This window comes from Winogradskya humida (genome assembly GCF_016862215.1).
Lineage (GTDB): Bacteria > Actinomycetota > Actinomycetes > Mycobacteriales > Micromonosporaceae > Actinoplanes > Actinoplanes humidus.
Genome location: NZ_BOMN01000001.1, coordinates 56,291 through 166,190 on the forward strand (window position 1 = coordinate 56,291; position 109,900 = coordinate 166,190).

Below are 109,900 nucleotides of genomic sequence, written 5' to 3' on the forward strand. Positions count from 1 at the left end.
AGATCCCGGATCAAGGTCAAAGCCTCGAGATGCGCAACCAGGGATTGTTCGTACGCGCCCAGGTGCCGCCGCACCGACCCGATGTTGATCAGTACACGGGCCCGTTCGTCGGCGCGACCGAGCTTCGCGAAGTGGACATCCGCCGAGACGAGGTGGCGCAGGGCGGTGTCATGATCGCCGAGGAAGTTGTAGGCGCCGGCGAGGCTGCGTTCGGCGAAGGCGCTCGCTTCGACGTCGCCGGCGATGGTGGCCGCGTCGAGGGCGGTGCGGGACACGTCGGCCCAGTCGTTCCACCAGCCCTGCCGCTGATAGAACGCCGACAGGCAGACGGCGAGCACACACGCGGCCCGGGCGTCCTTGCGGTCGGCGGCCTGGTGGGTGACCGCGCGCAGGACGTCGCGGTGGGTGACGCACCAGGCGAGGGCATCGCGGGGCTCGGCGAATTCCGTGACGGCGACGCCGGGCGGGGCGGGTTCGGGCAGGTAGGACGGCGGGCGGCGGAGCAGCACCGCGTCGACGGCCGCCACTGTCCACGTGTAGTGGCTGAGGATCCGGGCGACCGCGGCTTCGCGTTCGAGGTTATCGTCGAGCAGCTCAAGGGCGTACGCGCGGACCAGGTCGTGTATCCGGTAGCGGTCCTCGGGCAGGCGGCCGGCCAGCCCGATGCGGGCGAGTTCGCTCAGCAGCGTACGCGTAAGCGCCGTTGACTCTGCGGCGAGCGAAGCCGCCGCCGGCACGGTCAGCTCGGGCCCCGGATGCAGGGCCAGCAGCCGGAACAGGCGCGCCGCCGCGGGGCTGAGCATGCGGTGTGACCAGGAGAAAACCGCGCGCAGGTCCTCGGTGAGGTCGTCGTCGCTGAACGCGTCGAGGATCGCGCGGGTGTCGCGCAGCTCCGCGGCGATCGCCGACAATGGCCAGTGCGGGGCCATGCTGGCGCGGGCGGCGACGATGGCCAGGGCCAGCGGGAGCCGGCCGCAGCGTTCCGCGACCTCTTCGAGCGCTGCGGGTTCGGCGGCGGCGCGGTGTTCGCCGAGGCGGGCGGCCAGCAGGGCGCGGGCCTCCTGAGCGTCGGGCACGTCGAGGGTGAACAGCCGGGCGCCGGCGCCGGTGGCCAGGCCGGTGAGACGGCGGCGGCTGGTCACGACGACGGTGCTGGCGCCTTCGCCGGGCAGCAGCGGGCGGACCTGGGTGACGTCGTGGGCGTTGTCGAGCACGATCAGGACGCGGCGGCCGGCCAGCACGCTGCGGAACTGCCCGGCGCGGGCGTCGGTGCCGGCCGGGATCCGCGACAGCGGCACGCCCAGTGCCTCCAGGAATCCCTGCAGCACCTCGGCGGCACCGCTGGGTGCCACGGCGGGATCAAATCCATGCAGGTCAGCGAAGAGTACGCCGTCCGGGAACGCCGCCGCCGACCCGTGCGCGAGGTGCACGGCGAGGCTGGTCTTCCCGACTCCCGGCATCCCGTCGATCGCCACGGTCCGGTGCTCGGCGCGGACGAGCTCGGTGAGCTCGCGCAGCAGCGCGTCGCGGCCACCGAAGCCGGGCAGGTCAGGCGGCAGCTGCGCGGGGCGGACCAGCGCGGACACCGCCGGTGGCCGTTCGACGGCCCGGAGCACCTCGCGGGAGGCGTTCTCCAGGTCAGCGCCGGGGTGCACGCCCAGCTCCGCGTCGAGTCGCTGCCGCAGCTGCTGGTAGAGACCGATCGCCTCGGCCTGTCTGCCGTCGGCGGCGAGCACCAGCATCAGGCGTGCGTGCAGCGTCTCGTTGAGCGGCTCCCAGGTGACGGCCTGATGCAGGGCGGGCAGCACGTCGGCGGGCCGGTGGTCTTTCAGGGCGGTCCGGGCTGCTTCGGCGGCGACCACCGCGTGCTCCCGGTCGACTGCCACGAAGACCGGGTGGGTGGCTTCCAGGCCGGCCGCGCAGCGTCCGTGCCAGAGCGCCAGGGCCGCGAGCAGCGCGTCGAGGCCGGCGCCCGGTTTACTGAGCTCCCGGAAGGTGAGCAGGTCAACGGTCGCGTCGCCCGGGTGCAGGCGGTAACCGCCGGGCTCGCTGGTGATCCATTGGCCGCCGGCGCGGGTGGGCAGCTCCGGCTCGAGCAGCCGCCGCAGCGCCCCTACATAGCGGTGCACGACGTTGGCGGCGCTGGCCGGTGGGTCGTCGCCCCAGAGCAGGGTGGTCAACTCGCCGGCCAGGACCACCTGACCGGCGCGGGCCAGCAGCAGCGCGAGGATGAGGCGCTGCTGGCGAGGGCCGAGGGAGAGCTCCGTGCCCTGCCGCGCCACGCGCAGCGGGCCGAGCAACTGGAAGTGCAACATCGAAGCCCCGGCTCATTCATCAACATATTCACGCAACCGCGTCTCGGCCCGGATCACCGGGAGCAGGCTGCCATCCTCGACCTGGGCGACCGCCTGCGTCCACGCATGGCGCGCGGCTGCAAGGTTACCCATGGCCAGGTGGATGTCCCCGAGATTCGTGTACGCCTCGATCAGGTTGGCACGGTCTCCGGCCCTGGTCGCGTACCCGATGCTGCGTTCTTGATCGTGCAGTGCCCCGGCCTGGTCTCCCCCCGCCGACCTGGCCTCGGCCAGCAGATTGAGCGCGCTCGCCTGCCCGCTGGGATCGTCGATCGCCGCGAACGTCGCCAGCGACCGGCCCGCCAGACGCACGGCCCCGGCGAGACCACCGTCACGCAGATGCCCGCGCGCCAGGTGCCAGAGGACCGCCCCTTCCAGCTTCGGATGCTCCAGATCGCGCAGCAGGTCCAGGGCGGCGGTGTGGTCGCGGATCGCTCCCGCGGTGTCACCCAGGGCAAACCGCGCGACCCCCATGTTCATCAGCACGTTCGCGGTCACCGTGGCGTCACCCTGAGCGGACTGATACTGGTACGCGGTTTCGAGCAGCCCCAGCGCCCGCACGTTGTCACCGAGCCGCTGGTTCGCGCCGGCGAGGCTCTGCGCCGTCCGGGCCACGCCCTCGGGGTCACCGGCGAGCAGCGCCGACTCGTGCCCGATCGTCAGGACTGCGAGCCAGTCGTGCCAGTAACCGTGCCGGCCCAGGAACAACGCCATCGTCAGGGCGAGCTGCCACGCGACGTCGTGCTCACCCGCCGCCGCGCACTGCTCCAGCACCGCGCGCAGCACCAGCCGTTCAGCGGCGAACCACGCGGTCGCCTCGGCGTCGTCCGCGGACTCCACCGGCTGCACGCCGGGCAGGGGTTCCGGGAGGCTGACCGGCAGGCTGTACGGGCGGAGCAGGCTGTGGGCGGCGTGCGCGCTCTGCCGGTAGTAGTCACGGACCCGCGCGATGGCCGCCTGGCGCTCAGGGCGGGGGTCGACCTCGTCGCCGAGCTCTGCCGCGTACGTTCTGACCAGGTCGTGCAGCCGGTAGCGGCCCGGCTTGTAGCGGTCGAGCAGCCTGGTCCGGGTCAGCTCGCCGACCAGGTCCCGGGCCGTCGCCTGCGGCACCCCCGCCAGCGCCGCGACGGACCGGATCGTCATGTCCGGGCCGGGATGCAGCGGCAGCAGCCGGAACACCCGCGCCGCCGCCGGCCCGAGCAGCCTGTACGACCAGGAGAACACCGCGCGCACGTCATGCTCGAAGTCGTAGTCATGGAAAACGTCGAGGTTCTCCCCCACCGCGAGAAGATCTTCAGCAATCACCGACAACGGGTACGCGGGGAGCGCCGCAGCCCGCGACGACACGATCGCCAGCGCCAGCGGCAACCGCCCGCACCGCTCGATGATGGCGTCGAGCACCTCGGGCTCCGGCGCGACCCGGTCCTGCCCGACCCGCTCGGCGACAGCGTCGCGCGCCTCCTGCATCGACGGGAGATCCAGACTGAGCACGGTGGCGCCCTGCGCGGTGGCGAGCCCGGTCAGCCGCCCGCGCCCGGTGACCACGACCAGGCAGTCGGCGGAACCGGGCAGCAACGGACGCACCTGATCGGCGTGCCGCACGTTGTCGAGCACCACCAGCACCCGCCGCCCGGCCAGCACGCTGCGGAACAGCGCCGACCGCCCCTCCACGGACTCCGGGATCGTCCCCTGCGGCACCCCCAGCGCGGTCAGGAACCATTGCAGCACGTCAACCGGGTCGGCGACCTCCGCACCCGGGTCGAACCCGTGCAGGTCGGCGTAGAGCTGCCCGTCCGGGAACCGCGGCGCCACCTCGTGCGCGATGTGCAGGGCCAGCGTCGTCTTGCCCACCCCCGGCATACCATCGATGACCAGCACGTTCAGGCCACCGCGGGGTTGCTCCAGCACCTCGCGTACGCGCGCCAGCTCACTCGTCCGTCCGATGAAGAACGGCAGATCGGGCGGCAACTGCGCCGGCACCACGAGCGGGATCGGATGCTTCGACGCGGGCATCGGCGCCGCCTGTCCCCCGGCCACCTGCCGATAAGCGGCCTGCACCTCCGCACCGGGAGCCATACCGAGCTCGTCGGCAAGCCGCTCGGTCAGCTCGACGTACAACATCCGGGCGGCGTCCCGCTGCCCGTCGGCGGCCAGCAGCACCAGCAACCGCGCCTGCAACGCCTCGTCGAACGGATGCCGCGCAGCGACCTCCTCCATCGTGGACAGCACCTTCGCGGCGCCACCCCCGGCCAGCGCCGCGGCCGCAGCCTCCCGGGCCACCCCGCAGATCTCGTTCTCCACCGCGGCGAACGCCGGATGGGTCGCCCGCAGGTCCGCCGCGCAGTCCCCGCCCCACAACGCGAACGCCTCCATGAACAGCGCCGTCGCGGCCTGCGGATCCCCCCGGTCGGCGGCGTCCCTGCCCGCCTCGGCCAGCCGCCGGAAATCCAGCAGATCCAGCTCCCCAGGATCGGCCCGCAACACATACCCGCCCAGGTCACCGGAGATCCGGCCGCCCTGCGACCGAGGCGCCAGCGCCGGCTCGAACAACCGCCGCAGCATCCCGATATAGCGATGCACCACATTGGCCGCACTGGCCGGCGGCTTGTCCCCCCACACCAGCTCCACCAGCTCATCAGCCCGAACCGGCCGCCCCGCCCGCGCCAGCAGAAGCGCCAGCATCAACCGCTGCTGCCGCGGCCCGAGCCCCAACTCCTCGCCGTCCCGCCACACCCGAAGCGGACCGAGCAGCGCAAACCGCACCCCGACCACCTCCCCCGAACCCACGCCGCACCCGGGCCAATGGTGGAAGCAACCCCGCAAATCTGCAAGGTCGGCCTACCTCACGGCTTCCCCAGCTCCTGCCACTTACTCTCGCTCACCTCCACCCCGAACTTCGCGGCAGCCTTCTTGATCCGCTCGAACGCCTCGTCCCGCTCCTTATCACTCACGTCCTTCACCTGGTCGAACCGGGCGATCGCGTTACGGACGTGCTTGGCGTCATTGAGCGGTTCCTTGCGCACCCGCGGAAACGCGAACGTGCCATCGGACATCGAGTTGCGCTCCGCCGCATCAAGCTCCTGTGTCTTATCAGCCATGCTCTTCCGATACCCGCCACCTGCGCATCCATGCATCGCCCAGCAACCGCGGGAGCCGCTCCCGATGCGAGCGGCATGCGCCCCGAGCATCCGTCTACGACAGCTCCACCCATTCAGTCGGAGGGCCATGCGGATTCACGATCAGGGCTTGCTGTGTCGTTTCCCCCCGGACGCACAACGTCCGCCGGGTTCCCCTGAAGGCGGGGCACCTTGCCGGAGTTGTCAATAATTTTCACATCGCTCGCCGACCCCACGCCGACATTGGCAAAACTACCATTGTCGATGACTTTGACCTTCGTTCCACCTCGGCACCGGCCCATGGCGGTGCGAGGCTCGGTTCAAGATCGAGCGTGCGCCTCTCGCCCCGCCGTAATGCGAAAGTAGCCGAAACCTGGCCCAGCGTGCCCGAGTCATCGATTCCGGAAGCGAGCCGATAGGGACCCCACACCGCATCGTCCATCTGCTGCTGACCAGGGCTTCCCGCCAAACTCGATGTCGGTGGCTAATCACTGAGCCATTCCGCGTAAGGGCCTGCGTGCGGTCGGTAACCGCCCCCATCCTTACCGGTGTACGGAGTGACAGCCTGCTCCAAGCCGTAAACCACGACGTGCCGGGCTAGGTAATCGTCGCTTTCCCGAAATCCATCCCACGCTGCGCGACTATCCGATTACCCATCATCTGCTATTCACATCAATGTGATTCCTCTCAACCCGACAATGGCACACCTACCCTTCCGATCATAAAACTCCCTGAGAAGAATCAAGGTATGAAATTCGCTCAGCTGGAAATCTTTACGACCGTCGAACTGGCGTGGATGCGTGACCCGACACGACGCCGGAACTACTCCCCGGCAACCGAAGCGTTCAGGCGTGAGCACAAGGTCCGGCGGGCTTTCGGAAAAGCACTAGGTCATGCCGCCCGGCTGCGCCGCGACTCTCCCGGAGCCCGGACACCGGACGGCAAGGTGATGTGGATCGAGGCCGCACGTGCGTTGTTCCGCGACGCGAACACCAGCAGGGCGCAGGCCGACGCCGCATACGAGCGTGACCGCAGGCGTGCCGCCGGTGACCTGTTCGACTGGTCCCGGTTCATCAACCGATGGCGATACAAATACGGCATCGCCTGCTCATAAAACGACACCCACAGTCTCCAGCAAAGCCCACCGGGTCAGGGTCTACGAGAGAAACACTTCCTATCGCGGGACGCCCAAATGAGACCGAGATCAGCATCTCCCCCTAAACCCGAACACTGAGGTTTCCCGAGTGACAATATGAGTGCTCAGGGCGGTCGACTCTGCTGTCGCGGGTGGACACGCCCGAACCTGGTGTGACGCAACGAAAAACGCAGAACCCCGTTAGAAAGTGGACTTCTCACACAGCACCTCACACCAGGGTCCCGCCAGGGCCGGAACCCGTTCGCCGGGGCCGCACGAAAGCCTCACCCCGATCGCCGGCCGGGCTCCCGGCCCGAACTCGGCGCTGCACACCGCCAGGATGACCGGCAACCCCCACGTCACCAACGACGGCACCCTGATCGAGACAAACCGCCGCCACACCCCGACCCCGGGGGTGGATCTCCGATGCTCGAGAAAGCCACGACAACCACGGCGGGAACATGCAAGTCATCACCGCCCCGGACGGCCGGCCGGCCGCTCAGGACCGCACCCATGGGCCATCAGCCGGATCGCCGCAGCCGCCCCTCGTGATCCAGCACATCGAACACGGCCGGACCACCCGAACAAACTTCGTCACACACCGTCAACGGCCGTTACTCGGAAGCCTCACTGCGTATCCGAACGGTGATTTCATCCAAACCCTGCAGCCGACCGGGCCGTCGAGAACAAGGGGCAGCATGATCCGATCACTGCCAGGATTACGGGGAACGGCAGAGATGGTGAAGTGCGGCGTGAGTTCCGCTCACGATCAGGGCCGGAATTCCTGTCACGGCACCCGTTATGCCACCGATCCACGACCACGCTTCCAATTTCACGGTCCACATCGTAGTGACCATGACGGCGGTCCTCAGTCAGTCCGGCGGCTGAAGGTTCAGAGCCGGGTGGCTACCCGGACGAGGGTGGCGAGGGCGCGGGAGCGGCTGTGGGGTGGCCAGGCGATCACTGTGGTCACCGTGGGGGCGTCTTGGACGGGTATGGCGGTCAGGCCCTCGCGGAGGTTGGTGCGGCAGGATTCGGGGAGGACGACGCTGGTGCGGCCCAGTTCGATCAGCTGGAGGAGTTGCATCTGGTTGTGGATCTCCGCGCCGGGGCCTTCGGGGTAGGTGCCGTCGGGGCCGGGCCAGCGGGCCGGTGGGAGCTGCGGCAGGGATTTGACCTCTGCCAGCAGGACGTGCGGGCGGGTGGCGAGGGGATGGGAGGAGGGCAGGATCGCGATCTGGCCCTCGGTGCTCAGGACCTCGGTGTCGAAGCCGTCCGTCGCGTCGAACGGCTGGTGCAGCAATGCCACGTCGGCGCGGCCGTCGTGCAGGGGGCGGTCGGGCTGGGACTCGCAGAACAGCAGTTCGATGGCGACGGCGTCGGGCTCTGCGGCGTACGCGTCGAGCAGTTTTGCCAGCAGCTCACCGGAAGTGCCGGTCTTGAGCGAGAGCACCAGCGGGGGTTGATCTGTCGTGGCATGCCGGGCGCGTCGCTCGGCGGCGGTCAGCGCCCCGAGGATCGCGCGGCCCTCGGCCAGCAGGCCCGACCCGGCGGCGGTGAGGGTGACCTTGCGGCTGGTGCGGTTCAGCAGCTCGACGCCGAGGCGCTGCTCGAGCTGGGCGATCGTACGGGACAGCGGCGGCTGGGCGATCCCGAGCCGCTCGGCGGCCCGCCCGAAGTGCAACTCCTCGGCGACCGCCACGAAATACCGCAACTCCCGGGTCTCCATCCGCCCAGCCTACGACCCGATCGATACCATAAGGGTATCGGTGCGCGATCCGGACGGTGTTGGTTCCCGCCGGGTGCGCGACCACGATCGGTGACATGAGCGAGAAGACAATTGCGCTGGTCACCGGCGCGAACAAGGGCATCGGGTACGAGATCGCGGCCGGCCTCGGCGCACTGGGCCACACCGTCGGCGTGGGTGCTCGCAACGAACAGCGCCGCGAGGAAGCGGTGGCGAAACTGCGCGCGGCGGGCGTCGACGCGTTCGGCGTGCCCCTGGACGTGACCGACGACGCGAGCGTGGCCGCCGCCGCCACACTGATCGACGAGCGAGCCGGACGTCTCGACGTACTGATCAACAACGCCGGCATCGCCGGGGCCTGGCCCGACGCACCCTCAACGGTCACGGCGGACAACATGCGTGCGGTCGTGGAGACCAACGTCATCGGCGTCGTGCGGGTGATCAACGCGATGCTGCCGTTGCTGCGCCGCTCGCAGCACCCGAGGATCGTCAACCAGTCCAGCCACCTGTCGTCACTCACCCTGCAGACGTCCCCGGACGTAGACTTCGGGCCGGGCAGCGGCGCTTACTCACCGTCGAAAACGTTCCTCAACGCGGTTTCCATTCAGTACGCGAAAGAGCTCAGGGACACCGCCATCAAAATCAACACGGCATGCCCGGGGTACGTGGCAACCGACCTCAACGGTTTCCGGGGCACCAGCACCGCCGCGGAGGGTGCTGTCGCCGCCATCCGGCTCGCCACCCTGCCGGACGACGGCCCGACCGGTGGCCTGTTCGACGACTCCGGCACTGTGCCGTGGTGACGTGGACTGCGGATGAGGTGGGGCTCATCGGTGCTGCTGGGGAGCTGGAGATCGCTGTCCGGCGTACCGATGGAAGCTTGCGGCGGTGGGTGCCGATCTGGGTGGTGTGCGTCGGGCCTCAGGTGTATGTCCGTAGCTGGTATCGGCGGGACACCGGGTGGTTCGGGCAGGTGCTGAGATCGCTGCAGGCTGCGATCCGCGTCCCGGGCCTGCAGGCCGACGTTGCTGTCTCGGATGTCGGCGTCTCGATGCGTGCGGAGGTCGATGCCGCCTACCGCAACAAATATGGTCCCGCGGGCGCGGAGTCGATGGTGACTGAATCGGCAGCTGCGACGACTCTGCGGCTGAGCCGGGTCGCGTTGTAGGGTCCGCGTCGTGGATCTCGTGACTGGCCTCAGCTCCCTCGAAACCCGGGCCGACGCCTGGCGCGTCGACCAGGTCCTGTGGGACACCGTCGAGAATGGCCCCCTCAGCGACGGCCGCGACGAGGAAGACGACGAGTCGTTCCCGGAACTGACGCCCGTGCCGTTCCCGCATTACCCGGGCGATTACGCCGCCCAGTGGTACGCCGGCGAGGACGTCATCCTGCGCCACTATCCGAGCTGGATCGCCGTCGCCGCCCGTACCCCATCGGCACTCGACGCATTCCGCGAGGCGCACGGCGGAGACTGGGTCAATGAATGATTTGGTGGTACGCCTCGGCGGAATTGCGGACGTAATGGCGCTCGCTTCGCTGCGGGACATCCCAGCGGACAACCTCGCGGCATTCACCGACTGGATGACCGCCCACGCGGCGACACATCTGCCGTTCATCGCCGAGGTCGACGGTCAGGTCATCGGCTCCGCGTGGCTGCACGTGGCGGAGCGCGTACCCGGCGAACACTCCCTCACCCGCCTCTACGGCGACATCCAGTCGGTGATGGTCCGCGCCGAATTCCGCAATCGGGGCGTCGGATCCGCGCTGATGGCCGCGATCCTGACCGAGGCCCGCACCCGGAACCTGCTGCACGTAATTGTCCACTCGGGCCGCCGCGCGGTCGACTTCTACATCCGCAACGGCTTCACCCACCATCGCCAACTCCTGCTCTGGGAACCCACCGCCTGACATTTGAGCAGGCTGGCAGTACCTGCTTGCGCTGCGAGCCACGGCCGTCGTGCGGTCGATGAGCGTGCCGGTCGGCACCAGATGTCCGAAGCAAGAAGTTCTGGTTTGAGAATTTCTTGGATGATAATGTTTATCGAGGACAACGCCAGCGTGACCACTGCCGGCGGAATCCAGCGCCGACAGTGGTTCGAGTTTGGAGATCGTTATGACGGTTGGTGACACAGAACCATCAGGGCCCCGACCTTCCATCGATTCCGAGCTCACCTGGCTGCTGCACCGGGCAGCTCAGCACATGAACAATGCCACCGGCGACCAGGCCCAGAAACACGGACTCACGCTGCGCGAATACATCGTGCTGAGCGCACTCGACAAGGCCCCCGGCCTCACTCAGGGAGAGCTCGGTAAGACTCTGAGCCTGGACAAGACCACCTTGATGAGCCAGCTCGACCGGCTCGAGCACAAGGGCCTGGTGGTTCGCCGCAGCGCCCCCGGTGACCGCCGTCTTCGTATCCCGGAGATCACCGAGAGCGGCGCAGTCCTTCGCGCCACGGTCGCGGAGGCCAGCGCCGCCGTCGAGGCCTCGGTGCTCGACGGTTTCAGCCGGGACAACGTCGCGTCGCTGCGCCAGATGCTCTTCGCCATCATCGGTGACAGCGAAGACCGAGGTTCCTGCTTATAACGACCTCGGGGTCAGCACCACCCCACCTTCGCGTACGAGGCGGTCAATATTATTCTCGGTTGAGAACTTCTTGTCTCAGACATTCTCGACTCGTACTATATTGGCATGCCTTTGCTAACCGAGCCCAACCCGTGGTCACGGCCGTTGCCCGAGGCCTCCCCACCGGCGGACCTGGCCATCTACCACCTGCCAACCGGCACTTACACGACTCGCGCGGCCCTGGCCTTCAAAGGCGGGTCGTTCAGCGACAAACGGCAATTCGCCTCGTCAGCCGTGTTGGTGCAACACCCCGACGGTGATCTGCTGATCGATGCGGGCTTCGGCACCAACGTCGCCGCGCACATCGCGATGCTGCCCCGGTTCGTACGCGCCCCTCACCAAACGGGTCTGACGGTCAGCAGTCAGCTGGACGCCATCGGCTACGACCGCCGCCGGCTGCGCGGTGTGCTGCCGACCCACTCGCACTGGGACCACGTCAGCGGCCTCGACAGCCTGCACGGCACGCCCATCTGGATGAACGCGAACGAACGTGAGTACGCGGCCGAAGATCCGGACGGCAAGGTCTACCGCAGCGTGTCCCAGGGGCACGACATCCACGAGTACGGGTTCGACCACCAGCCCTACCTGGGCTTCGCGTCAAGCTACGACGTGTACGGCGACGGCTCGGTCGTCATCGCCCTCGCCGGTGGCCACACCACCGGCTCGGTCATCGTCTTCGTCACCCTGCCCACCGCAAAGAGGTACGCCTTCATCGGCGACCTCACCTGGCAGATCGACGGAATCCGCCGTCGTGTCGAACGGCCCTGGCTGCTGAGCAAACTCGCCGACAGTGACCCCGAACAGCTCCGGCAAGGCCTTCGACGCATGATCGCCGTCGAAGGGCACATGCAGATCGTCCCCGCCCACGACCTCAACTCCTACCAGGGAATCCCACTGCTGTCCGCGCGGGCGGCCGGAAAGCCCGACCAGGACCGGACCGCGCCGACGGATCCACCCGTCAGCACCGGAGCCGACACTCCACCCACCACCACGACAGGAAAATGACCACATGCCAACCATTCCCGGGTACGAGATGAGCGCTCGCGCCACCGCCGGACGTGAGGTCTACGCCCGCAACCTCGGCCTGGTTCCCACCGAAGCCGAACGCGTCATGACCGAACATGCCGGCGCCGCGTACACACAGGAAGCGTTCGAAGCCGCCGGAGGCCCCGGCTGGCAGGGCCAGAACCTGACCGACCGTGACCGCAGCATCGCCGTCATCACCGCGCTCGTCGCCCAGAACGTCACCGACCAACGCCTGTCCACGTACCTCACCCTGGCTCGCCGCACCGGCCTGGACGAGCAGGCCCTCACCGAGTTGATGGTGCTGCTCACCGCCTACCTCGGACAGCCCTACACCTCCTTGGCGATGGAGGCTGTACGCCGCTCGGCCGATGCGGCCCCTCAGTAAGCGACAAGCCGACCCACGAAACAACCCGCCTGCCCACGCCACTGCCAGACCGAGGCCGAACAGCAGATCGGCGTGGCGTACGCGACGTTCGACGCCCCGCCGTTCCCCAACGGTTTGGATTAGCGTCGAAGCCGAGCCGCTCTTGCTTCGATCGTGGATTCCGTTGCTGTTGGGCGCAATCACGCCGGCAGTTCAGGCACTGCGACCGGATGACGAGAGCGTTGGTATCTTGCCGCGATGCAACCCGATGAGCTGCGGCAACCCGATGACCTTCGGCGGTCCGCGACCGCATATGCACGCGGTGAGGTGGCCCGTGGGCTCATGACGTGCGGGATGATCGTGTCCGGGACGGTGGAGTACCTGGACGATCAGGGCGAGGCCGCCGAGTTGTACGCGCTGGCCTGGGAGATTGTGCCGCGTGAGCTCGCCGCGCACCTCGAGGCGCAGGCGGGGTGGGCTGCGCGGACCGATAGCGACCGGCTCACCGATGCGTTCCGGGTGCTTGATGTGGCGGGGATCGTGGCGCGGGAGGATTTTGCGTGCTGCGGGTCGTGTGGGCACAGCGAGATCGGCGACGAGGTCGGCAAAGGGCAGCGGGCGCGTGGGTACGTCTTCTATCACGGGCAGGATGCCGAACGGGCTGCTCGGGGCGGGAGTTTGTGGTTGGCGTACGGGGCCTTCGGCGGGGAGGTCGGTGACGCTGAGGTCGGCGGGGAGATTGTGGCCGCCCTGCGCGGTGAAGGGCTGGAGGTTGACTGGACGGACGATGCCGACCAGCGCATTCACGTTCGGCTGCGGTGGGCGAAGCGTCGGCATGGGCGGATGGCGGCGTTTCCGGAGAGTGCGGGCTCCGGCCGTACCGTGGAAATGCGGTTTGTTCCTGATCGGCAGTTGGTCTTTCCGCCGATGTCGGTGGGCGCGCTCGCCGCGCTTGAGCTTCCCTGGCTGCCCGAGGACACGAGCGTGCGGGTCGACGACGGCGAGCAGACGGTGACGATCCGGCGGGAGAAGCACCGTTTGATCAGCGACGACGGCCGGGAAGCGGGCCGCTTCGAGGGATTGCGGCTGTTCGGCGCGGGCGGTGGGGGCGAAATTCCTGACGAGCCGGGGCTGATCGAGGTCACCTATCAGAGCATGCCGAACGGGCCGTGGCAGAGTGCCGGGCGGCCGATGAGCCTGCCCGAAATTCTTGACGTCGTGCGGCGGCTGCCCACCCGGACAGGTTCGTGGCTGTGCGCCGTGCATGAGAACGGCATCGTGCAACTGTGGTGGGAGAACGGAAAGCTGTGGCTGGAGGCGCCGCTCGCGGCTGAGTCCGCTTCGATCGGCAAGTACGCCGGCCTCGACGAGGCCGAGCTCATGCTCACGATCCTGGCCACCGAGCACCGCATCGCGCTCCGCGAACTGGACGGCGTGACCACCAAGCCCTGGTGAGGACCGGGCCCGGCGCGCGGATGGTGTGCGCCGGGCCGAACGGTTCTCAGGCGACCGGGCTTGCGTACCCCGAAATGGTCTTCTTGCCGAACTTCGCGCCGCGGGTGACTGTACTTTGGACGATCAGGCTGCCGGGTGGGCGAGGTGGTGCCCGGGTCACCGTTGCCGCGGTAGACGAGGCTGCCGTACGTGTACATCTGGCCGGAGCCCGACATGGATGCCAGGCCTCGCGCGTCCGGGGTGATCGCCAGGGCTGCCATGCCACCGGAGAAGCCGGCCGGGTTCGGCCACGGATGCGCGGTGCCGTACGCGTAGAACTCGCCCTTCGCCGACAGAAGCAGATAGCCCTGGCCATCCGCGGTGATGTCCATACCGGCGAAGGTCCGCGTCGCCGCATGGGCGGGTGACACCCTTTCGGGTACGTCCTGGCTGCATTCTCTCAGCTTTCCCCGGCCGGCACCGCGGCGGCGATCGGTTCGAGGCCGGCGATCAGTTCATCGAGCTCGTCCGTGCTGAGGACCTCGTAGGCGGGCGCCGCCAGTTCGTCGGTGAGGGTTTCGATGCGCTGCCTGGTCTGGCGGCCGGCCGCGGTGAACTCGCCCGCGGCGTCCAGGATGCCGCGGTTGCGCAGGCCGTCGATGACAGCAGCCAGCTGCGCCTTGGGCAGGTGATGGGTACGCCCGAACGTCTCCGCCTTCTCGCCGAGGGTGAGGGCGAGCAGCACGTGGGCTTCGGTGCCGCCGATGTTGTGGGCGACGAGGACGGCGTTGTGGCCGTCCCCGCGGTGCTCGCGCAGCAGCGTCGCGGCGTGCCAGATCCGGGCCACCGGTTCCTCGGGGACGGCGAGTGCCCGGAGCCCGGCGTAGAGCACTCGGCCCTCGGTCGGTGCGCTGAGGGCTGCCCGGGTGGCGAGGTCGGCGATCCGCGCGAGACCGGGATCGTCGGCGAGTGCGCCGAGCCTCTGGCGCAGTGCGGTTGTGCTGCCTTGTTCCCGTACGGTGATGGCCTCCTGGGGTGTGATCTTGCCCCAGACCCACGGGATGTGACGCGCCACCTCGCCATCGGCGAAGTTGTAGAAGACCGCGTGCACCACCTCGGCCGGCGCCAGCCCCAACGGCGCTGCCCGGCCGGCGAAGTATCCGTCCCAGTAGTTACGCATGCCTCGCGCGAGGAACGCCTCGTTAGGCACCTCGGAGAAGGCGATGGTCCCGATCGGCTCGACGAGCTCGAACATGCGGTGGACCTTAGCCAGTAGATGAGGCATCGGTGGCTCCTCCGGTGTCGTGACAGCGCCCTCGTGGACGGCCGTTCACGGTAACCACGAATGACGCGGCCCGGATCCGACAACCAGATCCTCAAGGAAACCTCAAGTCAGCGCGGGGCCCTCCGATAAGGCCGTGCCGCAGCGCACCAGCTGAGAAATTTGAAGGGGTTGCTATGAAGAAGATCCTCGTTTCTATCTCCACGGCATTCATCGCCGTGGGGCTCATCGGCACGGCAGCGCCGGCGCAGGCCCAGCCCGTCGCCACTCCCACCGTCACCACGGCCTCCTACACCACGGCCTCCTACACCACGGCCTCCTACACCACGGCCTCCTACGCCGCGGCCAAGGAGTCGGTCGCACAGCAGAATGCCCGTCGCATGGCGGCCTCCTACTTGAAGTACTCAGCGTTCTCCCGCTCGGGCCTCATCGGCCAATTGAAATACGAGGGTTTCAGCACCAAGCTGGCTACCTACGGCGTGGACAAGCAGCACGCCAATTGGAATACGCAGGCCGCCAAGAAGGCCAAGGAATACTTGAAGTACCAAGCGTTCTCCCGGTCGGGTCTCATCGACCAGCTGGAATATGAGGGCTTCACCACGGCGCAAGCCAAGTACGGCGTCAAAAAGGCCGGCCTCTGAGCCTGAACCGGTCTTACGCCTTCTGGGCGGTAGCGGCATGAGAGAGCCGCGGGGCGCCGCAACCGAAGTGCGACCGGGATCGCAACTTGTCGTGCCTACGTTGGGCCGGGTTGCTGACCGTGCCAGTGAGCGGGATATGCGGAGCGCCGAGATTCGGTATTGGCGAAGCAACTACCCCACTGGGAACTACGGCTGCGAGACCATTGCGGTGATCGCGGTCCAGGGTGACGCCCCGAGCCCGGAGCAGATCCAGGGTGACGCTCCGAGCCCGGAGCAGATCCAGCAGATGACGCGGGACATCAGCATGCGCAGCTGCACCAACCAGATCGCCAGTGATCCGCGGCGGGTGCTGCTGTCGCCTCCGGATCGGGGGGACATCCAGGCGGAGAAGATCAACGCTGCCATGGATGGGGTTCTCTGCCCGGCCGGCTCACTGTGCTCGGATCCGCGCCCGAACGATCCGGCCGAGCGGGCATCGGGCGTGCGCGGTCTCGTACGTGGTCATCGGTCAGCATCCCGGACGGCTCGGCGCGGTCGGTGCACTGACCACTGGTCAATGCCTGCGGCCGGCCGAGCCCCTGAGGCCGGGTTGAGGCGCGTCGGGAAGGCCGGGAGTTACTTTTCCTCGGCGAGGCGGCGGAGGAAGGCGTCGTGTTCGGGGTCGGGCATGAGTTCGCGGACGTGCTGGGCGCAGCGGCAGGCGGCGGCGATCTTGGCGGCCCAGGCGTGCGCCTCCTCGCGGGTGGCAACCTCGACGACCGCGAAGCCGCCGACGACCTCCTTGGTCTCCGGGTAGGGGCCGTCGGTGACCGTGCCGTCCGTGGCGACGATGCTGGCCTGCTGGCGTTCGAGGCCGCCGCCGTACACCCAGACGCCGGCGCGGACGGCTTCCTCGGTCACCTCGTGGGCGGCCTTGCCGACGTCGACCCAGTCGCCGTCCGGGATGTGGTCCATGGCGCCTTCGTTGAACGAGATCAGGTACTGGGTCATCGCTTGACTCCCTTGTCACGGCAGCCTCAGCGGCCGCCTTCCGCCTCTTCCACGAACGGGCCGGGCCGGATCCGACGCCGTTCGGAAGAAATTTTCGCGGGTTCCCTCCGCAGCTCATGACGCATACGGGCGCGGTACGGGATAACCTTGCCGTATATGGCTACCTTTCGCAGCGCCTCAGTGCTCCTCTCGTCGGACGGCACCAGGACTCCCGGCACCGCCGCCCTCTTCGCCGAGCCTGCCCGCAAGGGCGGGGTCCCGCCGTGGGCAGGTGACTTCCGGCCGGCCAACAGCGCCGGCAATGGCCCCAAGAACGCGGTCGGAAAGACCTTCACGCTGGAGCTCCCCGACGGGAGCACCGGCAAGGTCGTCGTCCAGAGTCTCAAGAGCGGCAAGGGTGGCACCATCCTCGCGCTGATGGGCGAGGACGCGCCCCCGTTCTGATCCAGAGTTCCTCCCGGAGCTGACCCGCTCCGGGAGGACGATCAGGCCCTACTGCCCCGCGCGCCCGTCGATGGTCACGAGTTCGTCGAGGTCGATCGGCGAGTCCAGCCACTGATCGGCGGCGGCGATCTGCTCCCGCCAGACGGTGAACGCCTCCTCGACGACGGCGGGATCGGCTACCGCCCCTTTACATCGATGAGCGTCATTACATTGAAGTGATGGGGGCTTTGGCATGTGTACCGGCGGGTAAAGGGTTCGGGATATTCGTCGTGTGAAGAGACGACGCCTCACCGCTGCCGCGCTTGCCGCGGCCACGTTCACCGCCGTTCTGCAGATCGCGTTCGCCGCGCCTGCAGGAGCGACCGCACCGGGAATCCCGACGGCCGCGACCGCAAAGACCTATCTCGCCACCCTGACCGTCACCGCGTCGACGCATACCGACACGTACGACCGGGATCTCTTCCCGACCTGGGACACGATCTCGGGGACGTGCAACACCCGGGAGACCGTGCTCAAGCGTGACGGTACGGGCGTCGTGGTCAACTCGGCGTGTGCGTCGACGTCGGGCAGCTGGTACAGCCCGTACGACGGAGCGACCTGGACCGCCGCCTCCGACGTGGACATCGATCACATGGTGCCGCTCAAGAACGCCTGGATCTCCGGCGCCTGGGGCTGGACGACGACGAAGCGCGAGAGTTTCGCCAACGATCTGACCAACCCGCAGCTGTGGGCCGTCACGGACAACGTCAACCAGTCGAAGAGCGACAAGTCGCCCGATGCCTGGAAGCCGCCGCTGACCAGCTACTACTGCACGTACTCGCGGGCCTGGGTCAAGGTCAAGTATGTCTGGGCGCTGACGATCACCAGCGCCGAGAAGACCGCGCTGACCTCGATGCTCGCCACCTGCTGAACTGCCGAAACGGGCCGGGGCGTGAGCCCCGGCCCGAACAAACTACGACGCGGGGTAGTCCGTGACGTAGACCGGGACACCGCTGCTGGGCGGGTCAGCAGCCGCGCCCACGCCGTTGACGACGTGGTCGATCGTGCCGGCGCTGAGGTTCACCGTCATGATGTGGTGCAGTTTCACACCGGGACGGTTGGGGACCTCGAAGCCGTTCTCCGTGTGGATGGACGGGTTGTTCTGGTTGAAGACGTAGACGCCCGCACCGTAGAGCTGGTGGTTGCGGACCTTGTCGCCGACCTTGTAACCCGCGTACCCCTCGACCTTGCCGTTCATCCAGTCCGCCTGCGTGGGCGGGTCGTACGGCAGCTCGTTCTGGTAGAGGATCGTCGTGCCCTTGTCGCCGTTCCAGACGGTGTTGTACTTCTGGAAGTGCTCGACGAACAGGCCCGTCGCGGTCACGTTGTCGCCGTTGATCACGGCGCCGTAGCGACCGGTGTTGGTGCGCCAGCGCTGGGTGTCACCGTTCACGCCCTCGGTGAAGCCTTCGAGGCCGTGGTCCGCGCGCCACACCCAGGTGTGGTCGATGAGCACATTGTCGCTGTTGACCTCCAGCGCGGTGTCGGTCTTGCCGACGTGCGGGCCGCCGACGCGGAAGTACACGTCGGACAGCGTGGTCGGGTTGCTCGGCGAGCTGATCCCGAAGCCGTTCTTGACGCCCACGCGCAGCAGCGTCTTCGACTCCTTGAGGCCTGCGTCGACCGTGACACCCGCGACGACCACGCCGGGTACGTCCGCCACGACCAGCGGCGTCGCACCGTTGACGGCGGTCAGCGTCGCGTGGCCGATGCCGAGGACCACCTGGTTGGGGTGCCAGACGTTGATGCTGGACGCGATGTCGTACATGCCGGGGCTGAGCAGGAGGTTCTTGCCCAGCGCCAGGTTCGCGTTGATCAGCCACACCGGGTCGGAGGGCTTCGCGACAAAGAAGTCACTGAGCGGGATCGTACGGCCACCGCTCCACGACGTGCCGCTGGTGTTGCGCTGCGCGGCGGGCACCTGGACGTTGTACTTGCCCTTGGCGTCGACGAACAGGTACGGCTTCTCCCGGCTGACCGGGGTCTGCGCGACCGTGGTGTACGGCGGGTCCGGGAACGCCGAGTCGTCGGGCGCTCCCACGACGCCGGAGAAGACCTGGTTCCACACGCCGTTGGACCAGCTCGCCACCTCGCTGTTGCGGGTGAGCCACTGCTGCTGCGAGCCGTTGATGACCGTCGGGAACTTCGAGTTCGCGATGAAGCCGCCGCTGGCGTACTGCGGACCCGCGGTGCAGTAGTCCATCAGGGAGAAGTTGCCGCCGGAGACGTTGAGCCGGCGCAGCGAGACCGCCTGCGACACCGCCCAGAAGTTCGCCCCGGCACGGCAGCCGTCCTGCCCGGCACCGTTGATGTTGATGGTCAGGTTGGACAGGGTGCGCCAGAAGTTGACCAGCGCGAGGCAGTTACCGGTGCCGTTGTCGGCGAGGCACCGGTTGTAGACCTCGACCTTGCCGTTGATGACGACGTCGGTCGGTGCCGCGCCGAGCCCGGAGATCTCGGTGTAGTAGCCCACCTTGATCTGCAGCGGCTTCTCGGTGGTGCCATAGGTGCCAGGCTTGAACAGGTACGCGAACCGCGCCGTACCCATTTCGTTGTCGACCTGCTTGGCGTACGTGGCGTCGAGGGTGGCCTGGATCTGCTCCACCGGCATGCTGGGATCGAAAATGGTGACGTTCGACCCGAAATTAGGCGCAACCGCGATGGGGGCGGCGGACGCGGGAACGGCGGTCAGCGAGCTGGTGACAACCAGCGCGAGTCCTACAGCGAGAATCCGGCCGACGCGCCGGCGCCCGGAAGGGCGTGTCGTCATGCGGGGTGGTCCTTCCGTGAACGTAACAGTGCTGCAATGCACTGGATCACAGAAAGCGATAGACGGAGCTGGAAGTCAACAGTGCGCCCCGGTTCCGGAACAAGCCCTGCCCGAACGGCCCGTTGTTACCGCCACCCGGCCGCCGTGGAGTCGGGGGATGTGAGGTCTTCCGCCATGCGCACAATCAACTGGCTTACCCGGGTGTCGCGGTCGTGCGCGCTGTGGGTGAGCGCCGCGGTGCGGGCTCCCACGGCGTCGCCGGCGCGGATCGCGTCGAGGATCGCGGCGTGCTCGGTGTAGCTGGGACCGAACTCGCGCGCGCCGCCCGGCGTGACCCAGGGCGCGGAGACCTTCACCTGCGCCTCGATCGTGGTGAGCAGCGAGGAGATCGTCCGGTTGTGGGCGGCGTTGCGCAGCGCGTCGTGGAAGTGGTTGAAGACGCGCCGCACCTCGGTGGCGTCATCGGTGGCCTGCGAGCGGTCGTGCAGGTCCTGCAGCCGGGCGAGGTCGATCGGGGTGGCCCGGGTCGCGGCGGCGTACACCGCGGAGGATTCCAGGATCGCCCGGGTCTCGAAGATCTCCAGAATCTCCTCGTCGCCGCGGCGGCGGATCTCGAACCCGCGCCGCCCCGACACGAGCAGGCCGGCCTGTTCGAGCAGGGCGAGCGCCTCCCGCACGGGCGTGCGGGAGACGTCGAATTCCTCGCTCAGCGCCTGCGGGATGAGCGATTCGTCGGCGCGGTAATGGCCGTGCGTCAGCCGTTCCAGGAGTGCCTGGTAAACCGTGTCCCGTGCGTTCGCCGCCATTGCCCGAACCTAGCCCGCAGCAGACGTCAGCGGCCGGGCCGGGTCGGCCCGCCATTCGTTGAGCGATCCGTCGTAGAGTCTCGGGGCCGGGAGTCCCGCCGCTTCGAGCGCGAGAATGAGCCCGGCCGCGTTGATCCCGCCGCCGCAGTAGACGATCGCCTCGGCTCCGAGCCCAGCGGCCCGGGAACGGACGAGGGAAAGGTCGAGCGTGCCGTTGTCGCGCAGCAGTTCGGCGTACGGAAGGCTGATGCTGCCGGGAATGTGCCCGGTGTCGAACTGGGCCTTGCGCACCCCGCACACCAGCGGCCCCTCAAAGGCGGCGACCTCCACAAGGTCGGCCGTCACCGCGCCGGGCTCGCGAAGAGTCAATGCCCCGGCGGGCGACAAATCGTAAATGCCGGATTCAAGAGAGCCAGCCCAAGCCCCGAGCCCGCCGTCGAGCACGGACACCGTGGAGAACCCGTGCACCCGCAACAACCACCAAACCCGAGCAGCCCAGGCGCCCCCGTTGCGGTCATAAACAACCACATGCGATCCATCATGTACGCCGGCCGCGCGTGCAGCGTCCCGCAACTGCCCCACCGACGGCATGGTGAACGGGAAAGCGCCGTCCGGGTCGGAGAACGCCGTGAACAGGTCGGCGAAACGGGCACCGGGAATGTGCGCTTGCGCGTACACATCGGATCCTGGTTTGAATGCTCCTTCCGGAGACCGCGAGATCGACGCGTCCAGAACCACGACGTCGCCGAGATGTTCCTGCAGCCACGCCGCATCCACCAAGGGGCCGGTCATGCGCGCCGCGCCTTCCATTCGCCGCGGGCGGGCCGCGCGAGCCCGAGGTTTTCCCGCAATGTCGTGCCCTCGTATTCGGTCCGGAACAGGCCGCGGCGCTGCAATTCCGGCACCACCGACGCGACAAAATCCTCGAATGCGGCGGGCACATGCGTGGCCTGGATGACAAAACCGTCTGCGGCGCCCGCGTTCACCCACTGCTCGATCGTGTCGGCGATGTCGGTGGCCGAGCCGACCAGGCTGCCCTCGGTGCGCGCGCCGTACCAGCGGCCGATCTGCCCGACGGTGAGCTTCTCACGCTCGGCGAACTCGACCACCTCGCGGTAGTGCCCCTCGACGCCGACCTCCTCCAGCGTCGGCAGCGGCCCGTCCACGTCATAGGCGGTCAGGTCGACATTCACGTGGTACGCCAGCCGCGACAGCCCGGCCTCCACGGACACGAGGTCGGCGAACGCCTCGTGCTTGGCGAGCGCGTCCCGGGTGTCGCGCCCGATCACCGGCGTGGCGGCGGGCAGGATCAGCAGCTGATCGGGATCCCGCCCGTGGGCAGCGGCGCGCGCCTTCACGTCGGCGTAGAACGTGATCGCCGATTCGAGGGACTCGTGGCTGCAGAAGATGACGTCGGCCCACCGCGCGGCGAAGTCCCGCCCCGACTCGCTCGCGCCGGCCTGGATGATCACCGGATAACCCTGCGGCGGCCGCGGCACGCTCAGCGGCCCCTGCACCCGGAAGTGCTCGCCGTCGTGATCGATCGCCTCGACGGCCTCGGGACGCCCGAACACCCCGGACTCCCGGTCGGCAACGATCGCGTCGTCGGCCCAGCTGTCCCAGAGTCGCGTGGTGACCTCGAGGAATTCCTCGGCTCGCGCGTACCGCTGCGCCCGGGGTGGCAGTTTGGGTTGACCGAAGTTCTGCGCCTCCGCGTCCTGGAAGCTCGTCACGACATTCCACCCGGACCGCCCGCCGGTGAGGTGATCGATCGTGGCGAACTCGCGCGCGACGTTGTAAGGCTCGTGATAACCGGTCGAGACGGTCGCGGTCACGCCGAGATGCGTCGTGACAGCGGCCATCATCGTGACGACGGGGACGGGGTCGAGCCGGGGCGTGCCCGACCCCCACTTCACGGCCGGCGCGAACGAGTCGCCGAGACTGCGCGGCACGCTGAGCGCGTCCGGCACGAACGCGAAGTCGAACTTCCCCTGCTCCAGCACGCGCGCGATCCGCAGGTAGTGCTCAGCGGTCAGGAACTCGGGCGACGCGTCCGGGTGCCGCCACCCCGCCGTGCCCTGCACACCCGCATTCAGAAACGCACCGAGATGGATGCGCTTCATCAGGCGTCCTCATTGAGCAGCGACAACTCATCAACCAGAGCAACAGCAAAAGATCCTGTCCCACGGGTACGCACACCAGCGCGCTCAGCCGCAACGGCATATGCCGCATGCGAGACGACGGCCCCCTGGAACGCATCCCCGACAGCGAAGATCGACGCGGCGGTCAGCGCCCCGAGCGCGCACCCGGCCCCGGTCACCCGGGTCAGCCGCACGTCACCGCCGGGCACCTCCACCGTGCGCGAGCCGTCCGAGATGTAGTCGACGGGCCCGCTGACCGCCACGACCGCACCGGCCTTCGCAGCGAACTCGGCCACGACGGCAACCGCGGCGGACGAGTCCACCGTCGTCTCCACGCCCTTGCCGGTGGCCTGTCCCCCGGCGAGCGCGATGAGCTCACTCGCGTTGCCCCGGATCGCGGCGGGCCGGAACTCCAGCAGCGACCGCACGAAGTTGTCGTACTCCACGGCACCCGCACCGACGGCCACCGGGTCGAGCACCCAGGGAGTCCCGGCCTCAAACGCCGTCCGCGCCACCGCCCGCAACGACTCCTCGCCGCTGCTCATGAGCGAGGCGGTATTGATCCACACCGCACTCGCCCCCGCGGGGAACGTCGTGACCCAGTCCGAAGCAGCCCCGATCGCCGGCCCCGCCCCCGCGGCGAGCAGCACGTTCGCGCTGAGATTAGCCGCGATGTAGTTCGTCAGCCCGTACACGAAAGGTCCCCGCTGCGCGATCAGCGCGTAGCCCTCCCGCACCGCCGGGTCGTTCCAAGTCGCCGTGTTCGGGGTCGCCGTGTTCGGGGTAGCCGTGGTCATCGTCATCGCTCCCGGTTCTGCATATCGCTGCATACAACGAACCGAGCGTACGTCACACCCCCGTTTCCGCAGGTGACGCGGGTCTCAATCCCCTGATTTCCCGCTACTTCAATAGGATATTCACAGGCCCCTGCCCGACGGGCCCCGGCGCGGCCCGGTCAGCGCGCGGGATAAGCCCGGCCCGGTCAGCGCGCGGCGCAAGCCCGGCCCGGTCAGCGCGCGGCGCAAGCCCGGCCCGGTCAGCGCGCGCCGTAAGCCCGCATGAAGGCGTGGACGCCGTCGATCATGATCTGGCGGACCCGGGCCGGGTCGGCACTGGCGGGGTTCGGCTGGGCGTTGTAGGCCAGCAACAGGGTCAGCGCACCGAAATGGGCTGTGGCCAGTTGCGGATCGACGGCGTCCAGGAGCCCCGCGGCAGCCCACCGGGCGAAGCGTTCCGCCAGCGCATTCTCCACGGGCGCCGTCACCACGTCATCCTCGGTCGCCGGCGTCTGCAGGCGCTGCTGAGCGACCAGGGCGAACGCGGCAGCGTAGTCCGCCGAACCGACGATCGTCGTGCCGAGCTCGACCGCCACCGCGGTGAGCGCCTCCTCCAGCTGCGGCACCGTGGCGATCTCCGCAGTCTCGGGCAGATGCTTGTCGAGGGCATCGCGCGCCGAGGCGTTCAGCGAATCCGACGCGTCCGCGAGAATGGCCAGGAACAGGCGGCGCTTGTCGCCGAAGTAGTCATACACGGTGCGCTTCGACACCCCGGCCTGAGCCGCGACGGCGTCCATGCTGACCCGGTCGACCCCCTGGTGCACGAAGAGGTCCCGGGCCGCGGCGATGATCGCCGCCCGCTTCACCGAGGAACCCTCGCGTAATGCCTTGTCCGTACCTGTTTCGCCCATTCCTACCTCCGGGCAGCAGCTTACTACACTGCCCAGTTTACCAGCTGCACTGCACGGTGTAGTGTCGCCGCGTGACGATGACATTGGTGGCTACTCCACCCCCTCCGGTGACCGGGCGCCGGCTCACCCTGATCAGCCTGGTGCTGGTGCTCGGCCTGAGTACCACGCTGCTGGACACGACGATCGTGAACATCGCGCTCGAGCACCTGCGCGCGGTGTTCCACGCCTCGGTCGGCGACGCACAGTGGCTGGTGACCGGCTATCTCCTGGCGTATGTCGCGGTGATCCCGGTGAGCGGGTGGGTCTCCGAGCGGTTCGGGGCACGTAACGCCTGGATGTTCGCCGTCGCCGCGTTCCTCGCCGGCTCGATTCTCTGCGGCCTCGCGACGTCGCTACCGGCGCTCATCGCTTTCCGGGTGCTGCAGGGAATCGGTGGCGGCATGCTCATGCCGATCTCGATCTCGATCCTCACGCGGGCGGCCGGTCCTGATCGGATCGAGCACGCGATGATCGCGGTCGCGCTTCCGGCCCCGCTCGCGCCCATCCTGGGCTCCGTACTCGGCGGAACGATCCTGGAATACGCGAGCTGGAGATGGCTCTTCCTCATCAACGTGCCGATCTGCCTGGCGGCGCTCGCGCTCGCCCCGATCCTGCTGCCCGCCGGCCAGGGACAGCGAGGTCACCGGCTCGACATACTGGGCTTCCTGCTGCTCACCCCCGGCGTCGCCGCCATCGCCTACGGCATCAGCCAGGCCACGGGCGCCGACGGATTCGCCTCCACCGGTGCCTGGCTCCCGATCGTCGCCGGGGTGGTCCTGCTGGCCGCTTTCACGATCCATTCCCTGCGTACGCGAGACCGCGCCCTCATCGACGTCCGAGTCTTCACCAGGCGCAGCTTCGGCCTGAGCAGCGTCATCACCTTCGCCAACGGATTCTCGCTGTACGCCCTGATGTTCATGCTGCCGCTGTTCTATCAGCAGGTCCGTGGCGAAACCGTCCTGCACACCGGTCTGTTGCTCATTCCTCAAGCGGTCGGCACGGTGTCCTTCTTCGTGCTGGCCCGCAAACTGGTGGCCCACGTCGACGGCCGCCTCGTCGTCGCCACCGGCGTCCTGCTGACCATGGCAGGGGTCCTGCCCTTCGCCCTGGCCGGCCTGCATGGCGGCACCGCCCTGCTGCTGGCCGGCCAATTCGTCCAGGGCATCGGCTTCGGCGCCATCATGCAGCCGGTCATGACGCTCGCCTTCGCAAGCCTGACCCACGACGAGGCGCCCCGCGCCAGTGCCGCGTTCAGCGTCGTGCAGCGTGTCGGATCACCGTTCGGCGTCGCGGTCATCGCCGTGATCCTGCAGACGATGCTCAGCAGCGCCATCACACCGGCGGACGGGCTCGCGGCCTTCACCGGCGCCTTCTGGTGGATCTTCGGCCTCAGCGCGGTTCCGCTGCTCTTCGTCTTCCTCCTCCCCGCCAGGAAAAGCGCCGCGCACACCGAATCCGGTGTCGTCGAACTCTAGGGCGCGCCACGCCTTCCAGCCCCTCAGCCTCAGCAACCCCTCAGCCTCAGCAACCTTGGAGACCAGCATGTCCGGCACCACCGCTGACAAAGCCGTACCCGCCGATGTTCTCGTCATCGGTGCCGGGCCGACCGGCCTGACGCTCGCCTGCGACCTGGCCCGCCGCGGCGTCGACGTACGCGTGGTCGAGCGCTTCGACCGGCCCAGCGTCTCGTCGCGCGGAAAGGGTCTGCAGCCCCGGAGCCTCGAGATCCTCGACGACCTCGGGGTCGCCGGCGACATCCTCACCCGCGGCGTCACCAAGCTGCCGGTCCGCATGATCAACGCGGACGGCACCGTCGTGGACCGCGAGCCGATCGCCACACCGATTCCCGATCCGACTACCACCCCGTACCCGGAGCTGGTGTGGATCGCCGAATTCGACGTAGAGGGACCGCTGCGCGACCGGCTCGCGCTCGACGGTGTGCACGTCGAGTTCGCCACCGCGGCAACCGCACTGGAACAACACGAGGACCACGTCGTCGTACACGTCGACAGCCCTCGAGGGCCGGAAAGCATCCGGGCCCGCTGGGTCGTCGGCGCGGACGGCGGCAAGAGCACCGTCCGGCACTGCCTGGGCCTGCCCTTCGACGGGTTCACCATGGACGACTACTGGTACCTCGGCGACCTCCGGCTGGAAGGACTCGACCACGGCCGCCAATACATCCTGCCCACGCCACAGGGAATGATCGGCCTCACACCATTGCCCACGACCGACCTCTGGCAGTGGCAATCGACCATCAAGGCCGGCGCCGACCTCGAAGAACCGACCATGCGGCTGTATCAGGGGTTGCTGGACGACCACCTCGGCACGGGCCGCGTCACCATCACCGACGCCACGTGGCTCTCCCTCTACCGCGCCAACGTCCGCCTCGCGCCCCGTTACCGCGTCGGGCGGGTGTTCCTGGCCGGAGACGCCGCCCACGCGCACTCCCCCGCCGGCGCCCAGGGGATGAACACCGGCATCCAGGACAGCTGGAACCTCGCCTGGAAGCTCGACGCGGTACTCGCCGGCACCGGCGCGGAACTGCTCGACACGTACGAGCAGGAGCGCCGCCCCGTCGCCGCCGCCGTGCTGGAGCTGAGCACCTCCAGGATGCGCACCTTCGTCGACACGGCTGCCGACGGCGCAGACGGCGTCAACAAGGGGCTCGCCGGCATGGGCGGCGACGTGACGACCGGTCTCGCGATCAGCTACCCGGCCGGCCCCGTGTCGCTCGACGGCACCAGTGCGGAGCGGGCCCCGTACGCCGCGGGCCTGCGCGGGCCCGGGTTCGCCGGCAGCACGTTCGACCTGTTCCGCGGTCCGCACTGGACGATCATCGTGTTCTGCGACAGCGCGAACAGCACCGATTCGTTCACCGGACTCCCCGCCGGCGTGCACGTCCACCGCATCGGAACCGGCGCGATCCTAGACCCCATGAGCACAGCAGCCACCCGCTTCGGCGCCGGCCCGGACAGCGTGGTTCTGATCCGGCCCGACGGCTACATCGCAGCACGCGTACCGCTGTGGGAGGCGACCCGGGTCCGCGACCACCTCCAAGGGCTGACCACCCATCAGTCGGTCCTGGCGTAGACGACTCGAACCGGGCCGGCCCTCAGCTCGCGGCGAAGGTGGTGCGGCGCCAGGTGTCGTAGCCGGCGTCGGGCTGCTGGTGGGCGCGGGCGCTGTCGAGGGTGTCGCCGCCGACGCGGAAGCGGGAGAGGCCGGTCTCGTCGGTGGCGGCCGCGTGCACGGCGGCGGCCACGTCGTCCTCGGTGCCGAAATAGCCGGTGGGCGGCTCGACCTGGAAGCGGGCCATCTGCTTCTGCACGTACGGCAGGTAGGCCTCCGGCGCCGGGATGCTCTCGAACCGCTTGGCCGTCTGCGCGAAGAACCCGGTGGTCGGCACGAATCCCGGCTCGACGACCTTGACCAGGACGGCCTGGTCGGTGAGCTCGTATTCGAGCGCTTCGGAGAACGCGTGCAGGGCGGCCTTACTGCCCCCATAGGCGGCCTGCAACGGGGTCGGCGTGGCCGCGCTGCTGGAGGTCACGTTGACGATGCGGCCGCCACCCTGCCGCGCGAAGATCGGCAGCGCGGCCCGGATGACGCGCATCGGGCCGAAGACGTTGGTGTCGAACAGCTCCTCGATGACGGTGTGCGGGGTCGCCTCGAAGACCGAGAACAGGCCCGCGCCCGCGTTGTTGACCACGACGTCGAGGCGGCCGAAGCGGTCGGTCGCCGCGGTGACGGCTGCGGCGACCGAGGCCTCGTCGCGTACGTCGAGGGCCTGCACCAGGAGCCCCTCTGAGGGCTCGCCGTTCCATGCGGCCGGGTCGCGCAGTGTCGCGACGACGTTCCACCCCTCGGCGAGGAATTTGGCCACCGTGCGGCGGCCGAAGCCCGACGAGCTACCGGTGATGAGGACGGTCTGCGTCATGCCTGCTCCTAAACTATATGACGTAAATTTACGTCGTATAGCGAATGTAGAACGCCGCCGGCCACGCCGTCAACCGTTCTCCTTTATGAGATATAGTTACAGCCGTGACACCACGACCCCCGGCCTCCGAACGCCTCGACCGCGACGAACTGCTGACCGTCGCCATGGCGATCGCCGACACCGACGGGCTCGACGCCGTCACGCTGCGCCGGGTCGCCACCGGGTTCAACGTGACCCCGATGGCGCTCTACTGGCACTTCAAGGACAAGGACGCCCTGCTCGACGCGCTGGTCGAGCGGATGCTCGGCGAGGTGGACCTGAGCGCGGGCGGGGCGACCGGCCTGCGCCCGGTCATGACCACGTTCCTGGGCGTCCTGCGCGCCCACCCCGCCCTCGCCGAGATCACCCCGCTGCGCATGATGCGTACCGATGCCGGCATCGACCTGTCCGAGCTGGTCATCGGCCTGCTACGCGCCGAGGGCCATACGCCGGTCGCCGCGGCCCAGCTGAGCATCTTCCTGCTCGATGCGCTGATCGGTCTGGTTATCAATCAGCCGGGCGAGCTGGCCGTCCCCGACCCCGCCCGGCGCGCGACCCTGCTCGACGCCAAACGTGCCCGGCTCAAATCGCTGTCACCGCAGGCCTATCCGAACCTCACCGAGGCGGCCGACTTCTTCCTCGGCGTGCCCGACGAGGCCGAATACTACGAACGCGGCCTGACCATGCTGATGCAGGGCGTTCAGCCGAACCACCGAGCGAGCTGACCGTCCAGGTCCTCCTGGTCGTCGCCGATCCAGGCCACGTAACCATCGGGTCGTAGCAGGACGGCCGGGGCGTCCAGCTTTGCGCCGGAATCCGAGAGATGATCGACGCGGTCCGCCCAGCCGCCGGCGGTCAGGCGTCCGGTGCGGTCCAGCAGTAAACCGCGGCCGCGATGCAGCAGACCGTAGAGGCGGCCCTGCTCCAGGTCGATGTCGGGCAGGCGGCGTCCGAGCAGGTGAGGGCCCGCGCCGAAGTCGTAGCGGATGCCGATCCCGGTGATCTTCTCCATCAGGTGGCGGTTGACGTCGTCGAAGTCCATCAGCTCGGTGAGCAGCCTGCGCACGGCCCGCGGTCCCGGCTCGGGGGCCAGTAATTCCGTCTGGGCTCGGGTGTTGTCCAGCACGTCCGCGGCGACCGGATGCCGTTCCGCCTCATAGGTGTCGAGCAGCGTCTCCGGTGCCCAGCCGTGAATCTGCGCGGCCAGTTTCCAGCCGAGGTTGACCGCGTCCTGAATACCGAGGTTGAGGCCCTGCCCGCCGATGGGTGGATGGATGTGCGCCGCGTCGCCGGCCAGCAACACCCGCCCGACCCGGTAACGGTCGGCCAGCCGGGTGGCGTCCCCGAAACGGGACAGCCAGCGCGGGGAATGCACGCCGAAATCGGTGCCGGCGACGGCGCGCAACCGCTGCTGAAAATCGTCGAGCGTCGGCGGTTTCGTGCGATCGTCGACTCTTCCGGCGGGGACCACGACGCTGTAGGCACCGGCGCCTGCGGGCCTGAGCCAGAACGGCCGCACGGTACGGCTCAGCTCGGCCACTTTCGCGGCGATCTCCTGCTGCGGCGCGCTCACGTGCATCTCGCCCATCAGCGTCTCGTTGCGCGACGGCTCGCCGGGGAAACCGACCCCGAGCAGTTTGCGCACCGTGCTTCGCGCACCGTCACAACCGACGAGATAGCGGGTACGCAACTGTTCGCCGTCACCCAGTTCGACGGTCACACCGTCGTCGTCCTGCTCGAAGTTGGCGACCTCGGCACCACGCCGGATCTGCGTACCCGCATGCTCTTCGAGGAGGCGAACGATGACGGGCTGCGGAATGCCGAGCAGGTAGCCGTACGCGGAATCCAGGTTTTTTGGTGCCGGTTTGTCGATGGCCGCGAAGTAGGCCCCGGCCGGGCGCTTTCTTCCGTGCTCCAGAACACGCTCCAGCAGCCCACGCATCGCCAACAGCTCGATACTGCGGATGTGCAGCCCGACTATGCGTACGGAGGAAGCGGGCTCGGTGTCCTTCTCCAGCACGAGCACCCGAACATCGTGCAGCCGCAGCTCGGCAGCCAGCATCGCGCCGGTCGGACCACACCCGGCGATAATCACGTCGAACACAGGGAATGCCTTTCGGGAGAGTCTGGCGCTCCCGGCGACACCTACGTCAATCGCCCGACCGGCACGGCAAGGGGGAGCACCCACATCGATAGATCGTTCATGGGTCTCACCTCCTTGGGCGTTGCCGCGGTCAACCGCGAACTATACCGAAAACCAGCTGGTTGGAGCGGACGCGGGCTCAGCGAATCCCCCGTCAGCACTGAGCGCCGTTTCTAACGGTCGTTTCAGGTTCGCTCGGTATGAACTGGGCATCGCCGGGCGACACGGGTCTCGACCCTGAAAGGCAGCCACTCGTGATTTCTGTGCTCGTGGTGGACTCCCAGCCGCTGCAGCGCCTCGGGTTCCGTGTGCTGCTGGAGTGCACCCCCGACACCGAGATCGTCGGCGAGGCCGGCAACGGCGCCGAGGCCATTCGGCAGATCACCCACCTGCGGCCCGACGTGGTGCTGATGGACATCCGGATGCCGGGCGTCGACGGGATCGAGGCGACCCGGCGCATCGTCGCTGGCGGTGGGCGTTCGCGGATCCTGGTGCTGACGACGTTCGACGTGGAACGGTACGCGTTCGCCGCGCTGCGGGCCGGGGCGAGTGGTTTCCTGCTCAAGGACATCGGCCCGGAGGAGCTGCTCGCCGGCATCCGGGCCGTCGCCGCCGGGGACGCGGTGATCGCGCCGGCGGCGACTCGGCGGCTGCTCGACGCGTTCGCCGACCGGCTCGATGATGACCTCTGCGGACCCGTGCGGAAGGATCCCCGGCTGAGCTTCCTGACCCACCGCGAGCGCGAGGTCCTCGTCGCCATCGGCCAGGGCCTCACCAACGGCGAGATCGCGCAACGGTTCACGCTGGCGGAGTCGACGGTGAAGACCCACGTCGGGCGGGTCCTCGCCAAAATCGGCGCACGGGACCGGATCCAGGCGGTCATCCTCGCCTACAACCTGAGACTCACCCGGCCGGTCTAGCATCTCATCTCGCGCGTCAGCGGGGGGAGACCGTCATGATGCCCGTGCACATCTCGTCGCTGGTGCCGTCGCCCCACACGACGTAGCGTGGCGGCAGCTTCTTCAGCTGCGGTAGCTGTCTGCGCAGCCTCGCGTCGTGCGTACACGTCACCCGCAGTGTGTCTCCCGGACCGATCTCCACCGGCGACGGCAACTTGATCAGCCGCTGGTTGTCAAAGTCGAACTGCGGCACGTCCAGCACGACCTTGGCGTTCGGCGTGCCCGGGTTGAGTTCGACCTTGATGGCCCGCCCGAGCAGGTGCATGTGGCCGAAACCGGCGAACAGCGTCATCGGCGCCGGCACCTTCTGGTCGCAGGTCTGGGTGTTACCGGGCTTCGGCACGCCGCCCGGGTTGCATTCCTCCACCTGACGGTCCGCCGACTCGCCGACATCCGGTCCGAACCGCTTCGTCACGTCCGCGATCGAGGCCGCCCGGTCACAGAGCGGACCCGACTCGTCGGGGGCGCAGGGCAGGTCGGTCGGCGCGTCGAGCGGCAGCGTGATGAGTTCCCGGGTCTGCGGCGTGCCGTCCGTCAGCCGCAGCCGCACCGCCGAGCGGTCCGACCCGGCCGGTCTGCCGTCGGTCGCGAGCAGGTTGTAGTGGATCTGGAGGATGATCAGGCTGCCCGGCCCCAGCTTGAAGCCGATGTCCTGGTCGAGCAGCGTCTCCGTGGCGCCCGGCGCCCAGGTGGCCACCCACGTCGCGCCCTGGTCGTCGCCCTCCACGTCGGCGCCGGGCACACCGGTCCCGCCGAAACACTGCCAGCCGAGGCCGGGCGTCTTCGCGTCCTGCTTACGCACCAGGGCAGCGCGGTCCGACGGCACCGCGTACACGATGGCGTGGTGTGCGATGGCGACGTTCTCCGGCGCGAATAGGGTTCCGGTCACGAACGCCGTCCTGGTCAGGCCCGGATCGATCACCTGGCACCGGTATTCGTCCGTGCCGCCGCCCTCCGGGGTCGAAGGCGTGTAGGCCTCGGCCATATTCAGGTCCAGGAACCGCTCGCCGGCGCGCAGCGGCTGCGGTGGAGCCGACGACGCGCCGGCGTGCATGCTGTGCGGGCCGGCCGCTTGGGGCGCCGCACGTCTGTCGGCGTCCGACCCGCAAGCGGCGACAGCAGCGAGCGCTGTCACCAGCGTCATGGCGCCCACCGTGAACTTCCATCGTGGACTGTCCGGTTTCCTCATAGCTCGGACGCTAGGACAGATTCCGTCGGCTTTCGTCGTACCGCGGTCGTCATCGCCGGGAGGCAGGTGGTACCGCGGTACTACTGATCACCGGATTAACGGTCGTCTCAGATTCGCTCGGTACGAATGTGGCCTCAGACAAGCGATACAACTCGTCAGGAGGCTTTTGATGTCACTCAAAGCGGAAGTGCCGCCCGGCCGGTGGGTACCGTGGTTGGTGATCGGTTTGTGGCTGGTGCTGGCGGTGGTCATGGTGCCGTTGAGCGGAAAGTTGAGTTCGGTCACCACCGACAAGGCCGTGGACACGCTGCCGGCCGGCGCCGAGTCCACCAAGGTGGCGGTGCTGGAGGACAGTCTCCCCGGCGGCGAGGACAACACGTTCGTCTTCGTGTACCACCGCGCCGGCGGCCTGACCGGCGCCGACCGCGCGACGATCGAGCGCCACCACAACACCCTTGCCGGGCGGTACCCACCGAAGGCGGCGGCCGGCGAGGATGACGAAGGCCCGGCGACCAGGCTCTCCACCGACGGCAAGGCGATGATGTTCACCCTTGACGTGAGCACGACCTACGGCGCACCGGAGGCCATCGTCGGCCCGTTGCGTGACGCCGCGAAGGACCGTCCCACCGGCCTGGAACTCGACGTGACCGGCCCGGCCGCGATCGACGGCGACATGGACGCCGTCTTCGACGGCATCGACCTGCAGGTCTTCCTCACCACGATCATCGTCGTCACGGTCCTGCTCATCCTCACCTACCGCAGCCCGGTGTTGTGGTTCGTCCCGCTCGTGGCCGTGGGCGCGGCCGCACTGACGGCGATGGCGACCGTCTACCTGCTCGTCAAGGGCTTCGGCATCGTGGTCAACGACCAGAACTCGGCGCTGCTGACGATCCTGGTGTTCGGCGTCGGCACGGACTACGCGTTGTTGCTCATCGCTCGATATCGGGAGGCACTGCACCACCACGAGAACGTCCGGGTCGCGATGGTCCACGCGCTACGCGGCGCGGCGCCGGCCATCGTCGCGTCAGCGGCCACCGTGGTCGCCGGCCTGCTCTGCCTGCTCGTCGCGGACTTGAACAGCACCAGCGGGCTGGGCCCGATCGGCGCCGCCGGCATCCTGTGCGCGCTGGCGGCCATGCTGACCCTGTTCCCGGCGGTGCTCGTGGTGCTCGGCAGGCGAATCTTCTGGCCTGCCATCCCGCGGTTCAGCACGGCCGCCCAGGACAAGGCCGGGCTGTGGGGACGGCTCGGCACCGGCATCAACCGACGGCGGTGGGTGGCCACGCTCGGCTCGCTCGGAGTCCTCGGCGTGCTCGCCATCGGTCTGACGGGTAACACCGGCGCCCTGCGGGAGCAGGACCAGTTCCTGTCCGCGCCGGAGTCCGTCACCGGCTTCACGGTTCTCCGCCGGCACTTCCCGGAGCTCGGCGGCCAGCCGATGACGATTTATACGCGGCCGGCGTACCAGGAGCGGGTGGTCGACATCGCCGAGCGCACCCCAGGCGTGGCAGAGGCCGTCCCGGGCAAGGCCGTCGGAGGCTGGGCCGAGATCTCCGTGTTCCCGACCGACGCGCCGGACACCGCCGCGGAGTACGACACGATCAAGCGGGTGCGCACCGGCGTGCACGGGGTGTTCGGGGCGCAGGCGATCGTCGGCGGGCCGAGCGCGGAGAACCTCGACACCGAGGTGACCACCCGCCGCGACGAGAAGCGGGTGATCCCGCTGGTGCTCGCCGTCGTCCTGATCGTCCTCGGGCTGCTGCTGCGCGCGATCGTGGCCCCGCTGGTCCTGATGGCGACGGTGATCATCTCGTTCGCGGCGGCCTTCGGCGGCAGCGTGTTCGTATTCGACACGATCCTCGGGTTCAAAGGTATCGACTCCTCGGTGCCGCTGCTGGCATTCCTGTTCCTGGTGGCGCTCGGCGTCGACTACAACATCTTCCTGGCCAGCCGGGCCCGGGAGGAGACCGTGCGGCTCGGCTCCCGGGAGGGCATGCTGAAGGCCCTGACGGCCACCGGTGGCGTCATCACCTCGGCAGGGCTCGTCCTGGCGGCCACGTTCGCGGTCCTCGCCACACTTCCGCTGGTGATGCTGGTCGAGGTCGGGTTCCTGGTCGCCTTTGGCGTGCTGCTCGACGCCCTGCTGGTGCGGTCGGTTCTGGTGCCCGCCCTCACCCTCCTGATCGGCCGGCGGATCTGGTGGCCGAGCCCGCTTTCCCGTCCAGCGGCAGGGCCGCCGACCGATCGACACACGCTCGCCGACGAGGAGGAGCCCGCGCTGCAAGGTTGATCGCGGCGGGACCCGCTCAGCGCGCCGCGGTGTCCTCCCCGGCGGCGCGGCGCGCGAGCGGGGCGGGCTGGGCCGCGGCCGGAAGGTCCACCCGAAGCAGCGCGCCACCGCGTGTGGAACGGGCGACAGTGGCCCGGCCGCCGTGGTCGTCGACGACCCGCTGCACGATCGACAGCCCCAGACCGGATCCCGGCAACCCCCGGGCGCTGTCGGCACGGTAGAACCGGTCGAACACCCGCGCTACGTCGACTGCGTCGATGCCCGGCCCGGCGTCGTCGACCTCGAGCACCGCCGACGCGCCCTCGGCACGCAGCCGGACCTGGACCGGCTGGTCCGCGGGGGACCACTTGCCGGCGTTGTCGATGAGGTTGAGCACCGCCCGCTGGAGCGCGGCGGGACGCCCGCTCACCCACACGGAGGTCACGTCGAGCGCGACCTCGATGTCAGGCACGCGGGAACGCGCCCGGGTCACAGCGGCCAGAACCACGTCGGCGAGGTCGAGCAGCTCGGTGTTCTCGTCACTGACATCACCGCGCGCCACCTCGGTCAGCTCGGCGGCAAGGGTGCTCAACTCGGCCACCTGGGCGCCGAGATCGTTGAGCAACCTAGTCCGGCTCCCCGCCGACAGTGCGCTGTCCAACGTGCCGCGCCGATCGAGCCGGACCAGAAGCTCGACGTTGAGGCGCAGGCTGGTGAGCGGAGTCTTGAGCTCGTGGGCGGCGTCCTCGGCGAGCAGCCGCTGGGCCCGCCGGGAGTCCCGGAGCGCGGCGAGCATCTCGTTGATCGACTGGATCAGCCGCCGGATCTCCCCACCACCCTCATCCGGGATGCCGGCGTCGAGATCCCGGGTGTGCGCGACACGCACCGCGGCGGCGGTCAGCCGGTCTATCGGTGCCAGCGCGGTCCGCGCCACGGTCCGCCCGACAAGGGCGCCGCCAACCACGCAGAGCAGCCCGATCAGCAGCATCCCGAACCCGAACCGGTTGATCGGGCTGTCGTCGACGACGCGCGCCACCTGGACCGCGCCGTCGCCCGCCCGCAGCGTGTAAATGCGGTAGCCGTCCTCGTCGCTGTCGTTCGGCTCCATCAGATCGGCCGACGCACCCTGCGCCACGCGCCCGGCCCGCCCGCTGACCGGCGGAAGCGCGGGCTGGCCGACCGGCGTCCGGGTCGAGCCGTCGGGCAGGATGACCCGCACCAGCCGACCGGACCCGGGATACGGCGGTAGCTGGACCTGCGCCACACCGGCGCGCTCCGCGTCCGCCGCCAGGACGCGGGAGTCGGAGCGCAGCTGATCCTCGGCGGTGACCTGCAGCTCCCGGTCCATCAGCTCGCTGGCCACCTGGAAGGCCACGAACACGCTGATCGCGATGGCCGTCGCCGCGATCACCGTCAGCCTGGTTCGCAGGGACCGCCGGCGCCACCATCGGGTCAGCCGGCGCGGTCCCCGGCCGGTGGGCCCGCTCACGGAGGAGTCTCCCGCAACGTATATCCGAGGCCGCGCAGCGTATAGATCAATCGTGGCTCACCCTCGGCCTCCATCTTGCGGCGCAGGTAGCTCACGTACACCTGGAGGTTGTTGGCGGTGGCGCTCATGTCGAAGCCCCAGATCGCCTCGAACAGCGCGTCGCGGGTCAAGACCCGGGTCGCGTTACGCACCAGAACCTCCAGCAGGGAGAACTCGGTGCGGGTCAAGCGCAGCGGCCGCCCGCCACGCCACGCCTCGAACCTGTCGGGATCGACCCGGACGTCGGCGAACGACAGCAACGGCGACTCCTCGTCGGCCGGCGTGCGCCGGCGCAGCAGGGCCCGCACCCGGGCCAGCAACTCCTCGGTGGCGAACGGCTTGGGCAGGTAGTCGTCAGCGCCCGCGTCCAGCCCCGCGACCCGGTCGGAGACCTGGTCACGGGCGGTCAGCATCAGCACCGGCAGATCCCGGCCCGCGGCCCGCAACCGCCGGCAGGTCTCCAACCCGCCGAGGCGAGGCATCATCACGTCGAGGATCAGCAGATCCAGCGCGTCACCGCCCGCCCCACCGACCCCGTCGAGCACGGCGAGACCGTTGGCGACGGTGCTGATGTCGTAACCCTCGACCTGGAGCACCCGCTCCAGCGAATCACGGATGGCCCCGTCATCATCCGCGATCATGATCCGCACGCCGGCCCGCCCCCTTTCACTCGATGCTTTGCCGCCCATTCTCCCCGGCCAACCTGAAGCCAGGATTAGAACCGTCGCCTGTACGGATGCCTGAGCTCAGACTTGACCACTAAGTGGACGGCAACGAGCCGTGGGACCGAAACGCACGACCGGAGGCGGGCTATCGTTCGCCTTCCTCGACGACCAGGGATCCAGTTTCATACGCCACGTCGGAAGAGCCACGAGCGTAGGCAACGGCCAGGGGCAAGCACGCGCCAGAGTCCCGACACGGCAAGCAGAGACGCCGCACCCGCCGCGACGACAACCAGACCGGGCGCTGCCACCTCGCCCAGCGCCCCACCGCTCGCCGCGAACAACCCCTGCAACGCCATCGTCCCGGTCAGCGCCAACCCGAAAGCCTGGCCCCGATTCGCCTCCGGCACAGCCGCGAGAAAACGCCGGGCCAGCCCCAACTGGTACGAGACCCCGAACCCGGACACGGCGAGCAACAGCCCCGCGATGACCGGCCCCGGCGCGACCACAAACCCGAGCAGCGGCGCGCCGAGCAACACGGCCAGCGGTCCGGACAGTCGCTCCCGGCGCTCCGGCGTGACCAGCCGCCCGATCGCGAGGTCGCCGGCCAGCATCCCCAGCGCCACGGCGGTGAACAGCAACCCGGCCGATCCCGGCATGCCGATCTGGGCGGCGTACGGAACGAGCACCCCCTCAGCGCCGACCACGATCGCGGGCGGCAGCCACTGGACCAGCAGGAGCGCACGGATCGCCGGCACGCGTAGCAGTTCGCGATTGACACGCCAGGTCTCGCGGACGGCGTACCCTCCGGCCGTGCCGCGACCTGGACGCCCGGCAAGCCGCAAGCGCAGCAACGCGGCGGACAGCAGGCAGCTCGCCACCGTGATCCACAGTGCACCGTACGGGCCGACCGCCGCGATCAGCACCCCGCCCACGGCGAACCCGACCACCTGCGTGCCCCCGGCCGCCATGGAGAACACGGCCCGCCCGAGCACGTACCGGTCGCCGTCGAGCAGGTCCGGCAGCATCGCACTGCGCGCCGCGGAGGCGACCGCGCTCGGAACGCCGGCGACGAACACCAGCACCAGCATCGCGACCGGCGAAAGCAGCCCGGCCGCGAGCACGGCGGCGACCGCGGCGCGGAGCAGGTCGTAGCCGATCATCACGGCCCGCGGCGGCCACCGGTCGGCGTACGCGAGCAGGAAGGTGCCACCGAGGGCGTACGGCAGAAAGCCCGCAACATAAGCCAACGCCGCCAGCAGTGACGATCCGGTCCCGGCATAAACGGTCACCGAAAGCGCGAGCATCTTCACGGTCTCGCCGCCGAGAAAAAGCGTGTAGCCGGCGAACAGCACGCGGAACTGACGTACCGCGAACACCTCACGGTAGGTCGTCACGCGGGCCAGTTTACAAATCCGTGGACCGGCTGAGTCGCTCCCAGGTCGTCAGGTCGGCACGGACCACCAACTCGGCAAGGCGCGAAGGCTGCCGCGCGGTGGCCATTACCCTATTTCGTCGCCGTCGCCGAGCAGCTGAGTTTCACCCGCGCCGCGATGCAGCTGCACATCAGCCAGCAATCCCTGTCGCAACAGATCAGCGTCATGGAACGCCATCTGGGCGTACGCCTGTTGGATCGCGACACCCGCGGCACCCGCCTCACCCCCGCGGGTGAAGCCTTCCTCCCCGAGGCCCGCAGCGTCCTCGCCCACGCCGAATCCGCGTTCGCCGTCGCCCGCCAGGCCGCCCCCGGCCGCCTCGACCTGGCCTTTCTCTCGTCCACCGCCAACTACATGCTGCCGCCGATCGTGCGGGCCGTCCGCGAACACCTCCCCGCCCCGGCCCTGACCACCCACGACCTCCCCATCGACGAACTCGTCGCCGGCCTGCGCGACGGCCGTTTCACCGCCGCCTTCACCCGGCCCCCACTGGTCCCGGACCTGGCCACCCAGACGATCACCACCGAGCCGGTCTGCGCGGTCCTCCCCCAGGGCCACCGCCTCGCCACCCGCCCGGAACTCCAGCTCGCCGATCTCGCCGGCGAGGACTGGGTCCTCACACCCCGCGCCGCCTGGCCACCCTGGCACGACAAGTACGACGACGACTTCGCCACGGCCGGGTTCGAACCGCGTGTCGCCCAGCGCGCTGCGGGCGTACCCAACCTGCTCGGTCTGGTCGCCGCAGGCGTCGGGGTCACCCGCCTGGCCCGCTCAGCCAGCAGCATCCGCCGCACCGGCGTCGTCTTCGTCCCCCTCGCGGGCGACCACGCCATCACCGTCATGGCCTGGAACCCCGCCCGCGACAACCCCTTCCACCACCGCCTCCGCGCCCTCGTGACGGAGCTTGCCGCCACCACGGATCTCACCCGCCAGGGATAGCCCCTACGATGCAGCGGTGCAGCCACAACTGCGTGATCCGGCCGCGGCGAGCCTGGCGATGCTGCTGTCCCAGTTCGCCCCGGCCCCCATTCCCGCCGACCTGCTGGAACCGGCGCCGTTGGCCGTTCTCGCCGAGGCCGGAATGGTGGTCTCGGTGGGTGACGGCGGACTGGTGCGCGTACCCGAATCGGTTTCCGCATCTTTGCGTGCCCATCCGGTCGCGGAGCCGGGCCGCCGCATTTTCGCCCGCCGCCCGCACAATTGGCCCGAGGCTGCCGCCGGGTTTCTGACGTCGGTGCTGCCGTCCGCGGTGCAGGACCCCGCGACCTGGGATCTCTGGGAATTGCTACTGCCGCATGCCGAGGCCGTTCTGCAGAAAACCAATCAGGCGTCGCGTACGACCGGAGCCCTGCGATACCGCTGCGGGACGTATCTCCGCGAACGTGGTCAATTGCTGGACGCAGCCCGGCACCTGTCGCAAGCATCCGGAGAAGCCACCCGCGACATCGACGCCGCCAACGCCATGAGCGCCTACGCCATCGTGCTGCAGGAACTGGGTGAGTTACAGGAAGCACGGACCCTCTACGAACGGTCCCTGGCGACAACGCGCAAAGTCCGCGGGGAACTCGACCCGGCCACCCTGTCGGTGATGAACAATCTCGCCGCCGTCCTGAACGAGCTCGGCGATTTCCCCGCAGCGCGACAACTGCTCACCTTCACCGTGGAAAGATTCCGCCGCGCCCTCGGCCCCGACAATCCAGGAACCCTGAGCGCGATGACAAACCTCGCCGCCGCCCTCTACGGCGCCGGCGACCGCCCCGCAGCCCGCAAACTCCTGGAGGAATCCCTCGCGGGCCACCGCCGGGTCCTGGGCGACGACGACCCGCAAACCCTCTCCTCGGCCTTCAACCTCGCCGTCATGCTCCACCACCTCGGCGAACCCGCCGCCGACCTCTACGCCTGGACCCTCGCCGGCCGCCGCCGCGTCCTCGGCGACCACCACCCCGCCACCCAACTCACCGAACGCCACCTCGCGTCCCTCACCCAGCACTGAAACCGTCCGGCTACAGGCCTATCGTCGAGGCATGACCGCGACCGGAGAGCAAGCCTGGGTGCCGGCGGCATGTACCTTGCCGACCCTTGACCAACCGCTGCGCCTGGCCGAGTTCGATGACCTGTTCGCCGACGCACTGCGCGGCCAGCAACGACTGTCGGCCACGGTGCTGCGCTGGGAACTCGATCCAGCGGCCGAGGCCACGGCCCGCGATCTGACCGTACGGGAGAGCAGCTGCTGTTCGTTCTTCTCCTTCACGTTCGGCGGCCCCAGGAACGGGGTGCTGCAGCTCGTAGTGGAGGTGCCGGCCGCACATGTCGCGGTCCTCGACGCCCTCGCCGACCGCGCAGCGGCCAGGTCAGGCGCTGAGGCCGGTGTGGAACCGCAGTAACCGCGTCCTGCCCTCGCCGAGGACCGGGCGGGCGTCTTCCACCAGGTGATCGAAGGCGGCGGCGCGGTCGTGGCCCGGGGCGAGATAGGCGGTGGCGGCCTCGTGGTCGAGCCAGGCCGCGAGGTCGGCCCGCGCGTGGGCACGCAGCCGTAGATCCGGGTGGCAACCAGCCGCAGGTCCGTGGACAGCCGCTGCCAGACGCCGCCGGCGATCAGCAAGCAACGTGAATGCAGGACCGCCCGGTGACGACCACCCTGTCAGCGCCGTGCGCGCCGCGTGCCGTACCTCGGTCACCCGATCGGAGGCGCGAAGCGCGAGCACTGCGACCGCGGCCGGATGCCGCCGACCGGCGAGCCTGACCACCGCGCCGAAGCCCCACCGAGAGCGTCCAGGGCTGCACGCCGCGCGTCCACACCGCCGTCACGCGCCAAGGCCAACAGCGCGGTCGCGAATTCTGCAGGGCGGCCGCCATCGATCGCCGCCCGAAATTCGTCCAACGCCGCGACCTCGGGCAGGTGGTCCCGCTCACCGGGCGCTCCAGCCATGGGCCGCAACCAGCTCCGCAGCCGCTCGATAAACACCATCGCGGCCATCTCCACCCCGTGCCTTACCTCAATGATCGCGTCGCCGTCATTCTGCGGCGTGCCGACTGCCCGCGCGAACGCATTACGGCTCGTGGCGCACGTGGCCAGGATGCCGCTCGATACATCTTCCACTGAATACAGCGTTGGATGTACTGTTCTGGGATGGAGACGGTGACGCACGGCCAGGTGCTGGCTCGGTTCGGGCACGCGCTGTCCGATCCCACCCGGGCGCGGCTGCTGCTCGCGCTTCGGGAGGCACCCGGCTATCCGGCTGAGCTGGCCGAGCTGATCGGCGTTACCCGGCAGAACCTGTCGAACCATCTGGCCTGTCTGCGCGGCTGTGGTCTGGTCGTCGCTGTTCCCGAGGGCCGGCGGACGCGTTACGAGCTCACCGACGTCCGTATCCGGCATGCCCTCGATGATCTGCTCGGTCTTGTCCTGGCTGTCGATCCGGCCGCCTGCCCGGAGGCCGCGGACAAGGATTGCTGCTGATGGGTCTGCCGCTGGTCCCACTCGCCACGGCCGGGCCCGCGCCCGGACGGCGTGCGAGGCTGGCTCGGCGGATCCGGTGGCTGGTCGCCACCACCATTGTCTACAACGTCGTCGAGGCCGTCGTGGCGATCGGGGCCGGCACTGCCGCTTCGTCGACCGCGCTGATCGGATTCGGTCTCGACTCGGTCATCGAGGTGTCGTCGGCTGCGGCGGTCGCCTGGCAGTTCGCCGGATCAGACCCTGGGAAACGGGAGAAGACCGCGCTGCGGATCATCGCGGTCTCGTTCTTCGCCCTCGCCGCCTACGTCAGCGTTGAAGCCGTGCGTGTTCTGGTCGGCGGCGGCGCTGAGGTTGCGCACTCCACGATCGGCATCATCCTGGCCGCCGTGTCCCTGGCCGTGATGCCGGGGCTCTCCTACGCCCAGCGTCGCGCCGGGCGCGAGCTCGGCTCCCGCACCGCCGTCGCCGACTCGAAGCAGACCCTGCTCTGCACGTACCTGTCCGCGGTCCTTCTCGTCGGCCTCGTCGTCAACAGCATGTTCGGCTGGAGCTGGGCTGACCCGGTCGCCGCGCTGGTGATCGCCGCCGTCGCGATCAAGGAAGGCCGCGAGGCCTGGCGCGGCGACGCCTGCTGCACACCCCTGCCCGCGGCCTCAGGCGGCTGCGCCGACGGCTGCTGCACGAAGTAGCCCCCGCACTACAAGACCCCTGCCTGGGCCTGTGACGGGAGTGGCTGCGGAAGACCCCTGAGCAAACGGGGTTGCAGCAGGGGTTCAGCTTCGTCATCGCTTGGATCACCGCTCATTCGTCTCGGAACCACACCGACTTTGCCCGTAACGGCGCCTTCACAACGAGGGCGGGCATAGACGGGGGAACACACATGGAGCAGAAGTCAACGCTGGCCCGATCGATGAATTCCGTTCTTCGTCCCTCGCGCTGGAAGCTGGCTTCCGCGGTAACGGCCACCGCTCTGGCGCTGACCTCCATGGTGAATGTCTCCGCCGCCGAAGCCGCGAAGAGCACCGACGCCGCGACGAGCACCGGGGCCGCCGCAGCGGCCGTCCTGCCGTCCGGGCAGGCGATGCCGGTGGGCAACATCAACGCGTGGAAGCAGATCTTCAGCGACGACTTCAACCAGAACGTTCCGCTCGGCAGCTTCCCCGCGGCCGTCTCCAACAAGTGGGGCGCTTACGCCGACGGCTGGACGGACACGAGCAAGAACGGCACCTACGCTCCCTCGAAGGTCATCAGCGTCAAGAACGGCGTGATGGACATGAACATCCGGACCGAGGACGGCAAGTCGCTCGTGTCGGCTCCCGTCCCGAAGATCAACGGTGCGAACGCCGGCGAGGGGCAGCTCTACGGGCGTTACGCGGTCCGTTTCCGGTCGGACAAGCTCGCCGGTTACAAGATCGCCTGGCTGCTGTGGCCGGACAGCGACCAGTGGGGCGAGGGCGAGATCGACTTCCCGGAGGCCGACCTGGACGGCAAGATCTGGGGCTTCATGCACCACAAGAACAAGCCGATGGACCAGGACTGGTACGAGACCAAGTCGGCCACGAACGCCTGGCACACCGCCGTCCTCGAGTGGCACCCGAACTACGTCCGCTACCTGCTCGACGGTGTGCAGATCGGCAAGTCGACCGATGTCTCGAAGATCCCCTCGACGCCCATGCACTGGGTCCTGCAGACCGAGACCAACCTGGACGGCGTGAAGCCCGCCGCCGCGGTGGCCGGTCACCTGCAGATCGACTGGGTCGCCGTCTACAAGCTGCAGCGGTAACAGCACCACGATGACGGCCGGGGGCCGGAACCATGCCGAGCGCGTGGTTCCGGCCCCGCTGTCATCTCGCCGCGACGCACGCGACGACCGGGAAGGAAGCATCCTGGCCGGTCAGCCGCGGCACCGGCACCTCCTCGGCCGCGAGACCGAGCAGCAACGCGGCCGCCGCGAGGGAATTCCCGAACCCTTGCACCTCACCGGTGAGACCCGCCCGTTCGAGGGTCACCGCGAAGCCCCGCGGTGTCCACCGCCACTGGTCCATGTCCGGGGCCTCCGGATCGATCCGGCCGACACACGGCACCGTGATCAGGGCCGTTCCTCCCGGCCTCAGAGCGAGTTTCACCGTACGCAGCGCCGCCTGCGGATCCGTGTACTGCAGCACCTGGGTCAGGATCACGCAGTCGAACCTGTTCTTGCCGATGGAGCCGGCGACGTTCAGATCGGCGTGCAGATCGGCCGCCTTGTTGCCCTCGTCGACGTCCACGATCGTCCGGGTCGCCGCCGAACCGTATTTCTCCGAGTAGAGCGCGGACCGGACCTCGAGGACGTCACCCGCGATCAGTCCCTCGTTCGCCTTCATGAACTGCTCGATGTAGTGCCTGTCGACGGGCAGTCCCCGGTCCCAGCCGTACACCTGGCTGAACGGGGCCCGCCGGGCGATGTCACCCCAGTCCACCCGCAGTCCCGGCAGGCTTCTGTTGACCCGGCCCACGTTCAGCACCGCGACCTTGCGTATGGGCTCCGGTAACAACCTCGCAAGCCGCCGCACCGCGCTCATCGCCGCTCCTCCACGACGCTCGCCCCGGCCCGTGGTCGCGGGGGCGCGGCGGCGTGCACGTTCCGGCGGGAACGTGCGTACAGAAAGGGTCCCGCTGCCAGACCGGCGATCTCGCGGCGTAGTGCCCCGGGCGGCGCCGAGTGCTCCGCCTGCAGACGCTGGTTCGTGGCGAACGGGATCTTCGCCATTTTGATCACGCCGTACGGGAGCCTGAGCAGGATCTGCGAACGGGTGGAGCGTTGTGCGAGAAGTTTCGTGAGGAAGGCTGCGAGCCCCGCTCCGTACCCGAACATCTGTTTGCGAAGTGAGTCCTGGTCTGCCCGGTGGTGATGCCAGACCAGCGCAGCCGGTTCATAGGCGATGGCACCGCCGCCGGTGAGAACCCGGACGAAAACGTCGAGGTCCTCACCGCCCTTGGTGTCCGTGCCCGCGCCCAGGGCCTCGTCGAAACCACCGAGCGCCCGAAGGCTGTCGCGGTCGAACGCGAAGCTGGCACCCGTCCCGAAGATGCCGGCCGAGTAGGGGTACAGCGCACCGTGACCGGATCGGTCGCGAAGGTCGAACAGGGCCGGCGCGCACCGGCTGGACCAGGACGAGGTCCGCGCGTCGAAGTACGCCTCGGAGTCGTTGGAGATGGACGCCGTGCAGACCAGGCCGGTGACACAGACGACGTCGGGTCGCCGGCTGAAACCGCGCAGGACCCCGTGGACCCAGCGGGGATCAACCGAGACGTCGTCGTCCGTGTAGGCGACATACCGTCCGCGGGCTGCGGCGAGTCCCGCGTTCCTCGCTCTCGACAGGCCGGGGCGGGGTTCGAGGACATAGCGGAACCGCGGGTCGGTCAGGGCCAGCCGGCTGACCAGCCGCTCGGTCGACTCATCGCTCGGCGCGTTGTCGACGATGATGAACTCGACGCGGGGATACGAGATCTCAGCGAGCCGTCCGACACAGTCCTGGAGCATCTCGCCGCGGTCACGCGTGCAGACAATCACCGAAACGTGCTCGGACGTGTCCACTTCGCTCGGGCAACCCCGCGCTGCGGCGCCCGGACGGTACCCGGGGCCGGCGCCGGGGGCCGGGACGCCCTCGGCAGCCAGATGCGCTCCGATCCGATCCCCGAATCGCCGCCACGCCTCGGCGAGAATCGCCGGAGTGGTGGCCTCCTCCCGGGTCAGGGTCAGGTATCCGACGGGCTCGTCATGGATGCGGATCAGAACACGCACCAGCGGCTCACCCGCCTGCGCGACGACAGCCCGCAGATCCCGTGACCCGGATACCTCGAACTCGCAGCACCAGGTGGCACCATCGATGGACACGGGATCCGACACTGTTTCTGCATTCATATAAGATTCCCCAACAGCGTTCAGACGAGTTATCCGCGCGGCTCGGCGATGTCGCCACCAGCCCCGGACGGACTCAAGGTCTGCGGCCTGCGGCCGCAATGTGCGCAGCGTCGCGGCCCGCACAACAGGGCCGCCACGATTCTTCCCTCCTTCGACATTACGGTGCGACGAGGCAGGGTCAAGCGATAGCTGGTTGATACAACGACGGCCGCCGACCTTTCTGCCCTTACGGCGCAATGAACCACCCGGGGGGACTACCCCTTCGGTGGGCATTTTCATGACTCCGGTATCTACGTTTATGGTGAAGTCCGGCCCGGCATTCCAAACGCAAGGAAACCCTGTGATACAGCACCGGACGCACCACGCGCCGAATAAGAGGAACGCTCACTGGAACCGGGCCCGCCGACTGGCCGCCGCCACGCTCCTGTTGCTGTTTCCCGGCTCCCCCGCGACATATTCGTCCATGCTGAGGGAACCGCCCGTGACACCGTCCGCGACGGCCACGCACTCGCCGTCGGGGCAGCCGATGCCGGTGGGTGACGTGCCGGGCTGGCGGCAGATCTTCAAGGATGACTTCACCTCCGACGTGCCCCTGGGCCAGTTTCCCGCGGCGCAGCCGTGGAAATGGTCGGCATACGACGAGGGCTGGCGCGACACCAGCCGCAACGGCACCTACTCCCCCGCCCGCGTCGTCAGCGTCAAAAACAGCATCATGGACCTCTATGTGAGAACCGAGCAGAACGTGCACCTCGTCGCCGCCCCGCTGCCCCGGATCTATGGCCCCGGAACACAGGGGGGCCTCATTTACGGACGGTACGCCGTACGATTCCGTGCCGACCCCACTCCGGGCTTCAAGATGGCCTGGCTGCTCTGGCCGGACAGCGAGAAATGGACCGACGGCGAGATCGATTTCCCGGAGGGCGAACTGACCGGCGAGATCGAGGCCTTTCTGCACCACAAAGGCGCCCCGACAACGCAGGAGGCCTTCAAAAGCGGATCCGGTTTCAACGAGTGGCACACCGCGGTCATCGAATGGACCCCCACCGAGGTACGTTTCCTGCTCGACGGAAAATTGCTGGGAGTCGTAACCGATCGCAATATTATTCCGGACCATCCCATGCATTGGGTGCTGCAGACGGAGACGGCTCTGGACGGGCGCCGGCCGGCATCGCAGGCGAAGGGACACATCCAGATCGACTGGATAACCGCGTACAGCCTCGAGATTCCGTCGAATTTCTAGGGCCGCCCCGCCGGGCCGGGGGCTATGCGGCCACCACGGCGAACCGCATCACCATGAGGGCGATCGACACCGACACGAGAACGTACGCGCCCAGCGTGGTCGCCCGTGACCACCTGGCATCGCCCCGCCGCTCCGACACGAACATCGCCGCCATGCAGCCCACCAGGGCGACGGCGGCGACCACGATGCCCAGAACAGGTGAGATCAGGTCATCCAGCAACGGAACCAGCCTCCCGCCGTCGCTTCATGATCGCCCCTCGGACCGACGCCGCCGCCGCGATCAGCACGGTGCAGACCAACTGGGAGGCGATGACCGCCGGCGGTGACCAGTGCCCCGAGTACAGCGAGATCTGCGCCCCGACGACCAGGGTCGCGCAGCCGAGCGAGACGGCGATCACGAAGCCCAGCAGCGGGTCCGCGATGTTGAGCAGCAGCACAAAACCCAGGCCTGGCCCGGCCAGCAACGGAATGCCGACACCGATGACGCGGGCCGGTGACCCGCCGGGGTCGGCCCCCGCCAGCGACGCCCATACCAGCGCGATCGCGGCCCACACGGCAAGGCCCGCAGCCGTGCCGACGGTCCAACCAGGCTTCATCGCCGCGCCTCCTTCACCGGCTCGAGCCGGTAGACCGTCGCATCGTCGTTGTGGAAGACCGTCGTGAACCGCCGGCTCCCCACGATGTCCCGCTGGACCGAGCGTCCCCAGTCCGCGGGAAGTCCGTAGACCTCCTCGCCGTACGCGATCTGTCCCCTGGTCACGATGAGATAGGCGCCCTTCGGATTCGTGCCCATCGCGGCGATGGCGAGATCGACGCGATGCACCGCGAACTGGTCCAGGACCGCCTGGGCGTAGTCATACTGGGAGAGTCCGATGTTGCGCCAGGACAGGTTCGGTGAGAGACAGACCAGGGTGCTGCCGTACGGCGCGATGTCGTAGAGCGCCGCGACCGCCGCGCCCTCCTGGGCCGAGACGTGCTCGTAGCTCTCGTTGCCGTACCGCGCGACCAGGCTCACGGGCAGCACGAGCAGACCTGCCACGGCCACGACCGCGGCGACCGGGCGTGCTCTGGCGGCGAGCGAGGCACACGCGTGCGCGGCGAGCAACGCCGTTGCCGGCAGGGAGAACAGGTAGACGCGCAACATCCCTTCGCCGCCGTAGGCCTGCAATCCGAGCATGAGGAACGGGGCGCCGGCGATGATCCCGAGGATCAGGCCGTACTTCCTGCTGCGGAGCAGATGGATCAGACCGGCTGCCGCCAACAGCCACATGACCCCCGCGAAGGCGATACGCAGATTGACGATCGCCTGATGCACGGTGCTGCCGACGATCCGCGACCCCACCCCGGAACTGACCACCGAGCTGACCTGCCCGGCGGATCCGAAGATCGCGCTCATGTGCCCGTTCCAGTAGTCCTGCGCGCCGTAGCACAGCCAGCCGACCGTGATGATGACCGTGGCCAGCGGGAGCAGCGCGATCCGGAGCACTCCGGTCAATGCGAGCAGGCACAGCGTCATCGCGAGCATGAACGGCGTGAGCTGGTGGCTCATCGCCACGGCCGCTGACACGATCACCAGCAGGACGATCAGAAAGGAGCGCTGGCCATAGGTGACTGCGGCGCCCTCGGGGTTCACGTCGGCGGGCAGCGTCAGCATCGCCCGGATGCGCCCCACCGGACGCGATCGTGTCACGCTCCTCGCGCCGCCCAGGAACACCGCGGTGACCACGGAGAGGCCGGCCAGGTGCAGGAAGAAGGCGAACGCCTGGGGGGCGAAGTAGTCCTGGCCCACCCAGTTCGCCACCGTGAAGACCCACAGACCGGTCCAGCGCACCCGGGCGGAACCGTGCAGCGCCCGGAAGAGCAGGGCCAGGGGCGCCAGGAAGAGCAGGGCGAAGCACATCGGCGCCCATCGCAGCAGCGAGAGGGGTTCCAGGCCGACGGCCTCGCTGAAAACGCCCGCGGCCGCGAAGAACCCCGGCCAGCTGAACCGGGCGTCCATCCCGGTAGCCGTTTCCCCGGTCTGCAGAATCTGCGTCGTGAAGCCGGCATGCAGCCAGGCGGTCGCGAACCGGGGCATCGACTCCGAGAACGCCACCGATCCATAGATCGTGATGACCTGGGCGGCCAGGGCGAGCGACAGGACCACCCGGCGCATGCCCCGCTGCAACTCGTGAAAGAAGACGATCGCGGGAAGCACCAGGAGGAACAGGTATGGCCAGGGCAGCGCCTCGACGATGCCCCAGGGGCCGATGTTGCCGTCCGCTCTGCCCCTGATCAGGACATAGCCGGTGACGACGCCCGCGACGAGAACGGCGGGCTTCGCCCCGGCCCGGATGATGCCCGGGCGCGGGTCCCGATGGCCCGCACCCGTGCCCCGTGCGGTCTCATCGTCATGCGCAGCGTCCGGCGGGCCCGGCGGGGGTAGGTACCGGGTCACGCTGTTACTGATCACTGATCGACACCATCCGTAAAGCTGCTCGTCGCACCCCGGGAGAAATGATCATCGCCGGCTCGAATAACGGCCGCCGAATCTGGCCGAGAGCCGACTGTAGCAGTAGGCAAATGGCCCGATACAGATCCCCAGAAGCTCGGCGAAAGTCAATACCAGCGGATACGAGTCAGTCTTCGCGGCATTCTTTTCACTCTCCGGAGAAAGCAGATGACGCATTCCGGGCAGGATACGGGCGGCGATCTCGCGCCGCTCGGCACCGGCGCTCATCCATCTCTTGGTGAGCATCGCGGACAGCCCGGCCCCATAGGTGAACACCTGTCTGCGCAGGTCGGGATAGTCGCGGTGGTGGCGATGCCGGATGAGGGCACCGGGCTCGTACACGAGGCGGTAGCCGGAGCGGACCATGGTCAGATGAATGTCGAGGTCTTCGCCGCCCAGGGCCGGTGTCCCGGTCCCCAGGTGCGCATCGAATCCGCCGACCGCACGCAAGGATTCCGCTCGGAACGCACAGTTCGCACCCGTGCCGAAAATGCCGGCGCAGTACGGATACAACGCACCCTCGCCGGTCGACCCGATTTCGAAGACCTTCCTGCGAAAGCCCTTGGAGAAGCCACCGAACTGCTCGAAAAGGGCCTGGGCCGGGGTCTCGAGCTCCCAGGGAAGCACCAGGCCCGTGACGCATCCCACGGAATCGTCGGTGAAAGCGGCGGCGATGTTCCTGAGCCAGTTCGCGTCGATCATGACGTCGTCGTCGGTGTACGCCACGATGTCTCCGCGGGCGTGGGCGAGGCCGTCGTTGCGGGCGTGCGAAACCCCCGGTCGCGGCGAGAGGAGCAGCCGGACACCCGGCAGGTCGCTTCCCGCGAGGAACCCGGCGAGGCCCGAGGTCTCCGGGCGGTTGTCGACCAGGATGATCTCGTCAGCGGGCTGGCTCTGCCGCAGCAGGCTGCGCAGTGTGCCGAGAAGCCCCGGGCTGGCCTCGCAGGCGGTCACCACCACGGTCACCGTCAGCGGCGACCGGCCGGCACTGCCCGGCGCCCGGCCCACGCCGGCGGTGGCCGGGGTCAGCACGTCAGCCAGGGCCGGCAGAGCAGCTCTGATCTCCGGTCGCAGGTCGTCCAGCTGCCGATGGCGTTCCGTCACGGAGAAAGGCAGGAACCCGACAGGCGCGCCGCCGCTCCGGACCAGCAGCCGTACCGGGCCGCACAACGCCGGTGGCTCGATGCGGTCGTCGAGCTCCACATCCAGGATGGGCACCGGAACGAAATCCGATGCGAACGCCTCGGGCGATGCCCCGTCAATCCTCTTCACAATTACCCTCCCGCGATGCGGTGTCTCACGCCGCGAACGACTCGGAACACTCTCGTCGCCATCGACTGGTCAGGACCGGCGATCGGCCGGCCGGTGCCTCTGGTGACGGCGGCGACGTCGGCCCGGCTGCTCCGGCCCTGAACGGTGAACCGGGCGATGGCCAGCACGTCGTCCGACGTGTGGGACAGGCGGTTCTTGACCGCATGGGCGGTGGCGAAACCGGCCGCGGCGACCTGTGCCTTCACTGCTGCGCGATGACTGCCGTGCGGATACGCGAACGACGGGACCGCCTCGCCGAGAAGGTCCTCGAGGGACTCCTTGGACCGCCGGATCTCGTCGCGGCACCTCGTCCCGTTCACCACATCGAGGTGGGGATGGGTCACGGAATGCGCACCGACCTCCGTCGTACCGGCAGCGCCGACCTCCTGCACGCCGCGACGCGACAGCATGCCCTCCGCGCCGATGTAACCGGTGGTGACGAACAGCGTGGTCATGATGCCGAGGTCCGCGACGATGGGCGTCACCACATCGAGGTAGTCGGCGAACCCGTCATCGAAGGTCACCAGAACGACGGGATCGGCGGGCGGTTCCTCGCGGTGCAGGTAGCCGGCGAACTCCCTCGCCGTCAAAGGCCTGCGGCCGCTCGCCACGACCTGCTCCATGTCCTCGCGGAAGTCGCGGACCCGGACCGCCCAGGGATCGGCTCTCGCCTGCGGGCTGTCCGACACCGAGTGGTAGAGCAGCACCGGCACGACGGCACCGTTCATCGAGCTGAGCTGCCGTACGTGCTGCCCGCGGTCACATATCCCCACACCGTCGCGGTAAGACCGGCCAGTACCGCGCATGCCCGCGCCGGTGAGGCCGGTTCCCTGAGGATCGAGCGCGGGGAAATGCCCCGGGCGAGAGCCGCGGGCAGCGTCACCTTGACGTAATGCTTCTCCGCCGAGAGCGCCTGCGCTTTCCCGCGCAGCCGGGCCACCGCCCGCTTCGACCGGCCTTCGTGGAAGCAACGACGCAGGAAGTAGCGCAGAGTCTGCCGCTCGACCGGGACGAAGTGGTCGACGGCGGCGTCCGGGGTGAAGATAACGGCCAGTTCGGGGTGCTGTTCGGACAGCCGGATGCAGAATTCCGTCTCCTCACAGCCGACCGGCAGCGCACCGACCCGGCCCACCTCGGAGGTGAATCCACCGGCGCTGAGCAACGCTGTCCTCCGGATGGCCATCGACGCCCCGATGGGATTGCGGATCGCTGCCCGGGACGTCGGCTGACCGCGGTACCCACATCCGACGACCCAGCCGAACTCCTCGGGGAACCACGACGGGGCCCGGCTGCCCTGCCACTTCGGGATGACCCGGGTCCCGACGACCGCCACGGCGTCCTCCGCGAAGAGGGATCGGATGGACTCCAGCCAGCCCGCCCTCGGGACAGCGTCGTCGTCGAGGAAGACGACGACGCCCTGGGCGGATGCGGCGACACCGCTGTTTCTCGCGCCGGAAAGGCCCCGGGTCTGCGAGTTCGGCACGACCCGGGCACCGTCGACGTGCGACGTGGCCCGGTGCAGCAGTTCCTCGTTGTGGTCGATCACCACGATCAGTTCGTCAGCGTGGGCGAGCTGGTCCTGGACGGCTCGGCAGGCTTCGCGCATGACAGCCCACCGGTCGGCCGTGTAGGCGCAGATCACGACGGAGATGTGCACGTCGGGCGACCCGGCGGGGAGGCCGGGCCGGCCCGGCTCGTCCCGCAGAGCGATGCCGGGCGCGGACGTGTCGCTCATGACTGGCCGTCGTTGATGAGCGACTTACGGCGGGCCTGCTGCGGCAGGAACGGCTCGGTCTGCTTCTTCCTGCGCCGCCAGGGCCGGCGCCGCTGGGCCGCGTCCCGCAGGCCCGGACGCAGCGGCTGTTGCGGGGTGGCCGCCGGTGCCTGCGGCTCGCCGGCTCGCGGTTGCCGCAGCCACTCGCGGGCGATGGTACGGAGCACCCGGGTTCCGTCCGTGACCGCGTTGAGGTTGCTGTCGCCGTGGATGCGCTCGTGTTCGAAACTGGGCACCTCCTCGACCCGGAGCCGCGCCCTGGCCACCCGGAGGTTGAGCAGGGTCTCGATCTCGAAACCGTCGCCCCACAACCGGCCGTCGCCGGCCGGCCGGGGGCTCGTGTGATCCAGATCGAAGACGGGCAGGCAGCGCGCCCAGAACGCGTTGTAGCCGTAGCAGAGGTCGGTGTAGCCCGTGTTGAACAGGGCGTTCACCAGGCTGTTCAACGCCCGGTTACCCAGGCTGCGCGACCTGGTGATGTCGGCGCTGCCGCCCGCCGCGAGAAAGCGCGAGCCCTTGACGAAATCCGCGCCGGCGATCAGCTTCTCGACGAACAGCGGGATCTCGGCAGGGTCCGTCGACCCGTCCGCGTCGATCATGACGATGATGTCGCTGGTCGCAGCGGCGAAACCGCAGGCCAGAGCGTTGCCTTTGCCCCGCCGGCTCTGCCTGACGATCCGGACGGAGGGCAGGAGCCGCTGGGCGACCGCGACTGTGTCGTCGACCGACCCACCATCGACGAGGATCACCTCATCGGCGGGCGGGAGCTTCGCCATGACGTGCGGGAGGTTCAAGGCCTCGTTGAGCGCCGGGATGACAATGCTTACAGTCGGATGCCGACCAGTCATTCATATTCCTCGGGTAAATGATTGACCATCATGGGGACGGTGCATCATTGCCACCACCCGCGACTGTCCGAGCCGGACACTCACATTTGGCAGCAGAAATCTCGCCTGGCCAAACTACCCAAGAAAACCCGCCACGCCCGCATCGGGAAAGCAACTAGGCACGGTCAGACAGCGGTTGCGCCCGACGCGGGTTTTTCGGTGTATCCGATAGGTTTAACTCTTTAGGAAAACACGACGCGAATCATATTTCGACTCGCTTTCGAAGCCTATTGCCCGGCCCGCGCGCCACGGAGGTCACCATCTATTTCGTCCAGCAGACCTCTCTGCCGAGAGCTGAATTTGCGTGCGAAAAGCTTTCCCGACCGTAACTTTTCCAGATCGGAGTCGTCGAGCCACTGCGGATGCCCGTCGCCCGGGGCCCGCCATTCGAGGAACCAGGCTCCGGACTCGCACGGCTCCAGCCTGTCGGCGCCCAGCAGCGTGGGACTGGCGAGCACCGAGGCCGCGAACGATTCCTCCGGGACCAGCGTGGTGCGCCAGAACGCCATCAGGTCAGGCCTCGTCGCGGCGATCTCCAGCAGCGCTGACACGTGGTGCCGTGCATAGATCTTCCATTGTGAGGCGGCGCGCAGGGACAGCTCCGCCGGAACGGTCCGCCGGAACGGCAGGGGCACGGGATGACCTCGTACGTAGACCGCCTGGTTCCGTACCACGAGATAGCGTCTGCGGAAGCGCCACATGCCACCGTCGTGCTGGCGCCGGGTGTTCCACTTCGCGGTGGGGACGGGGACGTTCTCCATCCAGGTCCGCCCCCGCCAGGCCGCCAGCTCGCGATGGATCCGGTCGATCGACATCAGGGGATAGTCGGCGCCGGAGAGGACCGCGATATGCGACGCGCGCGTCCATTCGAGGGCGGTCGCGAGGCACTGCAGCTCGGCATTCACGAGCGACCAGCTGGCCAGGCTGGTCCTGGTACGGCCGACGACCCTGACGTTGGGGGCAAGCCCGGCGGTCATCTCGGCATACACGGACTCCGGCGTCTTCCGATCGCAGTGCAGCACGACGGGAATTCCGGACAGCGCGCCGATCAGCCGCCTGAGATGCGGGGCGTCGGCGTGCGCGAGGATCACAACCGCGAGAGGTGTCATAACCATCGCCTCAGATCAGCTGACGCCGGGTCGACACGACAAGGTGGACGAAGACGACGACGCAGACCGCGGCCCCCACCGCGCGCAGCAGCAGAACGACAGGGTTGTAGGGCAGGAGGGTCACCGCGATCGACGCGAGGCACGCCAGCGCGAGCGCGATCCGCAGACTCAGCGGTGAACTGGGTATCGACCCCGTCCGCCGTACGGATGTCTGGAGAACCAGGCAGCAGGCGGCATAGGCGGCGAGGGTGGAGAAGGCGGAGCCCTCCAACCCGAAGTGCGGAATGAGCAGCAGGTTCAGGACGACGTTCACACCGGCGGCGACGGCGACGGCGAGCGCGATCGTGCCCGTACGGCCGGCGGTCGTCAGATGCAGGCTGGCGACCACCTGCGCCGCGAAGGGCACGGCCGTGATGATGACCAGCGAGGCCACCAGCGACAGCTTGCCCGGCTCGTAGTTCGGTGGCGCCCACAGCCTGATCACCAGGGGTGCGCCGACGGCGAGCCCCAGCACCGCGGGCACCAGCAGGCGGTACAGGGTGTTGCGGGTCAGGGCGACCAGCGCGGCGCGGTCCTGGGCATCCGGCACCGAGAAGAACCGCGGCAGCCAGGCAGCCTGCAGAACGGACAGCAGCAGAATCGGCACCGACGCGATGTTGTACGCGACCTGGTAACGAGCCACGGCGTCGTTGTCCATCATGCTCTGGATGATGAGCCGGTCCGCCGTGGTCAGGACGAAGGAGCTGAGTGCCGCGGGCACCAGGGGCAACGAGTACCGCAGTGCGCTGCGAGCCATCGTACGGTCCCCGGGGCCGAACGACCGCGGACGCACCATGAGCAGCGCCAGCACCGTCGCGGCCAGCTGCGCGAGGACCCGCCCCACGAGGAAGTGCGAAGACGTGGGTTCGAGCACCGCCACGAACCCGAGACTCGCGGCCTCCGCCACCACGGACTGGACGAGGCTGACCGCCGCGAACGCTCCCAGACGGTCCTGACTTCGCAGCAGGGCCAGCGCCGCGCTGGTCGCCACGCTCAGGCCGGCCCAGACGATCGCCAGTCGCGGCGGGGTCAGGCTCCCCTCGAACCCGAGTGCCCCGCTCCACCACGAGGAGGAGAGCAGCGCAGCCGCGGTAAAGGCACATGCCAGCAGCAGCGTGACGGACAGGAGCTTCCGCGCATCCAGGTCGCCACCGGGCCGTGCGAACTGACGCTGGATCGCGGTCTGCAGCCCGAATCCACCGAGGACCATCGTCACCTGCATCAGCGCCATCGCCGACGCGACAACACCGAATTCGCCGATCCCCATCACCCGCGTGATCACGGGGGTGAGGCCGGCGGCGGCGAGCAGCTGCACCCCCCACAGCACCATGTACAGGGAGTCACGGCCGAACAGTTTGGACAGGTGGGTGGGCGTCTCGACGGCGGCGTCCGTACGGTCAAGCATCGGGATCCCTTTATTTCGCGTTCGGTGAGCCCAGGACGAGCTGGAGTTGTTCGAAGTAGCGCAGGGAGACCGATTCCCACGACGGAGCGGACACGGCGGGCGTGCGGGGCTCCCCCGCCGACGTTTCGAGAAGCCGGACAATCGCGTCGCTGATGTCCTGATCGGTCTCGCGCACGACGAGGTTCCCCGAGCCGGGTAGCTCCCGGGCTGCCGTGGCCGATGCCACTACCGGCATTCCGCTGGAGAGCGCTTCGACGACGGAGTTCCGCATGCCCAGCCCGAATCGGTCCGGAAAGACAGCGACTCCCGACATGTCGAAGATGTCGGCCGTCGCCGCGACGTCGCCACGGATCTCGAAATTCTCCGCGGCGAGCTCGGTGACCCCGGGGCCCGGGCGGCGACCGGCGATGACGAAGCGGCAATCCGGCACAGCACTCCAGACAAGGGGCGCGATCTGCCTCCGCAACCGCACGACACTGTCGATGTTGGGGAGATAGTCCAGGCTGCCGACAAAGCAGACCGTCTTGGTACGACGGCCGGGCGTCGAGTGCGCCACCTGCCGGCTGACCCCGTTCGGGATGGCTGCCACCGGCCGGCCTATGTCGCGGCTCCACACCCGGGCGTCGCGATGGCCCACGGTCAGCAGCGTGGCGCTGCGCGGAATCCTGCGCTCCACCGCTCTGAACTGCCGGGCGCGCGCCCGGAGGTAACGCGCTCGCAATCCTGTCGCCAGGGCGGCCTCCATGCCCATTCGCATGGACCACGGATCGACCGCCTGAATCACGAGCGGCGACGCGACATCGCGCCAGAACGGTAACGCGCCAGGCCCGTGGATGAGCGTGACGTCGGCCCACTCGCTCATCGTTGCGATGGTTCGCCTGTTCCGCCGGCTGTAGCGCTGAAACGCCCCGGCCGAGGAACTCGTGAGCGGACCACCGTAAACGGCCGATCGCCCGGAACGCTTCGGCAACAAAGTGACCGCGCTGCAGGCCGCTTCGATCTCGCGAGGCACCGGAACCTCGCCCTCGAAGGTCACCAGTTTCACCTCCGCCATCGCCTGCAGCTCCTGAAGGAGATGGAACGGGATGAGGGAGCTCCCGTCACCATGCACCGGGTGCGCATTAGGAACGTCCTCAGAAACGGTAAGTAACTTCATATTTTCCTGGGTTGGTCAGTCGCATCAATAAGCCCGCACCGCGGCAGCCGGATTGGTCAGGCTTCGCCGGAGCACAAGATACCCACAGGGCACATAGCGCTGCCACTCACAACAATAATTCACATTTCAGGCCCGGATTTCATGCTCCCGGGCTACCCGATTCAGGCAGGCCGGAAGGCCGGTCATGTGGACTTTTACGCCCACGTGGCCGGCCAGAAATCCGTAATCCTTGATCCGACGGGTCAACGTCGCTTCTGGAACTCGCGATCGAGGACGTAGCGCGCGACACCCGTGCCGATGACGGAGCCCTGGACGTCGGCTGTGCGGTAGTGGACGCCGCCCCAGATGCGGGCTTCGACGACCTCGGCGAGGGCGGCTGAGAAGCTGGGGAACGAGCGGGTGGTGCCCGAGTCGGCGCTGTAGGCGCTGAACGGGATGGCGTCGCGGCCGAAGAAGCGGCGCAGGGCGTACATGATGGCGCTGGTGGAGCAGGCGTGGCCGGAGGTGTAGTCCGGGAACGGCGGGGTGATCAGCAGCGGGGTCCAGGCGGGGTCGGCGGTCGTGGCCGGGTTGCCGTCGGTGCCGGCCAGGGGGATCGCTGTCACCGGGCGCCAGAAGTTCCAGAACTTCTTCTCGTTGAAGCACGCGGTCAGGGAATCGGCGTTGGCGATGTCGGCCATCGCGAACATGCGCGCCGTCTGCAGCGGGCTCAGATGCTGGGTCCGGGCGAGCTGACGCTTGACCTCCCACTCGGTGGTGCGGCGGTCGTGCCACCAGATCGCTGACTCCGTCTGGTCCTGGGTGCGCACGGTGCTCGTCGCCGACCCGAGTGCTTTCACCTCGTTGAGGTCGCGGGCGTAAGCGGCACTCGTCAGGGGCGGTGGTCCGGGCGTACGGAAGGCGGAGCCGCTCCTGATGACGAACGGTCGTAGGTCGCCCACCCAGGCGCCGTCCTGAGTGAAGCCGGGCGGGGTGGGACGCCATTGGCCCGGCGCGGTGCCGATGGTGTAGCTGGCGTCCGCGAACGCGCCGTCGCCTTCCCGTGCGGCAATCATCGCTGCCGCGGCCTGCTCCCCCACGGCGATTCCTTCGGTCTTACCGCGGCCGTTCCTGATGCCCGCCAGGTAGGCGTCATATTGCGCGCGCAGGGCGACAGCCTGCCCCGGGAACATCGAATCCAGCATTGTGTACGCGGCGGCGGCGACAGCCGCGTCCAGCGAGGCACCGGGGCGCGATCGCGGCGCAACCAGATAGGGCTCGTAGGGAGTGCCGGAGACGGCGTTGACGGCGTCGTAGACCGCGCCCTGCACCATCGCGAACGCCCGGCCGGTGACATAGGGCGGCTGGCGGGCCACCTCGTAGATCGCGGTCTGCGCGTTGACGTTCCAGGTGATGACGGCGTTGCTGCCAGCCGTGCCGGCCTGCGCGCGGACCGGGCTCAGCAGGACGGCGAACAGGGTGAGAACGGCCACTGCGGCAACGCTTCGCGATCGCGACATGAGAGCCCCCGGATCTGAGTCGCGGCCCAGCCTGCCCGGGTCCGCGCAGCCCGGCAAGGCATTGACATGGGGGTATGTCACCCGGGTCGGGACTCATCCGTTCATGGGACTTTGCGTGGATGATGGAGAAGATCGCTTTATGCACCATTTAAGGGGGCGGGGTGACTTTGCGTACTGGCGTGATCCGTGAGTTCCGGGCAGCATGGCTGCGTGTCTCAGCCGTCCCCACTCCAAGCCACCCGCCAGCGCGCGCAGGCGCTCGCCGACTCCGGTGATGCCGCGCAGGCTCGTGCTCTGCTCGAGAACGCCGTCGAGCTCGGCCGGATGAACCTTGGTGAGGACGATCCCGAGGTGCTGTCGACGGCCCATCAGCTCGCGGTGGTGCTGCACCGGGCGGGGGACGCGCCGGCGGCACGGCGGGTGCTCGAAGAGGCGTACGCCGCGGGGCAGTGGCGGCTCGGGGAGACCGACGCGTTGATGCTGGGCATCTCCTACGAGCTGGGCGTCGTCGCCGAGGAGATGGAGAACAGGCATGAGGCCCGGCGGGCGTTCGGGCGCGTGGCCGCGCACGGTCCGGCCGTCCTGGGCCCGGACCATTGGGCGGTCACCCGGGCGCGTGCCTATCTGGGCGAGGACCCTGCCACCGTACGCATAGAGCTGCCCGACAATCACGCTCAGTCCCCGTTGTTCCCGTCGGCAAACCCGGCCCCCACGCCCCCGCCGGCCATGCACTTCCCGCCGCCCGTCTCCACGCCGCCCCCTGTCTCTGCACCACCTCCTGTCTCTGGGCCGCCAACGTCCGTACCGCCTTATGGGCACGCGGTGGATGCGTACGGTTACTCAGTGCAGTCCGCTCCGGGCGTACCCGCGCAGAGGTCCGTGTCGGCAATTCCTGTCTCCGGGCAGATTGTCTCGGGCGTGCCGGCTGCGGCCCCCGCTGAGCCGCGCGGGTCGTCGATGCGGGTGCCCGCGCTGTTCGCGGGCATCGCCGCCGTGCTCGGGGTGATCATCGCCGTGGTCGCGCTGGTGATCGGGCTCGCCGGCAAGGGTGACAAGAGTGAGAAATCGAACGTGCCAACTCTGAGCGGGCCGGCGCCTACGGATGTGCGCATGCGTGATTACGGATCGTCGGTAAAGCTGTTCTGGACCGACCCCGCGAACGGCCGCACCTCGTTCATGATCACGGGCGGGCGGGCCGGCGAGCAGCTACGGGTGATGAGTCAGGTCGGGCCCTCGACCGTGACGTTCGATCTCAACGGCCTGAACCCTGACCTGGACTATTGTTTCGCGATCGTGGCGGTCTACAGCACTACGCAGTTCTCGACCTCACCCCAGATCTGCACGGGGCGGGACAGGTCGGGCGCGAGTCCGGCCCCCTCGAAGTCATGATCACGCTCGGCGATCACTTCTATCCACAACCGTGACTCGCCGGGTGTCCGCGGCACACCTGATCGCCCTATGATGGCCAGCGTTCCTAGGGGAGCGTGATCGGCTGAACGGGGAGGCAGGGCAGCGGGTGAGCAGCGCAGACGTCGTGACGGAGCAGCCCAGGCGGCGGTGGCGGAGCCGCGGGGGGCTCGTCACCATCGGCACCGTGGTGGCGCTCGTCACCGGGCTCGGTCTCACCGTGCTCGGGCTCGGGTCGGCCGATCAGGCCGTGGCGAGCTTCGACGCCGCCTCTTGGGCGTGGAGCAAGCCCAAGGGGGAGATCGCCCGGATCAACGGCGTGACCGCCCGGGTGGATACGCGTGTCGACGTTCCGCGGGCCCGCAGTCACCAGATGGAGGTCGCGCAGAACGACCGGTTCGTCATCCTGCGTGATGTGCAGACCGGCGTCGTCAGCACGATGGACCTCACGTCGCTGCAGGAGGCCGCCACCAAGTGGGAGACCTCCGCGGGCATCGGTGTGCACGTCGCGCTCAACGACGACGCCGCCTTCGTCATCGACTCGGTGCAGGGCCAGATCCGTCAGCTCGACCCGCGCACGCTGACCCCCGTCGGTGAGCCGCTCAGCTACCCGCCGGGCATCGCCGGTGGGGTCTTCGACGGCAAGGGGCGGCTGTGGATCGCCGTGCCCACCGAGGGCACCGTCTCCGCGATCACACCCGCCGCCCTGCCCGACGATTCAGCGGCCGGTGGCGGTGGCTCCGCGACGGCAGCAGGGGCTCCGCCGACTGATAGTCCAGGCTTGGGTAGCAACCCTGCTCAGGTGCGCACCGAGGCGGTTGCCGAGGCGAGTCACGACCTGACGATCTCCACCCTCGAGGACGGCGTGGCGGTGCTCGACCGCACGACCAACGTGCTCACCACGATCGGGCCGAAGACCACGACGACCGTCACCCTGCCGCTCGACGGGCCGGGGACGCTGCCCGAGCACACCGAGGGCGCGATCGTGCCGGTGACGGTGCCCGACTCGCGGCGCGTCTACGGCGTCAGCGGGGAGACGACGATCGCCAACTTCGAGGTGCCGGGCGACGGCGAGATCACCGACCTGCAGCCCGCGGTGGCCTACAAGGGCTACTTCTACATCGCCGACGAGGCCAGCGGCTCGGTGCACGTCTTCGACCAGGGCGGCGCGGAGCAGAAGGCGATCGGCTTCAAGAAGCCGGGCGGCCCGCTCGAGCTCGAGGTGCGGGAGAACTACCTGTTCATCAACGCGCCCGGCTCCGAGACGGCCCGGGTCGTCGACGACTCGCACAAGGTGCGCACGGTCGACAAGTACGCCGACGACGTGCTCGGTGGCGACCCTCCGGAAACCCCGCCGGCGCCGCCGCCCGCCCCGCCCAAGCCGAAGAAGCCGACCACGAGCAAACCGGGCGCGCCCAAGAACGTGCGGGCCGCCGCCGGTAACGCGGAGGTCCGGGTCACGTGGCAGGCCGCGGCCGACAACGGTGCCGCCATCAGCCGTTACGTGGTCGAGGGTGCCGACAAGACGTTCCAGGTGGGCGCCGATCAGCGTTCGCTCGATGTCACCGGGCTCACCAACGGCGAGACGTACAAGTTCGCGGTGCACGCCGTGAACAAGAAGGGCGACGGGCCGGAGCGCACCAGCAACGCGGTCAAGCCGACCTCCGAGGTGCCCGACGCGCCCACGGTGCCCAGCGCCGAGGCGAAACCGGACGGCACGGTCGTGGTGAGCTGGCCCGCGGCGAACGGCCAGGGCCTGGAGATCAAGCGCTACACGGTGACCGCGATCAGCGAGGGTGGCAGCGCCCCGATCGGCGACGTCACGGATGGCACGAGCCTGACGATCAAGGACGGCCAGCTCGAGTACGGCAAGCAGTACGCGTTCACCGTCGTCGCAGTCAACGAGCGGGGCGCCGGGTCGAAGGCGTCGCCGGTCAGCCCGAGCGTGGTGCCGTTCACCAAGCCCGGCCGGCCCGAGACCGTGGACGCGGCGACCGTCGGCGACCAGCCCGGCACCATCCAGGTCACCTGGTCGGCTCCGGCGGAGAACGGGCGGCCGCTGACCAAATACCTCGTGACCGCGGGCGGTAGGACCACCGAGGTCACCGAGACGACCGCGACGCTCAACGGCTTCGGCGAGGGCGAGAACGTCGCCGTCGAGGTCAAGGCGGTCAACGAGGCCGGCGAGGGCGAGGCCGGCACGGCGACTGCCAAGACGATCACCAAGCCCGTCGTAACCGTCACCGGATCGTCGGCGACCTACAACACCGCGACGGTGTCGTTCACGGTTGACGCGGGCGGTGGCACGGCGACCTGCTCGATGACCGCGTCGGACGGCGGCGGGAGCGCGTCGGGCAGCTGCAGCAGCCTGAAGAGCAGCAAACTGGACCCGAGCACGTCCTACACGTTCACCGTCTCGGCGAAGAACGCCGCGGGCACGGTCACCAAGACCAAGGTCCAGAAGACGGCGGCGCTGTACGGCACCGCGACCTGCAACAACGGCGACACCGGCGATCAGAAGACCTACTGTGACAAGGACGTCGACGGGCGGAACGGCGACGAGATCTTCAGCGTCGCCTCGCAGGACGACGACAAGCAGGTGGGCTGGGCGAAACCCGGCACGCGGCTCGAGGCGTACTGCAAGAAGAAGGGGTCCTCGATCGACTCCTACGTCTACAACGACAACAAGGTCTCGTCCTGGTGGATCCAGGTCAACTACAAAGGCAAGAACTACATCCCGTTCGCGTGGCTCAACCTCGACGGTGGCGACGATGTGAACGACCTGCCCACCTGCTGAGGACACTTCTTGAGCACCGAAACCATTCCACCCCAGCACGTCCAGGGCTTCGCCACCATCGCGGCGCAGCTCGCCGATCGGATCGGCACGGTCGTGCTGGGCAAGCCCGAGGTCGTCCGGCTGGCCCTGACCGCGTTCTTCGCGCAGGGCCACGTGCTACTCGAGGACGTGCCCGGCGTCGGCAAGACCACACTGGCCCGGGCGATCGCGTCCGCGGTGCGCGGGCAGTGGCGGCGCATCCAGTTCACGCCCGACCTGCTGCCCTCCGACGTCTCCGGCGTCACCATCTTCAACCAGGCGAGCCGCGGCTTCGAGTTCCACCCCGGCCCGGTCTTCGCCAACATCGTCATCGCCGACGAGATCAACCGGGCTTCCCCCAAGACCCAGTCGGCGCTGCTCGAGGTCATGGAGGAACGCCGGGTCACCGTCGACGGCGTGCCCCACCCGGTGCCGCAGCCGTTCCTGGTCGTCGCGACGCAGAACCCGGTCGAGATGGACGGCACCTACCGGCTGCCCGAGGCACAGCTCGACCGGTTCCTGGTCAAGCTCTCGGTCGGCTACCCCTCCGAGGAGGTCGAGGTCGAGGTCCTGCGCGGCGCGGCGACCCGCTCCCCCGACACCCTCGAACCGGTCACCGACACCAACACCGTCGGCGAGATGGTCCGCATGGCGCTGCGCGTGCACATCGCCGACGCGCTCTACACCTATGCCGTCCGCCTCGCCGCCGCCACCCGCGACCACCCGCAGGTCCGGGTCGGCGTCAGCCCCCGCGGCGTGATCGCGCTGACCCGCGCGGCATCCGCGTACGCGCTGATCAACGGGCGCGGCTACGTGCTGCCCGAGGACTTCAAGGCCCTGATCGCCCCGGTCTTCGCCCACCGCATCCTGCTCTCACCGGACGCCCAGCTGCGCGGCACCACCGCCACCGAGGTCCTCGACGACGCGGTCCGCTCCGTCCCGGTCCCCCTCCCCGACAACCCCCAGGCGGCCACCCGGACCGCCCCATGACCGCCCGCCCACCGCAGCCGGCAACCTGCGTCACCCCGCCGTACCAATTCCCGGCCTTCACCGCGCGGGGGCGGGGGTGACGCGGCTCCGGGGGATCACCGCTCGGGGGCTCGGGGTGGTGGTGGCGGCTGTGGGGTTGCTGGGGCTCGGGTTCCGGTTCGGGTATCCGGATCTGGCGTTGCTCGGGGCGGCGGCTGCGATCGCGGTCGGGTGCGGGGTGGTGTTCGCGGTGTGGCGGCCACGGCTCGGGGTGGAACGGGTCGCGGAGCCGGATCGGGTCGGGCGGGGTGAGCCGGCGGCGATGACGCTGACCGTGCGGAACACCAGCAGGCTGCGGGCCGCGAACCTCGTGGCGACCGATCGGGTGGGGTCGGCTGCTGTGCCCGTGCCGTTGCTGCGGTTGCGTCCCGGGCGTGACACCACCGTGGGGTATCCGGTACCGACCAGCAGGCGTGGCGTTGTTCAGGTGGGGCCACTGCGGGTGACGCGGACGGATCCGTTGGGGCTGCTCACGTTGTCGCGTACCTATGGTGGGACCGCTGAGGTGTGGGTGCATCCGCGGATCCATCTGCTGCGGGCTGTGCCGGCGGGGATGTCGCGGAGCCTGGACGGGCGGGTCGACAAGGTGCCGCAGGGGACGATCACGTTCGACTCGCTGCGTGAATACGTTGTCGGGGACGAGTTGAAGCGGGTGCACTGGCGTAGTTCGGCCAAGGTCGGCGAGCTCATGGTGCGCGAACAGCTCGACACCAGCGAGCCCACCATCATCGTGCTGCTCGACGACCGGGCCGGTGCGCATCCGGGGCGCGAGCCCGAGTCGTTCGAGGCCGCGTGCGAGGCTGCCGCGTCGATCATCGCCGCCGCCGTGCGGGAGGACCTGCCCATCGCGCTGCACCTGGTCTCCGGGCACGCGAAGGGGCCGTTCCTCGACGTCCTCACCCAGGCCGTGCTTCGTGACGGCGATCTCACTACGACCGTACGGAGCCTTCGGCAGAACCGGATCGGCGACACGCTCGTCTATCTGACTGGGCCGGGTGGACGGACGGACCTCAGCGCGGTGAGCGGATTGAAGGGGGCGTATGCGGTGGTGATCGCAGGGCTGTTCGGCGATCCGGACGCTGCCCCCGTGTCGGCCGGTGGCGCGATGATCGTGATCGAGGCGGAGGACGGGGAGCAGTTCGCCGGGGCTTGGGACGGGGTGCGCGGGTGGTGAGGGTTCTGCGCGCTGCGGTCGTACCCATCGTGTTGGTGCTGTTGATCTCGCTTGCCGGGGTGGTGCTCGGGCGGATCTATGCGGACGAGCTGCTCGTTCGCGTGGTTGCCGGGGCGGCTTTGGGCTCTGTCGGGGTCGGGGTGGCCGCGCGGAGGTTGCCGTCGTGGGCGATCGCTCCGTTGTCGGTGGTGGCGCTGGGGGCGTACACCACATGGGCTTTGAAGCTGGCTGCTGACCGCGCAGGCCTCACCGATCCGCTTCTCCAGGTTGTCACCGATGCGCTACGTAACGGGATTCCGCGGCTGCTGACCGCCATGATCCCGGTGGAGTCCACACCGGACACCGTGGTGGTGCCGGTGGTCGCCGCGTGGCTTGCCGGGCTGCTCGGGGGTGAGGTTGCGCTGCGGTCGCGGCGGGTGCTGCTGGGGGTGGTGCCTGCGGCTGTGCTTTACGGCGGGGCGCTGTATGTGGTCGGGCCCAACGCGGGCAGCGCTGGATGGCCGACGCTGGCTTTTGCGGGGCTTGTCGTGCTCGCGCTGGCGGTCACTGCGCGTTCCGGGCTTTCGGAAGGCGGGCTTTCCGGGGGCGGAGCTGGGCTTTCCGGGAGCGGTTCTGCTTCGGAGGGCGTGCCGCGGGCGGCGAGGATGCGGACGCTTGCGGGGGCGGCGCTCGGGCTGGTGGTTGTTGTCGGGCTGGTCGCGGCGGTCGGGCCGTGGGTCGGTGCGCGCGTGTCGGCTACCCCGGTGGATCCGCGACGGTACGTGCAGCCGCCGCAGGTTGACAGTCTTGACGAGAGTCCGCTGAACCGGATCTCGGGGTGGGCGCTCGCTCCGCAGCAGAAACTGCTCGACGTGGGGGCGAGCGGGAACGGGAAGGGCACGACGCGGTTGCGGCTGGCGGTGCTGCCCGACTACGACGGGATCACCTGGCGGGTCGGTGCCACCTACCGCAACGCGGGGCGGGTGCTGCCTGCCCCGGCGGCGCTGACGGATGCGCCGGTCACCCACGTCACGCAGCAGATCACGGTGCAGGAGCTGACCGGGCGGCTGCTTCCGGTGGTGCCGACGCCGACGGGCGTTGACGGTACGAGGATCGCGTACGACGCTACGACCGGCACCGTTATCCGGCCGGAGTCGTTGACGCAGGGGCTCGCCTACACGGTCACCTCCGACGTGCCTGATCCCGACCTGAACCTGCTGCCCACCGCCGACGTGCCGAGCGGCGACGCGGTGGCGCGCTTCCTCAAGGTGGGCACGGGGGTGCCGGAGCAGATCTCGCGCCTGTCCGAGCAGCTCGCGGATGGCAACGGCGCTGCCTACGACCGGGCCGCCGCGATCGAGACGTTCCTGGCCGAGCACTACAAGCAGGTCGCGGACGCGCCGAGCGGGCATGCGTACCCCAATCTGGAGTATTTCCTGTTCGGGCCGCGTGACCAGGGCGGCCAGGCCGGGACGTCGGAGCAGTTCGCGGCGTCGTTCGCGCTGCTGGCCAGGCTCACCGGGCTGCCGTCGCGGGTCGTCGTCGGGTTCAACGCACCCCGCAAGGGCGGCACGGTCACCGGCGGCGACGCGATCGCCTGGCCGGAGGTGCTGTTCGACGACCTGGGCTGGGTGGCGTTCGATCCGATGCCCAAGAGCGACGAGTCACCCCGGCCGGTCGAGGAGGACTTCACGTCGAAGCCTTCCGAGCCGCCGCCCACGTCCGAGGCCCCGCCGGTGAAGGACACGCCCAGTGCGTCGGCGGCGGCTGTGCTGGCTGAGCCTGCCGCGGCGGGGCGCGGGGGCGCTTCCGCTGTCGTGGTTGCTTCGGGGGCTTCCGGGTCGGTGCTTCTGCTGGTAGTGGCGGCCGGGTTGACCGTGGTGGTCATGCGGCGCGGGTTGCGGCGGCGGCGGTTGACCGGTGGGGCGCCGGATCAGCGGATCACCGGGGCTTGGCTGGAGTTCACGGATGCGCTGCGGCTGGCCGGGCGGCCGGTTCCCCAGCATCTCGCCGCGGCCGAGGTCGCCGCATTCGCCGCCGGCCAGCAGGCGGTGCTGCCGGCTCCGGCAGGGTCGGTGGGAGACGCGGCCCAGCAGGCGACGGCACCGCCCTCGACGGAAGCCACGGCCCAGCAGGCGACGGCACCGGCTCCGGCGGGCGAGGCAGGGTCGGCGGGATACGCGGAGGGTGCCGGGGCGGTGGGGTGGGTGCGGGCTGCTACGCCGCCAAGGGGGAATGGGTTGCCGCCGCTCGATCAGCTCGTCGGGGCGGTGAACACCGTGGCGTTCGCGCCGGGGGCTGCGGATGAGGGGCAGGCTTCGCGGGCGGGCGAGCAGGCTGTCGCGTACGCGGAAGGGCTGCGGTCCCGGCGGTCCTGGTGGCGGCGGGCCTGGTGGAGCGTTCATCCGGGGCCATTGCGCTGGGATCGCCGCCGATAGGGATGTAAACCACTCGTGTCAGGTATTACATTTCGCCCGGATCGGAAATGCTGCGTCCTACAGGCGGTTGCATAGAGGCATGACGACTGTTGGGTTTATCGGAAGCGGCAAGATCGGTAGCAGGGTGGCACAGCTCGCGGTCGCGGCGGGCTACGACGTGGTGGTGAGCAACTCGCGAGGGCCGGAGACGCTCGCCGAGCTGACCGCTGAGCTGGGCCCGAAGGCGCGCGCGGCCACCGCCGTGGAAGCCGCTCAGGCCGGGGACATCGTGGTCGTGAGTGTGCCGTTCAAGGCGTACCCGGAGCTGCCCGTCAAGGAGCTCGCCGGCAAGGTCGTGCTCGACACCAACAACTACTACGCGCAGCGTGACGGCGACTTCCCCGCGATCGACAGCGGCGAGACCACCAGCGCCGAGCTGGAGCAGAAGTACCTCGCCGGGTCGCACCTGGTGAAGGTGTTCAACAACATCAACTTCAAGCACCTGGCCGCGCTGCCCCGGCCGGCGGGCGCCGCGGACCGCTCCGCGCTGACGATCGCCGGTGACGACGCCTCGGCGAAGCAGACCACGACGGAGTTCCTCGACGCGATCGGCTACGACACGTACGACGTCGGCCCGCTGTCCGAGAGCTGGCGATTCGAGCCCAACACGCCTGCATACGGCATCCCCTACGGCGGTTACGCGGACTCCGACAGCACCCCGGCCGGCGTCGACGCCATCAAGACCGCCGTGGACGCTGCCAAGCGCTGATTGCCGGTGGTAGACGCGCGCTGATGCCAGTGGTGTTCGGGCGCGGATCGCTGAATGTTGCGCCGGACACCGGCATGCGACAACTCTCTGCGATGTTCTTCGTCAAATCCGGCCAATCGTGTCTGACAGCAGAACATGTGTTTCCCGCTCAGACGTGATCGGCCCACGTTTGACACCTGACGACGCAGAAGGTTGCGGCATAGCCGGCTTCGGCGCAACTTCGTGCCCATGGCCAGCTCCTGCCACCTTCGCTGCCCGCTGTAAGCCCATCAAAGCCAGGGAGCTTCACCCATGAGCCTGCTTTTCGAACCGCTGGAGCTGCGCGGGGTGCGGCTGCCCAACCGGATCGCGATGGCGCCGATGTGCCAGTACAGCGCTTCGGATGACGGGTTGCCGCACGACTGGCACCTCGTCCATCTCGGTGCCCGCGCGGCCGGCGGTGCGGGGCTGATCCTCACCGAGGCCACCGCGGTGCTGCCGCAGGGCCGGATCAGCCCGCAGGACGTCGGCCTGTGGTCGGGTGCGCACGTCGACGCCTGGCGGCCGATCACCACGTTCATCAAGGCGCGGGGCGCTGTTCCGGCGGTGCAGCTCGCGCATGCCGGTTTCAAGGCTTCGACCTATCGCCCGTGGGCGAGTGAGCGCGGTGGGGTGCCGGACGAGCTCGGTGGGTGGCCGGTCGTCGGGCCCGGGGACGAGCCGTTCACGCCGGGATACCGTACGCCGCAGGAGCTGACCGCCGCCGGGATAGCCGAGGTGGTCGACGCGTTCGCCGCGGCTGCACGACGGGCGCTCGACGCCGGGTTCGCCGCGGTGGAGCTGCACGCCGCGCACGGCTATCTGCTGCACGAGTTCCTGTCGCCACTGACGAACAAACGCACCGATGGGTACGGCGGGGAGTACTCCGGGCGTACCCGGCTGCTGTTCGAAGTGGTCCGTGCTGTTCGTGAGGCGATCGGCGACGAGGTGCCGCTGCTGACCCGCATCTCCGCGACCGACTGGGTCGACGGTGGCTGGACCGCCGACGACAGCGTCACCCTGGCCAAGGATCTCGCGGCGGCGGGCGTTGATCTGGTCGACTGCTCGACCGGGGGCATCTCACCGTCGGCCGAGATCCCGCTCAGGCCGGGTTATCAGGTGCGCTTCGCCGCGAAGGTGCGCCGCGAGGCCGGCGTCCCCACCGGCGCGGTCGGGCTCATCACCGCCCCGAAGCAGGCCGAGGAGATCATCACCGCCGGCCAGGCCGACCTGGTCCTGCTGGGCCGGGAGCTTCTCAGGGATCCGAACTGGCCGCTGCGTGCCGCTGCCGAGCTGGGTGCCACACCCCGGCGGCCGGATCAGTACGCCCGGGCCGCCTGAGAGATTCTCAACCGCACTCGGCGAGGTTCCGCTCCAGGTCGACGAGTTCGAGATCGACCGTATACAGCAGGAAGTCGGCGGTGACGGGGAAGGTGGCCGTCCAGTCGTGGGATCGGAGCCGGGTCGCCGCAGCGCACATCACGCGCCGGCCCAGCTCCGAACCTGCCCCGGCATCGTGGATTTGGCGAGGTGATAGCTCAGCGCTATGCGGCTCACCGGGCCGTCGAACTGCAGCGTCCCCACGGCCTCGGGGACGCGTGCGACGAGCGTGTCCTCGACGGCCCGGCACTCCGCCTCGAGGTCGAACCCGGCGGGCGGGCGCTCGTAACGCAGCTCGCGTCCCGCGACGATCCGGACGAGACCGTGTTCGTCGTGCTCGGCCTCGAAGCGCGGTGTCGGGCCATCGAGAACGCGGGTGATCAGCCCGTCGGCGTACTCGTAGGACTCGCGACCTGAGCCACGCCGCGCCGCCATGTCCGCCGACCGCATCAGCCCGTCCGCGTAACGGTATTCGTGCAGGTAGATCCGCTGCCCATCCGCATCGAAGCGCGCGGCCTCGACCACGTCGCCGGCGTAACGCATGAACGTCTCGTAGTAGAGGCGGCCGCGGAGAAACCCGCTGTATTGCTCGGTCACCGCGACACGGCCCTCGGTGTCGAACCCGATGCGCAGGACGTCGCGGTTCAGCGGCGGGCGGGCGTCCAGGCGGCGTCCCGGTTTGAGGAGGTCGCGTTCGAAGTGCAACGGCTGGGGGTCGAGACCGGGCCAGGTTTACCACTCCCAACGCGCGACAGTCGCCGTGGCAGCCGTCTTGCAGCCTCATAGTTCATGACTGGGCCTCGATCATGGCGACGAGGGTGTCGACGAGCTCCTCCGTGGTGATGCCGCCCCATTTCTCGTCGGCGAGCTGGCTGCTGACCTGCATGCCGGCGATCCCGTTCGCGCTGCTGATGAGCAGGGCCGTGTAACGCCGGGCGGCCTGCTCGCCGACGAGGCCGGCGACGATGGCCAGGAACTCGCTCTGGCTGCGTTGCGCGGCGCGGGCCAGCGCGGCCGGGTCGCCGGGCGGGTGACTGAACATGAGTTTGTAGAGGTGTGGCTGCGTGCGGCCGATCGCAATGAGGGCGTTGAGCCCGCCGCGCAGTTTCTCCCCGGATGACAGGCCGGGGTCGGCGCGCAGGGCCTGGGTCCGGTCGCCGAGCTGCTCCCAGGCCTGCGTCCCGATGGCGATCAGCAGGCTCTCCTTGTCGGCGAAGTGCCGGTAGGGCGCACCGCGGCTGACCCCGGCCCGCGCGCCCACCTCGCGCAGCGTCACCGCGTCGAGGCCGCCCTCGTCGAGCAGCTCAGCCGCCGCGTCCAGCAGGGCGCGGCGGGTAGCGGCTGCGGACTCGGCACGGCTGGTCATGGCGTGAATCGTACCGGCCTGCGATGACAACGTCACCCGAGCCAGTTGACAGCGTCATCTCAATGCCGCACACTCAGTCAGGTGACAACGTCAACTGAAAGCCAAGAACTCGTGGTCGTTACCGGGGCGTCAACCGGGATGGGCGCGGCCACCGCCCTGGAGCTGGCCCGCCGCGGCTTCCACGTCTTCGCCGGGGTCCGCCGCGACAGCGACGGCAGAGCCCTGCGCGCCGCGGGCGTCGAGCCGGTGATCCTCGACATCACCGACCCCGACCACATCGCGGCGCTCGTGGCCCGCATCAACGGCGATCCGCAGCGCCGCCCGTTGCGGGCGCTGGTGAACAACGCCGGCATCCCCGGCGCCGGCCCGATCGAGGTCACGCCGCTCGACCAATGGCGTCGCATCTTCGAGGTGAACCTGTTCGGGCACGTCGCGCTCATCCAGGCGCTGCTTCCCGCGCTGGTGCGCAGCAAGGGGCGCATCGTCAACATCAGCTCGTTGAACGGCAAGCTTTCCATGGCCGGCTACGGCCCGTACGCCAGCAGCAAGTACGCACTGGAAGCGATGAGCGACGCCCTGCGCAACGAGATCGCCCCCTACGGCGTGCAGGTGGTCGTGGTCGAGCCGGGCGGCGTCAGGACCGAGATGGCCGGCACCGGACTCGCCGGCCTCGATCGGCTCAGCGCCGGCATGACCCCGGAGCAGAACGCGCGCTACGGGGATCTGGTGCAGGCGCTGCCCTCCCACGTCGCCGCGTTCACCAAGGCCGGCGTGACCTCAGAGGTGGCGGCCCGAACGATCGCCAAGGCCGTGACGGACCGCAGGCCCCGGACCCGCTACGTCATCGGCGCGACCGCCGGTTTCCTCATCCGCGCCTCCCGGATCCTGCCGGACCGGCTGCTCGACCGCATGACGACCTCCGACCTGCGCAAGCACTACCCGCGCACCACCGCAGCCCGCAACTGAAAGGACGACAATGTCAATCCACGAGTCGATCAACCCGTCGACCGGCGAGGTCATCGGCACCTACGCCTCCGCGGGCCGCGCCGAGGCGGAGGCCGCGATCGCCACCGCTCGGTCCACCTTCGACACCACCGACTGGTCACGCAAGCCGTCCCTGCGTTCCCGCGCACTGCACGAGCTGGCCGACCGGCTTTCCGGCAACGTCCCCGCCATCGCCCGGATGATGGCCCAGGAGAACGGCAAACTGCTCGCCCAGACGACGTGGGAGGTGGCGACCGCCGTCGAGTGGCTGCGATACAGCGCCGCCTCCGCGCTTCTGCAGATCGCCGGTCGCGCCGCCGAGCCCACGCCCGGTTCCTACTTCCACTCCACACCCGAGGCGGCCGGCGTGGCCGGCATCATCGCCCCGTGGAATTCACCGATAGTCCTGCTGGCGCGAGCCCTCGGCCCGGCCATCGGAGCGGGGTGCACCACCGTGGTCAAGATGCCGGGACAGACCGCGCTGACCAACGCCCTGTTCGCGGACGTCGTCGCCGCGACGACGGCTCTTCCCGCCGGCGTCGTCACCATCCTCACCGAGGCCGGTAACGAGGTGGCGCCGCTGCTGGTCGCCTCGCCGGACGTCGACGTGCTCCACTACACCGGCAGCACCCACGTGGGACGCGCGATCGCCGCTGCCGCCGCGCCGACGCTCAAGCGGGTCAGCCTGGAGCTGGGCGGCAAGACTCCGATGATCGTCTTCGACGACGCAGACCTGGACGTCGTGGTGCCCACGCTCGTGCAGAGCAGCATCCTGATGAACGGCGAGTTCTGCTGCACCGGTTCGCGGGTGCTCGCCCAGCGCGGAATCGCGGACGAGCTGCGTACCCGGCTCGCCGCCGCGCTGGAAGCTGTCAAGGTCGGACCCGCGCTCGACCCCGCCAGCCAGATGGGGCCGCTGATCGACAAGGCCGGCGTGGCCAGGGTCGACCGGATCGTCGAGGAGGCCACGGCGTACGCCGGAGTCATCGTCCGCGGTGGCCCGGTCACCGACCCCGAGCTGGCCGGCGGCGCGTTCTACCGCCCCACCCTGCTCGAGGTCGACGAGGTCGACGTACCCGTCGTGCAACAGGAGGTCTTCGGCCCGGTCCAGACCTTCGAGGTCTTCGACGACGAACCCGACGCGATCCGGCGCGCCAACGCCACCGAGTTCGGCCTGGCCGTGTCGGTGTTCACCGGCGACGACCTGCGCGCCCGCCGGGTCGGTCGCGAGTTGCGCTTCGGCGGGGTCTGGACCAACACCTGGGGCACGATGTCCGAGCACTTCGAGCAGGGCGGCATGAAGCAGAGCGGCTACGGCCTCCTGTGCGGGCCGGCTGCCATCAGCGAGTTCCAGAACCTCAAGACGTACGCCAGGATGGCCCTCTCACCTCAGTGACCCTGCGGCAGCGGCCAGCAGGGGCATGCCCAGCCGGGAAGCTACTGAGTGAGCTCGTTCGGCCAGGGGCGCGGCCGCTGCGGGATCCCCGGCCTGGAGCAATGCCCGGGCGTGGTCGTAGCGGATACGGGCGAGGATCGGTGGCGAGTCCGAGGCGACCGCTGCCGCGTGCGTGAAGTCGGCGAGCGCCGCTGTGGTGTCTCCCGCGACCAGGGCGAGCAGGCCGCTGAACCGGGCGACCGGTCCCATCACCGCGACCGGCCAGCCCGCCAGCACCAGCTCGTCGCGGTGCGGTGCGAGCAGGCCCCGCAGCAGCGGCACCGCCTCAGCCGCGACCGTGTCCCCAGGCCGCGCGACACGCAGTGCGGCCACTGACTCCGCGAGCAGCGCCAGCGTCGGGACCGCCCAGCCCTGTGGGGGCCAGCCGGCGAGGTTCTGGTGGGTGGCGAGGAAGGCGGCCAGCCGGTCCGAGGCCTCGTCGTAGCGGCCCACGTCGCAGCAGGCGAGCAGGAGGCTGGCCGGCCAGATCGGGAAGTGGGCGTCGAGTTCGATGTCGTCGGCGGCCTGGGCGAGGAGTTCCTCGGTGCGGCCCAGTTCGCGGAAGAGCCAGTAGGTCTGGCCCTGCCAGGTCTGGCGGAGGGTGTCGGCGGGGATGACCGGGCGGTCGCGCAGGGAGTCGACCGCCTCGCGGCCGGGGCCGAAGAGCCAGCCCGCTGCCGCGTCGAAGGTGCCGCGCCAGAGGTGCATCATCGTGTCGAGGACGCCCTGGAGCCATTCTCCCTGGGGGCGGGGGTGCTCGGCGACCAGCGAGCGGTGTTCCTTGACGGCTGCGTGGACGGCGGGGAGGCGGCCGAGGCGGATGTGGTCGATGATCAGGGCGAGCAGGGCCTCGCTCTCGAAGTACGGGGAGCGGGCCTCGATGGCTGCCTTGCGCAGGTGTGCCGAGATGGCGGCGAGCTCGCCGGGGGATGCGTAGTCGTAGAGGCCCCAGCGGCACTCGTTGAGGACCTCGCAGCGTACCTCCGGATCGTCGTCGGGTTTCAGCTCGTCGAGGGTGTCCCGGGCGAGGGCGGGGCCGGACAGGTCGGTGGCCGTCGCGACGGACATCGTGGACTTGTGCGCGAGGTGGGCCTGGAGCTGGAGGCGTACCGCATCCGCCGGAGGGCCGTCGTCCAGAGCCCGCAGCGCGCGACGCAGCAGGAAGATCATTTGTTCGTCGACGAGGCCCGGGTCGGACCATTGGCGGGCCAGCCGCACCGCCGTCGTGGCCTGCAGCAACGGGTGGCCCTCGGCAGCATCGTAGGCGTTGCGGTACTGCCGCGAGGCCTCGGCCGCCTCGCCGAGGTCGCGGCGAGCATCACCCAGCGTCATCAACAGGTCGGCGGTGACCGTGGCCGGGCCGCCGAGCGCAAGACCGGCTTGCGCCCATTCGATCGCGGCCGCCGCGGAGTAGCCCTGCCGCTCGGCGCGGGCCGCCGCCAGGAGAGCTGCGGCCACGGTTTCGACCGGGAGGAGCCGCTGCGCCGCCTGCGCATGACGGGCCATCTGCACGGCGACGGGCGTGGTGAGCCGCTCACCCTGGGCGATGCGTTCTTCCATCTGCCGGTACGCGCTGAGCGCCGAACCACCATCGTCCTGCACCGCCACCGGCGGCGACCCGTCGGCGAGGGACACCTCCAGCGGCAACTCGGCGAGCCGGTCGACCAGCTCGTCGAGCACCTGCCGCGCGACCGGGCTGAGCAGGTGCGCGTCGTCGAAGACCAGGACCAGCGGCATGGTCCGCAGCACCGGGCGCAGCAGGGCCTCGAGCAGCGCGATGAGCTGGCCGAGGTCGCGGCCGCCGTCGAGCACGGGCCGGTCGCCGCCGCCGACGAAGTCCGCGATGAGCCGGCGCTGGGCCGGGGAGATCGAGCCGTGCGAGAGGTCGCGGCGCAGATGTGCCCAGATCGACCCGGCAACCGTGCGCCACGGCGAGAGATCGTCGAGATTGCGGCACCGGACGACCAGCTCGGCATGCGTTTCGCCGCCGGAGGTGACAGAGCGCAGGGGGCGGTGGACGTCGATGCCGTCCTCGTGCAGGCTGATCAGGTCGAACGCGCGGGTGGTGGTCGCCGGGTCGAGCCCGTCCTTGTTGCCCTCCTCGAGGAGCTCCTCGGCGGCGGTGACTCCATGGCGGCGCAGCGCGTCCATGACCGTGAGCAGCCACAACGCGTCGTGCCGTTCCAGCCCCTGCGCCAGCGGGCGCGCGGACCACGCGGGCGCGCACGCGTCCCGGCCCCGCATCAGCGCCGCGCGGGCCATCTGCTCGACGACCTTTTCGCGTACGCGTAAAAGCTCGCCGGCGTAACCCCGCATCGGCTCCCCCGCCGACCACCCGGAGCCGAACTCGGCGAACGGCTCACCTGTCCAGGCCTGCGCCGCCGTCTCGTATGCCGGTGAGGCCTGCTCGTAGTCGCCCGCTTCGAGGCAGTCCAGCACCTCGCGGGCGGCGCGCTCGAAACGGTAGGCGTCCACGAGCTCGGCGAGGTTGTCCCCGACGAGCTGATAGCCGCGGGTCTGCCGGGCCGAGGTGATCGCGACGCCGTGGTCTCGCAGGATCCGGCGCAACCGGGCGATGACGGGCGCGAGCAGCGCGTCGCGGGCAGTCGGGTGCCCGGCGTCCCAGATCGCGCCGAGGAACGCCTCGGGGCGTAACGGTCCACGGGCCGCCACCAGCACGGCGAGGGCCTTCTTCTCTTGGGTGCGGCGCAGCTGGGGGGTGCCGTCGACGAGGATCTGCACCCCGGCGAGCACCTGGATGTCGAGGCCCATGACTACGTCGCGGGCCGCTCGTTCTGGGCCGCGCAAGGTCCGTGCAAGGTTCGGTTGAGAGAGTGCGCTGACCGCTGTCGGGGATCGGGTGTCGGGGAGGACATACCGAGACCGTACCGGCGGAGCCATGAGAGCACGAGCACACCGCTTTCGTCGCCGGCACCAGGCGGGGTCAGCGGCGGGTTGGGGCACAGGCGCGGCGCGGAGCCTGGCGGGGCTCCTCGCCGCGCCTGCCGGACCACTATCCCCGGCTTCGCGCGCGAGCGCATCCGCTGTTCGCGCGCAAGCGCGTCGACTGGTAGACAGCGGTGGCGGACACCACGGCCTGGTGACTATCCCGTGAACATCTGGGTAACTGATGGTCATGACCCTGGGGACACGGCTGGCCACCGCGGCCGCGATCACCGTCGCGGTGCTGGTGCCGTTCGCCCTGCTCGCGATCATGGTCACCGGCGACTGGCGGCCCCTGCACGAGCTCGACGCGACGATCACCACCGCCCTGCACGACTGGGCGCTGCGGCACCCCGGCTGGGTCACCGTGACGAAGTGGTGGACGAACATCTTCGACCCGAACCCGCTGCGGCTGGCCGCCCTGGGCCTCGTGGTGTGGCTGCTGCGCCGCAGGCACCGCGCCGCCGCCGTGTGGGCCGTCGTCACCGTGGCCTCGGGCGGGATCCTGGGCGCGCTGCTGAAACTGCTGGTCGAACGGCACCGGCCGGATTTTCTCGAGCCGGTTGCCCGGGCCGCCGGGTATTCGTTCCCGTCCGGGCACGCGCTCAATGCCGCGCTCGTGTCGGGCGTTTTCGTGCTCGTGCTGCTCCCCGTCGTACGCCACCGGTGGTTGCTCTGGACCGGGGTAGCAACAGTGACCGTCCTGACCGGCGTCTCCCGCATCATCATCGGAGTGCACTGGACCAGCGACGTGGTGGCCGGCTGGCTACTGGCTGTCGCCGTGATCGCCGCGACGACGATGGCCTTCACCCACCGCGGCTTCCTGCCCGTCGCCGAGCACGGCGTCGACCCTTCGCTCTCCGTTTATTCGAAGGCGTAATTTTCGCCGCCACCGGGTAATGGCGCGTCCATGTCCGATGTCGCGGTTCAGTTCCTCAAGCGGATCCTCGCTCCCGTCCTCGCCCTGTTCGCGGTGATGGTCGGGCTGGGTCTGCTCATCACCAAGGTGCTCGAGAAGACCTGGCCGTTCACGGTCGAGGACACCATCAACCGCGACTTCGCCGCCAACCGCGAGAGCTTCGGCAACGTGGTCTCGTTCATTTTCAGTACGATCGGCAGCACGCCGGTCATCATCGGCGTCACCGCCGTCGTGGCGATCATCCTGCGGCTCACCCTGAAGCGCTGGCGCGAGCCGCTCTTCCTCTGCGCCGGCGTGATCGCCCAGGCGCTGATCTTCTTCTTCACCACGCTGCTGATCGACCGGCAGCGCCCCGAGGTCGCGCACATGGACAACTCGCCGCCGACCTCGAGCTTCCCGTCCGGGCACACCTCGGCCGCGGTCGCGCTCTACGTCGGCATGGCGGTGGTGCTCGTCGGGCTGACGAACCGCACCTGGCTCAAGACGCTGTGCTGGTTGCTGGTCCTCGTCCCGGTAGGCGTCGCCGTGGGCCGCCTCTACCGCGGCATGCACCACCCGACCGACGTCACCGCGTCGTTCTTCAACGGCATCATGTGCGTCTGGATCATGGCCCGCGCCATCCTCGATCGCAGCGTGCAGTGGACCCGCTCCACTCTGTCGTCCAGAAAGGTCGCTGCCACGCATCGATAGGCGTAACGTAGCGCCTTATTCCCGCCCCGGTTGGGGGGTGTCATGACCAGCGTCGTGCCCAAGCCCATCGTCACGCGGCCTTACCCCTTGAGGCGACAGGTACGCGGCTCAGCGCTCGCCCGCATGCTACGCACCACTGATGCCAAGCAGATCGGCATCATGTACATGGTCACCGCGTTCGTCTTCTTCATGCTCGGCGGCCTGATGGCGCTGCTGATGCGCGCGGAGCTGGCCCGGCCCGGTCTGCAGTTCCTCTCCCCCGAGCAGTACAACCAGCTGTTCACGATGCACGGCACGATCATGCTGCTGTTCTTCGCGACGCCGATCGTGTTCGCGTTCGCCAACTTCGTGGTGCCGATCCAGATCGGGGCGCCGGATGTGGCGTTCCCGCGGCTCAACGCGTTCGCGTACTGGCTCTATCTGTTCGGCGGGCTCATCGCGATCAGCGGGTTCCTGACCCCGGGCGGGGCGGCGGACTTCGGCTGGACGGCGTACACCCCGCTCAGTGACGCCACCAACTCCCCCGGCCTCGGCGGCAACGCGTGGATCGTCGGGCTGGCCCTCTCCGGCGTCGGTACGATCCTCGGTGGCGTCAACATGATCACCACGATCATCACGCTGCGCGCCCCCGGCATGACCATGTTCCGGATGCCGATCATGGTGTGGAACACCCTGGTCACCAGCCTGCTCGTGGTGATCGTCTTCCCGTTCCTCGCCGCGGCGCTGTTCGCCCTCGCCGCCGACCGGATCCTCGGCGCCCACGTCTTCGAGCCCGCCACCAACGGCCCGATGATCTGGCAGCACCTGTTCTGGTTCTTCGGCCACCCCGAGGTCTATATCGTCGCGCTGCCGTTCTTCGGCATCATCACCGAGGTCATCCCGGTCTTCAGCCGCAAGCCCGTCTTCGGCTACAAAGGACTGGTCAGCGCGACCCTGCTGATCGCGGTGCTGTCCTTCAGCGTGTGGGCACACCACATGTTCGCGACCGGCCAGGTGCTGCTGCCGTTCTTCAGCTTCCTGAGCTTCCTCATCGCAGTCCCGACCGGCATGAAATTCTTCGTGTGGATCGGCACCATGTGGCGCGGCCAGATCAGCTTCGAGACCCCGATGCTGTTCGCGATCGGTTTCATGATCACGTTCGTTCTCGGCGGTCTGACCGGCGTTCTGCTGGCCGCCCCGCCCATCGACTTCCACGTGCACGACACCTATTTCGTCGTCGCGCACTTCCACTACGTACTCTTCGGTACCATCGTTTTCGCCGTGTTCTCCGGCATCTACTTCTGGTTCCCGAAAATGTTCGGCCGGATGCTCGACGACCGCCTCGGCAAAGTCCACTTCTGGCTGACGTTCCTCGGCTTCCACACCACGTTCCTGGTCCAGCACTGGCTCGGCGCGGAAGGCATGCCCCGCCGCTACGCCGACTACCTGCCCGGCGACGGCTTCACCACGCTGAACACCATCTCGACCATCGGCTCGTTCGTCCTGGGCGCCTCGACGCTGCCATTCCTCTACAACGTCTGGCGCTCCTACAAGGTCGGCCAGCTCGTCACCGTGAACGACCCGTGGGGCCACGGCAACTCCCTCGAATGGGCCACCTCCTGCCCGCCCCCGCTGCGCAATTTCGACAGCATGCCCCGCATCCGCTCGGAACGCCCCGCCTTCGACGCCCGCTTCCCGGAACTCGCCGCCGGCGCCTCGATCGCCGGCCCACCCGAAGGCGGCGCCCGCCCCCTCACCCACGAATCCGACAGCGGCGCGAGCTATCCGGAAGAACGCTGACCGCCGCTCGTGCCCGGTCGAGCTGACGCTACGCACGCAGGCAGACGGCCGTCGAACGAGCCCTCACATTCCCGCGGCCGCTGGCCTCGTTGCACGGTCACGGTCGGCGGCGTCTGGTCGGACCTTGGCACCGGTTAGGGGCGTTATCTGCGTAGGTTCGCCTACACCAGTTCCCACGCCTCACGCTCCGCTGAGAACGACGCCTCGACAACCTCGACGGGCTTCGTCAGCCCTTGCCTGCATCCTGATCTACTGGCACCGACTGATCAATTGGACCAACCAGAGATCGTGTCAGAAGCAGTTAGGACAGCCTGTCGATAGTCCAGCCGGGGCAGCACCGTCGGTGAGCTGGAAGGCCCATGCGACCATGGCCACGTCGGGGGCGCAAAAGCGCATACGGAGGGCTCGTAATGAGAAATCCGAAAGGCGGACTGGTCGCTTTCCTGATCGGCTCGGTTTTAACCGGAGCAATCTATGCTGCTCAGGGCCTGGAAAAGGCTGCATTGTGGGCGAACCTGCTCGTACTTCCCAGCATCATTGTGCTGGGATGGCAGCTATATGCAGAATACGGCAGATTCCGCCGAGCCGAGGAAGACAGGACCTCTGCAGATGCGGAGGATCTCGACCAGTGGCAACTGCACCTGGCGGAGATCCTCAAGGGACGCTACAACGACGAATATGCCCGGCAGCTGCGTGGCGCAAGTGAGATTCAGGCGACATGGAAAATTGCGGAGAAAAATCTTCAAGGTGACCGACGGCCGCCTGCGGCAGTGGAGGCGGCCTTCCATAGAGCCGACAACCGGGAACTGAGGGCATTCAATTCTTTACGCTTACCGCGCATGGTGGTTCTAGGAGCAGGAGGTGCGGGCAAGACTACATTCGCGTTACGTCTCGCCCTATCGATGTTGGACGAGGCCGCCCGCACCGTTCCCGTAGTGGTTTCCGCGGATTCGTGGCGCGTCGGCCAAGAGAACTTCGAGGCGTTCATGGAGCGGGAGATGGCAACGGAATACCCATCAATGGTTGGCAAGAGGCCGAGCGAGCGCCGTCGAGGACCATCATCCGTAGCCGCCCGGTTGCTAGCGACTGGACGGGTGGCGCCCATTGTCGACGGCTTGGATCGACTTTCTCGGACCGGCCAGGAAACCGCGGTCTCCGCCATCAATCTTTGGCTCGGCAAGGACCGTTCCTTAGTTCTCACTTGCGTAGGTGAGGTTTACAAGTCCCTGGTAGCGAACGAATCATTCACACTTCTGTCGGGATCCACTGCTATCGAGATACAGCCCGTCTCCCCGAAGGCTGTTGTCGAGTATCTCGCACGAAATACGACCGGTGTTATCGAGGTTCACTCGAAGCGCGTGGGATCGTCCAAACTGAGCTCGTTGGCGGTGTACGCATCAAGCCCACTACTCGCCACGATGCTCCGCGACGCGCTGACGACCCAAGAATCGTCTCTCGCTCGTTTGCACGACCTCGCTTCACAATCGGACGAGGAATTCCGGCGCGAGATATTCAGCGCTTTTGCACGTCAAACATTGCGGGCCACGTCGGATAGTTTTGGCGTTTCGCAGCACACTGCGCAACGGTGGATCTACATGATTGCGCAGGGAATCTACAAACGCGGCATTACGCGTTTCGGTTGGTGGGGAATTGTATCCTGGTTGCCTCGATGGGCTCTCGCGCTGACCTCAGGATTGATAGCTGCCATCATGAATTTCACCATCGGCACGGCGGTCGGCGGGGTCGGTTTTACAGCAATCGTCATAAATTCGGTGAACAGCACAGTCGTGGGCATGACCGTTGGGCTGGGCGTAGCGCTGGGAATGCGGACGCGTCCCTCGCGGATCGTGCTTCGCTGGCCAACTCTCAGCGAGCTGGCGCTTGGGCTCATCAGCGGCGCCACAGTCGGTTCAGCGATCGGGTCGGCAATCTACCTTGCCCTTCTCATCGGTCACCAGAAAGCGAGCTGGGGTCTGGTTCCTGTAGCAGTATTGATAGGATCCATGGTCGGCCTGATCACCGGACTCGCGTCCGCATTCGACTCTGGCCCCGGCAAGCAGGACGGGCTTACGCCCGAGCTGATCGTAAAAAGAGCGCGCCAGGGTGCCTTGGGATACGCGGCCGCCGTGAGCGGCCTGTCGGCGATCGTGTACTTCTGCGGATATTGGCTGGCGATGCCATTTTTCCCGACATCAGCTGACTGGGGAACACCTGCACGTGCGAGTTTCGCCGGCGCAGCGATGGGAGCGTCCAGTACCTTCATAGCGATGGTCGGTCTCACCCGATGGTGCCAATTCCGAATTTCTCACGCATGGCTGGCGCTTGCGCGGCGGACGCCGTGGCGCCTCATGAAATATATGAACGTCCTCGTGTCGGCGGGTCTACTCATACCTGCCGGACCCCGGTATCGGTTCGTTCATATCCAGCTTCAAGAAGCGATTCTCTCGATGAGGCCGGGAAGAATACGGATCAATCTGGAAATAAGGCGATGACGACGAGCGACTCTATGGGCACACCGTCCGGCGCGACGGCACGGATTGCGTCCGCCGCATCCAGCGGAGACCGGATCGTCCGGCCGACGCAGCGCGACCAGAGTGACTTCCTTGCACCGCGAGCACGGCAGACGCTGTTACGACGGGGCGGGCAGAGCGGGGAGTAACACCCCGTCGATCATCGAGAAGAAGAACGGCAGGTCGACGGGCTGCTGCAGAAACAGTGCACGGTACGTCGCCATCGCCGGAATCAGCTGCGCCAGCGCTGCGACATCGGCTGACTTCGCGAACTCGCCGCGGTCGACGGCGCGCTGGATGAGGTGCTGGTAGGCGGCCACGGACGGCTCGACGATCGCACGGTTGATGGCGGCGAATGCGTCCGGTGTGCGGCTCATCATCGCCGTGAGACTCGCGAGGATGCGCAGCCGCCGCTCGCTGCTGCCGAGCCAGTCCGGGTCGAGCATCGCCAGCAGGTCGCTGCGCAGTGCACCCGTGTCGGGCAGCTTGCCGGCCTCCGGACCCGCCTGGTCGGCGCACGCGACCGCGGCGAGGATCAGCTCGTCCTTGCTGGTCCACCGCCGGTAGATCGTGCCGCGGCCGGCGCCGGCCCGCACCGCCACCATCTCGATCGTCAGGTCGGCATAGCTCGTCTCGGCCAGCACATCGAGCGTCGCCTGCAAGATGTCCGCGTCCCGCGAGTGGTCGCGCTTCCGTCCCGGGTTCACCACGCCTGCATCGTACGCGCCAGTTCCGGAACTCAGTAGTTGCGGAACTAAGCAGTACCGAATTACAGTCGCTCACCATGAACTCACCTGCCGACGTGCTCTACAGGGTTGCCCGTGCCATGGACACCCGCGACTGGGACCTGCTCGCCGCTTGTTACGCCCCCGACGCCCAGGGGGACTACACCAACGCCAGCGCCGACGGCCGCGCTGCTATCGTCGCCTCGACCAGGGGTTTCCTGTCGCTTTTGGACGCCACCCAGCATCTCCTCGGCAACGTCGAGGTGACCCTCGACGGCGATACAGCCACCACCCACGCGACGTTCATCGCCCAGCACGTACGCGGCGGCAGCCAGTTCCTGCTCGGCGGCAACTACGACGACACCCTGCGCCGCACCGCCGACGGCTGGCAGATCACCAACCGCCGGATCCGGGGAATCTGGAGCAACGGCGACCCTGCGGTGCTGACCGTCCCGGTGGGCTAGGCTGGTTCGAAGTCCGCGCGATGGTCGCGCGCCCACTGCTCGAGGGTCCGGCCGCCCGTCCCGGGTCGCACCGGGTCGGGCACGTCGACCGTCTCCTGCCAGTACGTGAGCAGCATCGCGATGATGCTCTCGGGCAGGAACTGCGCCACGTCGGCCTGGAACTCCTCCGGGCTGATCTCCACCAGGCGCAGGTCCCGGCCGATGCCGGCACCGATCGCGGCGACCTGCTCGATCCGGGTGAGCGACTGCGGACCCGTCAGCGGGTAGATCCGGCCGCGGTGACCGTCCTCGGTGAGGGCCACCGCGGCGGCGTCCGCGATGTCAGCCTCGTGGATGGGTGGCTGTGCGGAGTGGACGTACGGCGCCCGGATCGGCGCTCCGGCCTTGATGGGCCAGGCCCACGAGAGCAGATTGCCGGCGAAGGTCCCCGGCCGCAGAATCGTCCAGTTGTCGGTGCGGGATGTCACCGCCCGCTCGACCGCCCGGTGGTGGGTGTAGCTGACGGAAGCCACGTCGCGGGGGAGCTCCCCCGCAGCGGCAAGCGACGAGAACACCACGAACCGCTCGACCCCGGCCGCCACCGCAGCGGTGATCAACTCGTCGACGCCCTGCTCGAAGGGAAACACCAACATCCGGTCGACGCCGTCGAACACCTCCGCCCCAAACTCCGGCGGGTCCGCGAACACCACGTCGACCTGCGGCGGCAACCCGGCCTGCTGCGGTTTGCGACTCGTTGCCCGTACCCGCTCGCCTTGATTTACAAGATGGGTTACCAGAGGGCGGCCCACCGCACCGGTGGCGCCCGTGATCATAATCGTCATGCCTGCTGACGCTAAAGTCCCATGCGGTCAGATCGTGACCGCTGGCACCATGAGGACCATGGACGCAGAGGTACGGCTTGCCGGCGGCAACACCGGTGGCGCGGTCCGGATCGGCGACACCGTCCGCCGGGCAGCCGGACCGTGGACACCGTCGGTGCACGCGGTGCTGCAACATCTGGAGGCTGTGGGTTTCGGCGGGGCACCCCGCGCGCTCGGCTTCGACGACCAGGGCCGGGAAGTCCTGTCGTTCCTGCCAGGAAACGTCGTCGGAGACGCACGACCGTGGCCGACGTGGGTCCACAGCGACCAGGCGCTGCAGCAGGTTGCCCGGTGGCTCCGCGACTTCCACCACGCCATCGCGACCTTCACCCCGGCCGGCGACGCGACCTGGCGGGAAGGCAGCACCTGGGAGCCCGGCTTGATCATCGGGCACAACGACGCCGCGCCCTACAACGCCGCCTGGGCTGACGGGCACCTGGTCGGCCTTTTCGACTGGGACTTCGCCGCGCCGGTCACGCCCGAGTGGGATCTCGCTTTCACCGCTTTCGCCTGGGTGCCCCTGCACGCTCGTCACGTGGTGGCGGCGGAAGGATTCACCGACTTCGCCGAGCGGCCCCGGAGACTAAAGCTCTTCCTCGACACGTACGGATGGGACGGCCCACTCGCATCGTTCCTGGAGATCGTGCGCGACCGGGTCAACGCCTCCGCCGAGGGCATCCGCCGGACTGCCGCAGCCGGCGATCCCGCATTCCAGCAGATGATCTCGCACGGCGTCGACACCAACCTGGAGACAGCCGCGCGGGAGCTGGCCGAACTCCTTCCTCAGTAACGGCCGCTCTCCGCGAGCACCGTCACCCGCTCGGGCACGGCAAATTCGGCGAGCGCTGCGCTTTCCGCATGGACTGCGCTCTCCTGGATGGGGGCGGGGGTGCGGCGGAGCATGGGGAGGGAGGTCAGTGCCAGGCCGGTGAGGATCGCCAGGCCCCCGGCGAGTTGGGGGCCGGCGAAAGCGTCACCGAAGGCAACCACGCCCAGCAGGAACCCGACCAGCGGCTCGAGGTTGAGGAACGCTCCCGCCGCGGCCGGCGACACCCGCGACTGCCCGTAGGCGAAGAGCGTGAACGGCACGAGCGTCCCCGCGAAAGCCAGCGTCACCATGGCAACAGCCGGCGTCACGTCCGGCATCGGCGGCAATCCACTCGACAACGCGGCCGGCAACCCCGCCGCGGCACCCGCGGCCAGCTGCACAGCGGTAACGGCCACCGGATCACGGCCGGAGAGCAGCCGGGGCTGGGCGATCACGAACAGGGCCGACAGCAGCGCCGAGCCACCCACCATCGCGTCACCGGCCAGGGTCGCACTCCCGCCGCCGTGGCTGGCGATGACGCCGATACCCAGCAATGACAGTGACAGGCCGGCCCACGTTCCCAGGCCCGTCGTGCCCCGGCCGGACACCAGGCCGAGGACCGCCACGAGCACCGGGACAGCGCCGACGATCAGAGCAGCGTGGCTGACGCTGGTGTGGCCGATGCCGATGTTCTGCAGGACGAGCGCGGCTCCGTACCCGATGCCGCCCCAGGCGATCACCGAGGGTGAGATCGCCGCACGCAGGGAGCGGCGCGCCAGGATCGCGAGGGGTAGCGCGGCGAGGGTGAACCGGAAGACCGTCAGCCAGCCCGGGCCGACACCTGACAACGCCACCTTGGTCAGGGGGATGGTGGTGCCCCAGAGCAGGCCGGCGGTGACGAGGGCGAGCAGGGTGAGACGACGATCGGTACGCATTCACCGAATACTCCACACGGGAAGGCAGAATTCGTCGACTGCGCCGTTAGACGAAACTATATTTGGCCAAATGGCGGTCAGACTTGATGAAATCGACGTCCAGCTCCTCAACGAGCTGCAGCAGGACGCCGACCGTTCCAACCTCGAGCTGGCGCGCATCATCGGCCTCTCCCCGGCCGCCACCCTCAACCGCGTCCGCCGCCTCAAGAAGTCCGGCGTGATCCGCACCATCAGCGCCCGCCTCGACCCGGGCCAGGCCGGCTTCCCGCTCCAGGTCTACGTCTCCGCCACCCTCACCCGCCACGAACCCCGCGCCAGCCGGATCTTCGAGCAGGCGGTCCTGGCCATCCCCCAGGTCATCGCCGCCGACTGGGTGGCCGGCGAGATCGACGTGATGCTCCTGATTGTCGCCCGCGACGTCGCCGAGCTGCAGCACGTCCTCACCCAGCTCTCCCTCAAGGGAGCCCAGCGCCTGACCACCCTCCTGCGCCTCCAGGAGATCAAACCGACGTCCCCACTCCCCCTGACCAGCTCACCCGAAAGCTGACCCGGGCCTCAGACCGAGCAGGATCGGGCCCGCGCCCGGCTCACTCATTTCCCTTGTCCCGAACGCCGGACGGCCACCCAGGTCTCCCCCCTGGGTGGCCGTGCGTTCTGGTGACCGGAGGTCAGGCCAGGCTGAGGGTGGTGTAGGTGCTGAGGACCTCGTTGAGGGGCTGGAAGTAGGTGACGCCGCCGCTGGTGCAGTCGCCGCTGCCGCCGGAGGTGAGGCCGAGGCCGATGGAGCCGGAGTAGAGCGAGCCGCCGCTGTCGCCGCCCTCGGCGCAGACGGTGGTGCGGATCAGGCCGGAGACGGTGCCTTCGGAGTAGGTGACGGAGGCGTTGACCGCGGTGACCGAGCCGGTGTGGACGCCGGTGGTGCTGCCGCTGCGGCTGACCGATTCGCCGACGTAGGCCGTGCCGACCGAGGAGATGGTCTGGCTGCCGCTGTAGGTGTAGACGGAGCCGGGGTGCGCGACCGTGGTGTTCGTGTAGCGGACGATGCCGTAGTCGTTGCCGGGGAAGCTGGAGACGCTGTTCGTGCCGAGGACGGTGGTCTGCCCCGAGTTGCTGTACCAGGTGGAGGCGACCTGGGTGCAGTGGCCGGCCGTGACGAAGTAGTAGTAGCTGGCCGACTTGAGGTTGAAGCCGAGCGAGCAGCGGTAGCCGCCGCCGTAGATGGCCTGACCGCCGGCGATCTTCAGGGAGAACTCGGTGGCGGTGTGCTCGAGGCGGGCGGCGTCACCGGCGGCCTTGACGGCGGCTTCGACGGTGGCGAGCTTGGTGCCGGTGACCGTGGGGTCGACGGTGACGACGACCTGGTTGGTGGTGAGGTCGGTCGCCCAGGCGGTGCCCTTGATCTTCGACGTCGTGGCGATCTTGTCGGTGACCGCTTCGAGGGCGGCCGCGGAGAACTTGACCGTCTTGGCGACGCCACCGGCGGCACGGACCTTGGCGGCTGCGGCGTCGGTCGTGACGGTGACGACCATGCGTCCGCTGCTGCTGTCCAGGTAGGAGCCAGCCGAGTCCGGGCCGAGGTCGTCACTCAGCGCCACGGCCTTGGCGGCGTTGTCGGCCTTCAGCGCGGCGGGTGCCGCAACGGCGGCGTTCGGCATGACGACCGCGCCGAGCAGCGCGAGGGGCGCGAAAACGGCGGCGCTACGCCAGCGCGAGGAACTTGTGGATCCCACGTGGAGCCTCCCATGAAGAGTCTGAGTAGTCCGATTGGTCTACTCGGGCCGGACATGAGGAACGCTCCCATTCGCTTCAAGACGTTCACAAGGATCTATGCTTTCAAAGCTCTCGCACAGGAAACTGAAAGAAAGCTGTGAGCTGCGGAAAGATCTAAAATCGAAGACATTCGATCTAAGTCATACCATCGGCGTACGCCCGGGACCCCGGCAGAGTCATCCGGCCTTCGCAGTCGAACGACAGATGACTTTGCCAGGGTCAGACGCGTAGACGCCGGTGGAATGGCTACCCCTGATCGCAGGGTTCAGGATCTGCGACCGCGCACATCGTGAGCGTGACGTCGAAGGTTTTGCGGTAGATCATCCCGGCGGTGCGGTAGCGAACGGATATGCCCTTGACGGTGGTGGCCGTCTCAGGCGCCGGAAACTCGTACAGAACCTCGACACTGCCGTCGTCGTCCTGTGGAGGAATGGTGAAGCCTTCCACAGGATGTTTGACAGGGAGTTTCCACGTGCTCGGCAGCGGCATCTGGTATCCGCTGACCGCACCGGTGTCGAGTAACGCGACGCGTGTCTCGTCCCAGATATACGGTCCGGCTGACGGTTTGATCTTCTGTGGGTTGTCGGCGAGGGACACCTTGTCCAGGACGATGTCGTCCCGTGTCGGGTTGTGCAGTACTAGCGACCCCCACAGCATGCCGGTGTCGCCGGGCCGGATCCGCGCCCGCAAATTCTCGAAGTTGGTTCCCTCCAGAGGGCCGGCGCGCATCGGTGCGCCCGGCAGCCTGCCGACGATCCACAGGACAGCGACAGCCGCAACCAGGACAGCGATCGAAGCCCCGATGACGCGGCGGCGACCGGTACGCCCCCGGACCTGATCCCGGGACGCACCGATGACCTTCTCGGTCACGAGACCTCCCGTGTCTTCGCCACTCCCGTGAACCACCGCCCCTTATAACCACGCGGTCGTCATAAATCCTTTGGTCACACCAAGGTGGTCGCGAAGGCGCCGGACCGACGAGCGTAGCGATGCCCCAGCGCCTGGCACGCAGTGTGAAGACGTGCGGGCGGGGTCGGATCAGGAGAACGCCCCCGTCTGGCCAGCCGTCCGGTTCTTGACGGAGTGCAGTGCTTGTGCGGGTCACCCTGTTTTCGTGACGCGGAAGATCAATGCCGGACATCCTGGCGAAATTATCGAGACGCGTGTCCACCAGGGCGAACCGGTGCAAGTGGGCAGCGGGACGCATGGCCACTGATCGATCGAGAAACTGCATCTACCCGGCTCTGCGACTTCACCTAGGACGAAGACCGCAGCAAGATTCGCACAGCGCTGATCAGGGTCGCCAGCGCACGACGGCTGCGGTGGCATCGTCTCTGAGCTCGCCGTTCTCGTAGGAGACGATGGTGTGGATGAGACGCCGCATCAGCTCGGCTGCCGGCGTTTTTGCGCGCAGCTCACCGCGTACGAAATCGGTCAGTTGATCTAATCCGAAGAGCTCGCCGTCAGCCGATCGCGCCTCGGTGATGCCGTCGGTGTAAAGCACGAGCGTGTCGCCCTCCTCGAGCATCACCTCGGTGATCCCGGGCGGCCGGTTGATCATGTGCCCCAGCCCGAGCGGCAGTGCGGTCGGCGTCGGCAGCGCCTCCAGCGGGACGTCGCCGCGCAGGTGCAACTCCGCAGGGTGACCGGCTGCGATTCGGCGATAGCAGCCCGTGGTCGTGTCCAGCTCGGCGAGGATCGCCGTCACGAACGCGCCCGGATATTGCGCGCGGATCCATTTGTCGATCGAGCGGTACGTGTCGGCGAGATCAAGACCGGACCGTCGAGCATTACGGTACGTGTTGAGCGTCAGCGTTGTCAGTGCGCTCGCGCTGATGCCGTGACCCACCGTGTCGAAGAGCGCCACGTGGATGATGTCTCCGTTCGCCGCGTAGTCGAACGCGTCCCCGCCCACGTCGTAACACGGCTCCAGCACCGCGGTGACCAGGGCGTTGTTCGCGGCGAACGTCAACGGTGGCAGCTGGTTCCAGATGATCTCCGCGGCGAGCTGCATGGGCATCCGCCGGCGGGTACGTTCCACCGCGTCGCCGTAGAAGCGGCGGCTGGCGATCAGCTCGGCCACGAGTGCGGCGATCACCCGCAGGTCGCGCCGCAGGCGTTCGTCGGGCTCGGAGACCAGCCATACCTCGAGCACCCCGAGCCGCTCGGCGCCGTGCAACAACGGCAGGTAGAGACACGACCCGTCCTGGGCGGGCTCCGCCGTACGGAAGGACTGCCCGGCCGTGGTGTGGTCCACTTTGCGCGCCGCGTTGTCGGCGGGCGTGCCGTGCAACGGCCAGAGCGAGATCTGCTCGTAGTCGATCATCAGCGCGATCACCCGCACGGCGCCGAGCAGCGGCGCCACGGCGGCCAGGGCCGGGGGCAGATCCTCCGGACGACTGCGGTGGCGAAGGTCGAGAAGCCGCCGCACCGCCTCCATCGAATCCACCATGCCGGGTTACATGCCCCCAACCCGTCGCGGTCCAACCCGAAACCGCCCAGCTTTCGGCGGCGGTCCCGCGCGCTGGGATCGTACGATTCCCGGGTGACCGAGCTGCTCGAGCGACTCGAGCAGGTCGCCGCGGGTGGTACATCCTGGCCCAGGTAGGGCGGCGAGCGCGTGGATAGCGTGGTTCGCCATGAGCAATCCTGTAGTTGAGCGCCTGATCAGCGCGTTGAACAGCCACGATCTCGACGCGGTGTCGTCCTGTTTCGGGCCGGACTTCTCGAGTGAGTGGCCGGCTCACCCTGGCCGGGACTTCCAGGGGCCGGAGCAGGTACGCCGCAACTGGGAGATGATCTTCAAGATGTCCCCGGACATCACGATCGCGATGACGAACTCGGTCGAGGCCGGTGACGAGGTGTGGGGCGAGTGGCACTACACCAAGGCGGCGGGCCAGGACCTGCGCGGCGTTGTCATCGTCACGGTTCGTGACGGGCTGATTCGCCGGTCGCGGTTCTACATGGAGCCGATCGACGCCGCGGGCGCCGCTGTGCCGGGCGGACCGCGGCTCGCGCGCGACTGACACAATGGGGCCGTGCAGCGGGATGACGACTTCGGGACCGCGCTGCGTACCCTGCGGCAGCGGCTCACCCCCGGTGAGGCCGGGGTGCCGGCGTCGTTACCCGCTGTGAGGCGCGTGCCCGGCCTGCGCCGCGACGAGCTCGCCGGCATCGTGGGCGTCTCCGAGGAGCATGTGAAACGCCTGGAGCAGGGGCGCCGCCGGCCGTCACCGGGCGTGGTCGACGCGCTCGCCCGGGCCCTGCGGCTGACCTCGGGAGAGCACGACCGGTTGCGTACGCTCGCCGGGTTCGCCGCGTCCGCCGAGCCGGACGGCATGGTCCCGCGCGAGATCACGGAAACGGCGCGCCGGATGCTGGACCGGGTGACCGAGTGCGCGGTCTGCGTCTGCGACGCGAGCTGGACGGTGCTGGACGCGAACAAGCTCTGGCATTCGGACGTGTGCACGGTGCCGGACGAGCGGGGGCGCGGGCGCAACGTGGTCTGGCGCGCGTTCACGGAGACCGGGCCGTCGGTGTTCCAGGCCCCCGAGCGGCTGGACGGGTTCCGGGCGACCGTCGTGGCCGAGCTGCGTGACACGGCCCGGCGTTACCCGGCCGATGCCGAGCTGTCGTCGATGATCGCCGACCTGCACGCCCGGAGCCCGGAGTTCGTCCAGCTCTGGGACGCCCCACTGGTCGAGGGTGGTCACGCGGACCGGCTGCGGGTGCCGAGCCCCGTCCATGGCCACCTCGACCTGGACCTGGACGTGCTGACGCTCACCGCGGGCGACCTTCGCGTCGTCGTCTACACCGCGCCCTGAGGTTTCAAGCCGTCAAAAACGACGGTGAGTGCCTTCGCTCCGGCGGCGGTGTGCTTTCCGGCGGCGGCGTGGGAGAGCGCGACCAGCAACGCGTAGACCTCGGGTAGTGCGACGTCGGCCCGGACCGCGCCGGCCTCCTGTGCCCGCTGCAGGAGCGCACCGACGGCTCGGCGCAGCCCGGCCGCGGCCCGGGTGGCTTCGCCGTCGCTGTCCCCGCCCGCGTCGAGCAGTGCCTCGCTGATCGCGATCTTGGTGGCCGCGTCGGCTACGACATCGCGGAAGAAATCGAAGAACGCGGTGCCGGGATGCTCGGCGCCGAGCATCGCTTCGGCGCGTTCACGAAGCCGGTCGAAGCGCCGGACGAGGACCGCCTGCAGCAGCAACGCCTTGGTGGGGAAATGGCGGAAGACCGTGGCGATGCCCACCCCCGCCAGCCGGGCCACCTCCTCGGTCGAGGCGGACTCCCCGCCCCTGCCGAAGACCTCCTCGGCGATGTCCAGGATGCGGCCCCGATTGGCCTGCGCGTCAACCCGCCGCACCCGCCCGCTGCCCGTCCGATCCATGCCAGCCCTCTTCACCCTCTTGATATCCGGAGTTCGGACTCCGTAAAGTCAGAAGCTCCGGATCCTCGCCGCCTCGATGACAGGACAATGTCATGAGCAAGCATCCCAGCCCCCGCGAGGTCTTCCTCGCCCTTGTGAACGGCGTCGCGGAGGGCCGCTGGGACGCACTCCCCAGCCTCTACGCGGAAAAGACCGACGTCGTGCATCCGTTCGACCCGCTGCGCGCACCCGCCCTGCGCAGCCGCGACGAGCTCCGCGATCATTTCCGTCCGGCCGGGATCGGACCCCGCGTGGAGCGCCGCCCCGCCGACATCACCATCCACGACACCACGGACCCCGAAGTGATCGTCGCCGAGTTCTCCTATCAGGGCACCATCGACGGCAAGCCCTTCACTCAGCCGGGCATCTTCGTGGTACGCGTCCGCGACGGCGAGATCGTCTCCTCCCGTGACTACTTCGACCACCTCACCATGGCCCGCGACCGGGGCCGGCTGGACGATCTCGTCGCGTCAATCACCGCATGACCGGCCTCTTCGACCTGACCGGCACCGTCGCGGTGGTCACGGGCTCCAGCCGCGGCATCGGGCTGGGCATCGCCCGCGCACTCCTGTCACAGGGCGCCAACGTTCTGGTCAACGGCTACGACGCGGATGAGACCGCGAACGCCGTCAAGTCACTCGCCTCCGCCGCCGCCGGAGTCGCCGGAGCCGACGAAGCTGACGAAGCTGACGAAGCTGACGAAGCTGACGGAAGGGTCGTGGGTTTGGCCGGGGACGTCACCGATGCGGGCGTGGCGGAGCGGTTGGTGAGCGAAGCCGTTCGCGTCTTCGGGCGGATCGATCATCTGGTCTGCAACCCCGGGATCGACATCATCAAGCCGGCCGTCGACTACACGCCGGACGAGTGGGACCGCGTCCTCACCGTCAACCTTCGGGGCGCCTTCCAGCCCGCACAGGCCGCGGCCCGGCACTGGATCGCGTACAAGCAGGCCGGGTCGGTCACCATGACCTCGTCGATCGCGGGCAGCATCGGCATACCCACGCTCGCGCCCTACGCGGCGAGCAAGGGCGGCATCAACCAACTCGTCCGCACCCTCGCCGCCGAATGGGCACCCCACGGCATCCGGGTCAACGCCATCGCCCCCGGCTACGTCGCCAACATCATGGACAACGCCATCACGCACGACGAGCAGCGCATCGTGGCTTTCACCCCGCTCGGCCGCCGCGCCACCATCGACGAGATCGCCGCACCGTACGTCTTCCTCGCAGCACCCGCCGCAAGCTACGTCACCGGCGCGGTGATCGCTGTCGACGGTGGCTACACCGCGACCTGACCGCTGTCAGTTGTCGGCGGTCTTGGTGAGAACCTTGAACGCGGTGTCCAGCTCGACGTCCCACTCGGTGTTGTCGGCGGCGCGGACCTCGACCTCGTACGCGACGCCCGGGTCGTCACTGGCCTCGACGTCCGTGGCGGTTCCGCTGCCGACGGCGGCGACCGCGGCCTGGCCGGCCGACGTGCGGGCGGCCTCGGGAACTACGGGGTCGGGCGCGTCGCCGGCCTCGGTTCCGGCCTGCTGGCCGATCACCTTGAGGTCCTTGTCGAGCAGCACGTCGACCTCGCTGCCGTCCTGCTTGCGGATCTCCACCTCGTACGCGCTGCCCGGCTCGTCGCTCGTGTCGACGTCGTCCACGGTCCCGCCGGGGACGGCCTGCACAGCGGCGTTGCCGATCCGGTCTCGCTCGTCACCGCGTACGTCGGCGTTCGCAGCGGTGGCCCAAACGCCGCCGCCGATGGCGAGGGCCGCGACAGCCGCGGTGGTCGTGACGATGATGCGCTTGCTGCGGAGCTTCGCTGTATTCATGGGGACAGCCTGCGACGAGGTGCCTGAACCTCAGCTGAACGCGCCAACCGTACGCAGAACCGCGCGCCCCCTAACTCCGACGCCGACACCGTGACGGCGCCACCGTGCGCGGTGACGATCTCCTTGACGATCGCCAGCCCGAGCCCACTTCCGCCGGCATCACGGGCCCGGGCCTCGTCGAGGCGCACGAACCTGGCGAACACCCGTTCCCGTTGGTCCTCGGGGATTCCGGGCCCGTCGTCGTCGACGGTGAGCTCAACGTTGGCGCCGTTTTCGCGTACCCCTATGGCTATGGTTTTGATCGCATGCCTTGCCGCATTGTCCGTGAGGTTGCGGACCACCTGGGCGAGAGCGGCCGTATCACCCCTGGTCCGCCCGGCACCGATCCCGGTGGTGTCGACGACGAGGCCGGTCCGCGCGACCCGCTTCGCCTCGCTCAGAGCAAGATCATCAAGATCGACATCGTGGTACGCCCGAGAGGCGCCGCCGTCGTCCGCGCGGGTGAGCAGCAGCAACTGTTCGACGAGCCGTTGCAGGCGCGCCGATTCCTCGAGGACGGTGTCGGCGAGTTCGCCGTCGGGCAGCGCGCCGGGGTGGGCCTGGGCGACCTCGGCCACCTGCCGGATGCTGGCCACCGGCGACCGCAGCTCATGCGAGGCGTCGGCGACGAATTCCCTTTGCCTGTCCCGGGATTCCTGCAACCGGGTCAGCATCTGGTTCATGGTCCGCGCCAGGCGCCCGATCTCGTCCCGGGCGCTCGGTTCGGGCACGCGGCGGTCCAGCCGGTCCCCCGTGATCGCCTCGACCTCACGCCGGATCCGCTCGACCGGCCGCAGAGCCCGGGACACCACGACCCACGTCATGGCACCCACGAGCAGGGTCAGCAGGGGCAGCCCGATCACGAGCGGTCCGGCCAGCGCTGCCGTCGAATCGTCGACTTCCTCCCGCGACACCGCTACCGAGACCTGATAGCGATCGCTGTCGTCGACGACCACGACGTACGGATGATCGGAGCCCTGGAGCTTTATCTCATCAGCGGCCTCGGTAGGCAACGCCACGGACGACCGGACAACCGAGCCGTCCGCTCCGGTCACCTGCCAGACCACATCGTCGAGGTCATCGTCGGGTTCGTCCGGCTCGGGCAGCGCCCCACTCTCCGCCTGCGCTCTTAACGCTGAGGCTCGCTGCTCCGCGGTGCTCTCCAACCCATCGGCCAGCGACTCCCGAACCAGCCCGACCAGCACCAACGCCCCCACCAGCAGAGCAACAGCGACAACCCCAACAGCCGCAGCCGTCGTACGCATCCGCACGTCAGCCACCGTCACTCCGCAACCTGTACCCGGCGCCCCGCAGGGTCTCGATCGCGTCCCGCCCGATCTTGTTGCGCAGGTGCCGTACGTAGACCTCGATGATGTTCGGGTCGCCGACGAAATCGACATCCCATACCGCGTCGAGGATCTGCCGCTTGGACATGACATCACCCGGATGCCGGGCGAGGAAAGCGAGCAGGGAGAACTCCCGCGCGGTCAGCTCGATCTCGGTATTCCCACGCCAGACCTTTCTGGCCGCCGGATCAACCCGCAGATCCCCTACCTCAAGCTGCGTGGGCCGCTCCCGTGCACCTCGCCGGCTCACGGCCCTCAACCGCGCTACCAGCACGGGGAAAGAGCACGGCTTGGTCAGGTAGTCGTCGGCGCCGGTATCGAGTCCTTCCACCTGATCCCATTCGCCATCCTTCGCCGTGAGCATCAGGATCGGCGTCCAGTCCTTCTCAGCCCGCAGCGTCGCACAGATCTGGTAACCGTTGATGCCGGGCAACATCAGATCGAGGACGATCGCGTCGTAGTTGTTCTCCCTGGCCAGCCACAGCCCATCAACGCCGTCATGCGCCACATCCACGGCGAAGCCCTCGGCCTCAAGCCCCACCCGCAGCGACCGGGCAAGCCGATGCTCGTCATCCACGACGAGTACGCGCATGGGTCATGCCTCCAGAGGTCGGGAAGATCCATCCTCCCCCACCTACCCTGAACGCCAGCTGAATCCCTGTTTCGCTCGCTCTTGGAAGGGTGGGCGAGAGCAGCGCGGGAGCCGAAGTAAGCGTCGTCAGGCACCGCTCGCTGCCTGCACAGACCGGCCGAGCCAGGCGCGGTACCAACCGGAGAACTTCTCGGTGCCGGCCTCGCCTCGGTTCAAGCCTCAGCCGGCGATCTCATTCCTGCAGGACGCGACGCGGCTTGAACTGGCGAACCTCCTGCGGCCAGCCGCATGCCTCCGCGATTTTGCCGGCCCACATCCGGGCGGTCTCGTCATCCGGCACGTCGACGATGGTCAGGCCACCCAGGAACTCCTTGCTCTCGACATAGGGACCGTCGGTGAAGACCACCGCGCCGCTCGTGGCGTCCGCGCTGAAGACCGGGCCGTCCTCTTCCTCAAGGCCCCCGGCGAAGACGAAAGCCCCGGCGGCCTTGATCTCGTCGACAACCGCCCTGGCGAGGGGACCGCGCCCGCGGAACCACTCCTCGGTGTGGTCACCCACCCACTGCTGATTGAAGTAGATGAGGTACTCAGGCATATCCGCTCCCTCTGGTCGTCCGGACACCTGATGTCCGTCTCTGCATTCGCTACGAACAGCATCCGGCTGATCCGACACTCTCCAGCCCAGGGTTTTACATCAACCCGCGCGATGCTTCGCCGGACAGAGCCCCAGGGATGTATCGCGGGCGTATCGGGATTCGCATACGCCGCTGCAACAGGTCCGGGTCTTCAGTGAACGTCATGGAGCTTCGTGGGATCAAGCGGCGGCGGTTGCTGAGGTGGGGCGGTTTGGCGGCTTCCGGAGCGGTGGTGGGGCGTGGGCCTGTGCGCCTTCCTCCAGCCACTCTGCCCGGTGGGGCGTACGACAGGTATGTGGCTGGGCTTGCTGCCGAGGGCAAGTTTTCCGGGACGGTGGTGCTGGCGCATCGGGGGCGGACGGTGTTGTCCCGCAGCTATGGCTTGGCCGACCGGGAGAAGGGGATACGTAACCGGGAGGGGACGGCGGTCAGTCTCAGCTCGGCGGCTAAGCCGTTCTGTGCGGTGGCCATTCTGCAGCTTGTGCAGGAGGGGCGGGTGAAGCTGACCGACACCGTGGGGACCTATCTGACGGGGTTCGCCTCGGATATCGCGTCGCAGGTGACGATCCATCACATGCTGTCCGACACCTCGGGGCTGGTTGCGCCGGAGCAGGATCTGCAGCGCATCTTTACCAGTCGCTCGGAGGTGCACGAATACCACGAGCAGTGGGCGCGGCAGGCCTCGCTCGTCACCGCTCCGGGCACTGGGACAGATGGGCATTCCGGCGCCAACTTTGCCATTCCCGCGCTGATTGTGGAGGCCGTGACGGGGATGACGTACTGGGACTATGTCGAGGAGAACATCTTCCGGCGGGCGGGGATGACCGGGTCGGGGTTCTTCACCCGGCCGCAGTGGCTCAGGGACGCGCACATCGCGCACTCGTACATGCTGCAGGACGATGGCAGCTGGGTGGACGTGGTGCGCAATCTGGACAAGGGCAGCACGGATCCTTACCAGTTGGGGAAGAACCCGGCGCGGAACTTCATCGATTATGACGGCTTCGCCACGGCGCCGGATCTGGTGCGGTTTGCGAACGCGATCTATGACGGGACTGTGCTGGAGCGCCCGTACGGGGAGGTGCTCACCGCGGCCAAGATTCCTCATGGCCCGCAGCCCGGGGGCGGCGGCTTCCAGGCGTCGCCGGTCGAGACGTCGTTCGCGGCCTATTTGATGGCGGTCTCGATCGTCGACGGCCAGTGGGTGTGGGGCCGCGCCGGCGTCAACCCGGGCAGCGCCGCCAACTGGAACATCTACCCCCACACCGGCTGGGTCGGCGTCATCCTCTCCAACAACGATGGCGCCCCGCTCCTCGACATCCTCGACCAAGAGCTCCAAGCCGTCACCGGCCGACGCTGACGTCCAAACACACAGCATGGGTGGCCCCACCAATATAATTTTGGCTTATACTGTTGCGATGTGGGAGGTACGACTACATCCTGAGGTCGAGACGTGGTTCCTCGACCTCTGCCAAACCGATCCCGTCACAGCAGATCTGGTGGAAGAAGCGATCGACGTTCTAGCCGACCACGGTCCAGCGCTTGGCCGGCCGCTGGTAGACCGATTGAAGGGCAGCACCTACCACAACATGAAGGAGTTGCGGCCTGGCTCTGCCGGACCCACCTGAACTTAGGATGATCTTTGCGTTCGACCCGTCACGGGAAGCAGTGTTTCTGATCGCCGGCGACAAGTCAGGACGATGGCAGGACTGGTACCGCACAGCGATTCCGCTGGCTGACACAAGGTTTGCCGAGCACCTGGCCGACTTGAAAGCAGAGGAGCAGTCATGACGGGGTCAGCGAATTGGCGTGAGGTCAAAGCCAAGGCTCGCGAGCTTGACCCCTCGCGGGATGACAGCGACCGGGTAGCACGCCGACAGCGGATGCGCACCGAGATGCTTGCCGCCGTGAGCGGCGCCCAGCTTGCGGAGATCCGCCAGCAGCTCGGCATGACCCAGACGCAGTTGGCCGAGGCTGCTGGCCTGTCTCAAGCGCGGATCAGCCAGATCGAGGGCGGCGACGCCGTGGGGCTCGACAGCTTGCGCGCCTATGTCGTCGGGCTGGGCGGCCACCTCGACATCGTCGCCCGGATCGGCAACATCCAGCTCAACGTCGCCTGACTGACAGCTCCGGTCAGGGGGTGCGGCGGAGGATGTCGAGGAGGAACCAGTCGTCTTCGTGGTGGACGGTCGGGCTTAGCTCCGGGCGGGCGAGGAACTCTGCGTGGGCGTTGAAGCCGTCGTAGTTGCCGCCGTTGTCCCGGTCTCGGAAGTGGGCCAGGGCCAGGTCGCCCTCCGGTTCCAGGCGGGTGATCAGGCCGTCGATCGTTGCGGCCAGGTCGGCGGCGTTCAGGTAGTAGAGCAGGTCGCCGACCACGATCAGGTCGAAGGTTTCTGCGGGCAGGTCGGCAGGCAGAAGGGCTTCTTCTACGCGTACGCCGGGGAAGTCGGCAACCGCATCACGCGCCTGCGAGACCGCCGCGCCCACCGCGTCGACCGCCAGGAGTGAGTCGCAGCGCGGGGCGAGCATGGCGGTGAGGATGCCGACCGCGCAGCCTGGTTCGTAGGCGTTCCGATATCTCGCCCGGGGGAGGCTGGCCAGGGTGACCGCGTATTTTCGCTGGTCGGACCACTTGGAGGCGTTGTCCCAGGGGTCGTCCTTCGCCAGGTAGAGGTTGACGAAGTGATCCAGCGTGAAGGATTCCGTTGGGGGCTGTGCGTCGCCCGGTGCTCTAACCACGCCGGTTATTGTGCAGGATGGCAAAAGGTAGGCTGTCCTAACTTTCGGCAAAGAGGGCGGGTGGGGTGTGGCGGAGCCGGAGTCGCTGGCGGATCTGCTGGGTGGGCGGCGTGCTGCCCTGGACGCGACCGTTCCCCCTGTCGTCTTCGTGGCCGGGTGGCTGGTTGGCGGGCGGTCCCTCTGGATCGGGGCTGCTGCCGCGATAGTTGCCGCCGGCATTGTCGGAGCGGTGCGGCTGAGGAATGGGGACAAGCCTCGGGCCGTACTCATCGGGTTGCTCGGGGTTTGTGTCGCCGCGATTGTTGCGTTGCGGACCGGGCGGGCCGAGGACTTTTTCCTGCTGCAGATCGTCAGTAATGCGGCGAGTGCGTTGGCGTGGGCCGTGAGCATTGTCGTGCGGTGGCCGCTGCTCGGGATTGTCGTGGGCACCGTTCTGGGGCAGAAAACGCGGTGGCGGCGGGATCCGGCTCTGCTCCGGGCGTACATGAAAGCCAGTTGGGTCTGGGTTCTGCAGTATGTGGTGCGGTTGGCGGTTTTCGTTCCGCTGTGGGCGACGCATCAGGTGGTGGCGCTGGGGATCGCGCGTGGGGTGCTGACCTGGCCTTTGGTTGCTGCTTGCCTGGCTGTCAGCTGGTGGGTGATCCGGCGGGATCTGCCCGAGGGGCATCCGGGTCTACGGCACCCTAGGGACCGAGCCGGCGCCGACCAGGTCTGATTCCGGCTCGTCGGGGGTGCCGAAGCCGGTGCGGTCCATCGTGCCCCATACCGCTTTGCGGCCGTGCCATGCGCCGAATGCGCCTTTGACCTGCCACACCGCGAGGATCTGGCGATACCCGAAGTTTTCCAGAATGGCCGCCGTCATGCCCCGGGCCAAATCACCCCAGCGCGGATAGCGGTGGAAAGACACTTCCTCGATGAACAGAGCGGCAAGACTGACCAGCAATCCATATCCGTACGCCACCAGCACGAACCGCCACGCGAATTCGAGATTGACAGCGTCGACCCACAGCCCGAGCGGGAGCAGGACAAGCGCGGAAAGCTCGATGAACGGCGCGAGCAGCTCGAAGACCACGTAGTACGGCAGCGCGACCAGCCCGATCCGTCCGTAGCGAGGGTTGAGGATCATGCGGCGGTGCTTGCTGAGGATCTCCGCGATGCCCCGATGCCAGCGGCGGCGCTGGCGGCCCAGGACGGCGAGGCTGGACGGGGCTTCGCTCCAGCTGACGGGTTCGGCGACGAAGATGACGCGGTAGTCCTCCTTCGTCTCGCGCAGGTGGTGGTGCAGGCGGACGACCAGCTCGGCGTCCTCGCCGATCGTGTCCTCGTCCATGCCGCCGACGCGGACCACCAGGTCGCGGCGGAAGACACCGAACGCGCCGGAGATCACGACGAGGCCGCCGAGGCGGGACCAGCCGGTGCGGCCCATCAGGAACGCGCGCAGGTATTCGACGACCTGGATGCGGACGAGCCACTGCTTGGGCATGCGTACGTCGACCACGCGGCCGCCGATGACCTTGCAGCCGTTCGCGATGCGGACCACGCCGCCGCACGCCGCGACGCGCAGCGGATCGTCGCCGAACGGTTTCGCCACCGACAGCAGGGCGTCCGGGTCGAGGACCGAGTCGGCGTCGACCATGCAGATCAGCGGGTGCCGGGCCAGGTTGATGCCGACGTTGAGCGCGTCGGCCTTGCCGCCGTTGGTCTTGCGGACGACGGTCAAGGTCTCCGGGTTGGCGCGGGCCACGTGCACCGACAAAACTTCCGAGGTGTACGCGACATCGGCCGGAACGACGCGGGGCACCTCGACGAGGTCGAAGCGTGCGCGCAGCTGTTCGAACGTGTCGTCGGAGGAGCCGTCGTCGACGACCACGACCTCGTAACGGGGGTAGCGCAGCGCGGTCATCGCCTGGACGGCGGCGACGATGCCGGGGCCCTCGTTGTACGCGGGGACGATCACCGAGACCGGCAGCGTGAGCGGGCTGCGGAACATGTCGTCCGCGCCGGCGAACGGGATGCGCCGCAGGTGCCGGTAGAACTCCAGCCCGGCCAGCACGATCAGCACGAGGTAGCTGCTGTTGAGCGCCACGAAGTACGCGAAGATCGACACGTCGGTCCAGCGCAGGGCGTCGCGGATGAACTCCTCGATCACACCGGTACCCCTTGTCCTCCGCCGGTCATGCCGGGACCGCCGTTTTCTCCTCGCGCAGGACCCGGGCGAGGGCCAGTGCCTCGAGGGCGTGGCCGTTGCCGCCCCGGCCCGTCAGCGCGGCGAGGCCGGCGGGGCCGATCCGGCGCAGCGCGTGCGCGGCCTCGTGCGCCACGTGGAACGCCCCGTCGTCGAGCAGCGCCTCCAGCACCGGGACCGCGTTCGGGGAGCCGATGTCGCCGAGCGCCTTGGCCGCTGCGGCGCGCAACGCGGCGGGGCGGGAGATGTGCAGTGCCAGGGACAGCGGGTCGATCGCGGAGCGCGTGCCGAGCTTGCCCAGCGCGTTCGCGGCCGCCACCCGTACGTCGAGGTGTGCGTCCTCTTTCAGGATGCGGGCGATGCGGGTGACCGAGGCGGTGGCGCCGAGCAGGCCGAGCGCGTCGAGGCAGACCGCGCGTACCCGTGCCTGGGGGTGGTCCAGGGCCGCGGACAGCGTCACCTCGGCCTCCGCACCCAGCTGGACCAGGGTGTGGCTGGCGAGCAGGGACGGGATCGGGTCGGAGCGGTCCAGGCTGGCGATGATGCGCCAGGCCGCGGCCGGGTCACCGATGCGGCCGAGGGCTCGTACGGCAACCACGCGCACTTCCGCGTGCCGGTCCGTGAGCAGCCGGCACAGCTCGGGGACGGCCTGGCGCAGCTCGAGATCGCCGAGCACCTGAGCGGCCCGGGCACGTTTGACGCGGCTGCGGGAGCGGAGGTGCCCGAGCGCCGTACGCGCTGTCCCCCGCCGCAGGAACACCGAGACCAGCCCCATGTGGGCCTCCCCGCGTAGCTTGCCGAGCAGCGCCAGCGCGTGCGGTTCGGCGGCACGCCACGCGTCTTCGGGGATGGCGACCAGATCGTGGCTGCCCTCCTCGCCGTTGTCGGCCACGAACGCGAGCAGGGACCGGCGTGGTCCGGCGGCGAGGCGCGCCTGTTTGCGGTGCTTGAAACGCCGGTAGAGGCGCACGGCCACGATGCCGGTGGCGGTCAGCACGACAACGGCGGTCAGCACCTCGATCGCGAGGGTGAACAACTCCAGCATCAGTGGTGGACCCTGGCCAGCGCCGCCTCGACCCGGAGCAGGAGCTCGCGGGGGCTGAACGGTTTGATGACGTAGTCGGTGGCGCCGGCGGCGTACCCCTGCTCGAGGTCCTGCGGCCGGGACCGGGCAGTGAGCATGATGATGGGTACGGCCGCCTTCAACGCACCCGCCCGCAGCTCGCGGCAGACCTCGATGCCCGACATCCGCGGCATCCGCACGTCCAGCAGCACCAGGTCCGGCGGGTGCGCACGAGCCTCACGCAGCGCGGACATCCCGTCCGCCACCGCGATCACGTCCATCCCGCCCTGCCCCAGCTTGTACGACACGAGGTGGCGGATGTCAGGGTCGTCCTCGACGAGCAGGATGGTGCTCATCGTCGTCCCCCCGGTTGCCGATCCGGTCCCCTACCCTGTCCAACGTATCCGTTTTGCTCGTTTTCTGGCGGCTTTTTCGGGGCGGACGGTAGCAATGCCGCAACCCTCGCCCCAGGCGCTCAATCGGGTCGCAGATCCGTCCGATAGAGCCTGCGTGAACATCACCAGGTGGTTCGGTGCCCCCGGCCGGCGAGGCGTAGCCCTCGCGGCCGCCGTGCTCGCGACCGGTCTCGGCACCGGCGCCGCCGCGGCGACCGGCCTCACCGCGGCCGCGAACGACGCGACCTCCGCGCAACTCGCCCTCCGCACGGCGAGCGTGCGCGGAGCCCTGGACAGCACCTTCCAGCGGTACGCGGACACGATGCACGACCTCGTCGCCACCTCCTCCATCCCCGGCGCCGACCTCGCGTCGACGGTGTCCCGCATCGCCGCCGACCGGCTCCCCGCCGCGCACCAGGTCACCGTCGTGTCCCCCGCCATGGCCGTACTCGCCGAGCACACCCTCGACGGCAGCACCCCGCCGCGCAACGCCACGCTCACTCCCACGCCGTTCCTGCAGCACGGGCTCACGCTCGCGCGCTCGACCGGGCGGCTCGTCGCCAGCCCCGCGCACGTACTCCCCGCCGACCTGGACCTGCCGCCGGCGCACCGCCAGCCCGCCTTCGAACTGATCGCCCCCATCCACGACTCCGAGTTCCGCGGCTGGGTCGTCGTCGGCGTCCGCGCCTCCGACCTGCTGCGCGACTCGCTGCGCGCGGCCGGAGTGACCGGTGTGGCCACCGTGCTCACCGAGACCTCCCCCGACGGCGTCACCCACGAGGTCGCCACCTGGTCCGCCTCCGGCTCCGCTGCCGGGAGCGCTTCGAGCACCGTCGACGTCGCTCTCGCCGGGCACGTCTGGCAGGTCGTGGTCCGGCCGACCACCCCGCTGATCAGTACGGGTCAGGAGCTCGCCGGCCCGTTGACGATGCTCGGCGCGGTGATCGCGTCGCTGCTGCTGTCCGGCACGGTTCTCGCCGTGATCGGGGACCGGCAGCGGCTCGTGGCTTCCAGTCGTACCGACATCGACCGGGCCCGGACCGCCGAACTCGCCGCAGCCGGCCACGCCGCCGAAGTGACCGCCACCCTGCGCGAACGCGAAGCGGAGCTGACCGGTTTCGCAGCAGCCGCGGGCGAGAACCTGCACGCCCCGCTGCACACCATCGCCGGCTTCACCGACCTCCTCCTCGAAGAGGCCGCCCCCCAGCTCGACGAGGCCTCCCGCGGCTTCCTCGACCGCATCGGCCGCAGCACCCGCCGCATGCTCACCCTCGTCGACGAACTCCTCGCCTACTCCGCCGCGGGCGACGCCGCCCTCAAACTCGAACCGGTCGACACCACCGGCCTCACCCTCGGCATCGTCGCCGGCCGCCTCGACACGGTCGAAGGCGAGCGCCCCAGCATCGACGTCAGCGACCTGCCCCCGGTCATGGCCGACGCCGAACTCCTCGGCGAGGTCCTCGGCCATCTCGTCGACAACGCCACCCGCTTCGTCCGCCACGGCACCGCCGCCCGCGTCACCGTCACCGCCCGCGAGCACTCCCCCGGCTGGTGGCGCATCGAGGTCGCCGACCGCGGCATCGGCCTCCCCGAGGACCAGCGAACCCGCATCTTCCAGCCCTTCCACCGCGCCCCCGCCGCCGAAGGCTTCCCGGGCACCGGCCTCGGCCTCGCCATCTGCCGCCGCATCATCGACCTCCACGGCGGCGACCTCGGCGTCGCCCCCAACCCCGGCGGCGGCAGCATCTTCTGGTTCACCGTCGCCGCCACGGGCATCGCCCTCAAACCCGGCCCCGAACTCCTGGCCGCCGGCGCCGTCTGACCGACTGAACAGCGAACGCAGTGAATGGCTCATCGCGTCAGGAACGCTTCGTTGCTCCCCATGGCTGGCGATGAAGGCCGTCGCCGCTTGACCAGGCGACGCCAGAGGCAGACTCAGGAGGCTTATCCGGCTCACCGCGGGGCGGCGCACACCCAACATTGACAGATTAACGAATCATCTATCAACCTTGACAGATAATCTATCAATCGTCACTGTAAGTTCATGTTGTTCCGCGCTCCCAAACTCGACTTCGATGATCTCCGCGTCATCGAAGAGATCAATCAGCTTCGGCATGAGCTGCGCATCTACCTCCATGAGCCCAGAAGGTGGAAGGGTCAACTCCGCCGCAACCTCAAGGCCCGTGCGGTGCAGGGGTCGAACAGCATCGAAGGCTACGACGTCAACCTCGACGACGCGCTGGCGATCATGGAGGACGAGGAGCCGCTCGACGCAGACCGGCGGACATCACTGGAGATCGTTGGTTACCGCAACGCGCTGACCTATATCCAGCAGTTGGCGGACGACCCCGGGTTTCAGCTCGAAGAGTTCCTGATTCGCAGTCTGCACTTCATGATGCTGGGTCACGATCTCTCGAAGAGTCCGGGCCGCTACCGCCCAGGGCAGATCTTCGTGCATGACGAGGAAAGAAGCCTGAAGGTGTATGAGGGTCCCAGCCCCGAGGCCGTCCCTGCTCTGATGCAGGAACTGGTCGCGGACCTCAACACGGGTGACGACGATTGCCCGGTCTTTGTGAGGGCGGCGATGGCTCATCTGAATCTCGTCATGATTCATCCGTTCCGGGACGGCAACGGGCGCATGGCACGTGCACTGCAGACAATGGTCCTTGCCCGCGAAAAGATTCTCACGCCCGAGTTCAGCAGCATCGAAGAATGGCTCGGCAAGAACACTCAGAGCTACTATGGCGTGCTGGGTGAGGTCGGAGCGGGCGCGTGGCATCCCGAGCGCGACACGACAGTCTGGGTTCGCTTCAACCTGGTCGCCCACCATATGCAGGCACACACGGTGTTGCGGCGGGTCGATGACGCGAGCAGGACGTGGCTGGAGTTGGAGAAGGTCATCCAGCAACACAAGCTGCCGGAACGCGCAGTATTCGCTCTGTACACCGCGGCCCTGGGGCTCAAGGTAAGACGACCGGTGTACGAGAAGGATGCCGAAATCGAGGTCGGCACCGCGAACCGCGACCTGCGGTTCATGGTGCAAGCGGGGCTGTTGGCGCCGCAGGGCGAGACCAAAGGCCGTTTCTACCTGGGCACACCAGAGCTGCGTGAGATCCGCCGGAACGTCTTGAGTGAGCGACCGCGACCCAAAAATCCTTATGAATAAAGGCATCCGGTGACGGACCCTTGCCGCCTGCCCGGGGCGGCTCCGGGCAGGCGGGAGGGGTCAGCCGGCTACGGCCAGGTATACCAATGCGCCCAGGACGCCGAGGAAGACGACGATCAGGCCGATGACGGCCAGGGTCGATGGTCCTCCGCTTTCTTCCGGCTCGGGTTGCTGCCGGCCTCGGATCCCGCTCTTGTCCACGAAGACCCTCCAGGTCGAAGCCGGCGACGGAATGTCACCGGCTTCGCGGAAGATAGCCATGCGGGCGGGGGTGTGACGAGGGGTCGTTCCGCAGGGCGAAACGCGGGTGGGGATCTCAGGCCGGGCGCTGGCGGGCGAGGACCTGGCGGATGAGCTGGCCGGTCTGGTCGAGGCGGGCTCGGGGGTAACGGAGGGCGGCGCCGAGGACGGCGACGGTGCCGACGACGCGGCCGGATTCGTGGACGGGGACTGCGACGCCTGCCATGCCGGCGAGGAATTCGCCGGACTGGATGGCGTACCCGCGGGCTCTGCTGGCTTCGACGTCGGTGGTGAGCTGGCCGGGGTTGACGATAGTGCGGGCTGTGCGGGCCGTCAGGCGCAGTTGGGGGACGATGGCCGCGACGCCTTCCGGGGGTAGGCCGGAGAGGACCGCTTTGGCCATGCAGCCGCTGGTGATCCTGAGGCGGTGGCCGAGCGGGGAGGTGGCCGCGGCCGGGTGCTTGGACTGGCGTTTGCCGACGATGAGCAGGGAGAGCGACGACCAGTCGGCTTCCGCCACGAGGACCGTCTCGCCGGTCATGCGGGAGAGCTCGTCGGCGACGGCCCGGGTGCGCAGGGCTATCGACGAGGTTTCGGCGACCTGGCTGCCGAGCTCCAGCAGGCGGGCGCCGAGCAGGTAGGAGCCGTCCGGGTCCTGGCGCAGGAAGCCGCGGTCGATGAGGGTCACGGCGAGGCGGCGGGTGCTGGGGCGGGGCAGGGCGACGGCGTCCGCGAGCTCCGAGAGCTGCATCCGCGGGTGGGCCGCGCTGAACGCGCCCAGGATGTCCAGGGCGCGGGCAACCGAGCGGACCTCGCTCCGCCGTTCCTGCGGTGCAGTCATCCTGGACACCTCCGCCGAGAAGATACCTCGCTGCCTTACTACGTCCGCGGGCCGACATAAGCTCAACCGCATGGTGGCGCAGGCGAGCAGGCTCAAGAATGTCCGGTACGACATCCGCGGCCCCGTGCTGCGCCGGGCCCAGGAGCTGGAGGCGGCAGGGCATCGCATCCTCAAGCTCAACCTGGGCAACCCCGCGCCGTGGGGGCTGAACACCCCGGAGCCGATCGTCGCGGACATGGTGCAGCACCTGGGTGACGCCGAGGGTTACAGCGACGCCCGGGGCATCTACTCCGCCCGGGTCGCCGTCGCGCAGTATTACCAGACGCTCGGGGTGAAGGACGTCCAGCCCGATGACGTGTTCCTCGGCAACGGCGTCTCCGAGCTGATCGTCATGTCGCTGCAGGCGCTGCTGAACACCGGTGACGAGGTGCTGGTGCCGAGCCCGGACTACCCGCTGTGGACCGGGGCGGTGACGTTGTGCGGCGGGCGGCCGGTGCACTACCGGTGTGACGAGTCGATGGGCTGGGAGCCCGACCTGGAGCATCTCGCGGCGCAGATCACGCCGAACACCCGCGCCATGGTGATCATCAATCCGAACAACCCGACGGGCGCGGTCTACTCGCGGGAGGTCCTGCTGGGGATGCTCGACATAGCCCGCCGGCACGATCTGCTGGTCCTCGCGGACGAGATCTACGACAAGATCCTCTACGACGACGCGAAGCACGAGTGCGCCGCCGCGCTCGCCCCGGATCTGCTGGTCATCACGATGAGCGGGCTGTCGAAGGCGTACCGGGCGGCGGGGTTCCGGTCGGGCTGGATGGCGATCAGCGGCCCGACGAGCACGGCCACCGAATACCTCGAGGGCGTGCAACTGCTCGCGAACATGCGGCTCTGCCCGAACGTGCCGGCGCAGCACGCGGTGCAGACGGCGCTGGGCGGGTTCCAGAGCATCAACACGCTGATCCGGCCGGGCGGGCGGCTCTACGAGCAGCGCAATCACGCGTACAACAAGATCAATGCCATTCCTGGGGTTGATGCCGTGCAGCCGCGTGGCGCGCTGTATCTCTTCGCGCGGCTGAACCCCGAGGTGCACAAGATCCGCGACGACCAGAAGCTGATCATCGACCTGCTGGAGCAGGAGCTGATGCTGCTGTCCCACGGCACCGGCTTCAACCTGCCGACCCCGGACCACATCCGCCTGGTCTTCCTCGCTCCGGTCGACGTCCTCGACGACGCCACCGACCGCCTGCACCGCTTCCTCGAGACGTACCGTCAATAGACCTCTTTGCCCAGCTTGTCGAGCTTGTGGGTCTGCCAGTAGACGTCCCACTTGTCGCCGACCTTTTTCGGGACCTTGCCCGCGGGATAGCGCACATATCCCGCGGGTGGGTCCTGCCCCTCAGGGACGCAGGTGCTGCCGGTGGCGCTGTCGGCGAGTTTGACCGGGTAATTGCCGCCGCCGCAGATCGCGTCCGCGGTGCAACCCCCGGTCAGCACCGCAGCTGCCAGACCGGCGACGACAAGCGCGGGCAACCTAGCCAAGGTCTTTGTGGAACACGCGGAACGAGCACTCGGTGGCGAGCAGCGGCGCGAGGTGCGGGAACGTCTCGTCGATCGAGCCGGTGCTGACCTGCCGGTAGCCGATGCGGGTGTACCAGGCGCGGAGGAATTCCTTCACCGGGTGCTCCCAGTCGCGCGGCACGAGCAGCTCGCACTGCATCGTCGGGAACCCCTGAGCGCGCGCCCAATTCTCGGCGAACTGCACCAACTGCCGTCCGATGCCACTGCCCTGCTCCGACGGCTCCGCGGCCAGCATGCCGAACTCGCCGAGACCAGGCTCGAGTTGCACGATGCGAACCTGGCCCACGATGCGGCCCGCGCGGCGGGCGACGGCGATCTCCCCGGCGTCGACCAGCCCGCGCATCTCGGCGACTGTCGTGCGCTCCGCGCCGTCGCGCCACAAGCCCTTCTCACCGTCGGCGTAAACCGTGTTGACCAGCGCGGTCAGCGCCTCGACGTCTTCTGGTGCAGCCGGCGTTATCTCGATGTCCACAACCCGAAATCTAGCGCGTGGGCAGGCGGATGGTCACTGTCGTGCCGGCGCCCTCGGTGGACTCCACGGAGATGCGGCCGCTGTGGTTGTCGACGATCGTGCGCACG

The 109,900-nt window shown here is 68.6% G+C and carries 110 protein-coding genes and 1 pseudogene (2 of these 111 cut by a window edge); 52 read left to right on the forward strand and 59 right to left on the reverse strand.

Going from position 1 to position 109,900, the window contains the following annotated elements; all coding sequences use genetic code 11:
- The 3 genes from Ahu01nite_RS00285 to Ahu01nite_RS00295 form a co-directional block, all read right to left on the reverse strand.
- Positions 1 to 2,315 carry the 5' portion of an AfsR/SARP family transcriptional regulator gene (locus Ahu01nite_RS00285; protein ID WP_203834274.1) on the reverse strand. It extends 424 nt beyond the left edge of the window, so only the first 2,315 of its 2,739 coding nucleotides appear in the window; it begins with the start codon at positions 2,313 to 2,315; its stop codon lies beyond the left edge, outside the window.
- A gap of 12 nt (positions 2,316 to 2,327) precedes the next feature.
- Complete coding sequence (locus Ahu01nite_RS00290) at positions 2,328 to 5,117, reverse strand: AfsR/SARP family transcriptional regulator (RefSeq protein ID WP_203834275.1); 2,790 nt, start codon at positions 5,115 to 5,117, stop codon at positions 2,328 to 2,330.
- Positions 5,118 to 5,197: 80 nt separating this feature from the next.
- On the reverse strand, positions 5,198 to 5,452 hold the full coding sequence (locus tag Ahu01nite_RS00295) for a DUF6582 domain-containing protein (RefSeq protein WP_203834276.1): 255 nt from the start codon (positions 5,450 to 5,452) through the stop codon (positions 5,198 to 5,200).
- A gap of 766 nt (positions 5,453 to 6,218) precedes the next feature.
- On the opposite strand from Ahu01nite_RS00295, the gene Ahu01nite_RS00300 reads away from it, so the two are divergent.
- Entirely contained in the window at positions 6,219 to 6,584 is a 366-nt protein-coding gene (locus Ahu01nite_RS00300) for a hypothetical protein (RefSeq protein ID WP_203834277.1), read from the forward strand.
- 913 nt (positions 6,585 to 7,497) lie between these two features.
- On the opposite strand, the gene Ahu01nite_RS00305 is transcribed toward Ahu01nite_RS00300, so the two are convergent.
- A complete protein-coding gene (locus tag Ahu01nite_RS00305; RefSeq protein WP_203834278.1) occupies positions 7,498 to 8,334 on the reverse strand; it encodes a LysR family transcriptional regulator in 837 nt (278 codons plus the stop codon).
- A gap of 95 nt (positions 8,335 to 8,429) precedes the next feature.
- Between Ahu01nite_RS00305 and Ahu01nite_RS00310 the strand changes: the two genes are divergently transcribed.
- From Ahu01nite_RS00310 to Ahu01nite_RS00345, 8 genes are all read left to right on the forward strand, one after another.
- Complete coding sequence (locus Ahu01nite_RS00310) at positions 8,430 to 9,155, forward strand: SDR family oxidoreductase (RefSeq protein WP_203834279.1); 726 nt, start codon at positions 8,430 to 8,432, stop codon at positions 9,153 to 9,155.
- Positions 9,152 to 9,520 carry a DUF2255 family protein gene (locus tag Ahu01nite_RS00315; RefSeq protein WP_203834280.1) on the forward strand — a complete coding sequence of 123 codons (369 nt, stop codon included), beginning with the start codon at positions 9,152 to 9,154 and terminating at the stop codon, positions 9,518 to 9,520. The genes Ahu01nite_RS00310 and Ahu01nite_RS00315 overlap by 4 nt, the downstream gene beginning before the upstream one ends.
- Positions 9,521 to 9,530: 10 nt before the next feature.
- Positions 9,531 to 9,839: a hypothetical protein gene (locus tag Ahu01nite_RS00320; protein ID WP_203834281.1), complete on the forward strand. Its 309-nt coding sequence runs from the start codon at positions 9,531 to 9,533 to the stop codon at positions 9,837 to 9,839.
- Positions 9,832 to 10,260: a GNAT family N-acetyltransferase gene (locus Ahu01nite_RS00325; RefSeq protein ID WP_203834282.1), complete on the forward strand. Its 429-nt coding sequence runs from the start codon at positions 9,832 to 9,834 to the stop codon at positions 10,258 to 10,260. Before Ahu01nite_RS00320 ends, Ahu01nite_RS00325 begins: the two co-directional genes overlap by 8 nt.
- Positions 10,261 to 10,552: 292 nt before the next feature.
- A complete protein-coding gene (locus Ahu01nite_RS00330) occupies positions 10,553 to 10,939 on the forward strand; it encodes a MarR family winged helix-turn-helix transcriptional regulator (RefSeq protein WP_203834283.1) in 387 nt (128 codons plus the stop codon).
- A gap of 105 nt (positions 10,940 to 11,044) precedes the next feature.
- Entirely contained in the window at positions 11,045 to 11,983 is a 939-nt protein-coding gene (locus Ahu01nite_RS00335; protein WP_203834284.1) for an MBL fold metallo-hydrolase, read from the forward strand.
- 4 nt (positions 11,984 to 11,987) lie between these two features.
- Positions 11,988 to 12,389, forward strand: a complete 402-nt coding sequence (locus Ahu01nite_RS00340) for a carboxymuconolactone decarboxylase family protein (protein ID WP_203834285.1) — start codon at positions 11,988 to 11,990, stop codon at positions 12,387 to 12,389.
- Between the two features lie 237 nt (positions 12,390 to 12,626).
- A complete protein-coding gene (locus Ahu01nite_RS00345) occupies positions 12,627 to 13,823 on the forward strand; it encodes a DUF6891 domain-containing protein (protein WP_438874743.1) in 1,197 nt (398 codons plus the stop codon).
- A gap of 439 nt (positions 13,824 to 14,262) precedes the next feature.
- Here the strand turns inward: Ahu01nite_RS00345 and Ahu01nite_RS00350 are convergent, their stop codons facing one another.
- On the reverse strand, positions 14,263 to 15,057 hold the full coding sequence (locus tag Ahu01nite_RS00350) for an SCO6745 family protein (protein WP_239158517.1): 795 nt from the start codon (positions 15,055 to 15,057) through the stop codon (positions 14,263 to 14,265).
- Between the two features lie 203 nt (positions 15,058 to 15,260).
- Between Ahu01nite_RS00350 and Ahu01nite_RS00355 the strand changes: the two genes are divergently transcribed.
- On the forward strand, positions 15,261 to 15,725 hold the full coding sequence (locus Ahu01nite_RS00355; protein WP_203834288.1) for an Ltp family lipoprotein: 465 nt from the start codon (positions 15,261 to 15,263) through the stop codon (positions 15,723 to 15,725).
- Between the two features lie 186 nt (positions 15,726 to 15,911).
- Here Ahu01nite_RS00355 and Ahu01nite_RS00360 read toward each other — a convergent pair whose 3' ends face one another.
- Together Ahu01nite_RS00360 and Ahu01nite_RS00365 are read right to left on the reverse strand one after the other, a co-directional pair.
- Positions 15,912 to 16,130 (reverse strand): hypothetical protein, encoded by a 219-nt coding sequence (locus Ahu01nite_RS00360; protein ID WP_203834289.1) that lies wholly within the window; start codon positions 16,128 to 16,130, stop codon positions 15,912 to 15,914.
- A gap of 210 nt (positions 16,131 to 16,340) precedes the next feature.
- A complete protein-coding gene (locus Ahu01nite_RS00365) occupies positions 16,341 to 16,715 on the reverse strand; it encodes a YciI family protein (protein WP_203834290.1) in 375 nt (124 codons plus the stop codon).
- A gap of 156 nt (positions 16,716 to 16,871) precedes the next feature.
- Between Ahu01nite_RS00365 and Ahu01nite_RS00370 the strand changes: the two genes are divergently transcribed.
- Positions 16,872 to 17,159, forward strand: a complete 288-nt coding sequence (locus Ahu01nite_RS00370) for a hypothetical protein (RefSeq protein WP_239158518.1) — start codon at positions 16,872 to 16,874, stop codon at positions 17,157 to 17,159.
- Between the two features lie 48 nt (positions 17,160 to 17,207).
- Here Ahu01nite_RS00370 and Ahu01nite_RS00375 read toward each other — a convergent pair whose 3' ends face one another.
- Positions 17,208 to 17,393, reverse strand: coding sequence for a hypothetical protein (locus tag Ahu01nite_RS00375; protein WP_203834291.1), 186 nt, complete (start codon positions 17,391 to 17,393; stop codon positions 17,208 to 17,210).
- A 37-nt stretch (positions 17,394 to 17,430) separates the two neighbouring features.
- Here Ahu01nite_RS00375 and Ahu01nite_RS00380 point away from each other — a divergent pair, with 37 nt between their 5' ends.
- Positions 17,431 to 18,069, forward strand: a complete 639-nt coding sequence (locus tag Ahu01nite_RS00380) for an HNH endonuclease family protein (protein WP_203834292.1) — start codon at positions 17,431 to 17,433, stop codon at positions 18,067 to 18,069.
- A gap of 42 nt (positions 18,070 to 18,111) precedes the next feature.
- Here Ahu01nite_RS00380 and Ahu01nite_RS00385 read toward each other — a convergent pair whose 3' ends face one another.
- The 6 genes from Ahu01nite_RS00385 to Ahu01nite_RS00410 all read right to left on the reverse strand — a co-directional run bounded on the left by Ahu01nite_RS00385 (position 18,112) and on the right by Ahu01nite_RS00410 (position 24,602).
- On the reverse strand, positions 18,112 to 19,968 hold the full coding sequence (locus tag Ahu01nite_RS00385; protein ID WP_203834293.1) for a pectate lyase-like domain-containing protein: 1,857 nt from the start codon (positions 19,966 to 19,968) through the stop codon (positions 18,112 to 18,114).
- A gap of 125 nt (positions 19,969 to 20,093) precedes the next feature.
- Positions 20,094 to 20,774, reverse strand: a complete 681-nt coding sequence (locus Ahu01nite_RS00390) for a GntR family transcriptional regulator (protein ID WP_203834294.1) — start codon at positions 20,772 to 20,774, stop codon at positions 20,094 to 20,096.
- 9 nt (positions 20,775 to 20,783) lie between these two features.
- Complete coding sequence (locus Ahu01nite_RS00395) at positions 20,784 to 21,584, reverse strand: sulfurtransferase (protein ID WP_203834295.1); 801 nt, start codon at positions 21,582 to 21,584, stop codon at positions 20,784 to 20,786.
- Positions 21,563 to 22,897, reverse strand: coding sequence for an LLM class flavin-dependent oxidoreductase (locus Ahu01nite_RS00400; protein WP_203834296.1), 1,335 nt, complete (start codon positions 22,895 to 22,897; stop codon positions 21,563 to 21,565). The genes Ahu01nite_RS00395 and Ahu01nite_RS00400 overlap by 22 nt, the downstream gene beginning before the upstream one ends.
- A complete protein-coding gene (thiM, locus tag Ahu01nite_RS00405) occupies positions 22,897 to 23,712 on the reverse strand; it encodes a hydroxyethylthiazole kinase (protein ID WP_203834297.1) in 816 nt (271 codons plus the stop codon). The genes Ahu01nite_RS00400 and thiM overlap by 1 nt, the downstream gene beginning before the upstream one ends.
- A 239-nt stretch (positions 23,713 to 23,951) precedes the next feature.
- Positions 23,952 to 24,602: a TetR/AcrR family transcriptional regulator gene (locus Ahu01nite_RS00410; RefSeq protein WP_203834298.1), complete on the reverse strand. Its 651-nt coding sequence runs from the start codon at positions 24,600 to 24,602 to the stop codon at positions 23,952 to 23,954.
- Positions 24,603 to 24,679: 77 nt separating this feature from the next.
- Between Ahu01nite_RS00410 and Ahu01nite_RS00415 the strand changes: the two genes are divergently transcribed.
- Together Ahu01nite_RS00415 and Ahu01nite_RS00420 are read left to right on the forward strand one after the other, a co-directional pair.
- Complete coding sequence (locus Ahu01nite_RS00415) at positions 24,680 to 26,116, forward strand: MDR family MFS transporter (RefSeq protein WP_239158542.1); 1,437 nt, start codon at positions 24,680 to 24,682, stop codon at positions 26,114 to 26,116.
- 67 nt (positions 26,117 to 26,183) lie between these two features.
- Positions 26,184 to 27,731, forward strand: coding sequence for an FAD-dependent oxidoreductase (locus tag Ahu01nite_RS00420; RefSeq protein ID WP_203834300.1), 1,548 nt, complete (start codon positions 26,184 to 26,186; stop codon positions 27,729 to 27,731).
- Between the two features lie 22 nt (positions 27,732 to 27,753).
- Here the strand turns inward: Ahu01nite_RS00420 and Ahu01nite_RS00425 are convergent, their stop codons facing one another.
- Positions 27,754 to 28,578 (reverse strand): SDR family NAD(P)-dependent oxidoreductase, encoded by an 825-nt coding sequence (locus tag Ahu01nite_RS00425; protein WP_203834301.1) that lies wholly within the window; start codon positions 28,576 to 28,578, stop codon positions 27,754 to 27,756.
- A 104-nt stretch (positions 28,579 to 28,682) separates the two neighbouring features.
- Here Ahu01nite_RS00425 and Ahu01nite_RS00430 point away from each other — a divergent pair, with 104 nt between their 5' ends.
- Positions 28,683 to 29,342 (forward strand): TetR/AcrR family transcriptional regulator, encoded by a 660-nt coding sequence (locus Ahu01nite_RS00430; protein WP_203834302.1) that lies wholly within the window; start codon positions 28,683 to 28,685, stop codon positions 29,340 to 29,342.
- Here the strand turns inward: Ahu01nite_RS00430 and Ahu01nite_RS00435 are convergent.
- Positions 29,318 to 30,721 (reverse strand): FAD-dependent monooxygenase, encoded by a 1,404-nt coding sequence (locus tag Ahu01nite_RS00435; protein WP_203834303.1) that lies wholly within the window; start codon positions 30,719 to 30,721, stop codon positions 29,318 to 29,320. The genes Ahu01nite_RS00430 and Ahu01nite_RS00435 overlap by 25 nt on opposite strands.
- Positions 30,722 to 31,014: 293 nt before the next feature.
- On the opposite strand from Ahu01nite_RS00435, the gene Ahu01nite_RS00440 reads away from it, so the two are divergent.
- A complete protein-coding gene (locus tag Ahu01nite_RS00440) occupies positions 31,015 to 31,680 on the forward strand; it encodes a response regulator (protein WP_307794503.1) in 666 nt (221 codons plus the stop codon).
- Between the two features lie 16 nt (positions 31,681 to 31,696).
- Here the strand turns inward: Ahu01nite_RS00440 and Ahu01nite_RS00445 are convergent, their stop codons facing one another.
- On the reverse strand, positions 31,697 to 32,863 hold the full coding sequence (locus Ahu01nite_RS00445) for a monooxygenase (protein ID WP_203834305.1): 1,167 nt from the start codon (positions 32,861 to 32,863) through the stop codon (positions 31,697 to 31,699).
- Positions 32,864 to 33,125: 262 nt separating this feature from the next.
- Here Ahu01nite_RS00445 and Ahu01nite_RS00450 point away from each other — a divergent pair, with 262 nt between their 5' ends.
- The gene (locus tag Ahu01nite_RS00450) at positions 33,126 to 35,198 is read left to right on the forward strand and encodes an MMPL family transporter (protein WP_239158519.1); all 2,073 of its coding nucleotides are present in this window, start codon (positions 33,126 to 33,128) and stop codon (positions 35,196 to 35,198) included.
- Between the two features lie 16 nt (positions 35,199 to 35,214).
- Here Ahu01nite_RS00450 and Ahu01nite_RS00455 read toward each other — a convergent pair whose 3' ends face one another.
- The 3 genes from Ahu01nite_RS00455 to Ahu01nite_RS00465 form a co-directional block, all read right to left on the reverse strand.
- Positions 35,215 to 36,666: a HAMP domain-containing sensor histidine kinase gene (locus tag Ahu01nite_RS00455; RefSeq protein ID WP_203834307.1), complete on the reverse strand. Its 1,452-nt coding sequence runs from the start codon at positions 36,664 to 36,666 to the stop codon at positions 35,215 to 35,217.
- Positions 36,663 to 37,346 carry a response regulator transcription factor gene (locus tag Ahu01nite_RS00460; protein ID WP_275411682.1) on the reverse strand — a complete coding sequence of 228 codons (684 nt, stop codon included), beginning with the start codon at positions 37,344 to 37,346 and terminating at the stop codon, positions 36,663 to 36,665. The genes Ahu01nite_RS00455 and Ahu01nite_RS00460 overlap by 4 nt, the downstream gene beginning before the upstream one ends.
- A 206-nt stretch (positions 37,347 to 37,552) precedes the next feature.
- On the reverse strand, positions 37,553 to 38,773 hold the full coding sequence (locus Ahu01nite_RS00465; protein ID WP_307794505.1) for an MFS transporter: 1,221 nt from the start codon (positions 38,771 to 38,773) through the stop codon (positions 37,553 to 37,555).
- Between the two features lie 111 nt (positions 38,774 to 38,884).
- Here Ahu01nite_RS00465 and Ahu01nite_RS00470 point away from each other — a divergent pair.
- From Ahu01nite_RS00470 to Ahu01nite_RS00480, 3 genes and pseudogenes are all read left to right on the forward strand, one after another.
- A pseudogene (locus Ahu01nite_RS00470) lies at positions 38,885 to 39,742 on the forward strand (LysR family transcriptional regulator); the annotation flags it as partial.
- Between the two features lie 16 nt (positions 39,743 to 39,758).
- Positions 39,759 to 40,796, forward strand: coding sequence for a tetratricopeptide repeat protein (locus Ahu01nite_RS00475; protein WP_203834309.1), 1,038 nt, complete (start codon positions 39,759 to 39,761; stop codon positions 40,794 to 40,796).
- A gap of 31 nt (positions 40,797 to 40,827) precedes the next feature.
- On the forward strand, positions 40,828 to 41,187 hold the full coding sequence (locus Ahu01nite_RS00480) for a hypothetical protein (RefSeq protein ID WP_203834310.1): 360 nt from the start codon (positions 40,828 to 40,830) through the stop codon (positions 41,185 to 41,187).
- On the opposite strand, the gene Ahu01nite_RS00485 is transcribed toward Ahu01nite_RS00480, so the two are convergent.
- Together Ahu01nite_RS00485 and Ahu01nite_RS00490 are read right to left on the reverse strand one after the other, a co-directional pair.
- Entirely contained in the window at positions 41,155 to 41,481 is a 327-nt protein-coding gene (locus tag Ahu01nite_RS00485) for a hypothetical protein (protein ID WP_203834311.1), read from the reverse strand. The genes Ahu01nite_RS00480 and Ahu01nite_RS00485 overlap by 33 nt on opposite strands.
- Positions 41,478 to 41,903, reverse strand: coding sequence for a hypothetical protein (locus tag Ahu01nite_RS00490; RefSeq protein WP_203834312.1), 426 nt, complete (start codon positions 41,901 to 41,903; stop codon positions 41,478 to 41,480). Before Ahu01nite_RS00490 ends, Ahu01nite_RS00485 begins: the two co-directional genes overlap by 4 nt.
- A gap of 30 nt (positions 41,904 to 41,933) precedes the next feature.
- On the opposite strand from Ahu01nite_RS00490, the gene Ahu01nite_RS00495 reads away from it, so the two are divergent.
- From Ahu01nite_RS00495 to Ahu01nite_RS00505, 3 genes are all read left to right on the forward strand, one after another.
- Positions 41,934 to 42,263 carry an ArsR/SmtB family transcription factor gene (locus Ahu01nite_RS00495; protein WP_203834313.1) on the forward strand — a complete coding sequence of 110 codons (330 nt, stop codon included), beginning with the start codon at positions 41,934 to 41,936 and terminating at the stop codon, positions 42,261 to 42,263.
- Positions 42,263 to 42,952, forward strand: coding sequence for a cation efflux transmembrane domain-containing protein (locus Ahu01nite_RS00500; protein WP_203834314.1), 690 nt, complete (start codon positions 42,263 to 42,265; stop codon positions 42,950 to 42,952). Before Ahu01nite_RS00495 ends, Ahu01nite_RS00500 begins: the two co-directional genes overlap by 1 nt.
- A 191-nt stretch (positions 42,953 to 43,143) precedes the next feature.
- Positions 43,144 to 44,046: a glycoside hydrolase family 16 protein gene (locus tag Ahu01nite_RS00505; protein WP_203834315.1), complete on the forward strand. Its 903-nt coding sequence runs from the start codon at positions 43,144 to 43,146 to the stop codon at positions 44,044 to 44,046.
- Between the two features lie 61 nt (positions 44,047 to 44,107).
- Here Ahu01nite_RS00505 and Ahu01nite_RS00510 read toward each other — a convergent pair whose 3' ends face one another.
- Positions 44,108 to 44,824 carry a methyltransferase domain-containing protein gene (locus Ahu01nite_RS00510; protein ID WP_203834316.1) on the reverse strand — a complete coding sequence of 239 codons (717 nt, stop codon included), beginning with the start codon at positions 44,822 to 44,824 and terminating at the stop codon, positions 44,108 to 44,110.
- Positions 44,821 to 46,140, reverse strand: a complete 1,320-nt coding sequence (locus tag Ahu01nite_RS00515) for a glycosyltransferase family 2 protein (protein ID WP_239158521.1) — start codon at positions 46,138 to 46,140, stop codon at positions 44,821 to 44,823. Before Ahu01nite_RS00515 ends, Ahu01nite_RS00510 begins: the two co-directional genes overlap by 4 nt.
- 508 nt (positions 46,141 to 46,648) lie before the next feature.
- On the opposite strand from Ahu01nite_RS00515, the gene Ahu01nite_RS00520 reads away from it, so the two are divergent.
- Entirely contained in the window at positions 46,649 to 47,407 is a 759-nt protein-coding gene (locus Ahu01nite_RS00520) for a glycoside hydrolase family 16 protein (RefSeq protein ID WP_203834318.1), read from the forward strand.
- 22 nt (positions 47,408 to 47,429) lie between these two features.
- On the opposite strand, the gene Ahu01nite_RS00525 is transcribed toward Ahu01nite_RS00520, so the two are convergent.
- The 11 genes from Ahu01nite_RS00525 to Ahu01nite_RS00575 form a co-directional block, all read right to left on the reverse strand.
- The gene (locus tag Ahu01nite_RS00525; protein WP_203834319.1) at positions 47,430 to 47,627 is read right to left on the reverse strand and encodes a hypothetical protein; all 198 of its coding nucleotides are present in this window, start codon (positions 47,625 to 47,627) and stop codon (positions 47,430 to 47,432) included.
- Entirely contained in the window at positions 47,617 to 48,003 is a 387-nt protein-coding gene (locus tag Ahu01nite_RS00530) for a hypothetical protein (protein ID WP_203834320.1), read from the reverse strand. The genes Ahu01nite_RS00525 and Ahu01nite_RS00530 overlap by 11 nt, the downstream gene beginning before the upstream one ends.
- On the reverse strand, positions 48,000 to 49,859 hold the full coding sequence (locus tag Ahu01nite_RS00535; RefSeq protein ID WP_203834321.1) for a hypothetical protein: 1,860 nt from the start codon (positions 49,857 to 49,859) through the stop codon (positions 48,000 to 48,002). The genes Ahu01nite_RS00530 and Ahu01nite_RS00535 overlap by 4 nt, the downstream gene beginning before the upstream one ends.
- 48 nt (positions 49,860 to 49,907) lie before the next feature.
- Positions 49,908 to 51,170 carry a glycosyltransferase family 2 protein gene (locus Ahu01nite_RS00540; RefSeq protein WP_203834322.1) on the reverse strand — a complete coding sequence of 421 codons (1,263 nt, stop codon included), beginning with the start codon at positions 51,168 to 51,170 and terminating at the stop codon, positions 49,908 to 49,910.
- A gap of 2 nt (positions 51,171 to 51,172) precedes the next feature.
- Positions 51,173 to 51,937, reverse strand: a complete 765-nt coding sequence (locus Ahu01nite_RS00545) for a polysaccharide deacetylase family protein (protein ID WP_203834323.1) — start codon at positions 51,935 to 51,937, stop codon at positions 51,173 to 51,175.
- Positions 51,934 to 52,944 (reverse strand): glycosyltransferase family 2 protein, encoded by a 1,011-nt coding sequence (locus Ahu01nite_RS00550; protein WP_203834324.1) that lies wholly within the window; start codon positions 52,942 to 52,944, stop codon positions 51,934 to 51,936. Before Ahu01nite_RS00550 ends, Ahu01nite_RS00545 begins: the two co-directional genes overlap by 4 nt.
- Entirely contained in the window at positions 52,941 to 53,831 is an 891-nt protein-coding gene (locus Ahu01nite_RS00555; RefSeq protein WP_203834325.1) for a glycosyltransferase family 2 protein, read from the reverse strand. Before Ahu01nite_RS00555 ends, Ahu01nite_RS00550 begins: the two co-directional genes overlap by 4 nt.
- Positions 53,832 to 54,097: 266 nt before the next feature.
- The gene (locus tag Ahu01nite_RS00560) at positions 54,098 to 54,979 is read right to left on the reverse strand and encodes a beta-1,6-N-acetylglucosaminyltransferase (RefSeq protein WP_203834326.1); all 882 of its coding nucleotides are present in this window, start codon (positions 54,977 to 54,979) and stop codon (positions 54,098 to 54,100) included.
- A gap of 10 nt (positions 54,980 to 54,989) precedes the next feature.
- The gene (locus Ahu01nite_RS00565; RefSeq protein WP_203834327.1) at positions 54,990 to 56,423 is read right to left on the reverse strand and encodes a lipopolysaccharide biosynthesis protein; all 1,434 of its coding nucleotides are present in this window, start codon (positions 56,421 to 56,423) and stop codon (positions 54,990 to 54,992) included.
- Between the two features lie 10 nt (positions 56,424 to 56,433).
- Positions 56,434 to 57,459 carry a glycosyltransferase family 4 protein gene (locus Ahu01nite_RS00570; RefSeq protein ID WP_203834328.1) on the reverse strand — a complete coding sequence of 342 codons (1,026 nt, stop codon included), beginning with the start codon at positions 57,457 to 57,459 and terminating at the stop codon, positions 56,434 to 56,436.
- Positions 57,460 to 57,821: 362 nt separating this feature from the next.
- On the reverse strand, positions 57,822 to 59,051 hold the full coding sequence (locus Ahu01nite_RS00575) for a vanadium-dependent haloperoxidase (protein ID WP_239158522.1): 1,230 nt from the start codon (positions 59,049 to 59,051) through the stop codon (positions 57,822 to 57,824).
- Positions 59,052 to 59,288: 237 nt separating this feature from the next.
- On the opposite strand from Ahu01nite_RS00575, the gene Ahu01nite_RS00580 reads away from it, so the two are divergent.
- From Ahu01nite_RS00580 to Ahu01nite_RS00610, 7 genes are all read left to right on the forward strand, one after another.
- Entirely contained in the window at positions 59,289 to 60,467 is a 1,179-nt protein-coding gene (locus tag Ahu01nite_RS00580) for a fibronectin type III domain-containing protein (RefSeq protein ID WP_203834330.1), read from the forward strand.
- A 127-nt stretch (positions 60,468 to 60,594) separates the two neighbouring features.
- Entirely contained in the window at positions 60,595 to 63,282 is a 2,688-nt protein-coding gene (locus tag Ahu01nite_RS00585) for a fibronectin type III domain-containing protein (RefSeq protein ID WP_203834331.1), read from the forward strand.
- A gap of 9 nt (positions 63,283 to 63,291) precedes the next feature.
- A complete protein-coding gene (locus tag Ahu01nite_RS00590) occupies positions 63,292 to 64,290 on the forward strand; it encodes an AAA family ATPase (protein ID WP_203834332.1) in 999 nt (332 codons plus the stop codon).
- Positions 64,291 to 64,366: 76 nt separating this feature from the next.
- Positions 64,367 to 65,503: a DUF58 domain-containing protein gene (locus Ahu01nite_RS00595; protein ID WP_203834333.1), complete on the forward strand. Its 1,137-nt coding sequence runs from the start codon at positions 64,367 to 64,369 to the stop codon at positions 65,501 to 65,503.
- Entirely contained in the window at positions 65,497 to 67,920 is a 2,424-nt protein-coding gene (locus Ahu01nite_RS00600; RefSeq protein WP_239158523.1) for a transglutaminase TgpA family protein, read from the forward strand. The genes Ahu01nite_RS00595 and Ahu01nite_RS00600 overlap by 7 nt, the downstream gene beginning before the upstream one ends.
- Before the next feature lie 79 nt (positions 67,921 to 67,999).
- On the forward strand, positions 68,000 to 68,668 hold the full coding sequence (locus Ahu01nite_RS00605; RefSeq protein ID WP_203834334.1) for an NADPH-dependent F420 reductase: 669 nt from the start codon (positions 68,000 to 68,002) through the stop codon (positions 68,666 to 68,668).
- A 291-nt stretch (positions 68,669 to 68,959) separates the two neighbouring features.
- On the forward strand, positions 68,960 to 70,027 hold the full coding sequence (locus Ahu01nite_RS00610) for an NADH:flavin oxidoreductase/NADH oxidase (RefSeq protein ID WP_203834335.1): 1,068 nt from the start codon (positions 68,960 to 68,962) through the stop codon (positions 70,025 to 70,027).
- Positions 70,028 to 70,034: 7 nt separating this feature from the next.
- Here Ahu01nite_RS00610 and Ahu01nite_RS51250 read toward each other — a convergent pair whose 3' ends face one another.
- The 3 genes from Ahu01nite_RS51250 to Ahu01nite_RS00620 all read right to left on the reverse strand — a co-directional run bounded on the left by Ahu01nite_RS51250 (position 70,035) and on the right by Ahu01nite_RS00620 (position 71,432).
- Positions 70,035 to 70,169, reverse strand: a complete 135-nt coding sequence (locus Ahu01nite_RS51250) for a hypothetical protein (RefSeq protein ID WP_275411683.1) — start codon at positions 70,167 to 70,169, stop codon at positions 70,035 to 70,037.
- A complete protein-coding gene (locus Ahu01nite_RS00615; protein ID WP_203834336.1) occupies positions 70,166 to 70,771 on the reverse strand; it encodes a hypothetical protein in 606 nt (201 codons plus the stop codon). The genes Ahu01nite_RS51250 and Ahu01nite_RS00615 overlap by 4 nt, the downstream gene beginning before the upstream one ends.
- Positions 70,772 to 70,853: 82 nt before the next feature.
- The gene (locus tag Ahu01nite_RS00620; RefSeq protein ID WP_203834337.1) at positions 70,854 to 71,432 is read right to left on the reverse strand and encodes a TetR/AcrR family transcriptional regulator; all 579 of its coding nucleotides are present in this window, start codon (positions 71,430 to 71,432) and stop codon (positions 70,854 to 70,856) included.
- Positions 71,433 to 71,513: 81 nt separating this feature from the next.
- Between Ahu01nite_RS00620 and Ahu01nite_RS00625 the strand changes: the two genes are divergently transcribed.
- Both Ahu01nite_RS00625 and Ahu01nite_RS00630 read left to right on the forward strand, forming a co-directional pair.
- A complete protein-coding gene (locus Ahu01nite_RS00625; RefSeq protein WP_203834338.1) occupies positions 71,514 to 72,398 on the forward strand; it encodes an SDR family oxidoreductase in 885 nt (294 codons plus the stop codon).
- A 10-nt stretch (positions 72,399 to 72,408) separates the two neighbouring features.
- Positions 72,409 to 73,812, forward strand: coding sequence for an aldehyde dehydrogenase family protein (locus Ahu01nite_RS00630; RefSeq protein ID WP_203834339.1), 1,404 nt, complete (start codon positions 72,409 to 72,411; stop codon positions 73,810 to 73,812).
- Here Ahu01nite_RS00630 and Ahu01nite_RS00635 read toward each other — a convergent pair.
- A complete protein-coding gene (locus Ahu01nite_RS00635) occupies positions 73,801 to 76,623 on the reverse strand; it encodes an AfsR/SARP family transcriptional regulator (RefSeq protein WP_203834340.1) in 2,823 nt (940 codons plus the stop codon). The genes Ahu01nite_RS00630 and Ahu01nite_RS00635 overlap by 12 nt on opposite strands.
- 364 nt (positions 76,624 to 76,987) lie before the next feature.
- Between Ahu01nite_RS00635 and Ahu01nite_RS00640 the strand changes: the two genes are divergently transcribed.
- The 4 genes from Ahu01nite_RS00640 (at position 76,988) to Ahu01nite_RS00655 (ending at position 82,674) form a co-directional block, all read left to right on the forward strand.
- A complete protein-coding gene (locus Ahu01nite_RS00640) occupies positions 76,988 to 77,674 on the forward strand; it encodes a phosphatase PAP2 family protein (protein ID WP_203834341.1) in 687 nt (228 codons plus the stop codon).
- Positions 77,675 to 77,704: 30 nt separating this feature from the next.
- Positions 77,705 to 78,403, forward strand: coding sequence for a phosphatase PAP2 family protein (locus tag Ahu01nite_RS00645; protein ID WP_203834342.1), 699 nt, complete (start codon positions 77,705 to 77,707; stop codon positions 78,401 to 78,403).
- A 42-nt stretch (positions 78,404 to 78,445) separates the two neighbouring features.
- The gene (gene ctaD, locus Ahu01nite_RS00650) at positions 78,446 to 80,182 is read left to right on the forward strand and encodes an aa3-type cytochrome oxidase subunit I (protein ID WP_203834343.1); all 1,737 of its coding nucleotides are present in this window, start codon (positions 78,446 to 78,448) and stop codon (positions 80,180 to 80,182) included.
- Positions 80,183 to 80,592: 410 nt separating this feature from the next.
- Positions 80,593 to 82,674, forward strand: a complete 2,082-nt coding sequence (locus Ahu01nite_RS00655; protein WP_203834344.1) for an NACHT domain-containing protein — start codon at positions 80,593 to 80,595, stop codon at positions 82,672 to 82,674.
- A gap of 137 nt (positions 82,675 to 82,811) precedes the next feature.
- Here the strand turns inward: Ahu01nite_RS00655 and Ahu01nite_RS00660 are convergent, their stop codons facing one another.
- Entirely contained in the window at positions 82,812 to 83,402 is a 591-nt protein-coding gene (locus Ahu01nite_RS00660; RefSeq protein WP_203834345.1) for a TetR/AcrR family transcriptional regulator, read from the reverse strand.
- A gap of 74 nt (positions 83,403 to 83,476) precedes the next feature.
- Between Ahu01nite_RS00660 and Ahu01nite_RS00665 the strand changes: the two genes are divergently transcribed.
- A complete protein-coding gene (locus tag Ahu01nite_RS00665) occupies positions 83,477 to 83,881 on the forward strand; it encodes a nuclear transport factor 2 family protein (RefSeq protein WP_203834346.1) in 405 nt (134 codons plus the stop codon).
- Here the strand turns inward: Ahu01nite_RS00665 and Ahu01nite_RS00670 are convergent.
- Positions 83,878 to 84,702, reverse strand: coding sequence for an SDR family oxidoreductase (locus Ahu01nite_RS00670; RefSeq protein ID WP_203834347.1), 825 nt, complete (start codon positions 84,700 to 84,702; stop codon positions 83,878 to 83,880). The two genes, Ahu01nite_RS00665 and Ahu01nite_RS00670, sit on opposite strands and share 4 nt — an antisense overlap.
- Before the next feature lie 58 nt (positions 84,703 to 84,760).
- Here Ahu01nite_RS00670 and Ahu01nite_RS00675 point away from each other — a divergent pair, with 58 nt between their 5' ends.
- Positions 84,761 to 85,531 carry a phosphotransferase gene (locus Ahu01nite_RS00675; protein WP_203834348.1) on the forward strand — a complete coding sequence of 257 codons (771 nt, stop codon included), beginning with the start codon at positions 84,761 to 84,763 and terminating at the stop codon, positions 85,529 to 85,531.
- On the opposite strand, the gene Ahu01nite_RS00680 is transcribed toward Ahu01nite_RS00675, so the two are convergent.
- Positions 85,525 to 86,484: a DMT family transporter gene (locus Ahu01nite_RS00680; RefSeq protein WP_203834349.1), complete on the reverse strand. Its 960-nt coding sequence runs from the start codon at positions 86,482 to 86,484 to the stop codon at positions 85,525 to 85,527. The two genes, Ahu01nite_RS00675 and Ahu01nite_RS00680, sit on opposite strands and share 7 nt — an antisense overlap.
- 70 nt (positions 86,485 to 86,554) lie before the next feature.
- On the opposite strand from Ahu01nite_RS00680, the gene Ahu01nite_RS00685 reads away from it, so the two are divergent.
- Positions 86,555 to 87,031, forward strand: coding sequence for an Lrp/AsnC family transcriptional regulator (locus tag Ahu01nite_RS00685; protein WP_203834350.1), 477 nt, complete (start codon positions 86,555 to 86,557; stop codon positions 87,029 to 87,031).
- 121 nt (positions 87,032 to 87,152) lie between these two features.
- Here the strand turns inward: Ahu01nite_RS00685 and Ahu01nite_RS00690 are convergent, their stop codons facing one another.
- The 3 genes from Ahu01nite_RS00690 to Ahu01nite_RS00700 all read right to left on the reverse strand — a co-directional run bounded on the left by Ahu01nite_RS00690 (position 87,153) and on the right by Ahu01nite_RS00700 (position 90,694).
- The gene (locus Ahu01nite_RS00690) at positions 87,153 to 88,214 is read right to left on the reverse strand and encodes a S1 family peptidase (protein WP_438874744.1); all 1,062 of its coding nucleotides are present in this window, start codon (positions 88,212 to 88,214) and stop codon (positions 87,153 to 87,155) included.
- Between the two features lie 286 nt (positions 88,215 to 88,500).
- Entirely contained in the window at positions 88,501 to 89,124 is a 624-nt protein-coding gene (locus tag Ahu01nite_RS00695) for a hypothetical protein (RefSeq protein WP_203834351.1), read from the reverse strand.
- Between the two features lie 424 nt (positions 89,125 to 89,548).
- Positions 89,549 to 90,694, reverse strand: a complete 1,146-nt coding sequence (locus Ahu01nite_RS00700; RefSeq protein WP_239158524.1) for a PP2C family protein-serine/threonine phosphatase — start codon at positions 90,692 to 90,694, stop codon at positions 89,549 to 89,551.
- A gap of 199 nt (positions 90,695 to 90,893) precedes the next feature.
- Here Ahu01nite_RS00700 and Ahu01nite_RS00705 point away from each other — a divergent pair, with 199 nt between their 5' ends.
- Entirely contained in the window at positions 90,894 to 91,280 is a 387-nt protein-coding gene (locus Ahu01nite_RS00705; RefSeq protein WP_203834353.1) for a nuclear transport factor 2 family protein, read from the forward strand.
- A gap of 12 nt (positions 91,281 to 91,292) precedes the next feature.
- Positions 91,293 to 92,078, forward strand: a complete 786-nt coding sequence (locus Ahu01nite_RS00710; RefSeq protein WP_203834354.1) for a helix-turn-helix domain-containing protein — start codon at positions 91,293 to 91,295, stop codon at positions 92,076 to 92,078.
- Here Ahu01nite_RS00710 and Ahu01nite_RS00715 read toward each other — a convergent pair.
- Positions 92,063 to 92,641, reverse strand: coding sequence for a TetR/AcrR family transcriptional regulator (locus Ahu01nite_RS00715; RefSeq protein ID WP_203834355.1), 579 nt, complete (start codon positions 92,639 to 92,641; stop codon positions 92,063 to 92,065). The genes Ahu01nite_RS00710 and Ahu01nite_RS00715 overlap by 16 nt on opposite strands.
- A gap of 92 nt (positions 92,642 to 92,733) precedes the next feature.
- On the opposite strand from Ahu01nite_RS00715, the gene Ahu01nite_RS00720 reads away from it, so the two are divergent.
- A complete protein-coding gene (locus tag Ahu01nite_RS00720; protein WP_203834356.1) occupies positions 92,734 to 93,165 on the forward strand; it encodes a nuclear transport factor 2 family protein in 432 nt (143 codons plus the stop codon).
- Positions 93,162 to 93,974 carry an SDR family NAD(P)-dependent oxidoreductase gene (locus Ahu01nite_RS00725; protein WP_203834357.1) on the forward strand — a complete coding sequence of 271 codons (813 nt, stop codon included), beginning with the start codon at positions 93,162 to 93,164 and terminating at the stop codon, positions 93,972 to 93,974. Before Ahu01nite_RS00720 ends, Ahu01nite_RS00725 begins: the two co-directional genes overlap by 4 nt.
- A 6-nt stretch (positions 93,975 to 93,980) precedes the next feature.
- Here Ahu01nite_RS00725 and Ahu01nite_RS00730 read toward each other — a convergent pair whose 3' ends face one another.
- The 4 genes from Ahu01nite_RS00730 to Ahu01nite_RS00745 all read right to left on the reverse strand — a co-directional run bounded on the left by Ahu01nite_RS00730 (position 93,981) and on the right by Ahu01nite_RS00745 (position 97,074).
- Complete coding sequence (locus tag Ahu01nite_RS00730; RefSeq protein WP_203834358.1) at positions 93,981 to 94,502, reverse strand: PepSY domain-containing protein; 522 nt, start codon at positions 94,500 to 94,502, stop codon at positions 93,981 to 93,983.
- On the reverse strand, positions 94,499 to 95,821 hold the full coding sequence (locus tag Ahu01nite_RS00735) for a sensor histidine kinase (RefSeq protein ID WP_203834359.1): 1,323 nt from the start codon (positions 95,819 to 95,821) through the stop codon (positions 94,499 to 94,501). Before Ahu01nite_RS00735 ends, Ahu01nite_RS00730 begins: the two co-directional genes overlap by 4 nt.
- Positions 95,814 to 96,479, reverse strand: coding sequence for a response regulator transcription factor (locus Ahu01nite_RS00740; protein WP_203834360.1), 666 nt, complete (start codon positions 96,477 to 96,479; stop codon positions 95,814 to 95,816). The genes Ahu01nite_RS00735 and Ahu01nite_RS00740 overlap by 8 nt, the downstream gene beginning before the upstream one ends.
- A gap of 232 nt (positions 96,480 to 96,711) precedes the next feature.
- The gene (locus Ahu01nite_RS00745) at positions 96,712 to 97,074 is read right to left on the reverse strand and encodes a YciI family protein (RefSeq protein WP_203834361.1); all 363 of its coding nucleotides are present in this window, start codon (positions 97,072 to 97,074) and stop codon (positions 96,712 to 96,714) included.
- A 335-nt stretch (positions 97,075 to 97,409) separates the two neighbouring features.
- On the opposite strand from Ahu01nite_RS00745, the gene Ahu01nite_RS00750 reads away from it, so the two are divergent.
- The 4 genes from Ahu01nite_RS00750 (at position 97,410) to Ahu01nite_RS00760 (ending at position 99,231) form a co-directional block, all read left to right on the forward strand.
- Positions 97,410 to 98,471 (forward strand): serine hydrolase domain-containing protein, encoded by a 1,062-nt coding sequence (locus Ahu01nite_RS00750; protein WP_239158525.1) that lies wholly within the window; start codon positions 97,410 to 97,412, stop codon positions 98,469 to 98,471.
- 58 nt (positions 98,472 to 98,529) lie between these two features.
- Positions 98,530 to 98,739, forward strand: a complete 210-nt coding sequence (locus tag Ahu01nite_RS51255) for a type II toxin-antitoxin system RelE/ParE family toxin (RefSeq protein ID WP_275411684.1) — start codon at positions 98,530 to 98,532, stop codon at positions 98,737 to 98,739.
- A 7-nt stretch (positions 98,740 to 98,746) separates the two neighbouring features.
- Positions 98,747 to 98,902 (forward strand): type II toxin-antitoxin system RelE/ParE family toxin, encoded by a 156-nt coding sequence (locus Ahu01nite_RS51260; protein WP_275411685.1) that lies wholly within the window; start codon positions 98,747 to 98,749, stop codon positions 98,900 to 98,902.
- A gap of 92 nt (positions 98,903 to 98,994) precedes the next feature.
- Complete coding sequence (locus Ahu01nite_RS00760; RefSeq protein WP_239158526.1) at positions 98,995 to 99,231, forward strand: helix-turn-helix domain-containing protein; 237 nt, start codon at positions 98,995 to 98,997, stop codon at positions 99,229 to 99,231.
- 13 nt (positions 99,232 to 99,244) lie between these two features.
- Here Ahu01nite_RS00760 and Ahu01nite_RS00765 read toward each other — a convergent pair whose 3' ends face one another.
- Positions 99,245 to 99,850: an SAM-dependent methyltransferase gene (locus Ahu01nite_RS00765; RefSeq protein ID WP_203834364.1), complete on the reverse strand. Its 606-nt coding sequence runs from the start codon at positions 99,848 to 99,850 to the stop codon at positions 99,245 to 99,247.
- A gap of 67 nt (positions 99,851 to 99,917) precedes the next feature.
- Here Ahu01nite_RS00765 and Ahu01nite_RS00770 point away from each other — a divergent pair, with 67 nt between their 5' ends.
- Positions 99,918 to 100,565: a DUF3159 domain-containing protein gene (locus tag Ahu01nite_RS00770; RefSeq protein WP_203834365.1), complete on the forward strand. Its 648-nt coding sequence runs from the start codon at positions 99,918 to 99,920 to the stop codon at positions 100,563 to 100,565.
- On the opposite strand, the gene Ahu01nite_RS00775 is transcribed toward Ahu01nite_RS00770, so the two are convergent.
- From Ahu01nite_RS00775 to Ahu01nite_RS00785, 3 genes are read right to left on the reverse strand one after another with little or no spacing between them, the layout of a single operon-like run.
- Positions 100,524 to 101,999 carry a glycosyltransferase family 2 protein gene (locus Ahu01nite_RS00775; protein ID WP_239158527.1) on the reverse strand — a complete coding sequence of 492 codons (1,476 nt, stop codon included), beginning with the start codon at positions 101,997 to 101,999 and terminating at the stop codon, positions 100,524 to 100,526. The genes Ahu01nite_RS00770 and Ahu01nite_RS00775 overlap by 42 nt on opposite strands.
- A 25-nt stretch (positions 102,000 to 102,024) precedes the next feature.
- Entirely contained in the window at positions 102,025 to 103,080 is a 1,056-nt protein-coding gene (locus Ahu01nite_RS00780) for a HEAT repeat domain-containing protein (RefSeq protein WP_203834366.1), read from the reverse strand.
- Complete coding sequence (locus tag Ahu01nite_RS00785; RefSeq protein ID WP_203834367.1) at positions 103,080 to 103,454, reverse strand: response regulator transcription factor; 375 nt, start codon at positions 103,452 to 103,454, stop codon at positions 103,080 to 103,082. The genes Ahu01nite_RS00780 and Ahu01nite_RS00785 overlap by 1 nt, the downstream gene beginning before the upstream one ends.
- 154 nt (positions 103,455 to 103,608) lie before the next feature.
- Between Ahu01nite_RS00785 and Ahu01nite_RS00790 the strand changes: the two genes are divergently transcribed.
- Positions 103,609 to 105,315 carry a sensor histidine kinase gene (locus Ahu01nite_RS00790; RefSeq protein ID WP_203834368.1) on the forward strand — a complete coding sequence of 569 codons (1,707 nt, stop codon included), beginning with the start codon at positions 103,609 to 103,611 and terminating at the stop codon, positions 105,313 to 105,315.
- Positions 105,316 to 105,537: 222 nt separating this feature from the next.
- Entirely contained in the window at positions 105,538 to 106,659 is a 1,122-nt protein-coding gene (locus Ahu01nite_RS00795) for a Fic family protein (protein WP_203834369.1), read from the forward strand.
- 60 nt (positions 106,660 to 106,719) lie between these two features.
- Here Ahu01nite_RS00795 and Ahu01nite_RS00800 read toward each other — a convergent pair whose 3' ends face one another.
- Positions 106,720 to 106,920 (reverse strand): hypothetical protein, encoded by a 201-nt coding sequence (locus tag Ahu01nite_RS00800; protein WP_203834370.1) that lies wholly within the window; start codon positions 106,918 to 106,920, stop codon positions 106,720 to 106,722.
- Positions 106,921 to 106,975: 55 nt separating this feature from the next.
- Complete coding sequence (locus Ahu01nite_RS00805; protein WP_203834371.1) at positions 106,976 to 107,740, reverse strand: IclR family transcriptional regulator; 765 nt, start codon at positions 107,738 to 107,740, stop codon at positions 106,976 to 106,978.
- Between the two features lie 70 nt (positions 107,741 to 107,810).
- Between Ahu01nite_RS00805 and Ahu01nite_RS00810 the strand changes: the two genes are divergently transcribed.
- Positions 107,811 to 109,019: a pyridoxal phosphate-dependent aminotransferase gene (locus tag Ahu01nite_RS00810; RefSeq protein WP_203834372.1), complete on the forward strand. Its 1,209-nt coding sequence runs from the start codon at positions 107,811 to 107,813 to the stop codon at positions 109,017 to 109,019.
- On the opposite strand, the gene Ahu01nite_RS00815 is transcribed toward Ahu01nite_RS00810, so the two are convergent.
- The 3 genes in view from Ahu01nite_RS00815 to Ahu01nite_RS00825 are tightly spaced (at most 10 nt apart) and all read right to left on the reverse strand, a layout consistent with a single transcriptional unit that may run on beyond the window.
- Positions 109,013 to 109,273, reverse strand: coding sequence for an SCO0607 family lipoprotein (locus Ahu01nite_RS00815; protein ID WP_239158528.1), 261 nt, complete (start codon positions 109,271 to 109,273; stop codon positions 109,013 to 109,015). The genes Ahu01nite_RS00810 and Ahu01nite_RS00815 overlap by 7 nt on opposite strands.
- 1 nt (position 109,274) lies before the next feature.
- Positions 109,275 to 109,793, reverse strand: a complete 519-nt coding sequence (locus tag Ahu01nite_RS00820) for a GNAT family N-acetyltransferase (protein ID WP_203834374.1) — start codon at positions 109,791 to 109,793, stop codon at positions 109,275 to 109,277.
- 10 nt (positions 109,794 to 109,803) lie between these two features.
- Positions 109,804 to 109,900, reverse strand: partial view of an ATP-binding protein gene (locus tag Ahu01nite_RS00825; protein ID WP_203834375.1) — the 3' end only. The gene runs 1,895 nt beyond the window's last position; only the last 97 of its 1,992 coding nucleotides appear in the window; the start codon falls outside the window, past its right edge — the gene reads right to left on this strand; the stop codon is at positions 109,804 to 109,806.

Excerpts from the sequence above, each read along its gene's own strand:
- Ahu01nite_RS00345 (WP_438874743.1), top strand. The coding sequence starts at position 12,627 with ATGCAACCCGATGAGCTGCGGCAACCCGATGACCTTCGGCGGTCCGCG.
- Ahu01nite_RS00370 (WP_239158518.1), top strand. The coding sequence starts at position 16,872 with ATGGCTACCTTTCGCAGCGCCTCAGTGCTCCTCTCGTCGGACGGCACC.
- Ahu01nite_RS51260 (WP_275411685.1), top strand. The coding sequence starts at position 98,747 with ATGATCTTTGCGTTCGACCCGTCACGGGAAGCAGTGTTTCTGATCGCC.
- Ahu01nite_RS00810 (WP_203834372.1), top strand. The coding sequence starts at position 107,811 with ATGGTGGCGCAGGCGAGCAGGCTCAAGAATGTCCGGTACGACATCCGC.
- Ahu01nite_RS00300 (WP_203834277.1), top strand. The coding sequence starts at position 6,219 with ATGAAATTCGCTCAGCTGGAAATCTTTACGACCGTCGAACTGGCGTGG.
- Ahu01nite_RS00635 (WP_203834340.1), bottom strand. The coding sequence starts at position 76,623 with ATGGGCCTCGACATCCAGGTGCTCGCCGGGGTGCAGATCCTCGTCGAC.
- Ahu01nite_RS00400 (WP_203834296.1), bottom strand. The coding sequence starts at position 22,897 with ATGAAGCGCATCCATCTCGGTGCGTTTCTGAATGCGGGTGTGCAGGGC.
- Ahu01nite_RS00620 (WP_203834337.1), bottom strand. The coding sequence starts at position 71,432 with ATGACCAGCCGTGCCGAGTCCGCAGCCGCTACCCGCCGCGCCCTGCTG.
- Ahu01nite_RS51255 (WP_275411684.1), top strand. The coding sequence starts at position 98,530 with ATGTGGGAGGTACGACTACATCCTGAGGTCGAGACGTGGTTCCTCGAC.
- Ahu01nite_RS00385 (WP_203834293.1), bottom strand. The coding sequence starts at position 19,968 with ATGACGACACGCCCTTCCGGGCGCCGGCGCGTCGGCCGGATTCTCGCT.
- Ahu01nite_RS00500 (WP_203834314.1), top strand. The coding sequence starts at position 42,263 with ATGGGTCTGCCGCTGGTCCCACTCGCCACGGCCGGGCCCGCGCCCGGA.
- Ahu01nite_RS00720 (WP_203834356.1), top strand. The coding sequence starts at position 92,734 with ATGAGCAAGCATCCCAGCCCCCGCGAGGTCTTCCTCGCCCTTGTGAAC.
- thiM (WP_203834297.1), bottom strand. The coding sequence starts at position 23,712 with ATGACCACGGCTACCCCGAACACGGCGACCCCGAACACGGCGACTTGG.
- Ahu01nite_RS00445 (WP_203834305.1), bottom strand. The coding sequence starts at position 32,863 with ATGACGCTGGTGACAGCGCTCGCTGCTGTCGCCGCTTGCGGGTCGGAC.
- Ahu01nite_RS00785 (WP_203834367.1), bottom strand. The coding sequence starts at position 103,454 with ATGAGCACCATCCTGCTCGTCGAGGACGACCCTGACATCCGCCACCTC.
- Ahu01nite_RS00420 (WP_203834300.1), top strand. The coding sequence starts at position 26,184 with ATGTCCGGCACCACCGCTGACAAAGCCGTACCCGCCGATGTTCTCGTC.
- Ahu01nite_RS00665 (WP_203834346.1), top strand. The coding sequence starts at position 83,477 with ATGAACTCACCTGCCGACGTGCTCTACAGGGTTGCCCGTGCCATGGAC.
- Ahu01nite_RS00795 (WP_203834369.1), top strand. The coding sequence starts at position 105,538 with ATGTTGTTCCGCGCTCCCAAACTCGACTTCGATGATCTCCGCGTCATC.
- Ahu01nite_RS00805 (WP_203834371.1), bottom strand. The coding sequence starts at position 107,740 with ATGACTGCACCGCAGGAACGGCGGAGCGAGGTCCGCTCGGTTGCCCGC.
- Ahu01nite_RS00325 (WP_203834282.1), top strand. The coding sequence starts at position 9,832 with ATGAATGATTTGGTGGTACGCCTCGGCGGAATTGCGGACGTAATGGCG.
- Ahu01nite_RS00680 (WP_203834349.1), bottom strand. The coding sequence starts at position 86,484 with ATGCGTACCGATCGTCGTCTCACCCTGCTCGCCCTCGTCACCGCCGGC.
- Ahu01nite_RS00330 (WP_203834283.1), top strand. The coding sequence starts at position 10,553 with ATGAACAATGCCACCGGCGACCAGGCCCAGAAACACGGACTCACGCTG.
- Ahu01nite_RS00510 (WP_203834316.1), bottom strand. The coding sequence starts at position 44,824 with ATGAGCGCGGTGCGGCGGCTTGCGAGGTTGTTACCGGAGCCCATACGC.
- Ahu01nite_RS00360 (WP_203834289.1), bottom strand. The coding sequence starts at position 16,130 with ATGGCAGCGTTGATCTTCTCCGCCTGGATGTCCCCCCGATCCGGAGGC.
- Ahu01nite_RS00365 (WP_203834290.1), bottom strand. The coding sequence starts at position 16,715 with ATGACCCAGTACCTGATCTCGTTCAACGAAGGCGCCATGGACCACATC.
- Ahu01nite_RS00340 (WP_203834285.1), top strand. The coding sequence starts at position 11,988 with ATGCCAACCATTCCCGGGTACGAGATGAGCGCTCGCGCCACCGCCGGA.
- Ahu01nite_RS00645 (WP_203834342.1), top strand. The coding sequence starts at position 77,705 with ATGTCCGATGTCGCGGTTCAGTTCCTCAAGCGGATCCTCGCTCCCGTC.
- Ahu01nite_RS00295 (WP_203834276.1), bottom strand. The coding sequence starts at position 5,452 with ATGGCTGATAAGACACAGGAGCTTGATGCGGCGGAGCGCAACTCGATG.
- Ahu01nite_RS00655 (WP_203834344.1), top strand. The coding sequence starts at position 80,593 with ATGAGAAATCCGAAAGGCGGACTGGTCGCTTTCCTGATCGGCTCGGTT.
- Ahu01nite_RS00305 (WP_203834278.1), bottom strand. The coding sequence starts at position 8,334 with ATGGAGACCCGGGAGTTGCGGTATTTCGTGGCGGTCGCCGAGGAGTTG.
- Ahu01nite_RS00355 (WP_203834288.1), top strand. The coding sequence starts at position 15,261 with ATGAAGAAGATCCTCGTTTCTATCTCCACGGCATTCATCGCCGTGGGG.
- Ahu01nite_RS00700 (WP_239158524.1), bottom strand. The coding sequence starts at position 90,694 with ATGGAGGCGGTGCGGCGGCTTCTCGACCTTCGCCACCGCAGTCGTCCG.
- Ahu01nite_RS00530 (WP_203834320.1), bottom strand. The coding sequence starts at position 48,003 with ATGAAGCCTGGTTGGACCGTCGGCACGGCTGCGGGCCTTGCCGTGTGG.
- Ahu01nite_RS00550 (WP_203834324.1), bottom strand. The coding sequence starts at position 52,944 with ATGAGCGACACGTCCGCGCCCGGCATCGCTCTGCGGGACGAGCCGGGC.
- Ahu01nite_RS00565 (WP_203834327.1), bottom strand. The coding sequence starts at position 56,423 with ATGCTTGACCGTACGGACGCCGCCGTCGAGACGCCCACCCACCTGTCC.
- Ahu01nite_RS00390 (WP_203834294.1), bottom strand. The coding sequence starts at position 20,774 with ATGGCGGCGAACGCACGGGACACGGTTTACCAGGCACTCCTGGAACGG.
- Ahu01nite_RS00350 (WP_239158517.1), bottom strand. The coding sequence starts at position 15,057 with ATGTTCGAGCTCGTCGAGCCGATCGGGACCATCGCCTTCTCCGAGGTG.
- Ahu01nite_RS00800 (WP_203834370.1), bottom strand. The coding sequence starts at position 106,920 with ATGGCTATCTTCCGCGAAGCCGGTGACATTCCGTCGCCGGCTTCGACC.
- Ahu01nite_RS00460 (WP_275411682.1), bottom strand. The coding sequence starts at position 37,346 with ATGATCGCGGATGATGACGGGGCCATCCGTGATTCGCTGGAGCGGGTG.
- Ahu01nite_RS00395 (WP_203834295.1), bottom strand. The coding sequence starts at position 21,584 with ATGGAAGGCGCGGCGCGCATGACCGGCCCCTTGGTGGATGCGGCGTGG.
- Ahu01nite_RS00675 (WP_203834348.1), top strand. The coding sequence starts at position 84,761 with ATGGACGCAGAGGTACGGCTTGCCGGCGGCAACACCGGTGGCGCGGTC.
- Ahu01nite_RS00410 (WP_203834298.1), bottom strand. The coding sequence starts at position 24,602 with ATGGGCGAAACAGGTACGGACAAGGCATTACGCGAGGGTTCCTCGGTG.
- Ahu01nite_RS00705 (WP_203834353.1), top strand. The coding sequence starts at position 90,894 with ATGAGCAATCCTGTAGTTGAGCGCCTGATCAGCGCGTTGAACAGCCAC.
- Ahu01nite_RS00725 (WP_203834357.1), top strand. The coding sequence starts at position 93,162 with ATGACCGGCCTCTTCGACCTGACCGGCACCGTCGCGGTGGTCACGGGC.
- Ahu01nite_RS00495 (WP_203834313.1), top strand. The coding sequence starts at position 41,934 with ATGGAGACGGTGACGCACGGCCAGGTGCTGGCTCGGTTCGGGCACGCG.
- Ahu01nite_RS00640 (WP_203834341.1), top strand. The coding sequence starts at position 76,988 with ATGACCCTGGGGACACGGCTGGCCACCGCGGCCGCGATCACCGTCGCG.
- Ahu01nite_RS00715 (WP_203834355.1), bottom strand. The coding sequence starts at position 92,641 with ATGGATCGGACGGGCAGCGGGCGGGTGCGGCGGGTTGACGCGCAGGCC.
- Ahu01nite_RS00610 (WP_203834335.1), top strand. The coding sequence starts at position 68,960 with ATGAGCCTGCTTTTCGAACCGCTGGAGCTGCGCGGGGTGCGGCTGCCC.
- Ahu01nite_RS00670 (WP_203834347.1), bottom strand. The coding sequence starts at position 84,702 with ATGACGATTATGATCACGGGCGCCACCGGTGCGGTGGGCCGCCCTCTG.
- Ahu01nite_RS00415 (WP_239158542.1), top strand. The coding sequence starts at position 24,680 with ATGACATTGGTGGCTACTCCACCCCCTCCGGTGACCGGGCGCCGGCTC.
- Ahu01nite_RS00310 (WP_203834279.1), top strand. The coding sequence starts at position 8,430 with ATGAGCGAGAAGACAATTGCGCTGGTCACCGGCGCGAACAAGGGCATC.
- Ahu01nite_RS00335 (WP_203834284.1), top strand. The coding sequence starts at position 11,045 with ATGCCTTTGCTAACCGAGCCCAACCCGTGGTCACGGCCGTTGCCCGAG.
- Ahu01nite_RS00760 (WP_239158526.1), top strand. The coding sequence starts at position 98,995 with ATGCGCACCGAGATGCTTGCCGCCGTGAGCGGCGCCCAGCTTGCGGAG.
- Ahu01nite_RS00630 (WP_203834339.1), top strand. The coding sequence starts at position 72,409 with ATGTCAATCCACGAGTCGATCAACCCGTCGACCGGCGAGGTCATCGGC.
- Ahu01nite_RS00605 (WP_203834334.1), top strand. The coding sequence starts at position 68,000 with ATGACGACTGTTGGGTTTATCGGAAGCGGCAAGATCGGTAGCAGGGTG.
- Ahu01nite_RS00480 (WP_203834310.1), top strand. The coding sequence starts at position 40,828 with ATGACCGCGACCGGAGAGCAAGCCTGGGTGCCGGCGGCATGTACCTTG.
- Ahu01nite_RS00685 (WP_203834350.1), top strand. The coding sequence starts at position 86,555 with ATGGCGGTCAGACTTGATGAAATCGACGTCCAGCTCCTCAACGAGCTG.
- ctaD (WP_203834343.1), top strand. The coding sequence starts at position 78,446 with ATGACCAGCGTCGTGCCCAAGCCCATCGTCACGCGGCCTTACCCCTTG.
- Ahu01nite_RS00745 (WP_203834361.1), bottom strand. The coding sequence starts at position 97,074 with ATGCCTGAGTACCTCATCTACTTCAATCAGCAGTGGGTGGGTGACCAC.
- Ahu01nite_RS00780 (WP_203834366.1), bottom strand. The coding sequence starts at position 103,080 with ATGCTGGAGTTGTTCACCCTCGCGATCGAGGTGCTGACCGCCGTTGTC.
- Ahu01nite_RS00555 (WP_203834325.1), bottom strand. The coding sequence starts at position 53,831 with ATGACTGGTCGGCATCCGACTGTAAGCATTGTCATCCCGGCGCTCAAC.
- Ahu01nite_RS00375 (WP_203834291.1), bottom strand. The coding sequence starts at position 17,393 with ATGCCAAAGCCCCCATCACTTCAATGTAATGACGCTCATCGATGTAAA.
- Ahu01nite_RS00740 (WP_203834360.1), bottom strand. The coding sequence starts at position 96,479 with ATGCGCGTACTCGTCGTGGATGACGAGCATCGGCTTGCCCGGTCGCTG.
- Ahu01nite_RS00560 (WP_203834326.1), bottom strand. The coding sequence starts at position 54,979 with ATGACACCTCTCGCGGTTGTGATCCTCGCGCACGCCGACGCCCCGCAT.
- Ahu01nite_RS00545 (WP_203834323.1), bottom strand. The coding sequence starts at position 51,937 with ATGAACGGTGCCGTCGTGCCGGTGCTGCTCTACCACTCGGTGTCGGAC.
- Ahu01nite_RS00730 (WP_203834358.1), bottom strand. The coding sequence starts at position 94,502 with ATGAATACAGCGAAGCTCCGCAGCAAGCGCATCATCGTCACGACCACC.
- Ahu01nite_RS00505 (WP_203834315.1), top strand. The coding sequence starts at position 43,144 with ATGGAGCAGAAGTCAACGCTGGCCCGATCGATGAATTCCGTTCTTCGT.
- Ahu01nite_RS00425 (WP_203834301.1), bottom strand. The coding sequence starts at position 28,578 with ATGACGCAGACCGTCCTCATCACCGGTAGCTCGTCGGGCTTCGGCCGC.